We start from the raw sequence: 92,880 nt of genomic DNA on the forward strand, positions 1-92,880 counted from the left end.
CCACCTCTTCCCATCCCGAACAGAGAAGTTAAGCCCTGCAGCGCCGATGGTACTGGGGTTACACCCGGGAGAGTAGGTCGCCGCCTCATTTATTCTAAAGCCAGCTTTAAACAGCTGGCTTTTTTGCGTTTACAGGGTTTTGGATTTTTAGAATCTCTCTTTTATCATACTATTTTAAAATCCACTTTTCATTTTTAGAATATTGTTGCAGTTTTGCATCAAAGCCCAATTTGAATGTCTATTCTATTTAAAGGTCTCCGTCTTGTTAATTCTAATGGTTTAAATGAATCCAAGGATTATGTTTTTGATAATGGAGAATTAACTCTTGCTACTTCTAGCAATTCTTTCAAATTTGATCAAGAAATTGATTCCTCTAATTGGCTATTGTCAGAAGGATGGATAGATCTCCGATGTAGTATGGGAGAACCCGGTTATGAGTATAAGGAGTCTATTGAAAGTTTGGCTGAATCATTAGTATCTAGTGGTTTCTCAGCTGCTGTTATACTTCCTAATACCGATCCGGTAATTCAATCTAAGGGAGATGTAGATTTTGTACTTAACAGATCGAAAAAGTATACCCCCGAATTTCTAATACAAGGTGCAGTCACTAAGGATACGGATGGAGAGAATTTGACAGAAATACTCGATATGCATCACCAATCTGGAGTATCTATTTTTGGTGAAGGCAATAAGCCATTAGCAAATGGAGATCGCTATATGAAAATTCTCCAATATCTCCAAAAGTTCAATGGAGTCCTTTTTGATCATGCTTATGATCCTTTATTAGCAATCTTTGGCCATATGCATGAGGGGGAAAATTCTACCATGCTTGGTGTAAAAGGAATTCCAAATCTTGCTGAAGATGTAGCCATTCAGAGAAATCTTGAGATTATCCGCTATACTGGCGGTCGAGTTCATTTTCAAACTGTAAACACTGCAAAAGGGGTTAACCTTATAAGGGGAGCAAAAGCTGAAGGGCTGAATGTTACCGCTGACATATCTATATATCAATTATTGTTTTCGGATGGAGACTTGATGGATTTTGATCCCAATCTTAAAGTGTTGCCGCCTTTTAGAGGTATTTTGGATAGAGATGCTTTGATGGAAGGTCTGAAAGATGGAACTATAGATGCTCTTGTAAGTAACCATCAACCGGAAGACCGTGATTCTAAATTCATGGAATTTGATTTGGCTAATTTTGGTATGGCAGGGTTGCAGACTTTTCTTCCAGCCCTGGTGAAACTTGAAAATGAGCTTGGATGGCCACTGCTTATTGAGAAAATCACTTCCGGTCCAAAGGCTATATTGCCTCACAAACTTTGTAAATCATGGACCATATTTGATCCAGAAGCAAAATGGGATTTTGATGATAAGTCAAACAAATCTCTTTCATCTAATTCACCTTGGTATGGGAAAAAACTTAAAGGTCAGGTGAAATACGTGATTCAAAAAGGACAATTAGTACAATCTGATGTATAAGTACTTTAGCTCAGCTTACAAATTTGGTGGAATAGCAGGTGCTTTTAGTGTTCTAGCATTCATCTCCCTTTCATTTTTGTACCCAGATCCTACTAACTTAAATCTCGTGTTTGGTTATGTGATTACTCCTGTTGCTATCTTTTTAGCAATTAAGTTTTTTAAGGAATACAGTAATAATGGTTATTTATCCTTTGCCGAAGGAATGTCTGTGGGGTTCGTAGCTTATATGTTAGAAGCAATGGTGTCTCTTGTGGGAATTTGGTTGGTACTTTTGCTACATACTACATTGTTTGAGCAAATCAAAGAATCAAAACTTGAAGTATTGTCCGGTAGTAAAGAATCCATAGTAGCTCAGGTGGGAGAAAATTCGTTTAACTTAACCCTTGAAAGTATTCGAAATATGGTGCCTTGGGATATCGCACTGAATGATGCGCTATGGAAAATCATCCCAGGACTGTTTTTTACTATTATTATATCTATTATTTTAAGGAAAAATCCTAACTAACGAACTCATGGAAGAACAACAGTCTCCTTTTCAGGCAGCAATAAAACCAGGTCTAACAATTGGTTTAGTCAGCTTAGCGCTCACCTTCATTGCATATTTTATTGATTCAACCCTACTAGGATCTGCTTGGTTTGGTTTGGTAGCCATAGTATTATTCTTTGTGTTAATTATTTATTTTGGTAAGGAGTATAGAACTGAAATTGGCGGTTTTATGAGTTTTGGGACAGCCTTTAACTTTAGTTTTATTGCCATGGTGATATCAGGGTTGATTGGGTTGTTAGGTCAAATTCTCTTATTCCATGTAATTGATCCTTCTTTAGCAAGCGTATTAGCAGATCAGGCCTTTGAAACTCAAATGTCCATGATGGAAAAATTTGGCCAAAACCCTGATTCTATGGATCCTGCCATACTAGAACAAATGAGAGCTAGCACTTCTAAAGGATTTACCTTGTCTGGCCAGCTTATGAGTTTTGGCTTTGGACTGATTGTGTATGCGATTATTGCCTTAATTTTGGGAGCTATTCTTAAGAAAAAGGATAAGTCTCTCGATTATTAAATTATGACCCAAATTTCAGTTGTAGTTCCTGTATTTAACGAGGAGGAGTCACTGCCTGAATTAACTCAATGGATTAGCCGTGTCATGCATGATCACGGCTTTTCTTATGAGTTGATTTTCATCAATGATGGTAGTACTGATAATTCCTGGGGGATAATTAATTCGCTTTCCCAGCAATTCAATGAGGTGAGAGGGATTAATTTTACCAGAAATTACGGGAAATCCGCAGCATTGGATGCCGGGTTTAAGAAGGCCAGTGGTGATGTAGTGATCACTATGGATGCAGATCTTCAGGATAGCCCTGATGAAATTCCTGGCCTGTACGTAATGATTACTGAAGGGAAATTTGATGTAGTTTCTGGATGGAAAAAGGAACGTCATGATCCATTAGGTAAAACTATTCCATCAAGATTCTTCAATGGAGTGACCCGATGGATTTCAGGGATTAAATTGCATGACTTTAATTGTGGCCTGAAAGCCTACCGACGCAAAGTAGTTAAGAATATCCAGATCTACGGGGAGATGCATCGATACATTCCCTTGCTTGCCAAATGGAATGGCTTTGGGAAAATAGGGGAAAAAGTAGTCCAGCATCAAGCCAGAAAGTACGGCTACTCGAAGTTTGGTCTTGAGCGGTTCTTGAATGGATTCTTGGATTTGATCTCGGTTTCTTTTGTACATAGATACAAAAAGAAGCCTATGCATTTTTTTGGCTTATTGGGTAGTTTTTCATTTTTGACTGGTTTCTTAATCACTTGTTGGTTGATCTTCGAAAAGGTTTACGGATTGAGTAAAGGCCATAATGTGAGAGAAATTACCGAGCAGCCTTTATTCTTTTTGGCATTGGTTGCTTTGATTATTGGAGTGCAATTATTTGTGACAGGCTTTATTGCTGAGCTGATGACTTCAAATCAATCCAAAGAAGCTGAATACAAAATTGACGAAGAGATAAACTTCGACTTTTAATGAAGTTTTCGGTAATCATACCGGTTTATAATCGACCTGAGGAGTTAAAAGAACTACTATTAAGTCTTGCTAAGCAAAGTCTTACTGCTTTTGAAGTGGTCGTAATTGAGGATGGATCTTCTATTGACTCATCAGAAATTATAAATGAATTCAGTTCACAACTAGATATTCAATACCTACCACAAGCAAACACAGGTCAAGGGTTTGCACGTAACAACGGGATGAAAATTGCCAATGGGGATTATTTTGTCATTCTGGATTCTGATGTGCTATTACCCAGAGATTATTTGCACAACCTCTCCAAAGCGATTCAAGATAGAAAGCTTGATGCGTTTGGGGGACCGGATGCTGCTGCTGCTGATTTTTCTGATTTACAGAAAGCAATGGATTTCGCGATGACTTCGGTTTGGACTACTGGCGGCATTCGTGGAAAAATGAAGGACCCATCTAAATACCAAGCCCGTGGATTTAATATGGGTGTGTCAAAAACTGTATTTGAGGTTACAGGTGGTTTTGCAGATCCAAATCAGGGAGAGGATATTGAATGGAGTATCCGTATTAAAAATGCTGGATTCAAACTTGAATTGGTTCGAGAGGCTTACGTTTATCACAAGCGTAAAAACACGCTTTTTTCATTTGCAAAGCAGGCTTTCTCCTTCGGAAGAAATCGGGTAAACGTATCAAGATTTCATCCAGGTGCCATCAAGTTGGTTCATTGGCTACCCACAGCTTTTTTGCTTTTCAGCTTAAGTATTCCGGTTTTTTATTTTCTGAATAATACCCTGTTTCAGATTTCCATTGGTCTATTTCTGGTTTGGAGTATTGGAGTTCTAGTGTCTTCTTCTTCGCAATACAACTCTTTAAAAATTGGGCTACTAAGTTGGCTGACCTCTATGTCACAGCTGTGTTCGTATGGACTTGGCTTACCCTTAGAGGTTTTCAGGAAATTGGTTAAGGGTTAATCTCCTTTTCTACAAACAAAGATTACTTCATCCGGAGGTAATGCATTTTGTTTGATTACTTCTGAAGCCAGTTCCTTTACAAATAAGTTTTCCTCAATACGTATTCCAGACTTTCTCAAGCGCTTTGCATAATCTCTTCCGAACTTTCGAACGTGATCTCTCTGCCCAAAAATCCGTTCTCTCTCGGTCGGGTCTGTAATAGATTTGTCTTCTAAAGTCTTTTCGATAGGGTAGACGGGCGATTGTAAGATGCCCCACCCGCCAGGCTTCAATACTCGATTGAACTCAGCACAGGCCCTAAGGTCGTCATCTACATGTTCCAACACATGGTTGCAAAAGACTACATCAAAGCTGTTTTCGGGAAATGGAATGTCATGCACATCCATTTTGACTTTAGCCAAAGGCGATTCAATATCAGCAGTGATGTAATCCAAATTGTCTAACCCTTCAAACCTCTCTATAAAGCAATGCTCTGGCGCGACATGAAGTACTCGAAGCGGTGCCGTAAAGAAGTCTGTTTTTTCCTCGAGGAAAAGCCACATTAATCTATGTCTTTCCAAAGACAAGCAATTAGGACATAGCGCGTTTGCTCTTGCGATTCGGCCATAAGGCAAGAATTTTTTATAGCTGTGATCACATACCGGGCAAGTGACATCTTTGCCAGAATTCATCTGTGCAAAAACTTTCATGACTAAAGGACTTACCCGCTGTAATAGTGGTCTCGGGACGTATCGAATTACGAAACTAATAATGGATTTCATTTTTGGATCTAATCAAGCTGCAAGTTACGCAAAGGGCTAAAAGGAGGGTAATGAAATAGAATGTTTTGCTTTTTTAGATTTTTTAGGATTTGAGACACACTAAGGTTCTTGTTTGTGAGGAATCAATAACTATTTTAGTTGATCTGAATAGATTACCTTTTTCAATCAAATAATAAAGCCCTTATGAAGATTAGAATCTTACTATTTTTCAAACCCTTTTTACTGTTAACTATTTTGGGCTCAACTATCAATTTTGCAAGTGGTCAAGATGTAAAAACTTTTACGTTGCAAGAGTTAGTTCAGCAGGCAAAAGATAATTCTCCCCGGGCACTTCAGGCAAAAACCCAACGAGAGAATAGCTACTGGAGGTACAGACTATTTAAATCCAATTACAATCCTCAATTAAGGCTTTCGGGTACTATTCCTCAATATTATCAGGAATACAATAATATTACACAGCCAGATGGTTCTATTGAATTTATTGAGGTAAAGCAGAATTTGATGGACTTGGGATTGGGCTTGGAGCAGGTAATTGGGGCCACGGGTGGTACAGTTTCTGTAAATACCTCTACGAATAGGTTTGATAATTTCCTTTCCAACCCAGGAACTCCACAAACAAGATATTCTGGCGTACCCATCAGTGTGGCTTTACAGCAGCCCATTTTTGCTTACAACAGATTTAAATGGGATAAAAAAATTCAGCCATTACTGTTTGAAGAAAGTAAGCGTGAATATGTACAGGATATGGAACAGGTATCAGTATTCGTGACTCAATTGTATTTTGACTATTTAACTGCACAGGTTAACTATGATATCGCCACAACAAATCTTAAGAATACCGAGAACATTTATTCCATTGAACAGAAGAGAAATAAACTTGGCGTAACACCAGAAGATGAACTTCTGCAAGTAGAACTTCAGGTATTGAATGCGCGACAAGCTATGGCCGAGGCGCAATTGTCATTAGAGAGTGCCTCTTTTTCCATGAATGCATTTATAGGCTTAAATCAATCTTCTAAGCTGAACCTGATATCTCCGGTGGATATCCCGGAGTTTGACGTGGACGTTGAGCAAGCAATTTCCCTTGCTTTTCAAAACAGGTCAGAAGTAATTGGGTTTGACAGACAAAAGAATCAAGCTGAAGCGGAAGTGGCACAGGCTAAAGGTGATCGGTTTCAAGTTCAACTAAACGCTAGGTATGGGTACAATAATGCGGCCTTCAGTTTTCCGGATCTTTACCAAAATCCTAATACTCAGGCATTGGTCAGCCTAAATCTATCAGTTCCAATTTTGGATTGGGGTAGAAATAAGGCCAGAATGTCCGTAGCAATGGCAAATCAGGAATTAGTTAACTATACCGTTGAGCAGGAGCAAATTAATTTTCAGGAAAACATTTTCACAAAAGTGAAAAACTTTATCAACATTAAGGAGCGACTGAATGTGACCAAAGTTGCTTCAGATGTGGCTCAGAGAAGATATGATATTGCATTAAGTAGGTACCAAACTGGTAATGTAACTATCTCTAACCTCAATATAGCCCAGAGCGAAAAGGACACTAATAAAAGAGCATTTTATGAGTCCTTACGTGACTTTTGGGTTGCCTATTACGAGCTAAGATCACTTACTTTATATGATTTTGAAAAGGGGGAATTACTATATATACCAGAGGCTGAAAATTGAGAATGTTATTCCTGAATTGGGTTTTCGTCTGGCTTAGGGTTAGTTATGCTACCTTTAGGCAAGCGTCCAGCTTTTTTTAATGATTCCCTGATGATCCATTCCAGCTGACCATTGGTGCTGCGGAACTCATCTCCGGCCCATTTTTCGAGCGCTTTCATCATGTTCTCATCCAGCCGTAGAGCAAATGCTTTTTTCTTAGGCATAATTTATTCTTCCTTCCAATTTTCCATGAAAGCTGTCAGTTCTTTAGCCTTCATTGTCCCGATTAATATTTTTTTCTTTTCGCCTACATCTATTAAAAGTCCTTGATCTCCAAGAACAGAGTAAGCTTTGGTAGTTTTATTTCCTTTAAATCCCCATCCTCCATAGTCTGAGATGGGGCTATAGTTAATGACTTTGTATGACTTAATTGTTTCTTTTTGGAAACTTCGCCACTGACGAATAAATGGCGTGTATCTGAAAGAAATACTTTTATCATCAATCCTTGTTTCAAGTTTCAGATTGAAAATCAGGATGAAAACTAGAATCAATGAGCCAATAACTACTCCCAGGGCAATCGCCATTTCTTGTTTGTCATCGGTGGTAGCATATAATACAATCATTAAGATAATCACTGGTACCTCTGTCAAAATCATGACGTACATGATCCAAGTACCTAGATAAGATTGGCTCTCTTTGAAAATGCGATTAGCCATGGCTATTGATTAAGCGTGCCTACATTTAGTACAGGACTAGCACTTTTGTCGGAACAGAGAACTACCATCAAGTTCGATACCATTACGGCCTTTTTCTCGTCATCAAATTCAATGATGTCTTTTAATTTCAAATCTGCTAATGCCATTTCTACCATTCCAACAGCTCCTTCAACAATTTTTTGTCTTGCCGCTACGATAGCAGTTGCCTGTTGTCTTTGGAGCATGGCTGATGCAATCTCAGAGGCATAAGCCAAGTGAGAAATTCGAGCTTCAATTACTTTGATCCCCGCATGATGTAGACGTTCACTGATCTCTTGCTCTAAGGAATGGTTGACATCTTCAACGCCAGATCGGAGTGTGACCTCAGCTTCTTCAGCTTCAAAATTATCATATGGATATAATCCAGCCATTTTTCGTATTGCTGCGTCTGACTGTAAGTGAACAAAGTTTTCATAATCATCCACATCAAATGTTGCCTTGAAGGTATCTTCCACTTGCCAAACTACGATGGTTCCGATCATTACCGGATTGCCTATTTTGTCGTTCACTTTGACTGGCTTGTTTTCAAAATTTCTCACTCGAAGTGAGATTTTCTTTTTTGTCATAAAAGGATTAACCCAGTAAAAACCATTGTCTTTTACACTTCCTTTATAGTTTCCGAAAAGTAGAAGTACCATTGATTTATTTGGTTCTACGATGAAGAACCCACCTAGACTTATTAGTGCTACCACTACCGATAAGATGCCGACGACAATCATGATTTGCTGAATAAAAAGGGCAACTGCCAAAATAATAAGTGCAAGTACAAACAGGATCATAAAGTATCCTGACATAGGTTTAGTTATTTTTTCCATGTTAATATGATGTTATAATGATATCATATTGAATTACGCTAAAGTTTGATTAAGGTTCAAATTTTTGCAAAAAAAAATACCCCGATGTTAGTCGGGGTATTTGATTAAGTTCGGTTCCTTATTTTTTCTTCGTAAAAAGTGAATCGACAAATTCTTTCCGATTAAAGATTTGTAAATCAGTCATTTTCTCGCCTACTCCAATGTATTTGACTGGAATTTTAAATTGATCTGAGATGCCAATCACCACACCGCCTTTGGCAGTTCCATCAAGTTTGGTGATGGCTAATGAAGTGATTTCTGTGACTTTTGTAAATTCTTTTGCCTGAATAAATGCATTTTGGCCAGTAGATCCATCTAAAACGAGGAGGATCTCATGCGGTGCATCAGGGATGAATTTTTGCATTACGCGCTTGATTTTGCCAAGTTCATTCATCAGATTCACTTTGGTGTGGAGTCGCCCGGCAGTATCAATGATGACGACATCTGCATTAGAATCCACTCCTTGCTTTACCGCATCGAACGCTACCGACGCAGGATCTGTATTCATGCCATGAGACACAACAGGAACGCCGACTCTGTTTCCCCAGAGTATCAATTGATCTACCGCCGCAGCTCTAAATGTATCTGCAGCACCTAGGATTACTGATTTTCCTGCGGATTGGAAAAGATTTGCCAGTTTCCCTATTGTTGTCGTTTTGCCAACACCGTTCACTCCCACCACCATGATTACATAAGGTTTCTTTCCCTCCGGCAAATCAAAATCCATTAAATCTTGAGAATTGTTTTCCTTCAGAAGGTTTTCAATTTCTTCTTTGAGAATCACGTCGAGCTCCGCTGTGTTTACATATTTGTCACGCGCTACTCGTTCTTCAATTCGTTGAATTACTTTGATTGTAGTGTCCACCCCCACGTCAGAGGTGATTAGTATTTCTTCCAATTCATCCAAAATCTCATCGTCCACTTTGGACTTGCCGACTACGGCTTTACTGAGTTTTGAAAAAATGTTTTCGCTTGATTTCTGAAGGCCTTGATCGAGGCTTTCTTTCTTGTCTTTTGAAAAGAAACCAAAGATTCCCATGGGTATGCGTTTTAAAAGTGGAATATAACGAAAAAGTCCCTGCTGACCGATGGACAGAGGGACTAGAATGCCTTATGCTGCAATTTGCAACTTATTTTTTCAAGGTGTCCTGTACCAATGGGGAAGGAACCATTTCTTCTCTGAAGGTATAAGCGCCAGTCTTCTCAGATCTAACAGCCTTGATAACTTTGGCGTAAGTTACGCCGCCTTCTTTCTTAAGGGTTGCTACTACTTTCTTAGCCATAATTTTATCGTTTTAACGGAATTGCTTCCGAGCTAAATTATTTAATTTCTTTATGAACAGTTACCTTCTTCATAATTGGATTGAATTTTTTCAATTCCAATCTTTCAGTAGTATTTTTTCTATTCTTGGTAGTGATGTATCTTGAAGTACCTGGCAATCCAGAAGCTTTGTGCTCCGTGCATTCCATAATCACTTGTACTCTATTGCCTTTCTTAGCCATCTTTGTATTGATTTTAAGGTAGTGACCTTGATTATCTGATTACAATCATCCCGTTATCCTGAGCTTCTTTCAAAACCGCAGTGATACCTTTCTTATTGATAGTCTTCAATGCCTTAGTACAAACTTTCAAAGTGATCCATGCATCTTCTTCTGGAACGTAGAACGTCTTCTTGTGAAGATTTGGGTAGAATCTACGCTTAGTCTTGTTGTTTGCATGGGAGACGTTGTTACCTACTCGAGGTCTTTTTCCGGTTATGTCACAAACTTTTGCCATGGTAATGTATAGTAAATTGTATCCGTTTCTGTAATGAGTCTGCAAATATCGGAACTTTTTGGGGATATGCAACAATGCATTTCAAAAATATTCCCTTTTATATCAGACTTTTGGGTAGGGACAGTGTTTACAGCCGTTCCCGCAGCAATAGCCCCGTTTTAGATGATAACTTTTTGTGAAAACCATCAGTCCTTGCTCGTTGAAATAGAAGTCTTCCGAACTTAATGGGCTACTAGGTTGAGGGTTCTTCGGATCTTTCATGGTTCGGGCAAAGGCAATTACTATATTTGGACTTGACGAGTCCTTATTATATAGTATACAAAATTACGAAAAACATGCAGACTATCACTTCCAGTAAGCAAGCAATAGAGTTAGAAGATCAATACGGCGCGCATAATTATCATCCATTGCCTGTGGTTCTTGCAAGAGGCGAAGGGGTTTTTCTCTGGGATGTAGAGGGTAAGCGTTACTATGATTTCTTGTCAGCCTATTCTGCCGTGAATCAAGGTCACTGCCATCCTCGTATAAAGGATGCTTTAATAGAGCAGGCAAGTACCTTGACTTTGACATCCCGCGCATTTCATAATGACGTATTAGGACCTTTTGAAAAATACATTTCCGATTATTTCGGTTTTGATAAAGTGCTTCCAATGAACACTGGAGCCGAAGGTGTGGAGACTGCGATCAAAATCGCCAGGAAGTGGGGGTATGAGAAAAAGGGTGTGGATGAAAATCGAGCGAAGATCGTAGTAGCGGAGAATAACTTCCACGGCAGAACTACTACTATCATTTCTTTTTCTAATGATGAAAACGCTAGAAAGAACTTTGGTCCCTATACAGCTGGATTTGTGAAAATCCCTTACGATGATATACATGCATTAAACGCAGTCTTGGATGATCCTGATGTGGTGGCATTTTTAGTAGAGCCAATACAAGGTGAAGCTGGAGTGTATGTGCCTGGGCCAAACTATCTAAAAGAAGCTAAGGCTGCCTGCGAGGCAAAGAATGTTTTATTTATAGCAGATGAAATTCAGACAGGGATTGCACGAACAGGAAAGTTGCTGGCTGTGGATCATGAAAATGTACGTCCGGATATTCTGATTCTTGGAAAAGCCGTTTCAGGTGGATTCTATCCAGTATCTCTTGTTTTGGCAGATGATGCGGTGATGAATGTCATCAAGCCAGGTCAGCACGGTTCTACTTTCGGAGGTAATCCTCTAGGAGCCCGCGTAGCCATGACCGCTTTGGAAGTGGTAAAGGATGAAAAGCTTGCGGAGAATGCTGAGAGGTTAGGTGAATTATTTAGGTTTAGGATGCAGAAGCTTGTGGAGAAATCAGATCTAGTGACGCTTGTTAGAGGAAAGGGTTTGCTCAACGCGGTAGTGATTAATGATACTGAAGAAAGCAGTACAGCTTGGGATATTTGTGTTGCCTTGAAAGACAACGGTCTTTTGGCGAAGCCTACACACGGTAATATTATCCGTTTTGCTCCTCCGCTAGTAATGACCGAAGAACAGATTCATGAGTGCTGTGATATTATTGAGAAGACGATTACTTCTTTTGGAAAGTAGAGTAACCTATCTGTTTATTGAATTGACCCTCCCTTGTTTTTGGAACTTGGGAGGGTTTTTTAGTGTCTTATACTTAATTTTGAAAACTTAAAAAACTCGACCAACACATGTTAAAAGCTGTCATTTTTGATATGGATGGGGTGATTTGTCATACCAATCCATTTCATTCTATTGCTTTCCAGCAATTTTTTGCGAAGCGAAACCTCAATCCTACTGAAGCGGAATATGTAGAACATATGTATGGGAAAAACAACGGGTATATTCTGAGTCATTTCCTTGGTAGAAAAATAGAGGGTACAGAATTAGCATTGCTGGAGGATGAGAAAGAAGGGCTTTTCAGGGAAATCTATAAGGATGAAGTGAATCCTATTTCAGGTTTTATGGAGTTTTTTGAGAAGTTGAAATCCGAAGGCTTGCTCACTGCTGTGGCTACCTCGGCTCCTCGTGCAAATCTAGACCTAATTATAGGTGTGCTTGGTATAGGAGAGCAAATGCAATCGCAGCTTGCTTCTGAAGATGTGTCAAAGCATAAACCTGACCCGGAAGTCTACCTAAAAAGTGCGGCAAAGCTTGGTTTGAAGCCTGAGGAATGCTTGGTGTTTGAAGATTCTTTCTCAGGAGCAAGTGCCGGAATCAATGCGGGGATGAAAGTGGTGGGTGTACTTTCCAGTCATACTAAAGATGAGTTGCCGACTTGTGACCTATATATAGAAGATTACAAAAACTTAGATCTTGTCCATATTCAACAACTTTTCAAATAAATCATGCTAAGAAGACCTAGAAGAAATAGAAAATCCGAAGCTGTAAGGAATCTTGTCGAAGAAACCAGTCTTTCTGTCAAAGATCTGATCTTCCCTATGTTTCTGGTGGATGGTGTCAAGAAGAAGGTAGCGATTGATTCCATGCCTAATATATATAGGTACTCTATAGATACGATGCTTGGTGAAATTGAAAGCTGTTTGAAATTGGGGATTCAGTCTTTTGATGTGTTTCCTGCTTATTCGGATAGTTTGAAAGATGCTATTGCTTCAGAAAGTTATAATCCTGAGACTTTTTACCTGAAGGCACTTCGTGAAATCAAAAAGGAATTTCCAGAAGTATGTCTAATGTCTGATGTGGCAATGGATCCATATAGTAGTGACGGGCACGATGGATTAGTGAAAGACGGTAAAATTTTAAATGATGAGACGCTTGAAATTCTTGCAAGGATGTCCTTAGCTCAGGCAGATGCAGGTGTGGATATCATTGGTCCGTCTGATATGATGGATGGTCGAGTAGGTTATATACGGGAGTTATTGGACGAAAGTGGTTTTACAGAGACCTCTATCATGTCTTATACTGCTAAATATGCCAGTGCATTTTATGGTCCGTTTAGAGATGCCTTGGATTCTGCGCCGAAGTTCGGTGATAAAAAGACTTATCAGATGAATCCAGCAAATTCTCAGGAGGCATTGATAGAAGGTGATTTGGATACCGAAGAAGGTGCGGACTTCCTGATGGTGAAGCCAGCGCTTTCCTATTTGGACATTATTAAACTTCTAAACGATAATTTCCCATTGCCGATAGCTGCTTATAATGTGTCTGGTGAGTACAGTATGATTAAAGCTTCAGCAGACAAGGGTTGGATCGATAATGATCGAGCTATGCTCGAAGTGTTGTTGAGCATAAAACGAGCTGGAGCGAAGGTTATTCTTACATATTTTGCCAAAGAATATGCAAGCTTGATGAAATAGAGATCTTAGGTGTATTGTTACCTATAAAACCGGCATATGTCGGTTTTTTTTATGCCTATGGGGTAGATTTCTAGGTATGATTTCTAATAATTATGACATTTTTTTTAAAAATGGGTTAAAAAAATATCGTATTTCTAAAAATTTATATTTTTCGTAAAAACAAACTGATTGCTTAAAATCCTGTTTTTTTCATTTTTTTGAAATAAAATTTCAATTTGAGCCTATTTTTTTTATCAATATTTCGAATTGACAGTGATGCAATCGGTTTCGTAGAATATTATGCATCCAAACCAAATAATATTTTTTATAGTATGAGGTTTTTAAAATGACCATAAAACGTATATTTTTTGCAAAAAATGTAAAAATAGGGTAGAAAAATATATCAAAAATCAGTTTTTGGTGCATAAAACGTAAAAATAGATTTGTTTTATTATCAATAATATAATTACATTCGGTCCAAGTTAAATACATAAAACCTATCGTAAATTCTGAAATTTGTTCTAATAACTATATCTAACCTATGAAGTATTTCGCAACACTGTTGGCCCAAGATGCGGCCGCAACAATGGACTTGTCGGCAGAGATTTCTCAAAATCTCCTCACGACAAACAACGTTTGGATGATGCTTTCCACTGCCTTAGTGTTTATTATGCACTTGGGCTTTGCTGGAGTTGAAGCAGGATTTGGTCAAGCCAAAAACACTGTTAACATCTTATTCAAAAACACAATCACCCCAATACTTGGTATTCTATCATATGCCTTTGTTGGGTTCTACCTGATGTACCCGGGGTTTGAAACTCCAGGGTGGTTTTCATTTGATGCTGCAGGTTGGAGTATGTTTTGGTTTTCACCAGGAGATGCTGATGTGACCACGGGTTATGCTGATGGAGGCTATACTTACTGGACTGATTTCTTGTTCCAAGCTATGTTTGCCGCTACTGCTGCTACAATTGTATCTGGAGCTATAGCGGAGCGAGTGAAATTATGGGCGTATCTGGTTTTCACTCTATTATATGTTGGTATAGTGTATCCAATTATTGGAAGTTGGAAATGGGGTGGTGGAGCTCTAGACGCAATGGGCTTCTATGATTTCGCAGGTAGTACTTTGGTTCACTCTGTAGGTGGATGGGGAGCTTTGGCAGGTGTAATACTAGTTGGTCCTAGAATTGGAAAATATGTAAACGGAAAGACTGTAGATAAGCCGGGGTCAAGTGTTCCATTGGCGGTAATTGGTGTCTTTTTGCTTTGGCTAGGATGGTTTGGATTCAACGGGGGCTCTGTGCTTTCAGCTGATCCGGGACTAGTTTCCTTTGTATTAGTTACTACTTGTTTAGCAGCTTGTGCTGGCGGGCTTGGAGGTTTTCTTGCTGGAAATTTAGTTTTCAAACGCCTTGATCTTGGTATGGTGCTCAATGGAGTACTGGCAGGTTTGGTTGGTATCACAGCGGGAGCTGATGTGATCAACCCATTAGCTGCAGTATTTGTAGGCTTTGTGGCTGGAATTCTAGTAGTGTATTCTGCAGTATTACTTGATAGGTTGCATCTAGATGATGTGGTAGGTGCTATTTCTGTTCACCTAACCTGTGGAATATGGGGCACTCTTGCTGTAGGTCTTTTTTCCACTAATCCTGAGCATACATTTTTCACTCAGTTATTAGGAGTTGCTATATGCGGTGTCGCAGCCTTCTCCGCTGCCTTCATCATCTTTTTTGTACTTAAAAAGACTATTGGGATTCGAGTTTCTGAGGAGCATGAGCGTAACGGCTTAGATTCTCACGAACATGGAATCCGTGGTTACACTATTGTATACGACGAATAGTCAATCCTTTGACTGCCAAAGAGTAGACTTTGGCAGTATTCCTACGCTAATTATTATTTATAAACCTATACCTATTATCGACATGAAAAAAATTCAATTACTACTAGTAGCCTTAATATTGATTGGTACTACAAGCTCATTTGCTCAAGATGTAATTATTATCGAAGAAGAGGAGCCTTCAAAACTGACGTTTTCAGGTTCTGTTGATGCCTATTTCAGAACAAACTTTAACGGTCCAAATAAAGGCGATAATTTTCAAGCGCCTGCCACATCATTTGGTAATTTGCCAGGTTTCTCACTAGGTATGGCAAATATTATTGCTACTTACGAAGGTGAGAAAGTGGGAGCGGTAGCTGACTTAGTCTTTGGGCCTAGAGGAGAGGATGCTGTTTTTGGGTCTCCACTGTATGCAGGAGGAATGGCTGGTAGCTCACAAATTGTCAACCAGTTGTATGTTTACTGGAACGTAAGCGACGCGGTGACCTTAACTATGGGGAACTTCAATACCTTTTTGGGTTATGAAGTGATCTCTCCAACTGCTAACTTCAATTACTCCACTTCTTACATGTTCTCTTACGGTCCATTTTCTCACACTGGCTTAAAGGCAGATTTTGCACTATCTGATAAATGGTCATTGATGGCAGCAGTGATGAATCCAACGGATATGACAGAATTCAATCTAATGGGTACTTATACTTTAGGCGCACAGTTAGGATATTCTACAGATGCTGGAGGGGCTTATTTGAATTTTGTATATGGGGATCAGGATGGTAAGCTTGATATGGATGCACCTTTGGTATCTGGTCAATCTTCTATGGGCAGCCTTTTTCAAGTGGATTTGACAGCTGGATTCGATGTCTCTGAGTCTATTTATGTAGGAATAAATACTACCTACAACACTACTTCCGCAGGTGAACAATATACTGGTTCGAGTATATCTGATTTGGACGGGGACGGCGCAGGCTTCTTGGGCTTTGCTGGATATCTTCAGGCTACTACTTCGGACGTATTTTCTATTGGACTTCGTGGAGAATACTTTAGTGTCTTCAACGGTGGACTTGGTGGAGTGGTAGGGTTAGACGCTCAAGGTGATGGTAGTGTTTTTGCAGCTACTTTATCAGGTAACGTAAGAGTACACAAAAATCTTACGTTGATTCCTGAGTTGAGAATGGATTCTATGAGCGAAGATTTCTTCACCGACAACGATATGAATGCTAGCAAAAATCTTTCTTCCTTTATGTTGGCAGCAGTTTTCGCATTCTAAAAATTTAAACAGGGTCTATTGTTAATCATAAAGCCGGGATGGATTTCATCTCGGTTTTTTTCATTTTTAGGCACTTTGGTCTAAAAGTGGTTCACTTTGAAGTCGTGTTTGGCGAAAAAAGAGTTGAACACCTCAATTTCAGGTTTGTTTTTAAACCATAAAAAATAAGTTTTACAGCTATTTTAAAAATATAATTTTATCATTTCTAAAAAAACCTATAGTAAATACTGATTTTATGTAACCTTTTTATGTGTCTGTAGTATAGTACCCTAAGAGCAACTTAAACTATACTCGTAATGAAATTGAGCAGGGCTTAAATGTCACACATAGGGTGATAGCGTGTCCCGCGAGATTCCATTTGGCAATTAAAAATCAAATTAAAATCATATGAAAAGATCGGTATTATTACTTGCGGTTATGATGGTATCGGCAGTGGGATTTTCACAATCTACCTTGAAAGGTCCAAAAGCTAAGAATGCAAAAGCGACTGAACGCTACGCAAATGCAAAACCTATGAAATTCTACACGGTACCTGACGATACAAAAGGCCCGGTGGCAAAGAATCAAAAGGTATGGAACCAAGAAAATGGAACTACAAAGACTGTACTTATTAGAAGAAAAGAGTCTTTGAAAGGGCCGAAAGCAAAAAATAGAAAAGTTTGGGAAGATTAATTCTCTTTGACTTAATTAATATTCATTGAAATAGCCCGGATTTTTTTCCGGGCTATTGTTGTTTATAGCTCCTGCTCTCTCTCGAGCATTAATATAGCCGCTTGAGATACTATAAAGTACTTTTCACCTTCGTAGATAACCTCATGTGCTCCCGAAAGTAGGAAGATTGCCAAGTCACCTTCTTTGGCTTGAAGGGGAACGTATTTAACTTTTTCTTCACTGTCCATCCATGGTTCGTGGTCATCTGTAGCGACAGGAATTGGATATCCTGGGCCAGCCTTAATGATGTAACCTTGCTGAACTTTTTCTTTTTCCTGCACCCCAGGAGGCAAGTAGAGGCCTGAGCCAGTTTTTGCATTTGGCTTTTTCAAGCGAATCAAAACTCTGTCTCCAACTACAATCAGTTTCTTCAATTTATTGTCAGATGTCAATTGCATGATTGATCTATTCTAGAATTAGGTGGTGAATAACAAATCGATAATTTTGGCTGGTAACTAAAAAGGCACCTGCTTTAACACAGATGCCATTTTAAGTTGGTTTAGCTTTTGAAGCTATTATTTTTTCTCTTCTTCGCTTACTTCTTCGTAATCGACGTCAGATACTCCGTCACCAGCCTCAGCTCCGGCTGCTCCGGCATTTGGATCAGCTCCAGCTGGACCAGCGCCTTCAGCTCCGGCAGCATTGTACATTTCTGTAGAAGCTGCTTCCCATGCCTTATTCAATCCTTCCATCGCAGAATCAATTCCGTCTAGGTTTTGAGATTGATGTGCAGTTTTAAGGGTTTCAAGAGCTTGAGTAATTGCAGTTTTGTTTCCTTCGGAAAGTTTATCTCCGTATTCTTTCAACTGCTTTTCAGTTTGGAACACCAAGCTATCCGCCTGATTCAACTTGTCGATTTTCTCTTTTTCAGCCTTATCTGTAGCAGCATTAGCTTCAGCTTCAGACTTCATTCTGTCGATTTCTTCCTGAGAAAGTCCTGAAGAAGCTTCGATTTTGATCTTCTGCTCTTTGCCAGTTCCTTTATCTTTTGCAGATACATTCAGGATACCGTTCGCATCGATATCGAAAGTCACCTCGATTTGAGGTACACCTCTCTGTGCTGGTGGAATGTCAGAAAGCTGGAATCTACCGATACTTCTGTTGTCCTTAGCCATTGGTCTTTCTCCTTGAAGTACGTGAATGTCAACAGCTGGCTGGTTATCAGCAGCAGTAGAGAATGTCTCGGACTTCTTAGTAGGAATAGTAGTATTAGCTTCGATCAATTTGGTCAATACTCCACCCATTGTTTCAATACCTAGGGAAAGAGGAGTTACATCCAAAAGAAGAACGTCTTTCACTTCACCAGTCAATACTCCACCTTGAATCGCAGCGCCGATCGCTACTACCTCATCAGGGTTTACGCCTTTAGAAGGCTTCTTGCCGAAGAATTTCTCAACTTCTTCCTGGATTTTAGGGATTCTAGTAGAACCACCTACCAAGATTACTTCGTCAATATCTGATGGACTCATGCCAGCGTCAGCCAAAGCCTTCTTACATGGTTCCATTGACCTTTTTACAAGGTCTTCAGAAAGTTGCTCAAACTTAGATCTGCTCAAAGTTCTCACCAAGTGCTTAGGACCTGTTTGAGTTGCAGTGATATATGGCAAGTTGATTTCTGTAGAAGCAGAGCTTGAAAGCTCAATTTTAGCTTTCTCAGCAGCTTCTTTCAAACGCTGTAGCGCCATTGGATCCTGTCTAAGATCGATTTGCTCTTCTGATTTGAATTCTTCAGCTAGCCAGTTCATGATCACCTGATCAAAGTCATCACCACCCAAGTGAACATCACCGTTGGTAGATTTCACTTCGAATACACCGTCACCAAGTTCCAATACAGAGATATCAAATGTACCACCACCAAGGTCATACACAGCGATCTTCATGTCTTGGTGCTTCTTGTCCATCCCGTATGCCAATGCCGCAGCAGTAGGCTCGTTGATGATACGCTTCACTTCTAGGCCTGCGATCTGTCCAGCTTCTTTAGTAGCCTGACGCTCGGAATCATTGAAGTAGGCAGGTACGGTAATTACTGCTTCTGTTACTGTTTGTCCTAAGAAATCTTCAGCTGTAGTCTTCATTTTCTGAAGGATCATTGCAGAAAGCTCCTGAGGAGTATATGATCTGTCACCAATTTTCACTGCAATTGTGTCATTGGTTCCTTTTTCTACTTTATATGAAGCGTGCTTTTTCTCTTCAGAAACTTCAGAGAATTTCTTGCCCATAAATCTTTTGACAGAAGAAATTGTGTTGGCAGGGTTAGTGATTGCCTGACGCTTTGCCGGATCACCTACTTTACGCTCACCATTTCCGTTGTCAAGAAAAGCCACAATTGAAGGTGTGGTTCTTCTTCCCTCACTGTTTTGAATGACTACAGGTTCGTTACCTTCCATCACTGCTACGCAGGAGTTGGTTGTTCCTAAGTCAATGCCTATGATTTTTCCCATGATTATATGTTTTTAAGTTATTTTCGAATTGAATACTTCTCCCTTTCTTCAATGGATGTGCCATCTGAGTTTTCATTACATTTTGTGTCACATTGGCAGAAAAGTTGACACCGACTTTTTGAAATACACACAGAATTGTCATTTTCCCGCCTAAATGGAAACTCCATTCTGACAGTTTTTTAAACACAGAGTCCGTGGATGTTTTGCGGAGATCCACATAGATTGAAAGTTATTAGAGTAGATTTTGATGTTAACATATTTCTCCAGAAGCTGGATGTGGGTTATACTTCCCCAATTCACTTGTGAGCTCTCATGAATATGTTTTTTTGTGAAAATTAGCGTAGCCTTTGCAACCATTCGACTGGCTCTTGCATCTATTAAGTATTATGAAACCATTTTTTAGAGGTAACATGAACGAACGATGTCGATGGTGTCTAGTGATTTTGCTAGGGGTAGTGGTGCTTACGGCAAATAGAGAGCTGGAAATAGTACCAACTATATGGGATTATATGAAGGGTTTTATTCCTGCTGTCAGAAATTTTTTTGGTTGACCTGGTCATTTTCTGGTTCATAGACCTATTTTTAGGTCATGTCAGATTCTCTCATAATTCAAGACTTGTATGTGTATCCAATCAAATCCCTTGCTGGAATTCGTCATAAAGAAGCTACAGTTGAAGAAAGGGGATTTGAATTAGACCGTCGCTGGATGTTAATCAATGAAAATGGTCAGTTTTTATCACAGCGCACTTTTCCTCAAATGGCTTTAGTCAAAGTTGAAATTGAAGCCGAATCACTTAAGGTGTTTCACATTGCAAGCCCCACAGACTTTGTTCGAATTCCTATAGATGAAGAAGGGGAGAAGATTTCTTCTGTGACAGTTTGGGATGATGAGATGCCTGCCCGAATGGTAAGTTCAAACGCTGATGAGTGGTTTAGTAAAATGCTTGGCACAAATGTCCGAATAGTAAAAATGCCTTTGTCAACTGAGCGAAAAGTTGATCCCCGGTATGCAGTAAATAAAGAGTCAGTCAGTTTCGCAGATGGAATGCCGTACCTATTAATCGGGCAGAAATCACTTGATGAGCTCAATTCAAAATTAGATGATGCAGTTCCTATGAATCGTTTTCGCCCGAATATTGTCTTCTCAGGTGGAGATGCTTTTTCGGAAGATACTTGGGGGAAAATACAGATTGGCGAAGTGGATTTTCAGGTGGTAAAGCCTTGTGCCCGATGTGTGATGGTTACTGTGGATCAAACTACTGGCGATAAAGCTGCGGAACCACTGAAGACTTTGGCTGAATTTAGAAAGGAAGGCAACAAAATTCTTTTTGGTCAAAATATGGTTGCTCTATCCAATGGGATTATCAAAGTCGGGGACAAACTTAAGTTGAAGTAAGTCTTAGAATCCCATCCCTAATGCAGATGGAATAGATAGGGTAAGAAAAGAAAATCCTGCTTCTGGAGAAAGCAAGATTTTCTGTGCTCTCCGCGTAAAACTCTGTGATTTCTCTGCGGTAAAAAAATCAGTTACTTGAAGTCTTTAACAGTCTGAATAAATACTTTCACCATTTCTGGATTGATATCTGGATAGACTCCATGTCCTAGATTAGCAATATGTCTAGTCCCACGGAATTGCTCCATCATTTCAATTGTGGCTTCACGAACTTGTTCTCCAGTGCCATAAAGTGCAGCAGGGTCTAAATTTCCTTGCAAAGTTTTCTCAGATCCGATCAGCTTTCTTGATTCAGCTATACCCATATTCCAGTCCAAACCAATTGTTTCGCAGTTCAACCTGCCCATTTCTTCTCTGGCAAAGAAAGCGCCTTTGGCAAAAACTGTCTTGGGTACAGAAGTGATCGCGTCACAGATCTGAGCGATATATGGCAAAGAGAATTCAGCATACTGTTTTGGCCCCAAAATCCCTGCCCAGCTGTCGAATATTTGTATCAATTGAGCACCAGCTTCGATCTGAGCTTTTAGGTAATTGATCGTGCTGTCAGTGATCATCTGAAGCAATTGATGAGAAAAAGCCGGTTGGGTATAAAGCATTTCCCGTGCTGCGGAGAAAGTTTTGCTGCCATGACCTTCTACCATATAGGAGAAGATAGTCCAGGGTGCTCCTGCAAAACCGATCAAAGGAACTCGTCCGTTCAATTCATTTTTAGTGATCCGAATAGCGTCTGTCACATATTGAAGTTCTGAGCCATCTGATACGTGCAATTTTTTCAGATCAGCTTCTGAACGAACGGTGTTTGGAAATAGTGGCCCTCTTTTTTCAACCATTTCATAAGGCAGTCCCATTGCTTCAGGAATTACCAGAATGTCTGAAAATATAATAGCAGCATCTACCCCCAACAAATCTACAGGCTGAATAGTCACTTCTGCGGCAAGCTCTGGAGTCTGGGCAAGCTCAATAAATCCGCTTACACTTTCCCTTACTTTTCGATATTCTGGCAAAATTCTGCCTGCCTGACGCATCAGCCAAACTGGAGTTCTTTCAATAGATGCGCCTTTAGCGGCACGAAGTAGGAGGTCATTCTGTAAATGCATGGGGCAAAGATAAGCGCCAAATTATATATGGCTTTTAAAATTGACACATAAAAAAACTGGAACAATAAAAAATCATTGTTCCAGTTCGTGGTAATCCAGTTGGTTTAGGTGATGTGTTTGGTGGAATATTACTCGATGCGTTTGAAGTCTGAGTCACTTAAGCCCATTAGTTTTGTGACAGCGTTATAATCAGTTAGATCAATTCTAGCATTGGCAGAGAGAAGTTCTCCAGGCACTATTACAATTCTGAACAATTGATTGTCAGTCCACTCTGGTCCCAATAAACTGTAATCAAGCGGGCCATCTAGGAATAAACTGAAGTCATTATTTGAAAAGTCATAGTTGTACATCAGTACACCTTCTTCAAAGAATACGGTTTGTGGAAGCGCTCTCCAAATCGGATTAGAACCATCAGCATCCCATTGGATAAATGCCAAAACCATATCCCCATCAAAAATTGGCGGATCAAAATCTCTGATCACTTGGAAATTGTTTGCTTGGTTGAAATCAATTTCTAGCTCAAATACCTCTGATAAAATATTAATCCCAGGTTCTCCCTCAGGTCCTGGAATTCCCTGAGGCCCCTCAGGTCCTTCACATGATTGGAATACGAACATTCCAAAAAGTGCCAAAATTAGTAAGTTGATATTTTTCATAGTCGTAGTTTGTTAAGGTTAGTTAGATTCTTTCACGAATTGTGCCATTAAATGGTTGGTTAAAAACCTTAACAACTTTTTACTTAATAGGCGCGATCACTTGTACTTCTCCCTCAGAGATAATTTTGTCGATATAAATACCGCTAAGCTCCAGACTATTTTCTTCGGCAAATTCTGACAGCTTTTCTTTCACTGCATCAGGGTCAGGCATTACCCACTTATTACTTTTGATGGTGGCTAATAGATAGCTACTGTTTTCGAAAGCTCGATATTCCATGTCAGTGAGGGGCAGGATTTGATTGATACCTACAAAAACTACCATCGTATCTAATTTGCCTGCAGGTTCTACCTCATAGATTGTATGAAGGTGACTCCCAGGATGTAGCCCTTTTTGGGATTCCATATACTTGAAAATCTCTCCTAACTCCTCGTTACCAGGTACTCCACGATAAGTAATTCCAGCTAGGTTTTGTGGTTTTTCCTCAATAAAAGTTATTTCTATTGGGGTATTGCCACCCAATTTGCTAAAACCCCAAAACCCCAAAATAGTGAGGGTAGAAATCAGCGCTACACCTAGAACCAAGAACTTTTTCATGTTTAGAAAAGGTAACGAACACCAATTCCACCTTGGCCTTTGATATGTCCAATGCGGTCAATTAACTCTAGGAAAAATCCGGCTTCGCCAAAAACTGAGATGGGCACATCATCAAAGTAGTATTCTGCCCCAAGAAATGCTTCTGGGCCAAAATCGACATTGGTTCTGTTGTCATTTTTTATGAGTGATGAAGTTTGGCCATCAGCATAAGAGTAAGTCACTTTGGTGGTTCTTAATTGAATCCCAGCACCGCCATATGCCATCAAATATCCTTCAGTGATCCCAAAAACATCCGTAATATCCTCGTGATAAGCAGAGCGTACATTAAAAGAGATCCCTTTGTTGGCACTATGAGAGATGTAAAAGGCATTAGATTCCGGAAGATTAGTTTCAAAGTCCTTTTGATAATAGCTAGAGCCATTTATACCGGCACTACCAATCATCCCTTCGATAGAAATGTATTCTGTCAGAAAATCTTTATAGGTGATAGAAAGGGGCTCTCCAAGTCGAATGCCTACTCCTCTTTCCTGTGCAAAACTGATAAATGGCAGTAATACCAAAAGGGTAATTAATTTGAATTTCACTTTATATGTTGGTTTAGGATTAGAATTCAAAATCAGGCTAGATCGCCATTGTTTTGAGTTGCATTTGATGCAGTTGAGTGTAGTAACCACCCAATTCTAATAAAGCATCATGTGTGCCAGTCTCGACAATTTCGCCTTTGTGGAGAACAATAATTTTGTCCGCCTTTTGGATGGTAGAAAGTCTATGGGCAATAACGATTGAAGTCCTTCCCGTCATCATGGTTTCTATAGATTCCTGGATCAATTCCTCTGTTTCTGTATCTACAGATGAAGTTGCTTCATCCAGAATGATGATTTCAGGATTGTAGACCATAGCCCGAACGAAGGAAATGAGTTGTCGCTGACCCACAGAAAGGGTCGCTCCTCGTTCCATGACATTGTAATCCAATCCGCCTGGAAGTCTTTCTATAAACCTCTTTGCGCCAGCTAATTCCGCTGCATACATCACCTGCTCACGGGAAATGTCCGGATTGCCAAGCGTGATATTGTAGAATATAGTATTCGAAAAAAGGAAAACATCCTGAAGTACCACACCTATGTGCTTGCGTAAGGTGTCTAATTCAAATTCGCGGATATCATGTCCGTCAATGGTGATATCGCCTTTGTTAATCTCATAGAATCTAGAAATTAAATTGATTATAGAAGATTTACCAGCGCCAGTTGCGCCGACTAGGGCTACTGTCTGACCAGATTCTACTTCAAAACTGATGTCTTTCAGCACATAATCCTCATCTACGTAGGCAAACCAAACATTTTCTAATTTTATATTTCCTTTGACCTTGGCGGGGCTGAAATTTCCCTCATTTGCAATGTGCTCATCGCTCTCAAGTAATTTGAATATTCGGGAAGAGCTTACCACGCCCATTTGAAGCGTATTGAATCTATCCGCAATCATCCGAATAGGTCGGAAGAAAAGTTGCAAATACATGATAAAGGAAATCAGCACACCTATTTCAATCTCCATTCCCAAGACACCGACTGCACCGTACCAAACGACCAATCCGATTCCGATTGCTTGAATGATTTCTGCCACGGGAAAATATATAGAGTAATATAGCACTGAGCGAATGTGTGCTCTCCGATGCTCTTTATTTATTTCTTTGAATTTCTCAAATTCCCGCTCCTCTCGATTGAAGATTTGTACGATGTTCATTCCGGTGATGTGCTCCTGCAGAAATGAGTTCAAATTGGAAACGGCATTTCGTACGTCATTGAAAGTGACTTTGATTTTTTCCTTAAAAACATAAGTAGAAATAATCATCAGTGGCAAGGTAGATAAACTAACCAATGTCAATTTCCAGTCAATGTAAAACATGACTCCAAGAATAGTGACTAATTGAAGCAAGTCGCCGATTATTGCCGCCAATCCCTCAGAAAACACATCTGCGAGGGTCTCGATATCAGAAATATTACGGGTCACCAATCTACCGATTGGAGTATTGTCAAAGAATTTTAAACGGAGCTTGAGCAGGTGTTTGTATAGTTTTACCCTAATGTCCCGAATAATCACTTGGCCTATCCAGCCTGAATAATAGGTGTGTGCCCATTGGACAAATGCTTGCAAAATCATCAGTCCTACGAGCAGATAGATGATTTTTAGGAGCCCAGCAGCATCTCCTACCGCTACATAATCGTCAATTGCGACCTGAATGAAATATGGCCGAGTTGGTGCTAAAATAGCAAGGGCGATGGTAAGAAAGATTAGAAAATAGAACTGTGCCTTGTAAGGTTTTACAAAGCCATATAGCTGCTTGAGTACTTTCGAATCGACGATTTCGCCGGAGGATGATTTTTCTTGTTCTAAGCTCAAGGTAAACTAGTCTAAATATATATCTTCTGAATATTCAATTCGGCTAAAAAACAAGCCACATGCAGGTGCTGACTTTCCTGCCTTTTTTCGATTTTTGGATTCTATGATATGATGCATTTCATCAGGTTCCATTTTCCCGAGTCCAATATCAACAAGCGTTCCTACAATTGCTCTTACCATTCCACGCAAAAATCTGTTTGCAGTTATATGAAATTGCAATTCTCCGTCTTTTTGTTCCCAATTTGCCGATTTTATTTCACAGCGAAAATGTTTCACAGCTGTATGTACTTTACTAAAACACTCAAAATCATTGTGCTGTAAGAGAATTTTTGCTGCTTCATTCATTCGGGTTATATCTGGATTGAAATAATGCCTCCAGACGTAATCTTCTACAAACGGGCTTTTTTGTAAAATCATTCGATAAACATAAGATCTGCTTTTGGCACTGAAGCGCGCATGTGCATCAGCTTTGACTGCTCGGATCGAATTGACTGAAATGTCTTTCGGCAGAATACCATTAATCGCTCGAATGAATTTTTCTTTATTAATTTCCTGATCCGTGTCAAAGTGGCAAACCTGCATGCTAGCATGCACTCCGGTATCTGTGCGGCCTGAACCCATTACAGAAACTGTTTCTCTGAAATAAGTAGAAAGCCCTGTCTCCAATGCTTCTTGAACCGTAAATGCATTTTCTTGGATTTGCCAACCATGATAGCGCGTGCCTTTGTAGCTGATGTCCAGAAAATATCTTTTGCTCTCACTCATACGGCTGCAAAGATACTATTCCCAATCAAATCAGCGCGAGAAACCTGCTTTCCTTGTTAATGAAGTCATAAGGCCTTTTCTTTGCCAAAAAAATAGAAAAAATGATCCAGCGCGTACAATCAATATTCCTTTTCCTAGTGGCTGTGGCCATGGGATTGACTTTGGGCTTAGACCTTTGGGTACAGCAAGTAGCTGATTCAGGTGAAATATGGAAGCTCAACGCTTTGTTTATGATCCAAAATAGCTCTTCGGGAGAAATAGTCCAGTCCTCTTCCAATTGGTATATAGCAGCATTGGCTTCATTTGTTGGGCTTATGGCTATTATTTCGATCTTTCAATACAGAAATCACGGCAGGCAGATGATGATCAATATGGTTAATTCCCTGTTTATGGTTGGTTTGGTTGCGATTGTTTTCTTGACTACCAATGGTATAAATAAGGAAATCGGAGCAGAGGATAATGGTTCATATCAAATTGGTTTTTGGGCAATTCTAGCAGCGATGGTATGTAACATGCTTGCCAATCGCTTTATTCGAAAAGACGTTGCTTTGCTAAAATCTGTGGATAGAATCAGATAAAAGAGACGTTAGATTCATGAATCAAGACATAAGATTTTTGCGAGAAAAGGAATCTTATACCTATTTTAACCAAAAGAGCCAGCAAATCGCTGGCTCTTTTGGTTTGATGACCTGCTTCTCCATAAGCAGGTTGTAAGTTTTTTACCAGAATCTAATTCCCACAGTAGGATAGAAGGTTTTGAAATTCTCTGTGGCAATGACTCCGGCTTGGATGGAGATATATTTGCTTAATTTTCTGTTGTAGTAAGCCTGCATGGTAGTTCCAGTGAAAAGCTGGCTTTTGTTTTCATTGATCAAATAACCTACGCCGAATGTGTTTCTTCTTTGTTTTTCTGTGTTTCCAAATTCCCAAGCAAGTTCAGCATTTGCAAACCAATTGCTGTTGACTTTTACATTGTTTTCGATTCGTTCGGGAAAATAAATAGTGTTTGTAATGGAGCCACCGAGGGAGAAATTTCTCCAATTCAAATGAGCTCTGAACCCTACAACTGGAGTGAAGTCACCACCTGTGAAATCTAACCCTACAGGAAAAGTCATCTCCAGACTATCCACGTAAGGCACGTATTTTTTCTCAATTTGATATTTCACATTCTTCAAAGCAGTAGGCTGAAAGTTTTCTCCTATTCTGTAATAGAGCGTAGTAAATTCAGGATAGTCGGTCGCTTTGCGAAGCAAAGGTTCAAATTCTTCGGTTAGCTCTTCAGCAGTGTGTTCGGTTTTGTTGAAATATAGTACCAAGGCGCTTTCATTTGGAAAGTCAAAAACCAAGGTGTCTGTGATAGGCCAATCCCGATCTAGCCATTCCTGTAGATTCTTAGAGAGACCGTTTTCAACTTCCTGGCCATAAGTTTGAAAAGCACATAGCAACGCCAGGAAAGGAACTAGTAGTAGTCGTTTCATAATTTTAATTTTAGAAATTTTTAAATGATTACTGTTTGTGGAAATTAATCTTAATCGAGTTTTTAGGTTGATTCGCAAGTCCTAATTGCTGGTTGGAAATATCCTCAGGAGAACTGGATCCAAACTTTGTCTGGAGTTTGATTTTTTCTTGCATACCCCAAGAAATTCGAACTTTATGAAGTGTTTGTGGAGCTTCAACTTCAGCCATTGGAGGAATAATCAGCTCCGTTACAAATGTGTTTTCAATACTCAAGTCTGCTAAGTTTAGCTCTGGAGTCTCAATCGGAGTAATCGTTTCCCTTTGAGTTGAACTCTGTCTAGGTTTTGATAGTATTAGTCTTTCTGGTTTGCTCAACTCTGGTTTCAAGTTTTTAGATTCTGTTTCGGCTTCCGGGTTTGTATCAATAGTTTCGATTTCAGCAGAAGGCAAACTGACCTCGGTGATCAATGGAGTTTCCGCCTCTTTTTCTCCCAATTCAAAATAAGCTATTCCAGAAAGAGCAAAAATTAATGCAATCGCCGCAGCTGCCATTCCATATTTCCAAAGTGGAATTATTGGAGTTTTTTGATCAAGTTCTTTTTCAATTGCCTCCCAAAGATCCGGTTTAGGCATTTTCACAGGAAGGTTTGGAATGTGCTCCTTCACCTGCGAATCAAAGTCTTTCCGCTGTTGAATTTTACTCCACAAGTCAGGTTTTGGGCTATATTCTTTCATGCCTGTAGTAGTTTAGTGATGCGCCTTTTCAGAAGCGTTTTCGCGTAGTTCAACTGAGATTTTGAAGTGTTTTCTGATATTCCCAGCATTGAAGAAGCTTCTCTATGTGAATACCCTTCTACTGCCAAAAGAAGAAATACGGCTTTCGCACCAGTTGGTAAACTTTCTATAGCTTGGTCGAGCATCTCAGCATCAAACCAGGAATCGAAATCATCACTTGAATCCATTTCTAAATCTTCAATTGGTTCAAAATGAATTTTCTTTCTGCTCTGCAAAATCGCCTTGCGAATGGTGATCGTTTTCATCCAGGAAAGCAAAGCCTCTGGATGTTTCAAGGAATGGATTTTCTGGAAAATCTCTACATAGGAATCTTGTAAGACATCGTTAGCTTCATCTTCATCATTCACTATTCTATAGCAAGCTGAGTAAAGCATCCCTTTGGTCAATTCAAAGAGCTGAAACTGCGCAGACCTTTCGCCTTTGAGGACGTTTTTGATCAGGTTTGTGTCTAGCTTTTGAAGATTCATAGATTTGGCTTATACTTAAAAGAGTTACCTTAAAGGCAAAAGGTTGGAATGGAACTCAAAGTTTTTTTTCTGACTTATGGCATTTTACAAATTCTTTTCTCACTCAAGGAAATTATGGTAATTTCAAACTCTGCCTTTTGCAAGTATTAACAATCATTCTATGAAACTCGAAACACTCGCTATACACGGAGGAAATATTGTCACGGATTCTGAAAAACCGGTTATACAGCCTATTACGCTGAGCACTACATTCGTGCACCAACCTGATTCTATGATCTATGCAAGGGCAAATAATCCAAATCGCCATGCTTTAGAAAAGCTCTTGGCAGGTCTGGAAAAAGGTGCAGATGCTGCAGCTTTTTCTTCAGGCAATGCGGCAGGAGTTGCAGTGTTCCAAGCCTTAGAGCCAGGTTCGCATGTTATCGCCCCTGATGATATGTATCATGGCTTAAAAAATGCTTTACTCTCTATTTTCAAGGGAGTTTTAGAGGCCACTTTCGTGGATATGACGGATTTGGTGAAAGTTGAGCAAGCTTTCAAAGAAAACACAAAGTTGGTTTGGTTGGAAACGCCTTCCAATCCCTTGTTGAAGATTACAGATATAGCTGCAGTTGCAATTTTGGCTAAGGAAAAAGGAGCGATTTTGGCTTGCGATAACACCTTTGCTACCCCTGTTTTTCAAAACCCAATTGATTTTGGAGCAGATATCGTGATGCATTCCAGTACCAAATATTTTGGAGGGCATTCAGATATTCTAGGGGGTGCTTTGATCACCAAAGAAATGGATGAGTTTTGGGAGAAAGTAAAAAATGTGCAGATCGGGGGAGGAGCAGTGCCATCGCCAATGGATTGCTATTACTTATGCAGAAGCATTAAAACCTTGCCTTATCGGATGAAAGGACATGCTGAACACGCTATCGTGTTGGCGAATTTCCTATCCACACACGAGAAAGTTGAAAAGGTTTATTACCCAGGATTGAAAACGCATCCCGGACATTTAATAGCAGCCAACCAGATGACAGGTTTTGGTGGAATTCTGTCTTTCCAGGTAAAAGGCAATGCTGAAGATGCAGATCAGGTGATTTCCAAGCTTAAGTATTTCACAAACGCTACCAGTCTTGGAGGGGTTGAAAGTTTGATTGAGCGAAGAGCTGCTTCAGAAGGACCCGATACATTGACTCCTCAGAATTTAATCCGAGTGTCAGTAGGGTTAGAGCATTTATATGACTTGCTGGAAGATATGGAAGAAGCATTACACTAAAAAAAGGTCACTTCAAATATGGAAGTGACCTTTTTTTGTGCTGTGCTATTATCTTAATTGTACCAATTCCTCAATCGAACATCTACACTTGGAGCGGCATCGTTAACCATGCTTTTGAATTTTTCCACGTCGCTTAATCCATTTGTTCCTCTGTAGTGATATGGGTATACAATTGTAGGTTTGAATTCAGAAACTGCGCTTGCAGCCTGATCAACATCCATAGTATAAGGCAAATTCATGCACACAAAGGCTACATCAATATTTTTTAGCGCTCTCATTTCCGGAATGTCTTCTGTGTCTCCGGAAATGTAAAATTGTTTTCCCCCAAGATGAACAATGTATCCGTTTCCACGGCCTTTCGTATGTGGAGCTTCAGTGCTTTCCGGCAAATTATACATTGGTAATGCCTCGACCTTAATTCCATTGACAGCTTTGGATTGATTGTTCCCCAAAACGATCACTTCTTTTCCCGTGCCTGCAGTAAGCTTGTCTGCTACAGCTTGTGGTGCAATGATGGTCGCGCCAGAAAGGTCTAGTCCATCAAGTGTTTCCTGATTGAGATGATCCCCATGAATGTCCGTGATCAGCACCAAAGTTGGTTTCTTCTGCCCTTCGAAAGCAGCCGCACCACCATACGGATCTACATAAATTACTTGGTTATCATGCTCTAATACTAATGTGCCGTGTGTGATAGGATTGATCGTAACATCTCCTTTTTTGGCAGGAATCATGTCTTGCGAAAAAGCACCAAAGGAGATGAATAGAAGGAATATGGTTAGATATTTCATAGTAGTTTAAGATAGGCTTGTTGTCAAATAAAATAAAGAAAAGCTAGGGTAATAGTAGATTCAGGAACATTAGCCAAAGTATCCAACTCCTTTAGCCATTAAGCCAGCTAATAAAGGAATGATAAATAATAGCAGAAGTTCTAACCTGAGGAGCATAAAAATTGTTTTTGGGATTTGGACAAATTCATCTTGGTCACCTTTTCCATTTTTGATGAAAAACACCGTCGGATAAATCGACAAAATCCCAATAAAAGCGAACAGGGTTATTTTGATGTGGAAGATGAAATTGTAAGAATAAAACTCGGTAGGTTTTCCATAACCACCCAGCCAAAGCGTAAGTCCAACAGCCAAAAGGATCAATGCACCCATTCCATAAACTCCATCGATGGTAGCGATTCTTTTGATTTCCTTTCGTGTCAGTTCCTTCTTAAGTAAAAGATGCTCCGAAACCAATGAGCCGACAATTGCAAAAATGCTGATAAAATGAAGGTAGCGGAGGAGGATTTCTGGGGTCATGGATATTGGGTTGTTTAGAGCCGTACATTAAGGCACGGCAGGATTCACGGTTATTCATCATTTGACCCATAATATGTCCCTAAAGGGGCTATCGATATGGAAGAGATGAGGGAATTGCATTCAAAATAAATTCAGGTTCGAGTTGACTAGATTAAAGACTTATTTGTCAAGAATTAAAATTATTTCAATTTTCCATTTGCCCCATTAGGGGCAAGCTATGGGTAGAAAAAATAGCTGATGAGTTATTCTGCTGTGCCTTTAGGTACAGCGCTATTCTTCAATTGGTTTGAATATATATCTTTTGTCATAATCGATCTTATGGATTCTAAGAAGTTCCTCATATTCGTCTAAAAAGGACTGTTTTTTATGATGCATTTCTTGATTTTGTATATAACGGATAACCCTTGGAACTTGATCCCTACTGTATGAAAATGCTCCATAACCTGCCTGCCAATTAAATTTCCCATTTACAAATCCGCGAGTATTAATCCATTTTGAAGAATCTTCTTTAAGTTCTTTCATTAAATCTGAAAGAGCTTGGGTTGGCCGAAACCCCATCATTAAATGAATATGATCGGGCATCCCGTTTATTTGCAAAACCTTATGATCATATTTTGCGGCAATTGAAGATAGATATTTGTATAGTTCATCCTTCCAGGATGGATGAACCAAGGAAATCCTGTTTTGCACAGCAAATACTGCTTGAATGTGAATTTGTGTATAGGTGTTTGCCATGACGGAAAATATTAGCGCCGTACCTAAAGGCACGGCAGGATTCACGGTTATTAGTCATTTTACCCATAGTTTGTCCCTAACGGGACTGCCTAAATGGAATAAAGGCAACTACTATTAAAATGGATTTAGGTTCGCAATGATTTGATTAATAACCTTTTTTATCGCGTTATAAAGCTGTTTCAATTTCAGAATTGCCCATTAAGAGCTAACTAAGGCTAGAAAACATAGCTGATGAGTTATTCTGCTGTGCCTTTAGGTACAGCGCTATAAATTTAATTTGAGATTGCTTATTCCTTTTAGCTATTATCAAATTTCAAATTTCATCATTTTAAATTCTCACCCCGCCCAGCCTTCTCTATCCAGACTTCTATACTGTATCGCTTCGGCCAGATGCTCGACTTTGATTTCCTCAGATCCTGAGATATCAGCAATGGTTCTGGCTACTTTCAGAATTCGATCGTAAGCTCTGGCTGATAATCCCAGTCGCTCCATAGCGGTTTTCAAAAGCATCTTGCCAGCTTCATTGATCTGGCAGATTTGTTTTGTGAGATGCGAAGGCATCATGGCATTACAGAAAACCTCAGGATTTCCTTTAAATCGTTCCTTTTGCTTTTCTCGGCCCTTGATCACTCGCTCCCTTATTTCCTTGCTGGATTCTGTTTTCCTGGTGGAGGTCATCTCGTCAAATTTGACAGGAGTCACTTCTACATGGAGATCAATGCGATCTAACAGCGGGCCTGACACTTTATTCAAATAGCGTTGGACTATGCCTGGTCCGCAAACACATTCTTTTTCGGGATGATTGTAATATCCGCATGGGCATGGATTCATGCTGGCGATGAGCATAAAGTTGGCAGGAAAATCCACCGATACTTTTGCTCTGGAAATGGTAACTCGGCGTTCTTCCAGCGGTTGACGCATGACCTCCAGTACAGTACGCTTGAACTCTGGCAATTCATCCAAAAACAATACTCCATTATGCGCTAAGGATATTTCGCCTGGCTGGGGATTGCCTCCCCCGCCAACGAGCGCAACATCGCTGATGGTGTGGTGCGGAGATCGAAAAGGGCGATTGGCAAGCAGAGAACCATTTCTGCCCAGCTTTCCAGCTACGGAATGAATCTTGGTCGTTTCCAAAGCTTCTACCAAAGTCAGCGGTGGGAGAATCGAAGGAAGACGTTTGGCAAGCATGGTTTTACCTGCGCCAGGAGGGCCAATCATAATTACATTATGTCCGCCTGCAGCTGCGATTTCCATTGCCCGCTTGATATTTTCCTGACCTTGCACATCCGCAAAGTCAAACTCAATATCATCCAGTGAATGATAAAAAATCTCTCTGGTATCCGTCACCAAAGGTTCAATTTCCAGTTCCCCCATCAGAAAATCCGTGGCTTGCTGCATTGTTTCTACCCCTATAATATCCAAGCTATTGACTATCGATGCTTCTTTGGCATTTTCTACTGGGAGAATAAAACCCTTGAATCCCTTCTTTCTGGCTTCGATAGCAATGGGTAGTACTCCCTTGATCGGCCGGAGATTTCCGTCTAATGAAAGCTCACCCATAATCACATAATCTCCCAAAGTTGGAAATTCCACCTGCTCTGATGCTTGCAAAATTCCCATGGCAATCGGCAGATCATAAGCCGATCCTTCCTTCCTGACATCGGCGGGAGCGAGGTTGATTACCACTTTTTGCCTGGGCATTCTATACCCGAAATATTTTAAGGCACTTTCTACCCGCTGCTGGGATTCCTTCACAGCGGAGTCGGGAAGTCCGACCATAAAGAAACTGGTTCCTTGTCCCACATTCACCTCTATGGTGATGATGTTTGCATCTACGCCTGATACTGCGCTTCCAAAAGTTTTAGCTACCATAACATAAAAATATAAAAAGGAGACCTGTTGGTCTCCTCAATATACTAGTTTGATAAAATTAATATTTCACTTTTAGGTAATATTTTGTCTAGGTGGAATGTTACTTTGGTCAGTTTCCGGAGATGGAGTAGTTGGCCGAGGACTTGGTCTAGTCGGAGCAACGGGGTGTTCGAAGTCGTAAATTTTGGCTTTTAATGCGTGAGTCTCACTTTCCATTTTTTTGATTTGGGAAGAAAGACTGCTGTAGGCAGCATAGCTACTGCCCCAAGCGGCAAGAAAAATAATCAAGCCAATTAAAGTAATCGTCACCATGGAATCTGACGTGATTTCTTCCATCCCAAAGACTCCGCCAAGCGTGTCAAAGGCAATGAAGAAAATAAGAAAAGCACCAAAATAGACCAAAAGGGCTATTTGAAGGATTTGGTGAAGTTTTTTCATATGTAAATAATTTGATTTTTAGTGGCTATATGGAATCTCACACGATAGATAATTATCCAGTTTTTATGGTTTTATCGATGTGTTCGAATTCATAAGTATTAACATTAGTTTTAACGAATATACTAAACGGACTGAATACTAGAAAGCTTCTGGTATAAGCCTTCAGTTTGCATTAAGTCAATGTGCGTGCCACGCTGTACAATTTGACCATGCTCGATCACAAGTATCTCATCTGCATGCTGAATTGTGCTTAGTCTATGTGCGATCACCAATGTAGTTCTATTACTCATCAGTTTGGTCAGTGCTTCCTGTACCAAATGCTCGGATTCTGAATCTAAAGCTGAAGTAGCCTCATCAAGAATCAAAATTGGAGGGTTTTTCAATACTGCTCGTGCTATGCTTAGGCGCTGACGCTGTCCTCCGGAAAGCTTGGATCCACGCTCGCCGATACTAGTTTGATAGCCATCTTCCATTTTTTCGATAAATTCGTGGGCATTGGCAATTGTAGCAGCTTCCATGACCTGCTCTTTAGTTGCTCCTTCTACCCCAAAAGCAATATTATTGAAAACCGTGTCATTAAATAGAATGGATTCCTGCGTCACTATTCCCATTTGGCTGCGCAAAGCTTGTAAATCAAACTCCTTTAGATTTTTTCCATCCAGTAAAATTTGTCCTTCCGAAGGATCATAAAATCTTGGGATTAAATCCGCCAACGTGGATTTTCCTCCACCAGAAGGACCCACAAGTGCAATGGTTTTCCCTCTCGATAAAGTGAAATTGATGTTTTTCAACACGTTCACATCCTGGTAGGCAAAGCTTACATTTTTGACTTCAACTGAATTTTCAAAAGAATTCAATATGGCCGGACTTGCAGGGGAACTGATCTGAGTAGGCGTATCTACCACGGTGAAAATCCGCTCGGCTGAAGCGATACCCCGCTGAATACTGCTGACGGCACGGGAGATTTCCTTGGCTGGATTTAGAACTTGAGTGAAAATAATAATGTAGGTAATAAAGTCCGAGGCTCCCAAATCGGAATTTCCGCTGAGCACCAACCCACCTCCATACACCAAAATTCCGGCAACTACGAACACTCCGAGAAATTGGGATATCGGAGATGCTAATTCGTTTTTGCGAGCCATGTTCACGTTCACTCCTGCGTAATAATCGGTTTCTTTGTCGAATTTTCCCTTCATAAATCGCTCCGCATTGAAAGCTTTGATCACCCGCATTCCTCCAAGTGTCTCGTCTAGGATATTGACGATTCGACCAAGGGATTCCTGACTTTGCACCGCTTTTTTCTTCAGTCTTCTGGTAATCCCACCAATAATAGCTCCCGTGATGGGGATGATCAAAATGGTGAAAATTGTCAGTTTGGGAGACATAAAGAAAAGCACCGAGAAATAGAGAATAATGGTCACAGGCTCACGAAATACAACCCGAAGTGACTGCACAATCGTGTTTTCCACTTCTTGCACATCATTGGTCATTTTCGACATCAGATCGCCTTTGCGCTCATTGGAAAAATAGCCAATGTGAAGCTTACTGACTTGTCCGAAAATATCCATTCTCATGCGCTTGATGACAGTAGCGCGCACTTTTGCCAAAACTACCCCTGCCAAGTAGGTGAAGAGGTTGGAAAGGAAAACTGACGCCACGATGATCGCACACACATAATAAAGTGTTCCCATCTTGCCATATTCCTCAGCTATTTGCAGGAAGTTGTAATTGAAGAGGTGGGAAAAGTATTCGAGTGAGAAATTGAATTCAGGCTTCTCGGAATATTGTGTCAGTGTTGCCGGATCTACTTGTTCGAAAATCACATCGAAAAGCGGCTTCAGCAAGGTGAAATTCAGCAAGCCAAAAACGATGGAAAGAAACGCGTAGATAATATAGGTAGGCACGAATTTTCCGTATGGCTTGGCATAGGAGAGAATTCGTAGATAGGTCTTCATAAACTAATGTTCGTGGAATAATCTCGCAAGTTACGCAAAAATGGCGGTGCAGGTTATCAGTTAATAGTTGTAATCAGGTCGTATGAAGTTCCAGCGGAATGCCAATTGCAGGTATTGGGAGGTAGCTGGACTGTCGAGGTCTTGGGCAGTACGTCTTCTGAAAGTATGGGAAGCATCGATAAAGAAATTATGCCTTAACATATAAGAAGCATTCAGATTAGTTTGAACCACCTTGTTCTCGATACCCTGACCGATCACATTATCAAATAATCCTGTTGGACTTCCTTCCAATCTATTTTTCAAGACATCTCCACCCCAGTTGGTCTCTTCGTCTGGATCTGCTCCATAGAGTTGGTACATGGTAGTGAAAGTCAGGTTCAGTTTTGGGATAGGCTGGTAGCGGAGGATTCCTAGCATTTCCCTGAAATTAGCTCCTCTTGGATGGGTAAGTGGAGTTCTCCAATTGCTGTAGGATTGATAGTCGACTTTTTCCTGAAAAGTATAAGGTCGGGCAGAATTGTATTCCAGCTGAAGATCTAGATTCGAAACCTTGAATAGGTCGATGTATTTAAATCCAGCCTGAAGCCCGTATTTATTCCGCTTGGAGTTCTTGCCATCTTGTCCAAAGAATTCTGAAAAGACGAACTCATCCAGTGCAAACTGACCGTAAAGCTGCATGGTTGACAAGAAATTCCATTTGTAATCTATCCCGAGCATGACCTTGTCAGGCGTGCCGAGTGATTGCTCCACCCAGCGATAAAAGATAATTGGATTGTAATAGTTGAAGTCTGCTTTGTCAGTCATCACAGACTCAAAAAACCCAAGGTTTAGGTTTTTGCCTACGTTAAAACCAAGTCTGTGAAAGGAAAACCATTTTTGAGGATATCTACCATCCGTAGGTCGCCCTCTGTCGTAGTCCACATCTGCAGTCATTTGAGTCCAGATATTGGTCAATTGGAATTTCCACACCTGGGTATTAAGTTTCACAAACATGTAGGGATTGGAAAAGTCGGAAAGCAAAAAGGATCTATAACCTTCCCCGATGAAGTTACGGTCATGACCGACTTCTACCTGAATGTGTTTGGTGATGTTAAAACTCACATGGCCAAGTGCTGAGAAGTACGTGTAGCCATCTGCATTATATTCCTTCCAAAATCCCTCACCTGGCACAGCGCCATTGTGCTCGGCGTAGCCTTTCACCCAACTAGGGAAAAATGCCTCCGAAGAAGTGAAGTACGTGTAAAAACCAACTTTCTTATCTATTGATCCGCGAAGCACAACTCCACGCGAAAGGCGATTTGGGTTTCGGTCATTGTCGGGCTCGATCCCACCATTCAAGTACAAAACCGGACTTACGTGGATATCAAACTCATCACTATAATAGTATGCAAAGTCTCCAGGTCTTTTATAAATCGCGTTGAATAAAGGTTTTTCGGAAAGAGGGGTTTCCCTACTTACAAACTCCCAATTATCCTGACTCAGGTAAGCGAGATTGAACTGATCTACACTAGTTCTGATCACCGCGTCATTCGCAATGCTGTCGAGAAAAGCTGCCACATGATCTCTTCGGTAGGGCTTTGCACCAGTGTGGAACACCGGATTATTTTTTCCTTGAAGGATTTCGTACCGCTCGATTTTCTGGTAATAATCTCGATCGAAAGGAATGTAACTTCCCTGTGCAGTGACAAAAAGTGGAAGTAGAAATATGCCTAATAGAATAAGCAGTCGAGCGTGTAAAGGTTTTTGCATTGCCTAAATCTAAAAAACATTCCTGAAAATAGAATTCGAATACGGCTAAAGAGAGTTGAAATAGTAGAAATCAGCGTTTTCCAAATGATTGCATCCGTCTAATAGACATTTGGTTACTGCCAGAGGTAGGGGTTTGAATTTGCTTTGAAATTGGAGTTGAATTTTATTTTTGGGCTAAAACGCCTTGATTTGCATACTCAAATCAAGTTTTTAAATCCTTTTGACCAATTGACTTAGAAATACTTGGCAAAGATTTGGTGAGTTTTGTGAAAAAGCCTAGCTTTGTGCCTCATTTGAAAGAGGTACATAATAACTAGCAATAATATGAAAGCTGATATCCATCCAAACTACAGAGACGTCGTTTTCTACGACACTTCTAGCGAGTTTAAATTTCTTACTAAGTCAACTATCGAAACAAGCGAAACTATCACTTGGGAAGATGGCAACGAATATCCTTTGTTCAAGGTCGAAGTGAGCTCTCAGTCTCACCCGTTCTACACAGGTAAGAAAATGATGCTTGATACTGCGGGTCGTGTTGAGAAATTCAACAGAAGATACGCTAAGAAGTAATTCTTCTATATCTCAGGCTAAAAAGTCTCCCGGAGCATGGATTCCGGGAGACTTTTTTATTTTTGCCTCATGGACTCAATTTTATTGTTTGATGACCCTGCTATTCGCGGCTCGTTACTTCCTTTTACTTTTACCCGACCAGTAGCGGAAATCCGCGTAGGAATACTGAAGGTGTCGGAAAAATGGGAAAAGATCACCGGTGCTTCAGTTTCATTTCTGACCCAAGACTACCTTCAAAAGAAATACCCTCGAAAATCTGGAAAAGCGCTGGCTATAAATGGCGCTTGGCTGCCAGACATTAGAAGTCTAGCTGTATTGAAATCCATTACATCAACTCAGGCACTGTATTTCGGAAAGACCCTGATCGCAACCTATATCGGCGAAACGGAGAAAAATCTAGTGGCAGTGAAGGGTAAAGAAATTGTCCAGCTCGATTTTGAACCCACATTAGTATTGAAAACCTGGAATATTTTCCAGTTTAATGGAGCGGAGATAAAAAATGATTTTGAGATGCTGACTAAAGGCAGAAAATCTGCGCAGATCACAGATCCTCATACTAAAGTATATTCTCCCGAAAACATCTTCGTTGAAGAAGGGGCAGTCATTAGAGCGGCGATTTTGAATGCAGAAAACGGCCCAATTTACATTGGTAAAAACACCGAGATCCAAGAAGGAGCTTTGATTCGTGGGCCATTTGCGCTTTGCGAAAGCTCTACAGTAAATATGGGAGCCAAAATAAAAGGTGATACCACCGTGGGCCCACACTCCAAAGTGGGAGGGGAGTTATCCAACTCGGTGATCTTTGGCTATAGCAACAAAGGTCACGAAGGGTTTCTCGGCAATTCTGTAATCGGAGAATGGTGTAATATGGGAGCTGACACGAATACCAGCAACCTGAAAAACAATTATTCCCCAGTGAAGCTCTGGGATTATACCGTTGGGAATTACTCCAATACTGGTTTGCAATTCTGCGGACTCATGATGGGCGATCATTCCAAATGTGGTATTAATACCATGTTCAACACAGGGACAGTCGTCGGCATTGGATCCAATGTGTTTGGTCCAGGATTTCCGCGTAAATTTATCCCTTCATTTGCTTGGGGTGGAGAGGAAGGATTCTCTACCTTTTTGTTCCCGAAATTTCTAGAGACAGCAAAAGCCGTAGTGGCCAGAAGAGGACTTGAGTTGAATGCGGAAGAACAAGAAATCTTACGTATGATTTTCGAAATGTCCAAAAACTATAGAATTTGGGAAACCTCATCCTGATTAATTAATTCATGCAATTCGCAGCTATACCGGGTCTTCCCGAAACCAAATTAAACCTCATCAATGCTGTCAAAAACAATCATTTGGCGCATGCACTGCTATTCCATGGACCGGAAGGCTCCGCTAATCTTACTATGGCATTGGCGCTGTGCACTTATTTGTACTGTGAAAACCCAAGTGATTCAGATTCTTGTGGGACCTGCGCTTCCTGCCAGCGGATGAGTCGATTGGTAGTTCCTGATTTGAACTTCGCATTTCCTACAATTGCAAAGGGTAAAGAGGATGAAAAGGAAAAAGATGACGATGAAAAAACAGATCTATTGACCAATTGGCGAAAGTTTGCTACGGAGCAGCCCTATGGTAATGTCCATGATTTCATCTACTTTAATAATTTTGAAAAGAAGCAGTTAAATATCTCCAAAGGGGCAGCCCGTAAAATCATACAGGCACTTTCACTCATGTCTTTTGAAGGTGGCTATAAGATCATGATGATTTGGTCACCGGAATTTCTTCACCCTTCTGCCGCAAATGCCCTTCTGAAAATTCTAGAAGAACCGCAGCCTAAAACGCTTTTTATTTTGGTGACTGGAGCTGCCGATCAGTTGTTGACGACGATACTTTCCAGAACTCAAAAGGTTACGATTCGGGGGTTTTCTGATGAAGAAGTCAAAAGTCATTTGCTCGAGAAGGGACTTTGTGACGAAGCATCTGCAGATCAGATCGCAATGCTAGCAGATGGCAATATGCGTGAAGCTTACCGACTCGTAGATCAGGTAGAAGATCTCCAGGTCAAAAAAATCAGAGAATGGTTTTTGTCCTGCTACAAAGCTGATTTCAAAAGTATTTTTGGACTTGCGGATGACTTTCACAAGTCGGATAAAGAAGCCCAAAAATCACTTTTACTCACAGGATTAAACGTACTTCGTGAGATTTTGCTGAAAAATGTAGGGTTGGAGGAGTTGCTTCGTACGCATGACGAGGATCGTAAATTCGTCAATAATATTTCCGGTAAGATCCTCAAGGAGGAGCATGTAGGGAAATTATATGGTGATTTCAATACTGCTCATTATCATTTGGAACGAAACGGTAACGCCAAATTCATCTTCACAGATCTATCGATGAATGTGACCAGATTGATGGCGAAAATAAGCTGATATGGAGCAAAAAGTAATTGGTAGAAAAGAGAAAGTATCACTTCCTGATTTAGGACTGTCGCTGGTTTGGGCCAAAGTCGATACCGGAGCCTACACAAGCAGTATTCATGCGGAGAATTTGGAAGTATTAGAGGTAAATGGAAAGCGAGTGCTGCAGTTTCAGCCACTTCTTCCCGGACATAAATCTTATACCGGCGAGATAGTTACCTTTGAAGAGTTCAGAGAGAAAAAAGTAAAAAACTCCTTCGGTCATGCTGAGGTTCGTTATTTGATCGAGACTACCTTTGAACTGGCTGGAGAAAGTTACTCGGCGGAGTTCACACTATCCGATCGGTCGAGTATGAGAAATGCGATTCTTCTCGGTCGGAAAATACTCAAAAATCGCTTCCTTGTAGATGTATCCAAAATCAATTTGGCTAAACCTTATCGGAACAAATAATCAAAGTCAGATTTACCTAAAAATCCTTGCTGAAGGCTCCTATTACCTAAAAATTTTCTTATGAAATCGAGCATAATTCCAGCGATATCCAAAGAGATGCTTATCCATTGCGAGATACTCCCGAAAAAAAAATCGGGGCAGGCTATCTGATCATAAAAAATCAATTATTAACAGATGAAAATTGCAATCCTTTCCACAAACCCAAATTTATATTCCACCAAGCGCCTGCTGGAAGCGATTAAAGCAGCAGGCCACGAGGGAATAATCGTCAATCATAGCATCTGTGATTTGATTCTTGAGCAAGATGGTCCGTCCATTATTCATAAAGGAGAAAAAGTACTGGGAGTAGATGCCGTTATTCCTAGGATCGGTGCTTCAGTTACTTTTTACGGAACGGCAGTGGTTCGTCAATTTGAGTTGATGGGCACTTTTTCTGTGGTGAATTCTCAAGCCATCGTCCGTAGCAGAGATAAATTGCGTAGCCTTCAGATCATGTCCAGTGCAGGACTTGGTATGCCCAAAACAGCCTTTACTAATTTCTCCAAAGGAGGAGAAAAACAAATTATCGAGCATGTTGGTGGAGCGCCCTTGATCATCAAATTATTAGAAGGAACGCAAGGACTTGGGGTAGTTTTGGCAGAAACGCGAAAAGCGAGCCAGTCCGTTATTGAAGCATTTCATGGATTGAAGGCAAGAATTATCGTTCAGGAATTCATCAAGGAAGCCAAAGGAGCAGATATTCGAGCTTTTGTGGTGAATGGGAAAGTAGTCGGAGCGATGAAGCGCCAAGGAGCTGAAGGGGAGTTTCGTTCCAACCTTCACCGAGGTGGCAAGGCAACTGTCATCAAATTAAGCCGGGCTGAGAAAGCTGCTGCCTTAGCTGCTGCCAAATCACTTGGCTTGGATGTGGCAGGAGTTGATATGCTTCAATCTGCCCGGGGCCCGCTGATTTTGGAAGTGAATAGCTCTCCAGGACTAGAAGGAATAGAGAAAGCTACGGGCATCGATGTCGCTGGATCCATAATAAAATTCATAGAAGAAGGCGTAAATAAGCGTCCATTAAAGATTTCGAGTCAATGAGTCAAGTAGTAAAAATAGGCACCAGAGGAAGTAAGTTAGCACTTTGGCAGGCTTATCATGTGGAGGAGCTTTTGCAAAAAGCCGGGCTGGAATCAGAGATAGTGATCATTGATACGAAAGGTGATCAAATCCTTGACGTTTCCATTGCGAAAATTGGCAGTAAAGGTGTTTTTACGCAGGAATTGGAAGATCAATTGCTGGATGGCCGGATCGATATAGCCGTTCATAGTGCAAAGGACATGCAGTCTAATTTGCCAGAAGGCTTTGAAATCATTGCTTTCACCGAGCGGGAAAAGGAAAACGATGTGCTTGTCTCTCATGACAAATCCGTTTCTCTTAAGAAGGATGTTGTATTAGGAACTTCTTCCACTCGCCGCGTTTCTACGTTGAAGCATTTTTACCCACATGTGAAGACAGTGGAGGTTAGGGGGAATCTACAGACTCGAATCCGCAAAATGGAGGAGGGACTTTGTGATGCCTTGTTACTTGCTTATGCAGGTGCGCATCGCATGGAATATGACCATATGATCGTGGCGGAATTGGATTTGGATGAATTTACTCCGGCAGTCGGGCAAGGATCTGTTGCCATCGAAGTGGCAACCATACTTGATTCGGAATTGAAGTCAAAAATCGCTGCTGCTTGTAATCATCAAGAGACCTCCTTACGGCTTCGTGCTGAGCGAGCTTATCTGAGAATATTGGAAGGGGGTTGCAGCATACCGGTTTTTGCGCTAGCTAATCTTAAAGAAGACCAGCTTAGCCTAAAAGGCGGGATTGTGAGCTTAGACGGCAAAGAGCGGATTTCTCTTGTGGTAAATGGAGATGCCAGCCAGCCAGAAAAGTTAGGACAGGAACTTGCTGACCAAGTTTTTGCCGCAGGCGGAAAAGTCATATTAGATCAAATCAAATCAACCTTAAATAAATGAGAATTCTAAGAACCTTACTTTTTCTCTTTTTTTGTGCCTGCTTCTTTTCCTGTGCTGGAAGCAAAGATTACTTAGTCACCATCAAGACTAGCCACGGGGATATCGTGGCAGTACTCTTTGACGATACTCCTGAGCACAAATCCAATTTTATAGAATTGGCTGAAGCGGGAAGATTTGACTCCACAGAATTTCAGCGAGTGATGAAGAACTTCATGATTCAAGGTGGTGACGTTTTTACGAAGGAAAATCTTCCTCCCCAGGAGTGGCCGACTTTGCCAGCTGAGATCAGACCTAAGTATTATCATAGAAAGGGGATGATTGCTGCGGCAAGGCAGCCAGACTCTGTTAATCCTGAGCGACGCTCAAATGGTTCGCAATTTTATATCACTATAGGGAAGGTTTATGACGAACTGGAATTGACTACTGATATGAAGGAGCTTCAAAAGTCGCTGATGAAATACATGGAGCTGGGCAGTCAGGCAGAATTGAAGAATGAATACATCCGCCTTTACAATGAGCAGAAGTATGATAGTTTGACTACAATGATCCTTTCCATGAGAGATGAATTAGAGTCCTCTCTGAATGTGAATTTGACGAAGGAATTTACCAAAGAGCAAATTGAAGCATATACCACGGTAGGTGGAGTGCCTCATTTGGATAAGGAATACACCGTTTTCGGAGAAGTGATCCAGGGGCTGGAAGTGGCTGAAGAGATATCTAATGTGGCTACTAACACCAGAGATAAGCCAATTGAGACAGTTTATATGACAGTGAAAGTAGAGAAAATGTCCCGTAAGAAAATTGAAAAAGACTATGACTACAGCTTTCCAGATGACAAGTAAAAAGAAAGTATTTATCACTGGAGCGAATGGATTACTTGGACAGAAACTTGTCGCTCAATTGGTGGAAAAGGGAGCCTTTCAGGTGTTTGCTAGTGGCAAAGGAGCATGCAGGCTGCCAGGTGAAGGCTTCGAATACGTTTCAGTTGATATCACCGATGAGTCTAGCGTGGAAAAAGCGCTTGGTGAGATCAAGCCGGATGTAATTATTCATGGTGCTGCAATGACTCATGTGGATCAGTGCGAATTGAACCAAGAAGCTTGCTACGATGCTAATGTCAATGCGACTGCTTATTTGATTAAGGCTGCAGAAGCGGCAAAAGCTCATTTTATTTTTGTTTCCACGGATTTTATTTTCTCAGGAGAAGAAGGCCCATTGGATGAAAATGCTGAAGCTGCTCCAGTAAATTACTACGGAGAGACTAAGCTCCAAGGGGAACAGCTGGTGAAGGCTTGCCAAACCAAATGGTCGATTGCACGAACCGTTTTGGTTTTTGGAATAGCGCATGATATGAGCCGGACGAATATTATTCTTTGGGTGAAATCTTCTTTGGAAGCTGGAAAAGAGATTCAGGTAGTCGATGATCAATTCCGCACCCCAACCCTTGCTGAGGATTTGGCGACAGGATGTATTTTGATAGCTGAGCAAGAAGCGGAAGGCATATACAATATTTCTGGGCCCGACTTTTTGACACCTTATGAAATGGCAAATATCACCGCCGATTACTTTGGGCTGAACAAAGAGTTAATCAAACGAGCAGATTCAACCACCTTTACTCAGCCAGCAAAAAGACCTTTAAAAACGGGATTTATCATCACAAAAGCTCGGGAAGAGCTTGGTTTTGAACCGAAAAGTTTCCGAACGGCAATTGGTATTTTGGCAAAACAAATTATCTTAGCCCGCTCTTAAAATGCAGTTTATTTACCCTAATTTAACTTTAAAATAATTTATGGCAGCAATCAACGAAACCGAAGAAAGAGGCGAATTTGGTTCTAGTTTAGGATTCATAATGGCCGCAGCCGGTTCTGCCGTAGGTCTTGGGAACATTTGGAGATTCCCCTATTTAGTGGGTGAAAATGGAGGTGGCGCCTTTGTATTTGTTTACATTCTGTGTGTGCTTTTTATCGCGCTCCCGCTACTATTTAACGAAATAGCCCTAGGAAGAAAATCCGGTAAAAACCCAATCGGAGCTATACGAGATACTGGTGGAAATAAATTTTGGCAGCTTGCAGGCGTTCTCTGTGTGCTAGTATGTTTTTTCGTTTTTAGTTACTATTCAGTTATTGCTGGTTGGACTGTAGGCTATATTATCACAGAAATCATCAATGTTCCAGTTGACTTTGCGGAGTTTGTGGAGACACCGCTGTATGTGATTCCATTGACATTTTTGTTCATATTAATGACCATCCTTATTGTCTTGGGTGGAGTGTCTGGAGGTATTGAGAAAGCATCTAAATTCTTGATGCCAGTACTCTTTATTATCATCATTTTCATTGCTGGCAGAGCAGTTACCTTGGAAGGCGCAGGAGCTGGCATCGAGTACTATTTAAAGCCAGATTTCAGTAAAATTAATGCAGCTGTTATACTTCAGGCACTTGGTCAAGCTTTCTTTTCCATGTCGGTAGGTTGGGGTTTGATGATCACATTTGGTTCTTATTTACCTAAGAAGTCTAACATTATACAATCTGCAGGATGGATTGCAGGTATGGATACATCAGTTGCCTTATTGGGTGGTTTGATGGTGTTTCCAGCGCTATTTGCATTGCTTCCTGGAAAAGATCCAGCTGCAGGTCCAGCATTGGTTTTCGATGTGTTGCCAAAAGTATTTGCCGCAATGCCAGGCGGACACGTAGTAGGAGCCTTGTTCTTTATTCTTCTGATGGTAGCAGCATTGACCTCTACTATATCTATGCTTGAGGTGCCAGTAGCCTATATGATCGATGACAGAAAGTGGGGTAGAAAAAAAGCAACTTGGACTATAGGTTTGGCTGCCATGGCGCTTTCTGTTCCATCTGCGTTGTCTCAGATTCCAGGCACTTTCTTTAATTCACTTCATATTAATTTCTTTGGCAATAGGCTCGAAGGTTTCTTCGGAATCATGGATTTTGTGTTTGGTACGTTTGCGGTGATCGTGATTTGTTTGATGCTGGCGCTTTACACAGGCTGGGCTTCTAAAATCTCTGATTATGCGGATGAGTTGAGATTGGGAGCTCCTAGTTTCAAAGGTCCTTTCAGAGCAGGTTGGATGTTCTTCGTCAAGTGGATTTGTCCTATCGTAATTATTCTACTTATTCTGAATATGGTTGGCTTATTTGGTACTGCTCAGGCAGCCTAAGTGCAATACATTCATATAGAAATTGAAAAGGAAGTCTTCGGGCTTCCTTTTTTTATTTATGATACCATCTACATTTTTAGCTGCTAAGTTCACGAAGGTCGCACTTCTGACTTTTTCTAATTTAGCCGAATGTTCCTTTAGCATTGGAGTCTGTCGACTGATCACTGAGACTTATTGCTGATGACTTTTTACATCAAACCTTCCACTTAATTATCCTTGTTGGCAAGGGAATTGCTAATTTTTCTTAAAATCCTTCGTTACTAAGCTTACTAAACCAAAAAATACTACATCATGAAAAAACTTATTCTTTCTCTGGCTCTGTTGGCATTTGCGCTAACTGGCTATTCGCAGGGCTTTTCTCTAGGTCCCAAAGTTGGGCTGAGCCAAACAAACCTGGACTTTAAAAAGGATCAATTTAAGAACGGTGATTCCAAATTTGGTTACCATGTTGGTTTATTCGCTAGAATCGGCCTTGGTCCACTTTATTTGCAACCTGAGGTGCTGTATACGCAAACACAAGGGCAGTTTTCCTTTGATGAGGGGGTCGGGGCAATTGACCAATATGAAGCGGATTTTAATCGTGTGGATATTCCAGTGATGGTTGGCTTTAAGATGTTTAATCTTTTGAGGATTCAAGCTGGCCCAATAGCTAGCATAAATGTGAATTCTGAGCTGAAAGATGCAGGTAACACGATTCAGGATGTAGAATATGATGATGCTACTATTGGATATCAAGCTGGTCTAGGTTTGGATATTGGCAACCTGATTATTGATGCTAAGTACGAGAGTTCTCTCAATAGCTTCAGTAGCAATGTGGGGAATTTCAGTACTGATCAACGGACAAACCAATGGATCCTTTCGGTGGGTTTCAAATTATTTTAACCTCACTGGAATGGCCCTTAAAAATCCCGATTGATGAATTTCAATCGGGATTTTTTATGGGGTTATTTTTCAACTAATCTTGTTTTGTAAATCACCGAATAGTCATTTTCTGCGGCTGAGAAATTAAGTGAAAACCAGATTTCGTCTTTTGTGATGTATTTATTCAGATTGCCTAATATTTCTGGTTTGGAGATAAGTGGGCTGATGCTTGTCCCATCAAAAAGTACTTTCCCTTGTGTATTGAATTTACTGCCTTCGTCAAATATTTTATTGATGTCTCCTCCAGCATTTGAGTTGGCGTCCTTATAATCTTCATCGGACAAGCCGGCCAAGAAATCAACTAAAAAGAGATTGTCCTCTACTGCGATAATGCTATTGATCGTCCCAAGAAAGAAGTCTCGAATATCAAATGAATTTTCTTTACTGTTTTCTTTCGGCACCTTTTCTATAAATGAAGTAAAGGGGATTGATTTTACGGAGTTTGGAGCACTAGTCGAGTCGAGCTGATCAAAAGCGTATCCATAGATTTTTGGCTCATTTCTGAAATTTATAAAAAGTGAGTCTTCTGTAGCACTTAAGTTCAAGTGGAAGTTCAGCAAAGGATAGGACTTCTCAGTACTGCTGAATTTTGATGCTTTCGGGAAAGGGATAAGTGGAGAATATGAGCCTGTTTCTAAATCTAACACTTCAAGCTGCTTTGAGTTTTGTTGAAATTCTACACCTTGGTGTCCAAATTTTTCAGCATGACGTCCAGTGAGATTGGTGTAAAATTTATTGTCATGGATCACACTGTTATTGGCTCCACCTATGATCAAACTGACTGAAGAAGTAAAGTCTGGTTCGTAGTTTTTTAGTAATTCACCTTCCAGATTATAGGAATAAACCCCTCTCGAGGTCGGGATAAGGAATTCAGAATTGCTTGAAAATTTGGCGATTCCAGTTCGGTTTCCCGCATAGTTGTTTGGGCCTTCACCTTTAAGCATGTAATAGTGAAGAATTTCCCCATCTGAATTAGTCACGAAAAGCGTGTCAGTATTGGAGTCAGAGAGCAAAAATGTAGTTCTGTCCGGACTAATATCCATCAAGGTGAGATTCCCGAGATAGTCCACCACGAGCGAATCATAGATTTCAAACTCTAACGCTTGTTCTGAAAGCGGCGTGGAGGTTTGGGTTTTTTCTTCTTTACCTGAGCAGGCTAATGTGAGCGCAAAAAGGGCGAGGAGGCATAGGTGGCTTAGGTTTTTCATTTTTGTACCAATTGTAGTTTATAAAAAGTAAGATAATCCTGCTCTTCGCCTATATAATCGTCGTTTCGGAGGGCAAAAAACGGGTCGGTAGGATTCTCAATAGCAAAGATTTGCTTAACTTTTTTAGGGATTGGAACCTCATTTGACCATCCTTTTTCAGCGTCATACATTTTGAAATAGGATTGGTTTAATTCTACTAATCTAGGGAAATCCTTAGGGAACGTGAAGTTCTGTGAGCCGAAAACCTCCTCTGAAATCCCTTCTGAATAGTGGACTACAAGGTGTTTCTGATTTGCAAATACTCCAAAAATATTTCCTTCGACCAATTTTTCGTAGCCATAATTTTCGTATTTATCTTTCAACTCCGGGGCTTCAATAAATTTCGAAGGGTTAAGATCTAGGGTCTCTATGTGCTTCCCGGAGTCAAGCAAGTTAAATCTGTGGATCTTGGGTTCGTTGTTGAAGTAAAGCAATAGGTCATTTTCAACTGTCGTAAATGATATAGAAGGCCTTTCGTAGAGTAAGCCCGTACTGAATTTTGAGGTTTCAGGAGTTCGGATTAGGGGACTGCTTTCTCCAGTGGCAGGATTAAGCATTTCCAGCAAGAAATAGTCTCTTAAATAATTTTCTGTAAAAGGTCCCACTTCATCTCTTCCTGTATAGTAAAGAATTATTTTATCCTGCCAGAACTCGAATGATTTCGCATCCATCAGGCCACCAAAGGATTGGGATGCAAATGGCATTTCGATTTTTCTTTTCACAGATAGATCTTCGTTCAACTCGAAATAAGGGCCATCGTGGCCTCCTATATAAGGATTGCCATCTGGATCAAATTTGATAGTAGAAATAAAAGAAATTGAATTTGGGCCGTCTTTGGGAAATGCTTTGGTGGAGAGGACCTGTCCTCTATAATCGATTTTGATTAATGTATTCGCGGTATAATCATATAGCATACCCATTCCATCTCTAAAATCTCCAGTGGAAATATTTCCCATATAATCCACCTGGATAGAATCAAGAACTTGGAGTTCCCATTTAGTTGAAGTTTCAGATGTTACTTTTTCGGATTTTTCTGAGGAGGAACAGCTCAGAAAGCTGTAAGCTAAAAAGGCAATTAAAATGTGTCTGTAAATCATTTTTTAGTTAGTTTCATTTTATAAATTCTTAAAAAATCCTCTTCTATATCCGGATCTCCAAGTCGTTGGAACCATGCAAAACCTCCTCCGCTGGCATAAGTTTGGCCTACGGTGTTGGTAGGTAGCGGCAAAGTTCCTAGATAATTAAGATCAGCTAAATCATACACTAGTGTTCCTTTCGAAACTTCCTCTTCTATTTTTAAAGACATAGCTCTGGCTTCCTCTTCTTTTCCATCCATCCACAAAGCCTCAACCTCCTTAGACTTAACTGGATCCCTTCCAGAATAGAAATTCAGTAACAGCAAATCATCAAGAATATGAATATTTCTAATCGCTGCAGTGCCTCCCCGGTTTTCAATTTTCCCATCCTTGAATTTTTCCCGTTCCTTTCCTTCAGGTTTAAGAAATCCAGGAATATTTAGCTGAATAACAGTATCAAGCTTTGCGGCGGCGGTACTTAGCTGGTAAACATAAAGCTGGGGGTCTCCGCCGTGTACCACATATAATGTTTCTCCATTGGCTTCGTATGCAGGATTGTAGTCACTTGGGTTAAACCCTTTTCCATTCAAAAAATGACTTCCTTTCTCAAAAGGAATAATTTCAGTCATGGTTTCGTTCGCCACATCCACGAGCTCCAATGCCCGATATTCTTCGTAGAATTCCTGCTCGCCCGGAAAGGAATTGTCTGGACGCACTGATATTGGAAGGAGATAAGTTTTATCGCTAATAGTAGCTGATTCGAGTGATTTTCCTATAATAGTGCGGGACGATAACGTGCTCAATGATTCAGGATGAGATATTTTTTTTACCATAGTTCCGTCCAAATCATAAATGAATAAGCCATTTGCTCCAAAGACAGCTAACTGATCCTCCCCATAGAAGCCTGGGGATTCGAGTTTAAAGCCATAAACATCTGGAGTATCTCCTTCTTCTTTAGAAAAAGTGTGGATAATCTTTCCTTCAGCATCCGTAATAATTATTTCATTGCTTGGGAAATCGAAAAAAATCAATTTGGAGCCCTCTGAACTAACATCTGTAAGCATAGGAATTCCAAGGTATTCTAGATCCAAGGAGTCCGCCAGTTCCCAGGAAAGTTGAAATTGTTGGCCATATGACTCTTCAGTAGTATCTGAAGAAGAACAGGAGGAAAAGAGTAGAATAAGAACTGGTAGGACAAGTATTTTATATCTCATTTTTCAGTCAATTTCTTTTTATAAATTCTTAAAAAATCCTCTTCAACGTCTGGATCGGGTGTTCTTTGGAAATAGAGAAAGTTGTCATCTGCCATGAAGCCACTTGGATTAATGCCAGTAGGGAAACTCAGAGTTCCGAGGTAGTTTAAGCTCTTTTCATCAAAAACAAGTATGCCTGGTTTGGTTTCAGAAGCCGCTTTATTGTAAATCGCCTCGCCCTCCTCTTCCTTCCCTGTGCTCCATAGAGCCCTAGCTTCTTCCATGATTTTTGGATCTATGCCTGGGTAGTAGTGGACCAGTACTTTCCCGTCCTGAATCAAAATATTTCTGATAGCTGCTGTGCCTCCATTGATGGTGACATTGCCTGGAGAAAACTCGCTTCGAGGAAGCCCTTCCACCTCATAAAAATCTGGAATCGCCAAGTGAATGGCTGTGTCGAGTTTTGCTTCTTCTGCCGAAAAGTCATAAATATAGAGGATTGGGTCTGAGCCATGGGAGAGATATAATTTTCCGTTCCTTACATGGAACGCAGGAGCATAATCGCTTTGCACGTAGCCCATACCGTCTAGGAATTTGGTGTCTGCTTCAAAGGGCCCAAAGTCCTGCATTTCCCCAGTTTCTAAATCTACCAATTCGACGGCTTTGTAGGTGTCGTAAAATTTTTGCTCTCCTGGATAGGTGTCTCGACTTCTAAATGACTTGGTCATCAAGTATTCTTTCCCTTCAAGTCTGACTATTTTTGCCGTTAATCCTGGCATTGACATGGATCCTGCACTTCCCATAGCTTCAGCGTGATCGATTTTTTTGATCATGTTGCCATCCAAGTCATAGATGAAAATCCCTCTCATACCAATGAGGATCACCCGGTCTTCACCCCAAAGAACTGGCAATTCCAGTTTGAACCCATAGGCATCAGGCGTATCTTCTTTTTTGGAGAATTGACCAAGGATCTCTCCATTTGAATTTGTTATAATAGTCTCGCTAGAGGGAAAATCGAAAAAGGAAATAAGGCTGCCCTCCTTGTTTACAGAAGCCATCAAAGGATTGCCGAGGATTTCTAAATCTAAGGAGTCAACCATATCTATGGAAAGTTCAATTGGAGCTACTTCTGTAACAATTTCTTTTTCCTCACAGGAAAAAAGGCCAAATGAGCTAAATAGAAGTAAGATTAATAGGCTTTTACGCATTTGAATACGGTTTGTGGATTAAATGAATAAGATAGTAGTTAATCAGTTGACACCAAAAAAAAACTCAGCCTGATTGACTGAGTTTTGTAATATTTGTTACTAAAAGTAAAAGTTATTGGTCTCCTTTTAAGTGACTTACAGGCCAATGCTGTTGATGTCCAATAGGGATTATTCAATTTGGCTTTTTACATAAGGCCAAATCGTCTCAAACACAATCTTATGCCCTTCTTCCGTAGGGTGAATGCCATCAGGAAGATTTAGCTCGGGAATTCCACCCACATTTTCCAATAGAAAAGGAATGAGTGTGACATCCTTTTCTTCTGCTACCGCAGGGTACATTTCTGTGAATTCAGTCGCGTATTTCTGACCCATGTTTGGAGGGATTTGCATGCCTGCCAAAATGATCTTGGTATCAGGGAATTTTGATCTGACTTTATCTATAATTTTTAACAGGTTGCTTTTTGTCTCTGTAAGCTTGATTCCTCTCAAACCATCGTTTCCGCCAAGTTCAAGGATGAAAACATCTGGCTTGTCCTCTAGAAACCAGTCCAATCTGCTTAGTCCGCCAGCAGTAGTTTCACCGGAAAGTCCTCCGTTGATCACTCTATAGTTCAGTCCCAAGCTATCAATTCTTTGCTGGGTCAATCCTGCAAATCCGTCTTTAGGGTTAATTCCGTAAGCAGCTGTGAGATTATTGACAACTAGAGTCTTTAGAAGAAGAACTTACAGAGCGTGAAGTAATAGAACAAAGTACAAGTTCATTCCAGATCAAATCCGCTTCTAACTCAGATTTGCAGCGCCTCGGACTCCAGATGCCCAAGAGGCTGGGTGTAAATGTGATTAAATCCGCACAGCTCCGCGACGCTTCAGACTTTCTTTTTGATCTGGATGATACCTCCTTACCCAAGACACCATCCCAAGAAAAACCTACACTGTACCTTTTCTAGATAAGAAAGATAGGTATAGTATTTTTAACCTAGTAATGGCATCTCAGAACACTTTTCACCAAGTATTCAATGACTTCTTTAAAGTAAAACTTGATGATTTTCTAAGAAAAAATCGAAATGCTAGCCCTGATGCAGCAAATAATTTTATAATGGATGAGATTTCAAAGGCAAAAGCTGCAATTCAAAACTTGCCTACTGGTGGAAAAATAAACAATGCAACATGGGACTAAGGTATTTTCAGGTTAAAATATTTAATGAGACTAAAAGGGTATACATACCGGGGGAGCAAAATATTTTGGGTTATATGTACCTAGATGGAAAGCCAAGTAGTGGTAAAGCGCCAGTTCAAAAAGTTACAAGTAATTCTTCATTGAAGAATTTTTATTCTGCATCTCCGGATATGGGTAGTAGGAAAATAGTGTCAACAAGAGTAATGGAGCTACTTGAAAAATATAGAACTGGTAATTTTATTTATTTAAGTTGTGCTATAATGAAAGGCTCTGAAATCATTGATTCATTTTGGATAACAGATGTGATCCATTTTGATGATCAGCAAGTTGATTTCGAAAAATCCAAGTTCGAACTTTACGAAAGCTGGGTAGAAAAGCAAGTAGAGGGTAGGGCTTTAGAATTTGGGCGTAAGCTTAATACGATTACTTTTCAGAATCTTGAAGAATTGGAGAAATATGAAAAGAATCTTAGTCACTTGAGTTACATTATTACAAGAAACCTCGTTTTAAAAAGTACGTGCAAGTTTCATCTTTTATTTCTTAGGAGCTTCGGAATTTTTGATTTCATAGTCTCAGAAGAATTAAAGAATGAGCTACAAAAGCAAATACTAGATAAGGGTATTGAATTCAAGCCATTAGAACTGTCCGATAACGAGTGGTATGGCCCCAATGGCATTCGGAAACTATATTATAAATAGTAAACTGAATCCAGCCCAGAGCAATAATCCGACAGTTAAAATCAACAATCTGGATTTCTAATGAAATATTACGAAGTACATGTCATAGACAATGTCGCAAAAATCAAATATGATTCTGGTTTTGATGAACAAGACCTGATAATGGGGGCTCAAATACCGGAAGTGGAGGATTTGTCTAATCACAAGATCCATATCCAAGTAGTGTCTGCTAGAGGAAAACTACTGGATATTTATAAACCTTCTTCAAATCTATCGATGAGGGTTATATTGTCCGATCAGGCAAAATTGCTTTTAGAATCCTACAGAAAAGGAAATATCCGGTTTTATCCCTGTCCGGTATTGCGTGGAAAAGAGAAGGTGTTAGGCTACTGGATCACGGATGTAGTGATTTTTGATGATGAATGGGTGGACATTCCCAGATCTACTTTCTTATTTAAAAAGCGAAAATTAATCGGTTCAGAAGATGAAACACCAAGAAAATATGAGAAAACCGAGCAAATCATTCAATTCAATGATTTGTTTGAACTCAAAGAATTTAGGGAAAAGGAAATGTGGTATATGGATGAACTAAGGCATTATAGGATTTTAATTAAGGAGGGTTGCCCACACCATATTTTGGCCATCTATACCACTGGTCCCAAGTGTTTAATCGTTTCCGAAGAATTAAAAAATGAACTTCAAAAACAAAAAATGGATAAAGGATTAGAATTCAAGCCACTGGAAATCTCTGGCCCAGAGTGGTATGGCCCCAATGGCCTTCGAAATCAGTATTATAAATAAACAGAATCCAGCCCAGAGTTAATCTGAGCTGGCTATTCATTTGAAGTTAATTTTAATCCGATGAAACAAACTAACATGCCTAGTCTTGAAGAATGGGTAGATTCTGAGCCAGAACTGAATAAGAAAACAACTGAATTATTCGAATCTGACTTGCCCATCGAAGACCAAGCTCGGAAAGCTCTTGACTACCTCTGCGAGACTTACGATTTGCCGCAAACTCCGCTGGAAGTCCAGGGTAAGGAATCGGAAAATGATTTATATTATTATCCGATTTCGATGTTTGAGCAGATCGCCCAGCTTCTTTTTGTAGACCCCGAAAATAACGATCCTCGGTATCTGGTGATTAATTCAGCATATTTGATCAAGCACAAACTGGCTATCGATATGACCCAAGAACTGGAAGAATTTTTAGGAAAAAATGAACTCCAAGGTTTGGGCTATCGAGGGGAAGATATTCTGACAGCCGAATTGCTTCCAGTTCAAATGGGGGAAAGCTGGTCTGAATTGGGATGCAGATTCTTTATTAAAGGCGACATCAGCTAATGTATGATTGCATTCTTACTAAGTAACCCAATTTTGTAACCTCTTCAAGGTAGAGATCGCTGACGATGGAATTTTGTCTGTAGGCTTTTGAAGATTATTTCACCTTTTATAAACCCAAATTCCATTTACCGACTCAAATTTGCATTCTTTTCAAAAATGTTATACTCCTTAATAAGGTAAACCTTCACAAAAAGGGTCTTGGATTGAATATTACAAAGTTTGTTCTATATAAGGCCAGATGGTTTCAAATACAATCTTATGACCTTCCTCAGTTGGGTGAATGCCATCAGGCAGATTTAATTCCGGGATTCCTCCTACGTCTTCCAAGAGAAAAGGAATAAGGGTAACATCCTTCTCTTCTGCTACTGCAGGGTACATGTTGGTAAACTCAGTTGCATAATCCTGCCCCATATTTGGTGGAATCTGCATACCTGCCAAAATGATTTTAGTATCAGGGAATTTTGATCTGACTTTATCAATGATTTTAAGCAAGTTGCTTTTGGTTTCGGTGAGTTTTATTCCTCTCAAACCATCATTTCCGCCAAGTTCCAGAATAAAGATATCCGGTTTATCTTCCAGAAACCAATCCAATCTGCTCAATCCGCCAGCAGTAGTTTCACCGGAAAGTCCTCCGTTGATCACTCTATATTTCAGTCCCAAGCTATCAATTCTTTGCTGGGTCAATCCTGCAAAACCATCTTCAGGATCTATCCCGTAGGCGGCAGTCAGACTATTGCCAAAGAATAGGATGATTTTTTCATCTGATTTCGTCTCCGTAGCTGCTTCTGTAGTGACTTCCGTTTGGGTGGTTTCTACTTTTTTCTCAGAACAAGAGAAAACCGACAATCCAAGTAAAAGTATTGCGGTAAAATAGAAAGAGCGGTGTAAATTGAATCGCATAGAAATCTGAATTGTGAATGGTAAAACTATATACCCAAAAGGATTTTAAGGGTAAAAGGTTCGATAAAGATTATAAACAAGACTTAAAATACCATCATTGTAAAGTTATTTGTCGATTTGTGGTTGGATTGTTAACTTCCACAAACTATATAGAGCAATTGCCGTTAAGCTTTTACTCAACAGCTTTCCCACCCAAGTACAGCACATGAATATTTTATCAGTTTCAAACCTGAGTAAGGTTTATACAAGTGGCAGCAGAAAACTGACTGTCCTAGACGAGGTTACTTTTGACATTAAATCCGGTGAAATCATTTCCATTGTAGGTCCTTCAGGAAGTGGCAAAACCACTTTACTTGGACTTTGCGCCGGTTTGGACTCTGGATCCACGGGAAGTGTGGTACTTGATGGTAATTCTCTGGAGAAGCTTTCTGAGGATCAGCGCGCAGCAGTGAGAAACCAAAGTGTAGGTTTTATTTTTCAAAATTTCCAGCTTCTGCCAACCTTGACCGCACTGGAAAATGTGATGGTTCCGTTGGAATTGAAAAAGAGAAAAGACGCCAGAAAGAAAGCCCAAGAACTTCTTGATAAAGTAGGTTTGGGAGATCGAGCGACGCATTATCCTACGCAGCTTTCAGGCGGAGAGCAGCAGCGGGTTTCTATCGCCAGAGCTTTTGCCAATGAGCCAAAGATCCTTTTTGCCGATGAGCCGACAGGAAATTTGGATACAGAGACTGGAGAGATGATCGAGAAACTGATTTTCGACCTAAATAAGGAAGAGGGGACTACGCTTGTTTTGGTGACGCACGATTTGGAACTGGCGGCCAAAACGCAAAGAATCATTCATATTAAGGGCGGTAAAATACAGGAGGGTGCAGATGCCTGATTTCGGATGGATTATTAAGATGGCATTTCGGGATTTCCGGAAAAACATCTCTCGACTTTTACTATTTGTTTCCTCCATTGTCGTGGGTATTGCTGCTTTGGTAGCAATCAGTTCCTTTGGAGAAAATCTCACTGCAGATATTAATAATCAGGCCAAAGAGCTTCTGGGAGCTGATTTGGTGCTTGAAAACAACAAGCCAATTGGTGAGCAGGCGATTGACAGTGCTGCTATACAAATGGCTTCAGAGGTCAATTTTGCGAGTATGGTTGCCTTTCCTGAGACCGGCGCAAGCCGTTTGACTCAGGTTCGTGCACTGGAAGGTGCGTATCCGTTTTATGGATTTTTAGAAACCATTCCTGCTTCTGGAGATGCTGATTTCCGCTCAGGCGGGAAAAAAGCATTGGTAGAAAAGACGCTGATGGCTCAGTTCAACGCGGAAGTTGGAGATCAGATCAAAGTAGGAGAGGTTCTTTTCACAGTTGTTGGAGAGTTGCAAAGTGTTCCTGGGCAGACAGGAATTACCGCTTCTGTCGCACCAGCAGTTTATATTCCTAAAGCTTATTTGGAAGAAACTGGCTTGGTGCAATACGGAAGCCGAGTGAATTACAGTCGCTACTTTCAGTTTGAATTAGGCACGGATGTAGAAGCTTTGATCAAGCCTTATGAAGATGTATGGGAAGAAGATCGGGTAGATGCAGACACGGTGGAGGATAGAAAGAGATCTACTGGTCGTTCATTTGAAAACCTTTCTAACTTCCTAAGTTTGGTAGCCTTTATTGCACTTCTTCTTGGTTGTGTTGGTGTGGCAAGTGCTGTGAATGTATTTGTGAAGGAAAAGCTGAGTTCAGTGGCTGTTTTACGCTGTTTGGGTGTTTCATCTAGAGATGTCTTACTTATTTATTTGACTGAGATCATGATCATGGGATTGGTCGGAGCTATTCTTGGAGCTTTCTTTGGAACCTTACTTCAGTTTGTGCTTCCAGCTGTTTTTGCAGATTTCCTTCCTGTTGAAGTTTCCTTTGGCATCTCTTGGTTGTCAGTTGGCTTTGGAATAATCACAGGTTTATTTGTGTCCATATTATTTGCCTTATTGCCTTTGCTGAAAGTGAGAAATGTGTCTCCAATGGCCACGTTGCGTCCAGAAACTGGTGATTCTACTTTGCTGAAAGATCCACTTCGTTGGTTAGTAATCGTAGGAATTCTAGGGTTTATCTGGGGTTTTAGTTTCTATTTATTGGGTAGGGTGGACTTTGCTTTTGGATTTACCGCATTCGTGGTTTTTGCCTTTGGTATTTTGTGGGCTGTGGCTCAGTTCATCATTTGGGCTGTTAGAAAGTTTTTGCCGATCTCTTTTACCTACACCTTGCGTCAATCTTTGGCGAATTTGTACAGACCAAACAATCAAACAGTTTCCTTGATTGCTACTATTGGGCTAGGAACTGCGATGATTTCCACGCTCTTTTTTCTTCAAAATCAATTGCTGGAAGAGGCAAAATTTGCAGATAAGGAAGATCAGCCGAACATGCTGATGTTTGATATTCAAACGGCTCAGCTGCAGGATGTAAAAGACAAAATATTATCCCGTGATCTGCCAATTATGCAGGAAGTTCCTATCGTGACCATGAATCTGAATGAGATAAATGGCATTGACAAAAAGGATAACGAAGAGCTTCCTGATGAAGAGGACTATTCTAGATGGTTATATAATAGAGAGTTTCGTGTTACTTACCGAGATTCGCTTATTTCTTCGGAGACATTAACCGATGGAGAGTTAATCCCAATGGGTGCAAGGGGAGACAGTGTTTTCGTTTCTTTTGAAAAAGGTTTTGCCGAAGGCAATGGAATGAAAATAGGAGATGAAGTGGAGTTCAATGTGCAGGGGCGCCCTATCAAAACCTTTATAGGAAGTCTAAGAGATGTAAAATTCAATCAAGTCTCCACCAATTTCTTGGTGTTATTCCCTGAGGGAGTTTTGGATCAGGCGCCGAAATTCCATGTGTTGATCACCAAAACCAAGAATGACAGAGAAGCAGCAAATGTGCAGGCTGAGATCGTACGTGAATTTCCAAATATCTCTATTATCAATCTAGGGGCAATTGTAGCGACGCTGGAAGAAATTTTAGGAAAAATTAGCTTTGTGATTCAGTTTATGGCGTTTTTCAGTATTGCTACTGGAATATTGGTATTGATCAGCTCCCTGATAATCAGTAAATATCAGCGGATGCGGGAGAGTATTCTGCTTAGAACTTTGGGCGCCAGCTCGGCAATCGTAAGTAAGATCAATACATTAGAATACTTCTTTTTGGGGAGTTTAGCGTCGCTGTCAGGGATTATTTTGTCCTTCGGAGCCACTTGGCTATTGAGTGAGTTTGTATTCAACATCCCATTCCGAGGAGCTTGGTTAGAAGCTTTGGTGCTTTACTTATCCATTACTGGTTTGACGATAGTCCTAGGATGGCTCAATGGAAGGAAGATCATCAATCAGCCTCCTATGGAGATATTGAGGGGGAGTTGAAATTTGAAATTAGAAATCTGTATTAATAAAATATAGGGCTTATCAGAAATGGTGACAGAAAACTCGGCTATTCGCTTATTTTTTGGGGTTTTAATTCTGGCTTTGGGGATTTGGTTAGAAAAAAGAAGAGATAAAAAAACTAGAAAGTGGTACCATGGGGGGGATATAGACCTTCAGTACAAGTGGGGGATTTGGGCTATAATTGGTTGTGGGCAAATTTTAATGTGGCAAGGAATAATGATTCTTCTCAAGATTAATTGGGTTCCAATAATAGGAGTTTATGCCCTATTCACAGGATGCTATTATTTGTTTCATTCTTGGGGAGCTTATAATGAAGCCTCTTGGTATAATAGGGTTATAAGAAATAGAGGTTATTCAATAGGCCTGTTGCTGTTTGGGGTTCTTCTAATTTTTTTAGGATGGTAACTAACGAAAATTTGTAAGTTCTTTAATTAGAAATGTAAAGTTTGAAAGGCTCGCAGAAATGTGGGCCTTTTTCTATTAATAATGATGTCTGCACTGAGCGATTTCTAATGCCCTATTTTTGACTCGGTATACGAGTCGATGTTCTAGGTCAATTCTTCGTAACCAAGTTTCAGCTAAATCATGTTTGAGTGGCTCAGGTTTTCCGATTCCCTCAAAAGGAGTTCGCTGACATTCCTTTATCAGTTTATTGATTTTTCTTAAAAACTTTATGTCAGCCTCGGTCCAATATTGATAGTCTTCCAATCCTTTCTATAAAAAAAATGAATTTTTGATTTTGAATGATTATTTTCAAGTGTCAAATGATTTTTCAAACTCTTAAAATAAACTTGATATGCAGGCTTATATTAATTTTTTGGTTGAGGATATCGTGGCGGCACATCGCCCACAGGATTATTATTCAAAATCCAGTAAGAATTCAGAAGATGAGGATTTGGAGGAGTCTCTTCGAGATTCTGAAATGTTTGTAAGTCAGGAAAAAAGGACTGGCTTTGAAGGCTACTGTGGGCTAAAGCGGGAAAGCTTTCCTCCAAAAGAACAGCTTTCTGAAGATCAATTGATTCAGGTGACTACTGCTTTCGTTTCGATGATGAACTCCTGGAATTTGGAAGTAGCCTTTCCGGACGATCTACCGCAGCCACGACGATATGAGCTACTGATGGATATCTTAGTGGGGCCGGTGATGATTTTCAAGCATGGAATCTATTGCTTTGATTTTTGTACTGGCAACCCTGAAGGCTGTGAGTTAGGTGAATACTGCCCTTGTTTGAAGAGTGAATATTATACTCCTTGAATAGAAAAGCAATAGACTTCCTTTAAAGATATGGATATCCAGTAATTTCTATTTTTCTGCAGTGCTTATCATCCCCAGAAATTCGATCAGCCCTACAGCCTCAATATCTCCTCTCATCGGGAATCTGTCAGCACCAGAATAAACCACATATTTTTTGGTAAAACCTATGTCCTCACAGGCTCTATGAAAACCTGATCTGATGGTCGGCGCACTCGATTTTTTTATTTCTATTCCCCATACTTCATTTGTCCCAAACTCAAGAACTAGGTCAATTTCTGCCTGATTACTTGAGCGATAATAACTTGCTGACCAGTCAGTGGGTAATTGGTTCAGGATATTTTCCATCACAAACCCTTCCCAGCTTGCCCCGACGGCTGGATGTCCTAGCAGCTGATCGAAAGAAGAAACGTTCAGTAGACTATGTAATAATCCTGTGTCCCGAATATATACTTTTGGGGTTTTTACCAATCGCTTTTTTGTGTTGCCAGACCAAGGATGTAACTGCCTCACCATGAAGAAATCCTGAAGAATGTCCAGATAATTTCGGGCAGTGGTGTGACTTACCTCCAGACTTTTTGCAATCTCTGTCATTACCGCTTGCTGTCCGTGATAATGTGCAAGCATGGACCAAAAGCGTTTCATTCGAGTGGCTGGAACTTGTGGGCCAAAGAGCGGTATATCCTTTTCTACATAAGTGGAAATAAAGTCTCGTCGCCAGTTTTGACTTTGGATTTCTGAGTCAGCTAGATAGCTGTCAGGGAAACCACCTCGAAACCATAATTTCTCCAAGTTAAAACCCAGAGGATCGTTCAGGTTAAGTTCATTGGCAGAAAAGGGATTGAGCTCCAAGTACCGAATTCGTCCTGCAAGAGATTCAGAAGATTGTTGTAAAAGATCTCGTGAGGCAGAGCCTAGCAGAAGAAAATGACCCGCACGCTCTCCGTTCCGCTTGCGCAAATCCACCAAAGCCCTAATAACTGGGAAGAGTTCTGGTTTTCTTTGCACCTCGTCGATTACCAAAAGCTGACTTTCAAAGCGTCTTAAATAGCTTTCTGCATCATCGAGTTTCGCCAAATCAGAATTCAGCTCCAAATCCAAATAATGGATAGGTTTGTCCAAAGCAGTCTTTACCAAGTCTAAAGCTAGAGTAGTTTTTCCTACCTGCCTTGGGCCTAGAATAACCACTACAGGCATATTTTTCAGGCTGTCAATAAGCTTTTCTTCAAGTATTCTTTGGATCATCTCCTTTACAATTTGCTTTCAAATTGCATAAATATAATGTTAAAACCATGTAATTTGAAAATTAAACTTTCAAATTACATGGTTTTATGGATTTAACTTACTTAGACAAAATTGTGAATTAATGTAGGCGCGGGGAAAAAGCCATTAAATGTTTAGGGAGGTGTAAACGAAAAAAGCCCGCTTTTCAGCGAGCTTTTGTACCCAGAGCCGGAGTCGAACCGGCACGCCTTGCGGCATTGGTGTTTGAGACCAACGCGTCTACCGATTCCGCCATCTGGGCATTCGGTAAGTCTGGCCTTACACCTGACTTGGCTCCGTCACTTGCGTAACGGGATGCAAATATGAAGAAAGAATCTTTTTTCTACAAACTCATTTTTCTACTTCTTCCAACTTTCTTGAGCTAAAGGCAATAGGTTTATCAGAAAACAGCGCTTTGGTAAATGTCCAAACTGATTTAAAAAGCTCAGAATCACGGTATTGATTCAGGTGCTCTTCGCTTTCCCAATGACTGTGTGTCAGGAAAATATTTTTAACATTTTCATCTTGCCAAAGCTCCAAATGGTGGCAACCTGGAAAATTCCGAATGGATTTCTTGTTTGCATTGAAGTTTTCCAAGAAATCATCCACCGCTTCTGGCCTGAAAGTCATTCTTACGATCCGGATTAACATTAGGGATGGAAGGTTACATAAATGACGCTGTCATATTTCAAACCAAGTAAATCACCTCCGTGTCCGTGATTGATCCCAATTTCTAATAGGTTCAAGCTGTTGAAAAAAGCAAAACAATCGCCAGGCTCTACCTGGTCATATCCATTATTCAATCTGTTAACTGATTCCCTGCCAAATTCAATGGTGAATTTGCCTGGGTTTAACTTATCGAATACTTCCTTGTTAATATTCGTGATTAGATTTCCATATCGATCTACGCGTAGTACATGTCCAGTTATATGCTCGCGTGTAGCTTTTGGATGGCGGGACATTAGCTTTCGGAAGTTTTTCAAAGGTCCACCGAAATCATGAATGGCAGCTCCACTGGCAACTTTCGCAGCGATGGGTGCCAAAATATCTTTTGTAGGAAAGGTTGAATCTTTCAAGTGTATGTCCGCAAACTGCACCATAATGCCAGGCTCATGATCCGCCAGTAGACTTAAGATCCCATTATTTGGTCCTACAAAAATGTGCTCTTCGAGCTTTACACCAATGTATCCATGGGTGATGCTGCCGGTTGTATTTAAGGATATAAGATGGACAGTGCCTTTAGGGAAGTCTCGAAATGTAGAACGCAATACAAATGCTGCATGAGCAATATCAAATGCCTCGATATTGTGAGAAATGTCGATGATGTTTAACTGTGGATTTACGGCAAGCATTTTAGCTTTTACTGCCGGTACGTAGTAATCTTTGTCCCCAAAATCTGAGAGGAATGTCACCAATGCCATAGAAGCAAGTCAATTAAAATTTATGTACTTTTGTTTAGGAGGGGTTGGAACAAAAATAGAAATTTTATTCTTCTACCTTCAACGATAATCTAATCAATAATAACAGTTTGGTCGAAAAAGTAATCACGTTAGAAAATGTTCCCTTGGCAGAATTCCTAGGCGAAGCCAATGAGAATATCAGGCAAATTGCCGCTGCCTTTCCCCAAAGCAAAATTATTTCCCGAGGTAATGAGATACGAATCCAAGGTGGAGCTCCTGAAATCCTGAGAATTAACGATGTTCTCAATCTTTTATTGGAGCATGTAGATCGCTTTGGTCATATCACTCCTGAGAATGTCAAAGACTATTTGGACGTGGAAGGAATTCCATTTGAAGAAGCCAATCGGGATCAGGTAATTGTTTTTGGGAATAAAGGAATCGTAATCAAGCCAAAGTCAGCCAATCAGAGGAAATTGGTAGAATCTGCGATGCAAAACGACTTGGTTTTTGCCTTAGGGCCTGCCGGAACTGGTAAGACTTACATTGCAGTTGCATTAGCTGTTCGGGCTTTGAAGAATAGAGAAGTAAAGCGAATTATCATTACTAGACCTGCTGTGGAGGCAGGAGAGAATTTAGGCTTTTTACCTGGCGATCTTCAGGAAAAATTGGATCCGTACTTAAGGCCTATCTATGACGCACTTCAGGATATGGTGCCACCGGAGAAACTTAAATATTACCAGGAAACTCGAGTAATCGAAATTGCCCCTTTGGCTTACATGCGTGGAAGGACGCTTCATGATGCCTTTGTTTTGCTGGATGAAGCTCAGAATACAACAAATGAGCAGATTAAGATGTTCTTAACCCGAATGGGGCCAAATTCCAAAGTAATAATCACTGGAGATCAAACGCAGGTGGATTTGCCGGTAAGGCAGAAAAGTGGTTTGTCTGAAGCCCTAAAAATCCTCAAGGATGTGAAAGGGATTGGCATTGTAAATCTAAGTGGTAAAGATGTGATCAGGCATAGATTAGTGAAGTCTATCATCGAAGCATACGAGAAAGATCATTATTACAAAGAACAGCAAAGGAATGAGTCTGCAAGTAGTAAAAATAACCCGTGACGATCAGCTGAAGGCTGCATATAAGATCAGAGAGCAGGTTTTTGTGATAGAACAGGGCGTTAACCCACAGGCTGAATACGATGAGTATGAAAGTCAGTGTTCTCATTTCTTGGCATGTTTGGACGATAGGCCGGTTGGTGCTGCACGATGGAGGATGACGAGTAAGGGAGTGAAGTTGGAGCGCTTTGCCGTATTAAAAGAAGTGCGTGGACAAGGCGTAGGGCAGGCATTAGTCGTCGCTGTTCTCAAGGATATTGATACTAACCCTGAGGCTAAGGATCACATAAAGTATCTACACTCTCAAATTTCGGCCGTCCCACTTTATTTAAAGTTTGGATTTGAAAAAGCTGGAGATATATTTGAAGAGTGTGGAATTATGCACTATAAAATGCAATTGGCTTAAGTATTGTTGCAAATTTTACAACTCATAATGGAAATATGAAATCGAGCATGGCCAAAGCGTTAACCCCTCGGGGGTTTAGTAGTTAAGCACGGTTCCTTAAGATCATAGAAAAACAATTATAAACAGATGAAAAAAATAACTTTTACTCTCACTCTTATTCTGGCATTAGTGGTTTCAGGATATTCTCAGGATGTAATTTCTAGTAGCGGAAGTACCACTCCGGGAAATGGCGGTTTTTCAAATGAAATCCATGTTAATTTTCTTAATTTGATCTGGTTCGGATCACTGGAGGTAGGATTCGAGCGTTATTTGAGTGATGATCATTCCTTGGAATTCAAAGGATTTATTAATGATCGTTTTGGCATTAATAATGAGAAAAACGGGAAAAAGTACAAGACTAATTCTTTGCAGGCTTCAATGAATTTTTACTTTGGAGATGGTGATAATGGTAGATTCTTTCTATTTCCTTTAGCTAAACTTCGATTCGGTGATTTTGAAGAGCCTGCTGATGGTGGAGGGGTGCAGACCACGGATATGACGGCATTTATACTTGGGGCAGGAGCTGGATACAAATGGGAATTGTCAAAAAACTTCGCTTTTGGCCCTTTTGCTAGTGTAGGCAGGAACTTCAGCGATGATGTTACAGATCGCTTTAGCGGAATAGAATTTAATGCTGGTTTTAACTTGGGATATAGATTCTAAGATTTCCCATCCCATCGAATAACTATACAGAGCCCTTTTTGGGCTCTTTTTTTATGCTAAAAATTTTAACTAATACAGGTGTTTTCGGCAAAATACCCTGTGAAAAAAGTCCTTATTCTTTAATGGTTGAAACCTTGTGCCATTTGTTTCTTTGCGGTGAATAATGATTTTACCAACAGCAAAGTAATCAAAAAGAGAATGCGCCAATTAAAGGATTTATGCTGTTTGAAAACGAGTGATACATAAACGCTGGATTATTTTCCTTCTGTATTTTTCAAAAAAAATAAAGTAAATTAATTCTTTAATTTTTTGAAGATGAGATTTGCTGACTTTCCATTTTTACGGTACCTGCCATTCATTTTGATAGGGGTTTTTATTGGCCAATCAAATTGGTCACCCAGTTTAATGTCACTGGCTCTCGCTCTTAGCCTGCTATGGTTAGGATATTTGATTGTGATGGTAAAGCTAGAAAAGGGTAAGTCTAAGTTTCAGTCCAGTTATTTAGCTTATGTAGCCTTACTAGTATTTGGTGCTTTACTGGTTCAAAATAGGCTGGCTCAAACTGATTTCAATACAGAGATACTTCATTCAGACAGCTATCTCGCTGAGGTGACGTTATACGATCAGCAGAAACCCAATTCGTTTGAAAACCTGTTGGCGGTCAAATCGATTTTAGTCGACAGGGTATGGAAGGATGCTCAGGTTAAAGTCTTGATTTATCACCAAAATGAGCAAGGACTTGAGCCGGGGCAAGTTCTTCTGGTCAAGAAAAAACCGGAGCAAATTCCTTCTCCGCTCAACCCCTTAGAGTTTGATTATAGACAGTATTTGGAGAGGCAGGGGATTCACTTTCGCCAGTTTTTAGGCAAGAACTATCAGGTAGTTGATTCTGCGAGGACTAGCGTTTTTGACTACTTTTTGGTGCGTTTGAGACACGAAATCGGCGAGATGCTCAAATCTAAAATTCCCGATGAGAATTCTGCTCAAATTGCTTTAGCCTTGCTATTAGGTCAGAAAAAGGAGCTTGATCCGACAATCCGGGAAGCTTATACCCAAGCTGGCGTGATGCATATCTTGGCAGTTTCAGGGCTGCATGTGGGTATTATTTACGCACTGTTTATTTTGATTCTGAAGCCTCTTAAGATGAAAAAGGAGAAGGCTAGGGTCTATTTATTATTCGTGATTTTGATCATTTGGCTGTATGCTTTTTTGACGGGATTGTCGCCTTCGGTTGTTCGTGCAGCTACCATGTTTTCCTTATTGACTTTTGGGCAGATGCGGGAGCGGGAACCTTCTATTTATAATATTCTTGCTTTCTCGGCAATTTTGATGATTACGATCAATCCACATGTGATCTATGAAGTCGGCTTTCAGCTTTCGTATCTAGCAGTGCTAGGCATAGTGATGATTCAGCCTTTGATTTTGAATCTATGGTTGCCGAGGCATAAAGTTTTGGAATATATCTGGCAACTCACTTCTGTGAGTGTAGCTGCACAGTTGGTGACTTTTCCTCTTTCTATTTATTACTTTCATGTCTTCCCAACTTACTTTTTGCTAGGTAATCTCCTGATACTTCCGCTAGCTTTTGTGATCATGCAAGTCGGTGTTCCGTTGATGATGCTTGGATGGATTCCTTTATTAGGTGAAGTGTTAGGTTGGGTTTTAAGCTGGTTGATCTGGCTTCAAAATTGGATTGCTGAAGCTATACGAGTGATTCCCGGAGGGAAATTAGATAGGCTTACCATTGATTTTGCCGGAATGCTTGTGGTGTGGGGAATGCTTCTGATTATTGCGGCGTGGGAGTTTGGTTCGAAAAGAAAGTTGACTTGGATAGGTTTGAGCATTTTATTTTTGTGGGCTGGTTTTCGATTCTATTCCGAACTTCAAAAACCTTCCAGAGAACTGATTATTTATCAAGGCAAGAAATCTCAGTTGCTTGATTTTTCTGTTTCTGGAGAAACTTATTCCTGGAATCAAGGTTTGGATGGAGGAGAGATCAGCTATTCTGTGGAGCCCAATCGAATTCATAATCAATTAGCTCAATTTCCAACTTCATTAATCGCACAGGAGCTAGATTCTGGGAAACTAGAATTCATTAGCGCCGGTTTTACCTTTGATCCAACACATAAAAAGCTCTGGTTTCTAGCTCCTCCAAAATTAATTTATAGTTGGTCAGAAGGTCAATGGGTTGCGATGCAGACTAAAGATATGTTAGTGGTTGATTCCTTAGCGTACAGAATACTTTTCTGACTTTGATTTTGCAATGCATGCTATTGAAACTAACTTGATCCCAAACCCAAATTGAAATACAAATGAGCGCTGTACTTACAGAGATCACTGATAAAATAGGAATTATTACCCTGAATAGGCCAGAAAAGCGAAATGCCCTTAGTCCAGCGCTGATTGCGGGACTTCATCAAGCTTTCGAAGAAATGAATGCCAACGAGAAGGTGAAAATCATTGTGCTTCGATCTACTGGAAAAGCATTCTGTGCTGGTGCAGATTTGGCCTATTTGCAGCAGCTGCAAGATTTCTCCTATGAAGAAAATCTGGAAGATAGCCGTAGATTGATGGACTTGTTTAATTTGATTTACTGTCTTCCCAAAATCGTGATAGCAGAGGTACAAGGCCATGCCTTGGCTGGAGGTTGTGGTCTGGCGACTGTTTGTGATTTTGCTTTTGCTGTGCCGGATGCGCTTTTCGGATATACTGAAGTGCGCATTGGCTTTGTGCCAGCATTGGTTTCTGTCTTTTTGCAAGAGCAAATTGGTGCTGCCAAAACCCAGGAACTATTACTTTCCGGAGAGTTTATTACTGCCAGCAAAGCTGCAGAACTCGGTTTGATTACAGGAGTGGAGCCAGCAGAGTTTTTGGGGAAATATGTGATGGAATTCGCTACTAAGCTTATTTCTCAAAATTCCGCTTACGCAATGGGCAAAACCAAATCTCTTTTGCGGGAGCTAAACCAAGAAAGCAGAAATAAATCTCTAGAGCTAGCTGCTGAAACTAACGCCAAAGCTCGAGCTCATGAGGACTGCAAGAAAGGTATTGCTGCTTTCTTAACTAAAAATACGCCAGCTTGGTAAATGCTGAATCGGGCTACAGAAATCCTCCATCAAGTATTTGGACATGCTGATTTTCGGCCGGTTCAGAAAGAAATTATCGAGTCAGTTCTGACTGGAAAGGACACCCTTGCGCTTTTGCCAACAGGAGGAGGAAAGTCACTTTGCTATCAGATTCCAGCGCTGACGCAGGATGGAATTTGCCTTGTTGTGAGTCCGCTGATAGCCTTAATGAAAGATCAGGTGGATGGGTTAAAGGCGAAAGGGATTAAGGCAGCAGCGATTTATTCCGGGATGAGTTATCGGGAGATTGACCGTACACTGGACAACTGCATCTATGGAGACTACAAATTCCTATACGTATCTCCCGAACGATTGAAGGCGGAACTCTTTGTGGAGCGTTTTCGGCAAATGAAAATCAATCTGATCGCAGTGGATGAGGCGCATTGTATTTCCCAATGGGGCTATGATTTCCGCCCGCCATATTTGGAGATTGCTCTGATACGACCTTATCACCCGAAAGTCCCGGTTTTGGCACTGACAGCTTCGGCTACTCCGCAGGTTTGTGCGGATATCATAGAGAAGCTGGAGATGAAAAAGCCGGCAGAATTCCATCAAAGTTTTGCCAGGAAAAACCTTAGTTACTCGGTTCGCCTAGTAGAAAACAAACTAGAAAAAGGGCTGGAAATACTCAGCAGAATCGAAGGGACTGCGATCTGGTATGTGAGGAATAGACAAGGAACACATCAAATTGCGAAGGCATTGAGCCAATTAGGGATCTCTGCTTTAGCTTATCATGCTGGCTTGTCCATGCTGGATCGTGCGAAGCGTCAAGAAGCTTGGATGAATAATGAAGTGCGTGTGATGGTCAGTACCAATGCATTTGGGATGGGGATTGACAAGCCAGATGTCCGGGTGGTTATTCATAGCGATTTGCCGGAAAATGTAGAGAATTACTACCAGGAAGCTGGCAGGGCAGGTCGAGATGAAGCGAAAGCATATGGGGTTTTACTTGTCAATAATCAGGATTTCGAGACTATACTCAAACGTGCTGCCTTGGTTTATCCTCCACTGGATTTTGTAAAAAGGGTTTACCAGTGCCTTGCTAATTATTACCGAATTGCTGTTGGTAGCAATATGCTGAGCAGTTATGATTTTGAGTGGAGTGAGTTTGCGAATACCTATGAACTGGGGGTTTTGGAGACTTTTTATGCACTGAAATTATTGGAAGAGGAAGGTTTTATAGGTTTGAGTGAAAGCTATTATTCTCCCTCTAAAATTCATTTCACAGTGGATCCATCCCGCTTGTATGAGATTCAGATTGCTTACGCAAAGCTGGATCCTGTGGTAAAAATCATCATGCGGACCTACGGTGGGAATGTCTTTTCCGAATACATCAAAATTCAGGAAGCTAAACTTGCCAAGTCACTGAATCTTTATGAAAGTGAGGTGATCAAATCACTGAAGCAATTGGAGCAATTGGAGGTGATGGTGTATGATCAGCGCAAGGATAAGCCTCAGATTACCTTTTTGACGCCACGTTATGACGCTGGGAAATTGCCGCTAAATTTCAAACGAATAGAACTTCGAAGAGCATTGACTTTGGAAAAGGCTAAAAGCATGGTTGCGTATGGTCAGCAAAATGAACTTTGTCGGACACAATTCATTCAGGAATACTTTGGTGAAAGCACAGATCATGAATGCGGAGTGTGTGATGTTTGCATCGCAAACCGTAAGGCAAATGACCCGGAAAAGGCTGAGAATAAGCTTAAAAATAAAATTCTGGAAACTTTAAGCAGCACTGGCGAGTTGTCTGAGAAGGAGATCTTTGAACGTATTAGGCTTCCTGCCTCTCAAAAAAATCTTCGTGTATTGCGCATTTTGCAGGATCAGGGATATATTACACAAGCGAGGTCTGGCAACTATGTAATTTCAACTCATGAGTAATTTTCTTGACGATTTATTCAACAAAGTATTTAAGTCTTCGGAAAGGACTCCTATGACGCACAAGGAAAATATTGTGCACAAGGAGTTGGAGATCGAAGATGCGAGAAAATGGATGGACTCTAATGAAGGTAAAGAGTTGATAGCCAGGATTGCCAAGTCGTATCATTTCAAAACTATCCAGATTGAAGAGCGCCCGCAGATTCATATTTTGGATTCTAAGTACGCTAGAGGTTTTGCCATAACTTATGATGATCCATTAGATGAGCAAACATTTTCCTTGCTTTTCTTGGCTTTTGCGCAGCGTGTTCTAGCTTTGGGATATAGGCAAGTGAGTTTGGATAGGAAAATGGAAGAAATAAACGAGCAGGTGAAAATCACTGATAAGTATTATTTCAAACCTCCGCTCAAAGCACTTGGCAAGAATGAGTTGAGTTCTCAGTTATTTGGCAATATTGCTATAGAGAAAATCACCGTAAATAACCAGCCCAATTACCTCAAGGTGCTAGCGACGTTTTATTCGGATAGGCTATACCAGGATCCAGAACCTTTCGATCAATTTCTTGATCACATATTTGAAGCAACAAATGATGGATAGAATTACATTAAAAGAGCAACTAGGCAGATATCGGACACCATATGAGGAAGAGGCGAGTTTTATTCAATGTTTTTTGGATTTGACGGAAGATCCGCTTGCTTATGAAAGAGCCCGCTTGGAAGGCCATTTCACAGCTTCTGCTTGGATAGTGAACCGCAAGCGTACGCATACTTTGCTTACACTTCACCGCAAACTCGGCAGATGGCTTCAGCTAGGTGGGCATGCGGATGGAAATGAGGATTTATTGGAAGTAGCCATGAAGGAAGCTGAGGAGGAAAGTGGATTGAAGAGTCTGGAGTTTGTGGACAAAACGATTTTTGACTTGGACAAGCATATTATTCCAGAGCGTCCACATGTACCTGAGCATTTTCACTACGATGTGCGCTATATTTTGGAAGCGGACTTATATGAGCCATTGATTAAAAGCGATGAGAGTATTTCTTTGGCTTGGGTAGCATTTGACTCAGTTCAGGATGTGATCGGTTACAATCCTTCTATTCTACGAATGCTTGAGAAAACCAGTAAATCAGAAATTCTTCTTTGATGATTAAGTTTGACCCTGCGCAGTTAGAGCGCGAGATCACATTTTCCTTACCTATTCAGATTAGATTCTCAGACATTGACGGCTACATGCATGTCAATAATGGGGTGTATTTCAATTACTTCGAACATGCCAGAGCGGTTTTCTTGGAGCAGGTTTGTCAATGGGATATTATGAAAATAGGCTGTGTGGTCGGCCGAATTGAAATGGATTATTTCCGGCCAATTCATGTAGATGATACTCTCAAAGCCTTGGTGAAATGCAGTAGAATTGGAAATTCCTCCTTCGATTTAGAGCAATATTTGGTGGGAGAAACGAAGACTGGAGAGCATTATACATTTGCAAAAAGTAAATGCATACTGGTCTCTGTAGATATGAAATCGATGAAGCCCATGCCGCTTCCAGAAAACTATAGGGCAAAACTTCAGTCCAATTCCTGATTTCAAAGACGCAATCCTTATCTTTGCGCAAAATTTAAGCTGTGAAAAAACTTTGGATAATTACCTTGCTATTGGCAGGATTGATGGGCTGTAGCCCAAGTGAAGAGGAATTGGTACAAGAGGGAATCCTTCAAATGGATGCTCAAAATTGGAGTGGAGCAATTACGCTTTTTGACCGAGCGCTTGAGATCAATCCAGAAAATGCACTAGCTCTGAATGCAAAAGGAGCAGCACTTTTTCAGGAAGAAAAATTTGAAGAAGCAGTTCCTGTTTTTACAGCTTCAATTCAGGCGGATTCCGCTAACTATAAGGCATGGTTCAACCGTGGAAATGCCAATTTGAAACTGGAGAACTTTAAAAATGCAGTGTCTGATTACAACATGGCTACTTTGCTTGATCCATCTCAAACAGATATTTACTACAACCGTGGACTGGCTTTGTTAGGCTTGGAGGAATACGAAGATGCACTACTCGATTTTGACCAAGCACTTAAAGTAGAGCCAAACCAAGCGCTTGTTCACTTCAATCGTGGAAAAGCACTTTTAGGAAATAATGATCCCGCCAATGCAATGAAAGCCTTAACTGATGCCATCAATTTAGATGGTAAGAATGGCGCCGCTTATTATTTACTTGGCGTGACAAGAATGTCCGCTTTGGGAGAATCTGAAAAAGAAGAAGGTTGTGCAGATCTAAAGATGGCACTTCAACTTGGATACACTGAAGCTAAAACTTGGATAGACGATTTCTGCGAATAAGATGGCAGTGATTGGGCAGAACATATCGCAAGCAAAAAGAGTCCTTGATGCAGGTGAGTTGGTTGCTATTCCTACCGAGACCGTTTATGGTTTGGCAGGAAATGCGCTGAATCCTGTAGCGGTAGCATCGATTTTTGAGACGAAAAACCGCCCAAGTTTTGACCCCTTGATTGTTCATATTCCTTCTCTTGACGTAGCAGAGAACTATGTAATTGACATTCCTGATCCGCTCCGAAAACTTGCCGAGCAATTCTGGCCAGGTCCTTTGACTTTGCTTCTTTCCAGGAAAAACACTATTCCTGACATAGTTACTTCAGGTTTGGAACGAGTTGCAATTCGTGTTCCTGATCATTCCTTGACTTTAGAATTACTCTCTCAGTTAGATTTCCCTCTAGCAGCGCCGAGTGCAAACCCATTTGGATACATTAGTCCTACTTCCCCACAGCACGTGGATGCTCAGTTGGGAGAAAGGATTTCTTATATTTTGGATGGAGGAAAATGCAGGGTAGGCTTGGAGAGTACTATAGTAGGAATGGAAGAAAACGAAATTGTGGTTTATCGGCTTGGGGGGTTAGAAATTTCGGAAATTGAACGTATTGTGGGGGAAGTGACTGTGAAAAGTCATAGCTCCTCCAATCCTCAGTCTCCTGGTCTTTTAGAGAGCCACTACGCACCTACGAAGCCTTTTATATTAGGTAACCTGGAAGAATTGATTGCTGAGCGCAAAAGGCAGGGAATTGACTTTGCGGTACTTTCTCTAGCTCAATCCTTTCCTGCTATTCCAACTGGAAACCAAATTGCTCTAAGTACCAAAGGAGATTTGAAAGAGGCGGCTACGAATCTCTTTGCTGCGATGCGAACGTTGGACGCGTCTAATGCTTCCGTGATTTTGGCAGAATTGATGCCTGAGGAAGGTTTGGGAAAAGCCATAAATGACCGCCTGAAGCGGGCTGCAACGAAAGGATAAAATTTCTTTCCGATACTTCTTCGCAAATTGATCACAGGCGAAAGTCGATTTTTGCCGTAATCTTTGATAAATTCACACCTGATTTTTATTTATTTAATTAATCAAAAGCTATTAACCTTACTATGAACTCTAGAATCAAAAATGTAGATAATCTAAGTTTTGAAGGCAAGAAAGCACTCGTTAGAGTGGATTTCAACGTGCCTTTGGACGACATGTTGAGTGTAACTGACGACACTCGTATTCAGGCTGCACTACCTACGATCAATAAAATATTGAATGATGGCGGATCTGTGATATTGATGTCCCATCTAGGCAGACCTAAATCTGGTCCTGAAGATAAATTTTCTCTTAAGAACATTGTTTTAGCGCTAGAAAAAGCACTTGATAAACCCGTGAAATTTTCTCCTGACTGCATTGGAAGAGAAGCCGAAATGATTGCTGAAGGCCTAAAACCAGGCGAAGTTTTGCTTTTGGAAAACCTTAGATTTCACAAGGAAGAAGAAAAGGGCGATAAGGACTTTGCAGAAAAGCTTTCTAAACTTGGAGATGTATATGTGAATGATGCCTTTGGCACAGCACACAGAGCGCATGCTTCTACGGCTGTGATTGCACAGTTTTTCAACGATAAGGTTTGTGGATACCTGATGCTTTCCGAGTTGAAAAACGCTGATAAAGTTCTTGGTAATGCTGAGAGACCGTACACGGCAATTATGGGCGGTGCGAAAATCGCTGATAAGATTTTGATCATCGAGCAATTACTGAACAAAGTAGATACACTGATTATTGGTGGAGGAATGTCTTATACCTTTGCCAAAGCGCAAGGTGGGACTATCGGTGATTCACTTTTGGAAGCTGACAAACTTGATTTCGTATTGGAATTGATGGAGACAGCAAAAGCGAAAGGAGTGAATTTGATTCTTCCAGTTGATACGGTTATTTCCAAGGCTTTTGCAAACGATGCAGAACAAGGATTAGCGAATAAAGGCGAGATTCCTGACGGCTGGATGGGATTGGATATTGGTCCAAAAACGGCTGAGCTTTTTGCAGCAGAAATCATGAAATCCAAGACTGTACTTTGGAATGGCCCAATGGGGGTTTTCGAAATGTCTTCTTTTGATAAAGGGACAAAGGCCATCGCTGAAGCAGTTGTAGCTGCTACTAAAGCTGGTGCTTTCTCTCTTATCGGTGGCGGAGACTCCGCTGCTGCAGTCAATAAATTTGGCTATGCAGATGATGTTTCTTTCGTCTCTACAGGCGGAGGCGCATTGCTAGAGCACATGGAAGGCAAAGTGCTTCCAGGAGTTGCGGCTTTGGAGCCGTGATACTAAATAAGCCATAAAGCGAAAGGCCGTCAGAATCAAATTCTGACGGCCTTTTTTACTTTAAATCAATAAGTGAATTATTTCCAAACTACTTCAACCAACACAGGAAAGTGATCCGATGGATACTTTTTGCCATAGTTATCAGTCAGTATTCCATGTCTTATTACTTTGAGATCACCTTTCACAAAAACATGATCGATGATTCCATCAGGCATTTTCCCCCAGTCAAAACTGGTAAATGATCCAGCTGGGCCATAGCTAGGGATTTCGGAAATTAACCTGGCATCCTGCCAATCAGGGTTGGAAGTGATGGTAGAATAGGCCGCATTGTCAGGTCGGACGTTGAAATCACCCATCAAAATTGCGGGCGCATTTTCCTTGTTTATCAGAGATACCTGAGCCATTACCAGTTTGCTGCTTTCTTCACGTGCCTGCTGACCGATATGATCGTAATGAATATTAAAAACGTAGAAAATTTTTCCTCTCATATCCTTGAATTTGCCCCAAGTGCAGATTCTATTTAACGCTGCATCCCAACCTTTACTTGGCTTCTCAGGAGTTGGCGAAAGCCAAAAAGTGCCTTGATCCAAAATCTCAAACTTCTCAGGATTATAGAGAATAGCCGCATATTCACCTTTTTCTGTTCCGTCATCCCGGCCGACACCAATGTAGGAATAACCGAGTTCTCTGGTCAGATCCAAGAGTTGGGTATTTAATGCTTCTTGCACTCCAACCAATTCAATTTGATGAAATTGGATCAGGCTTGCTACATGTGGAAGGCGATCTGCCCAGAGATTTCCAACATCATTTGGGTTTGCATACCTTATATTGAACGTAGCAAAATTGTGGGTTTGGGCATCGGAAATCGAACTCATTCCCATTAGTGGTATCACCAGGAATAGGCTGGTTTTTAGTAAACTTTTCAGGGTTCTTGTCATGATTTTAGAACTTATTCGTTCGAAATGGTTTATGTATTTAAAATTGAATCATAATTTCATCAAATGAAACCTAGTCTGCCTGATAGAAAGGCAAGCTTTAAGCTACTGATAAGAAAATAAATTTCAATATCCGAAACTGCAAATCCGGCTACAGTTAAGCATATGACAAATAAGAAAATAATTGTAAACACATGAAAACCTTTTATCCCAAAGACCTAAGTACCCAAGAATTTTATGGCTTGATGCAAGGCGCTGTGGCGCCAAGACCAATTGCATTTGTCAGCACTATCGATAAGGCTGGAAATGTAAACCTAAGCCCCTTTAGTTTCTTTAATTTGGTAAGTTCTCAGCCACCAATTCTAATTTTTTCTCCCTTGAGGCGAATGAGGAATAACACTACTAAACATACGCTTGAAAATATTTTGGAAGTTCCTGAAGTAGTGATTCACATCGTACATTTTGGGATGGTGGAGCAAATGTCCTTGGCTAGTACTGAGTATGAAAAGGGAGTGAATGAATTTGAAAAAGCGGGGTTTACGCAAGTGGTATCAAATGAAGTGAAACCGCCTCGGATAAAAGAAGCCCATGTGTCCTTTGAGTGCAAGGTGAATGAAGTGAAGTCACTTGGAGAAAGTGGAGGTGCTGGAAGTATTGTGATCTGTGAGGTGCTGGCGGCTCATGTAAATGAAGCCATTTTTGATGAGGCAGGTGTGATAGATCCTAATAAACTAGATGCTGTAGCACGATTAGGTGGGAATTGGTATAGCCGTGCCAGTGGTGCTTCCCTCTTTCAGATCCCTAAGCCGCTAAGGAACCTAGGAATTGGAATTGACCAAATGCCAGCAGAGGTAAGAAATAGCGCAATCCTGAGTGGGAATAATTTGGGAAGATTAGGGAATGTAGAAGCATTACCTAGCGAAGTAGAGGTTGCGGAATTTGGGAAAAGTGCAGAGATTCAAGATATGCGAGTCCGCTTTAAAAATGATCCAGATTCTTTGATAGATCACTTACATCTTTTAGCGAAAGAAGCACTGGATGAAGATGAAGTAGATCGGGCCTGGTTGATTTTGTTGCAAAAGACATAAAAAAAGCGGCCTAGGCCGCTTTTTTTATTTTATAATGAATTCCTGTGGCATTCTTACTTGAATGCCTTCATAGGATTTTAGTTTTTCAACTTGCTTGTAAATAGCGTAGTTAGATCCCAACTTACTCTGAAGGATTTTGATTTGAACATTGTTCCCTAGGTCCTCCATGATAGTTTCAAACCATGGTTTTTTAGTAGGGTAATATACAACACGATAATCATCTCCTGCACCAATTCTCGCCGCTGCAAGTTCAATTGTAGTATTCAGTCCTCCTAGTACATCTACTAATCCACGTTCTTTAGCCTGATTTCCCGTCCAGACTCTTCCTGAAGCTACTTCTTTTACAGCTTCTGGGGACATCCCTCTACCTTCGGATACCCTTTTGACGAAAGTATCATACCCATCTTCTATAGTGTTTTGGATGATGTTTCTCTCCACTTCAGTCATTGGTCTGGTAGGATTCATGAAATCTGAAAGCTCACCTGTTTTTACAACATCTGTAGTAATTCCTAAATGCTCATTTAGCAGCTCTTGGGCATTGAACATCATGCCGAAAATGCCAATAGAACCTGTAATAGTATTTGGCTGTGCCACGATGGTATCAGCTGGTGCAGAGATATAATAACCGCCAGAAGCGGCTACTTCACCCATGGACACGTAAACAGGCTTGGCCTTTTTAGCCTCTGCCATCTCTCTCCAAATCACTTCTGAAGCAACGACCGATCCTCCAGGAGAATTCACCCGAAGTACGATTGCTTTGATATTATCATCTTTGCGTGCTTTTCTAATCTCTTTGGCGAACTTTTCTGAGCTGATGACACCATCGGCATTTCCTCCTACTATCTCGCCTTCGGCTATGATCACAGCGATTCTATTAGAAGATGTAAGGTTTTTAGACTTAGCTAATTTACTCAAGTCAGTAGCGTTGATCGTTTTGATGTCATCGTCTTCGTCGATACCAAGCTTTTCCTTCATTTTAGAAAGTACTTGGTCCATGTAAAGTAACTCTGTCACCAATCCATAAGAAACGGCGTCTTCAGGCTTGCGAACCAACATCATATTATTGATTTTTTTCAAGCTATCGAAGGGTATACCCCTAGACTCAGATACTCCTTGAAGTGCAAATTGATTCATATCATCAAGAAACGACTGAGTTTGAAGCCTGGATTCAGGACTGCTTTTCTCAAGGATAAAAGGTTCTACAGCTGATTTGAATTCGCCTACCCGGAATATTTCTGGTTGTACCCCTATTTTCTCAAAAAGTCCTTTAAAGAAGATTCCTTCAGAAGAAAAGCCATTAAAGTCCATTCCCCCTATAGGGTTCAAGTATGTCTCATCAGCTACAGAAGCAATGTAATACCCACCTTCTGAATAAGCTTCATCGTAGGCAACAATGAACTTGCCGGAAGTTTTAAAGTCTACTAAGGCTTCACGAAGCTCATGCAGATTTGCCTGTCCAGCTATTACTAGGCCAGTGTTAAGGTAGATCCCTTTTATGTTTTCATTGGTTTTGGCTTCACCAATGGCTTTTTTAAGGTTGATTAGTCCTGCGCTGAACTCCTGGCCAAATGGATTTCCTAACATGGAAAGGTCCAAGTCATCCTCTGACGTTCTCTCTACAATAGATCTACCATTAAGATCCAAGTGCAAAACTGTGTTTTCACTTACTGATACTTCTTTATCTGAACTTGAAGACACGGCAATGCCTATCAAGCCAAACATTAGAAGCACACCGAGTATACTGAAAACAAAAAGACCGACGATTACAGCCAGTACATTTCCTAAGAATTTCATAAGCTAAATTATTTGAAGGCCCAAAATAACCTAATTTGGGCCATGTTTACAAAAGCAATTACTGGAGAAGAATGTTCAAAAAAGCAGTTTTAATTTTAGGAGGAAATAAAGGAGATAGAAATGCACTTCTGACGTCGGCTGTAAAGGCTGTTTCGGAATTAGGTGAAGTGACAGCGAAGTCGAAAGTTTACGAAACAGAAGCTTGGGGGGGAGTGGCTAAAGGCCCTTTTTTGAATCAAATTGTTGAAATTGAAACGACATATTCACCTTTTGAAATCTTAAATTTTATTCAGAAAATCGAGATAGTTCTTGGAAGGAAAAGGGACGAACACTGGGGAGATCGGACGATGGATATTGATATTATTTATTTTGGCGGTCAAGTGATCGAAGCAGTGGAATTGGAAATTCCACATCCATATTTGTCCGAACGGAAGTTTGTACTCATCCCATTAGCTGAGATTTTACCTGATTTTATTCATCCTATTACGGGGAAAAGTAGTCTGCAGATGCTAAAGGAATGTAGAGATAAAAGTGAAGTGAAAGAGTTCTAAAGTTTAGAGTTCAAAGTAGCCGAGGCACTTTGCATGGGCAATAAATAATTGCTCATAAGCAGATAGTCTGGGGTATAATATTCAGAATCAATCTTCTAGGAATTCCAAAATATCTCCAGGCTGACAATCTAGAGCCTGGCAAATGGCTTCCAAGGTACTAAAGCGGATAGCCTTCGCCTTGCCTGTTTTTAGAATTGAGAGGTTGGATAAGGTTAATCCTACTTTATCCGAAAGTTCATTTAATGACATTTTCCGCTTTGCCATCATGACGTCGAGGTTTACAATAATCGGCATAGTCTAGACAGTGAGTTCGTTTTCGGATTGTATTTCAATCCCTTTTTTTACCACTTGGACGGCAATGAAAAATAGTACAGACATGAAAATCCACACATCTCCCCCCTCCAAATGAAGCTTTTTCATATCAATAGCTGGAATGCCCTGGGTAGTAAGCCAATGGTAGAAATTTGCTCCGCAATTTGAAAATAGGCCGATGGCAAATGCCAGATAGGTGAAATTCAACATGAATTTTTTCAGCTCAGAGGTGAAAGGCTGTGAAAATGAAAGGGTCTTATTGGAAAAAAGCTTAATAATTTGATGAAAAAGGAGAATTTTCAGTACTGCAACAATACTCATTACAAGCGTAAGAATTAGAAAATGTCCAGAGTCAAAATTATAAATAGCAGTGAAGTCCACTTTCTCCCAGAAATTTTTGGCTCCCTCAGGATTGATAAATAAGGTTATAAATGTGTTGACGATGATAGCGCCAGCTTCCACCATCAAAGCGATGTAAAAAATCCATGCCATGACGTGCAAGATTTTCAAAGTCTTATTCGCATTAAGTTTGGTTTCCATATTTATTTACGTTTGATTCGGTAAATAACAGTAAAAAATTATTGATAAACAATAAATAATTAGCGATCAAAGGAAATTTATTTTTCAATCCGTTGATAGTTTTACCGCCAAAGGCGATGTACACTAAAGTCATAAAAAAAGGTTCAAGCCTGTGAAAGCTTGAACCTTTGGTGTATATACTTTTAATCTACGACCACTTATCCTATGGAATCGATGTGTTTGCAGTTAAAGACCTGAAACTTCAGCTTCAGGATGGATCTTTTTTACAAGGCCTTGAAGTACTTTTCCCGGACCGCATTCCACAAACTCGGTAGCGCCATCTGCAACCATGTTTTGGACAGATTGTGTCCATTTTACAGGAGCAGTGAGTTGTGCTATTAGATTGGCTTTAATTTCTGATATTTCAGTAACTGCCGTGGTGCTCACATTTTGGTAAACAGGGCAGCTAGGCGTATGGAAAGTGGTTGCTTCTATAGCTGTCTGCAATTTTTCACGAGCTGGCTCCATCAAGGGAGAATGGAATGCTCCCCCTACAGGTAGTGGTAATGCACGCTTAGCTCCAGCTTCTTTCATCTTTTCGCATGCGATTTCGATGCCTTTATTCGAACCGGAAATCACTAATTGACCAGGACAGTTATAGTTTGCTGCTACGACTACTTCTTCGGAAATGCTCGCACAGATTTCTTCTACTTTTTCATCGGCTAGACCCAAAATAGCAGCCATGGTCGATGGGTTGATTTCACAAGCTTCCTGCATGGCAAGGGCTCTTTGGTAAACCAATTTCAGCCCGTCTTCAAAAGCAAGTGTGCCATTGGCTACTAATGCTGAAAGTTCGCCCAAAGAATGACCTGCTACCATGTCAGGTGCAAAATCAGGAGTTGTTTTGGCTAAAATTACAGAATGAAGAAATACAGCAGGTTGAGTTACGTTAGTTTGCTTGAGTTCCTCTGCAGTCCCGTCGAACATAATGTCTGTAATGCGGAAACCCAAGATCTCATTTGCTCTTTCAAATAATTCTTTTGCTTCGGTACTTTCTTCATAAAGTGCTTTTCCCATTCCTGGGAATTGGGCGCCTTGGCCCGGAAAAACAAATGCCTTCATTAATTGGTGTTTTTTGTTCGGGGCAAATATAAGTCTTTTCCCAAATGTCGGTTTGCTAGTAAAGCCCGATATTACAACCCAGCAAAACCGGTTTGCTCAAGATTTTCTTGGGACAGGAATTTAGCTTTTTCCTCAGGACTAGCCAGTCTACAGGTGTTTTTCTTGCCAAACCACCGATACCGGTTTGCTCCAATCCAATCGTAGATAGGGTCCCGAAGAAATTTGGGTATTAAAATAAGAGCATACAAAGCCGGCCAGAGTCCAGAGAGGTTTCTTGCGATTTTAAGCGCAGCAGTACTTTTGTAATAGATTTCCCCCTTTTCTAAAAGCACAATTGAGTCTAAATAATCTTCTCGAACCTCAAATTTGGAAAGTATTTGCCTACTCAAATCCTCCTGCAGTGCTCCTACCAAGAAGTGATCTTTATTATCGCGTTGGATTACAAAATCAATGGAAGTATTACATAAGTTGCATACTCCATCAAAGAAGATGATGGATTTGGCTGACATTATCGAAGAAGTTGAATCGTTCCTTTTAGAGTCTGCTCTTTTTTCGCAGGATCGAGAACGTCAAAAACTACATTGCCTGAATAATAATAGGTTCCAGCCGGCAACTCATTTCCATTTTTATCTGTGCCATCCCATCTGATATAAATATCATTTTCATTGCTTTCCAAGCTATTATAGGAGAAAACTTCTACGCCCCAGCGATTGACTATCAAAATATCAACTCCTAAAACAAACCGTGGGCATTGCGTAAATGGATTGTCAAAAGCCATGAATGTTTCATTAAATCCATCTCCATTTGGAGTAAAGGCATTTGGTAGATTATAGCTTGGGCAGTTGTCTACGCAGACTATATTGCTAGGCTCAGATTCATTTCCTGATCGATCTACAGCAGTGATGTAATAACATCCTCTATAGTTCGGTAGATTGGAAATAGTAGTTTCTAGGTCTAAAGAAGATAATTCCGCCACTAATTCAAATTGACCAGATTCTCCGTCAGGCGTAAAGTAAAGTTTATACCCGCTCAGCTCATCATCACAATCTCCTGTGAAATCAGGTGCCCAGCTTAAATCATGCTTATAGGTAGCATTATTGCAAGGGACTTCTGCGAGGTATTCAGTGCATTCAGGTCCTTCGAAAGTTAATACCGGTGGACATGGAAGGCGATTATCATCAGGCTTAGCACATGCTATTTGAGATTTGTTTTCAAGAGGATATACTAGTCCGGCTACATTATACGATCCTTTAGTAATAACGTAATAGCAGTATTCCAATTCTTTCTGAAGCGGAATTCCGTTGAAGCTACCATCATCTAAATAGCTGAAACCGTCAGATGTCACATCCACATCAGCTATTTTTACAAAAGTAGCATCATCCGCAGCCGCTGCATCTGTTCGATTTCTATATACCTCATGTCTGTACTCGCTTACAGCATTGTTCCAAGGGACAGTGAATTCCCAATTAACTTCAATTGCCTCATTGATTATGGTCAAATCCGTCCAAACGGATGAAGCTTTAGAAGAGGTGTCGATTTTTGTGTTTCTATCCAGAAGAACTACCTCGTAATTGTAAACCAGGTTTTGGGTATTTAATCCTGTATCGGTGAATAGCGTATCCGATGTAATTCCCAAAGAGACTTGTCCTGCATCTCCTGTGAATCCTGTGCTTCGCAAAAGCTCGTAACTATATGGCCCCGGGAATTGTACTTTGTCTATGTCATACGGAGGGGTCCATTTTACAAATATCTCGCCAGCAGTAGGGTCAGTTTCTTCTACACTGACATTTGTGATGATAGGTACATCCACATCGATTGTGACGCAAATCTCATCTGAGACTATGCTTTCGCCCAGCCTAGGTTCTGGGTAGGCTGCTACTAATCTATAGCAATAGGTGTTTCCAGGTGCCAAACCTTCTCCGCCGTTGGTATCAAGGAAGTCTAGCGTTTGCATCGTGGTAGTGCCTATTAGTTCATAACCCGCTCTTATTCCAGTTTCACAGCTATCTGGCAGATAAGGGTCAGAGTTTATCCTTCTCCAAATCTGCATCTCGTTGGATGAGTTGGCACAGGCGTAAGGGTCCCAGTTCAACTCTACTTCTCTACCAGGCATTTGTTCTATTTCATCAAAAACTGGAGGCGGACCGACCACTTTGATACGCCACGTTTTAATGTCTACTAAGGCTGGACCAGAACTTGGATCGTCCGTGATTCTTACACGGACTTCATATTCCCTTGCTCGCACATGATTACAGACAGTTTGCCAGTCGAAATTAACTACTCCGGGAGTAGGCTGGAATTCACTCTCTGGGGAGTAAATCGCTGGAGAGGTGGTTATTTCTATAGGCTCCCCAAAGACTTCAATTTTGATTGGATCTCCATCAGGATCTTGGCCTTGAATAATTTCTTCTATTTTCGTCCCGGCTACCACGCACAGGTCGGGAGGTAAAATCAACTCAGGTCTTCTATTATTTGAGTTTTCGATGATGATCTGCATATCCCGTACTACACTTCCGATAAGCTCAAATTTTCCGTTGAGCTTTCTATATTCGTTAATCCTAAATGCCACATTAAATTGTCCCGCGGTACCAGGAGCGTCCCAAATCAAATCTCCCGTTATTGGATCTAATCTTAAAAATGCTGGGGTAGTGCCATCTTCTTGATTGAAGCTGAACTCTGGAGAAGCTGGGCTTCTGTAGTTGTTAACTGGACGCTGAAATGCTTGCTTTGGAATATCCATTACATAAGCCAAACTATCTCCATCTGGATCGTAAGCACCTGGATTGTGGATGTATCTCACATTCACTGCTCCATTATCCACTGGAGGAATTGTCAAAACAGGAGAATTATTTACCCCAATAAAGGGATCAATGGTGATGGTAGTTTCCACATAAAAAGGCGTATCCACCGAGTTATCCATATTTAATGTTTTGTCATTTCGGTTGAATTCCTGAAATCGAATGGTATAAGTTCCGGGACCTTGGAAGGTATGTGTTATTATAAATTCATTTTTTTCAATTTGATTCCCTAATGGCGTTACAATAGATATATCACTTTCCGTGTTTAATTCAGTGACTCTCCCATCTCCAAAATCAATTTCTCCAGGCCCAAAGATCACATTAGATCGAGTATCGGTGTATCCAACTACTGTGATTTTATAAGTCAAATTTTGAACAGACACCCGCTCAGCAATGATTTCTCCAGCTCTAATGTGTGTTGCCCAAGCTTCAGAAATTCCCGCAATTAGGAAGAGTAAAAAAAGTCCAAGGGTGATTTTCAGCTTCATAATGGTCAAGTTCATTTTTAAGGAGAAATAGAATGTACGAATTTATCCTGTTCTAAGGTTTTAACTTACTTTCTGTTCCTATACGAATTAAATAGAAGTAAGTAGAAAATCCCCGCAAAATCAAACATTAAATCTCTACATATAGTTATACATCCAGCAAATTCTTCAAAGGTTGAAGTCTATTTAGAACTGATTAAAATAAGAGAAGTGTTTTTGAATAGATTGTTTGCTAGTTGTTCCAAATGTAAATTTGGCACAATTAATCAAAGATTTCGTTTTAATCTAATCGCAAAAATTGTATGAGCTGGGTTACAAAAACCTTGAGTAGCACAATAGGCAGGAAACTGATCATGGCGCTGACCGGACTTTTCCTGATCCTGTTTTTGACAGGTCACGTTTCGGGTAATTTACTGTTATTCAAGGGTGATGGGGGTGAGGCATTTAATATTTATGCCAAATTCATGACGACGAATCCCGCAGTAAAACTTCTTTCTTACTTGACCTATATTTCCATTATTGGTCATGTTATATTTTCTATATGGCTGTCCAAGAGAAATAAATCTGCACGTCCGATTGGCTATGGCGTATCCACTCCGCCATCTACTACAGTTTCTTCCCGCAACATGGGCATCTTGGGTACGATCATTCTGATCTTTATCGTGGTTCACATGCAAAGCTTTTGGGCTCAGATGCACTGGGGAGATCTTCCGGTGGTTACCTATGACGGAGAGCAATACAAAGATCTTTTCAGTATTGTGACCTTTGCATTTCAAAACGAGCTAATGGTAATCGGATACGTAGTAGCGATGGTTTTCTTGGCCTTCCACCTTTCTCATGGCTTTGCCAGTGCATTTCAGACCCTAGGTTTGAACCATGCGAAATATTCCCCAGCCATCTCGGTGATCGGAAAAATCTATTGCATCCTGGTGCCAATTCTTTTTGCCAGCATGCCAGTTTATATCTATTTCACACAGAGCTAATCTATAGTCCCCTATGATACTAGATTCAAAATCCCCAATCGGACCTTTAGCCGAAAAGTGGACTAAACATAAGTTTAACAGTAAGCTGGTAAACCCAGCAAACAAAAGAAAATACGAAGTAATCGTAGTAGGTACCGGTCTTGCTGGAGCCTCAGCGGCTGCTTCTCTGGCAGAACTTGGCTATAAAGTGAAAGCATTTTGCTTCCAGGATAGCCCGCGTCGTGCGCACTCTATCGCAGCACAAGGCGGGATCAATGCTGCCAAAAATTATCAAAATGACGGTGACTCGGTATTCAGACTATTTTACGATACCATCAAAGGTGGAGATTATCGTTCCCGTGAATCCAATGTGTACCGTCTTGCAGAAGTTTCTGTAAATATCATTGACCAGTGTGTGGCGCAGGGAGTTCCTTTCGCCAGAGAATATGGTGGATTGCTAGCCAACCGTTCATTTGGTGGAGCGCAGGTGTCCAGGACTTTCTATGCTAGGGGCCAAACGGGACAGCAGTTGCTTTTAGGCGCATATTCTGCATTGAGCCGTCAGGTAGCTAATGGTAAAGTGAAACTTTATCCTCGTACCGAAATGATGGACGTCGTGACTATCGATGGACATGCTAGAGGTATAGTGACCAGAAATCTGATTACTGGTAAAATCGAAACTCACGCAGCTCATGCGGTCTTGCTATGTACTGGTGGCTACGGAAACGTATTTTTCCTATCTACCAATGCGATGGGATCGAATGTAACGGCGGCTTGGAGAGCTCACAAAAAAGGAGCTTACTTCGCCAATCCTTGCTACACGCAGATTCACCCGACTTGTATCCCGGTATCAGGAGACCATCAGTCCAAGCTGACCTTGATGTCTGAATCACTGAGAAATGACGGTCGAGTGTGGGTACCAAAGACTGTAGAGCTGGCGCAAAAGCTTCGCAAAGGAGAAATCAAACCTAGAGATATCAAGGAGGAGGATAGGGATTACTACTTGGAGAGAAAGTATCCTTCATTTGGTAACTTGGTTCCTCGTGATGTAGCTTCCAGAAATGCGAAAGACGTCTGTGACGAAGGTCGCGGCGTAAATGAGACGGGTCAAGCAGTTTTCCTTGATTTCCGAGATGCTATCAATCGTGACAGCGAGGATGCGATCCGAGCGAGATACGGCAACTTGTTTGATATGTATCAGCAGATCACCGGTGAGAATCCTTACCAGACTCCAATGAAAATATATCCAGCGGTTCACTATACTATGGGTGGACTTTGGGTTGATTATAACCTATCTACTACCGTTCCTGGGCTTTACTCCCTAGGAGAGGCAAACTTCTCAGATCACGGAGCAAACAGACTGGGAGCTTCCGCTTTGATGCAAGGTCTGGCAGATGGATACTTTGTAGTGCCTTATACTATCGGAGATTATTTGGCTCAAATTGGACCAGCACCTGTGGATACCAATCATCCTGAATTTGCGAAAGCAGAAAAAGGCGTGAAAGATGCCATCCAAAAGCTATTGTCTATCAACGGTGCCAAAACTGTTGATCACTTCCATAAAGCTCTAGGACATATCATGTGGGAATACTGCGGTATGGCTAGAAATGCAGAAGGTTTGACTAAGGCTAAAGGGATGATTCAGGAGCTTAGAAAGGAATTCTGGAAAGATGTGAAAGTGTTAGGTGCAAATGAAGAATTGAACCAGACCTTGGAGAAAGCTAGCCGAGTTGCTGATTTCTTAGAGTTGGGAGAATTGATGATTGATGACGCGCTCAATAGAAATGAGTCTTGTGGCGGTCACTTCAGAACAGAATCTCAAACCCCGGAAGGAGAAGCTCTTAGAGATGATGAGAACTATGCTTACGTAGCAGCTTGGGCATTCAAAGGTGAAAATACGCCTGAAGAATTGAATAAAGAACCATTGGTGTTCGAAAACGTGAAGTTGACTCAGAGATCCTACAAATAAATTCAAGACTTTAATTCATAACTATATTAGTATGAAACTGACATTAAAAATATGGAGACAGAAAAACGCCAGCGATAAAGGCGCATTTGTCACCTATCCTATAGATGGAATTTCCACTGACATGTCATTCCTAGAGATGATGGATGTTTTGAATGAGGAACTTGCTGTCAAAGGAGAAGATCCAGTGCACTTTGATCACGATTGCCGTGAAGGTATCTGTGGAATGTGCTCTTTATATATCAATGGTCATCCGCATGGCCCTAAGCAGACGACTACCTGTCAGCTTCACATGCGTTCCTTCTCTGATGGAGATACCATCACAATCGAGCCTTGGAGAGCTGCGGCATTCCCGGTGGTGAAGGATTTGGTGGTCGACCGTGGTTCTTTCGATAGAATCATCCAGGCGGGAGGCTATGTGTCTGTGAACACCGGTGGTGTTCCTGATGCGAATGAGATACCTATTCCAAAGAGAATCGCGGATGAGGCTTTCGATTCTGCTACTTGTATTGGATGTGGAGCCTGCGTGGCAGCCTGTAAGAATGCTTCTGCGATGCTATTCACCTCTGCGAAAATCTCTCAGCTGGCAATGCTTCCTCAAGGTCAGGTGGAACGTATGTCCAGAGCAGAGAAGATGGTGGCTCAAATGGATGCCGAAGGTTTTGGAGCTTGTACCAACACAGGTGCTTGCGAAGCAGAATGTCCTAAAGGAATCAGCCTGACAAATATCGCTCGAATGAACAGAGAGTATTTCTCTGCTTCAGTGAAAAGCGAAAATGTCTAATTGAATTACGAATTCATAAAGAATAAAAAAGCCGGCGATAGTCGGCTTTTTTTGGTTTTGGGGACATTTGGTAATGTTTTCTATTTCGTATATCTGCTGTATAGAAATATATGCGCAACTGCTGCGTTTCTGAAGAAGCTGGTGTAGTTCTTTGGAATGGGAATAAATGAGAGGGTTGTCAGACAGGTTTTTATTTAAATTGAAGCAGAACTAGCTGAACGGACTTGACTTGAGTGCCAAAGAGTAATAATTAGCTTATTTTGGGATAGAAATGACAGGTTAAGCACGAAGGTTTGATTAATCGCGGTGTCATTAGGATATATGAAAAATAAACGAAACTAGTTTCGTATAGCGACTCGTTGTAGCCAATTTAACGAGACAGATAACCATACACGATTATGAGAAATATATTGACAATAGTATTCATTCTACTTTCTATTCATTTATTTGGACAGAAAGATAAAGCCGATAATGTAATTGAAATGAATACGAAGTTTACTTTAGAATTACAAACGGAGGATTCATTAACATATAAATTTAAGATAGTATCTAAAGAGCCATTTTCTACAGAAATTGAATGGTCTAATGCAAGAAATTATTTGGATAGTGTTTCTTTGAAGAACCAAATACAAGGAATATTGACAAGAGGAAAATTTGGTAGCAGGACTAATACCATTTTGTTGATTCAGAACGGACTTGATAAGTCGATTAGTTATAAACTCAAAATTAAAGTTCCTCAAAAAAGAAAACCGATTAAGACCTCTGTTGTTGATTTGCTTCCGAATGTACCTTCAACTGAACTGTGGCCTTATATGATTGAGTATGTCCAATTCTCTGATTTCACCGCAGCACCTGAACCTGAAGAGTTTGTTTTTGAACCTCAAATTGATTCTTCATGCATAAAAAATAAAGATTTCAATATTAAGTATGGTAATGAACTGTTCATTAAGCACTCTAACTTAACAATAAACGGATTAAAGAACGATAACCTATTTGAGTTAAATAAATTGATACAATTTGAAGATTCTTTAAAAACAGAGGATATCTCACTTGGAAATAATTGGGGTTTAGGTGAGAGTATTTATCCGAATAATAATAATTTCACCTTTGGCAATCCTATCAGCTATCGAAGATTGGAATGTCCATATTTTGATGGAACTGTTAATTATTTCTACACGAAAAAGGAAAAGTCGGTGAAGGTAGTTTCGTATGGTTGGAAAGAATTTAAGGAAAGCGACTTCCCAATTTCCACAAACTCAGATTCAGAAGATAAAAACAAAGCTTTTAAGGAGAAGTATGATTTCGTATTAACTGAAATCAGCAAGTTCTTGGGGGAACCGATATCCAATGAGACAGAAGATAGCGGTAGACGAAAAACAAAATGGAAAAGTGATGACAACATAAATGCCTACTTATTCAATTTTAGTAACATAAACGAAATACGATTGTACATTTTCAAGGAATAAAAACTGGCTACAACAGCCGGTAAAGTGCATAGGCTATGTCGTACCACGGGGATAGGAACGCAGGCCGCTTTTTTGTATCTTTCCAAACAAAACTTAATGCGACGCAACGCCTACGACACCTTACCGGCAGAACGTTATGGGGCATAATAAGAAATGACAGACCGAGACTTTAAAATAGAATTTGAAACTTTAGTAAAGGAAGTAGTTGCGCCTATTTTCCAAAGACTTGGCTTTAAAAAAAACGGAAATAATTTCTACAGAGAAATAAACGAAATCGGACAAGCCTTTAATGTTCAGCAAAGCCAATGGAACTCTAAAGACGACAAGACTTTTGTCTTTAATCTTGGACTAATTGACAAAGAAACCTATTCTGAAATTTACAATAAAGAACTTCCAAAGTTTCCAAAAGAATATGACTGCGAAATCAGGCTACGACTTGGACACTTAATGAACAAAGGCGACAAATGGTATGACTTGAATAAGCGTACTGACTTATTAAAACTCAAAGAACAAATTAATCATGACCTTGAAACTTTTGCAGTTCCTTTTTATGAAAAGTATTCGGACCCCAAGAAATGGCTAGAATTCTTTGAATGGAAGTATGAACCTCTTACAAGTCCCATAGGCAAGTTTTTGATTTTAGAACGATATGGACAACGTGACAAAGCGGAAATATTTTGGAATAAATTATATAATGAAGCATTGACACCAAAGCCAAGTGTAAGCGAGATTCACACAAAGAATGGAGAAATTATTAGAACCGAATCTGAGCCGACAGTAAATAAAGAATGGGTTGGTAGACTTGAGGACTTTGCAAAAAGAAAAAACGTAGAGCTGAAAATTACGCCCCATAACAGCACCTTGCCAAAAGCGGGGCGGACGTGGTTACAGAAACTTTTCGGCAATTAATAAACATTAGTGGTAGCTTGACAGATGGTGCTCCGAAAGCCCCGCCTTCGGCAAGCTGCAAAACGTTGTGCAACATTTAAAAGAACCGAAATTATCCTTGAAAACGACAGAGACGAAATATGAAAATAATTGGCGAGAGAAGTCTTTAGAAAATTTAGAAAAGGACTATTGGGGCAAACCAGATTATGAAAGCCATTTAGTCAAGACTTGTCACCAACTCAGGAAAAAGCCACTCAAGGATTTCGAAATAGAGGACCTTAGAATAATGATTGGTCAAAATATTGGACTTAAGTTTTTGATACCTCTTTCTCTCGAGAAATTGAGACAGGACATACTGGCTGAAGGTGATTATTATGAAGGAGACTTATTAAAAGCTGTGTTGACCAGCGAAATAGAGTTTTGGAATCTTGAACCTAAGCTAACTAAAGAACTTGAAGCTATAATCTCGGACAACGAAGAATTACTCAATGAACGAGAACCTGACTTACTAAAATCCTACAAACAATGGAAAAAGAACTAATTGGGAAATGGGTCTTTAAGGATGGTAAAGTTGTCGCTGATTCAAATTGTGAATTGATCGAATCAATGATTAACAAAGACTTGACAGAAATTGAAATTAGTGAAGATGGATGGACAAAACGCTATCAGCATTTAAATGGCAGTGTTTGGGAATTAACTTATCCTGAAAGTCATTTACATGGCGGTGGACCTCCAAAACTGACCAGAATAAAAAAATAAAAACGTGTGCCAACAACTAGGTTTTCGTTGCGTGCGTAGCACGAACAATGAAACCGCTGTTGCACGGAACCGGAGAAGTTCTTATGGGCATTGAGTCAGGAT

At 40.5% G+C, this 92,880-nt stretch carries 96 protein-coding genes, 1 tRNA gene, 1 rRNA gene and 1 pseudogene; 54 read left to right on the forward strand and 45 right to left on the reverse strand.

The genetic code is table 11. The features are described from left to right. From rrf to QOL76_RS20190, 6 genes are all read left to right on the forward strand, one after another. Positions 1-89: ribosomal RNA gene (gene rrf / locus QOL76_RS20165) — 5S ribosomal RNA — on the forward strand; the annotation flags it as partial. A 145-nt stretch (positions 90-234) separates the two neighbouring features. After that, a complete protein-coding gene (locus QOL76_RS20170) occupies positions 235-1,479 on the forward strand; it encodes a dihydroorotase (protein WP_283414772.1) in 1,245 nt (414 codons plus the stop codon). After that, positions 1,472-1,984: a DUF4199 domain-containing protein gene (locus tag QOL76_RS20175; protein ID WP_283414773.1), complete on the forward strand. Its 513-nt coding sequence runs from the start codon at positions 1,472-1,474 to the stop codon at positions 1,982-1,984. The genes QOL76_RS20170 and QOL76_RS20175 overlap by 8 nt, the downstream gene beginning before the upstream one ends. A 7-nt stretch (positions 1,985-1,991) precedes the next feature. Then, on the forward strand, positions 1,992-2,540 hold the full coding sequence (locus QOL76_RS20180) for a DUF4199 domain-containing protein (RefSeq protein ID WP_283414774.1): 549 nt from the start codon (positions 1,992-1,994) through the stop codon (positions 2,538-2,540). Positions 2,541-2,543: 3 nt separating this feature from the next. Then, positions 2,544-3,506 (forward strand): glycosyltransferase family 2 protein, encoded by a 963-nt coding sequence (locus QOL76_RS20185; RefSeq protein ID WP_283414775.1) that lies wholly within the window; start codon positions 2,544-2,546, stop codon positions 3,504-3,506. After that, on the forward strand, positions 3,506-4,468 hold the full coding sequence (locus tag QOL76_RS20190; RefSeq protein WP_283414776.1) for a glycosyltransferase family 2 protein: 963 nt from the start codon (positions 3,506-3,508) through the stop codon (positions 4,466-4,468). Before QOL76_RS20185 ends, QOL76_RS20190 begins: the two co-directional genes overlap by 1 nt. On the opposite strand, the gene QOL76_RS20195 is transcribed toward QOL76_RS20190, so the two are convergent. Continuing rightward, positions 4,465-5,229: a class I SAM-dependent methyltransferase gene (locus QOL76_RS20195; protein ID WP_283414777.1), complete on the reverse strand. Its 765-nt coding sequence runs from the start codon at positions 5,227-5,229 to the stop codon at positions 4,465-4,467. The two genes, QOL76_RS20190 and QOL76_RS20195, sit on opposite strands and share 4 nt — an antisense overlap. Positions 5,230-5,412: 183 nt before the next feature. Here QOL76_RS20195 and QOL76_RS20200 point away from each other — a divergent pair, with 183 nt between their 5' ends. Continuing rightward, a complete protein-coding gene (locus QOL76_RS20200; RefSeq protein ID WP_283414778.1) occupies positions 5,413-6,909 on the forward strand; it encodes a TolC family protein in 1,497 nt (498 codons plus the stop codon). 5 nt (positions 6,910-6,914) lie between these two features. Here QOL76_RS20200 and QOL76_RS20205 read toward each other — a convergent pair whose 3' ends face one another. The 8 genes from QOL76_RS20205 to QOL76_RS20240 form a co-directional block, all read right to left on the reverse strand. After that, on the reverse strand, positions 6,915-7,112 hold the full coding sequence (locus tag QOL76_RS20205; protein ID WP_283414779.1) for a type II toxin-antitoxin system antitoxin: 198 nt from the start codon (positions 7,110-7,112) through the stop codon (positions 6,915-6,917). A 3-nt stretch (positions 7,113-7,115) separates the two neighbouring features. Next, a complete protein-coding gene (locus QOL76_RS20210; RefSeq protein WP_283414780.1) occupies positions 7,116-7,604 on the reverse strand; it encodes a hypothetical protein in 489 nt (162 codons plus the stop codon). 2 nt (positions 7,605-7,606) lie between these two features. After that, complete coding sequence (locus QOL76_RS20215) at positions 7,607-8,458, reverse strand: SPFH domain-containing protein (RefSeq protein WP_283414781.1); 852 nt, start codon at positions 8,456-8,458, stop codon at positions 7,607-7,609. 118 nt (positions 8,459-8,576) lie between these two features. Beyond that, on the reverse strand, positions 8,577-9,536 hold the full coding sequence (ftsY, locus tag QOL76_RS20220; RefSeq protein ID WP_283414782.1) for a signal recognition particle-docking protein FtsY: 960 nt from the start codon (positions 9,534-9,536) through the stop codon (positions 8,577-8,579). Positions 9,537-9,627: 91 nt separating this feature from the next. Continuing rightward, a complete protein-coding gene (locus tag QOL76_RS20225; protein ID WP_111610562.1) occupies positions 9,628-9,780 on the reverse strand; it encodes a DUF4295 domain-containing protein in 153 nt (50 codons plus the stop codon). 37 nt (positions 9,781-9,817) lie between these two features. Beyond that, positions 9,818-10,000 (reverse strand): 50S ribosomal protein L33, encoded by a 183-nt coding sequence (gene rpmG / locus QOL76_RS20230; protein WP_057939355.1) that lies wholly within the window; start codon positions 9,998-10,000, stop codon positions 9,818-9,820. A gap of 31 nt (positions 10,001-10,031) precedes the next feature. After that, entirely contained in the window at positions 10,032-10,274 is a 243-nt protein-coding gene (gene rpmB / locus QOL76_RS20235; protein ID WP_057939354.1) for a 50S ribosomal protein L28, read from the reverse strand. Positions 10,275-10,376: 102 nt separating this feature from the next. Next, positions 10,377-10,535: a C1orf53 family protein gene (locus QOL76_RS20240; RefSeq protein ID WP_283414783.1), complete on the reverse strand. Its 159-nt coding sequence runs from the start codon at positions 10,533-10,535 to the stop codon at positions 10,377-10,379. Between the two features lie 74 nt (positions 10,536-10,609). On the opposite strand from QOL76_RS20240, the gene rocD reads away from it, so the two are divergent. The 6 genes from rocD (at position 10,610) to QOL76_RS20270 (ending at position 17,333) form a co-directional block, all read left to right on the forward strand. Then, positions 10,610-11,845 carry an ornithine--oxo-acid transaminase gene (rocD, locus tag QOL76_RS20245; RefSeq protein ID WP_283414784.1) on the forward strand — a complete coding sequence of 412 codons (1,236 nt, stop codon included), beginning with the start codon at positions 10,610-10,612 and terminating at the stop codon, positions 11,843-11,845. 107 nt (positions 11,846-11,952) lie between these two features. Then, positions 11,953-12,606, forward strand: coding sequence for an HAD family hydrolase (locus QOL76_RS20250; RefSeq protein WP_283414785.1), 654 nt, complete (start codon positions 11,953-11,955; stop codon positions 12,604-12,606). Positions 12,607-12,609: 3 nt separating this feature from the next. Beyond that, complete coding sequence (gene hemB / locus QOL76_RS20255; protein WP_283414786.1) at positions 12,610-13,578, forward strand: porphobilinogen synthase; 969 nt, start codon at positions 12,610-12,612, stop codon at positions 13,576-13,578. 520 nt (positions 13,579-14,098) lie between these two features. Further along, positions 14,099-15,397, forward strand: coding sequence for an ammonium transporter (locus tag QOL76_RS20260; RefSeq protein WP_283414787.1), 1,299 nt, complete (start codon positions 14,099-14,101; stop codon positions 15,395-15,397). An 82-nt stretch (positions 15,398-15,479) separates the two neighbouring features. Beyond that, positions 15,480-16,661 carry a porin gene (locus tag QOL76_RS20265; RefSeq protein ID WP_283414788.1) on the forward strand — a complete coding sequence of 394 codons (1,182 nt, stop codon included), beginning with the start codon at positions 15,480-15,482 and terminating at the stop codon, positions 16,659-16,661. Positions 16,662-17,048: 387 nt separating this feature from the next. Beyond that, entirely contained in the window at positions 17,049-17,333 is a 285-nt protein-coding gene (locus QOL76_RS20270) for a hypothetical protein (RefSeq protein ID WP_283414789.1), read from the forward strand. A 62-nt stretch (positions 17,334-17,395) separates the two neighbouring features. On the opposite strand, the gene QOL76_RS20275 is transcribed toward QOL76_RS20270, so the two are convergent. Further along, positions 17,396-17,770: a co-chaperone GroES gene (locus QOL76_RS20275; RefSeq protein ID WP_283414790.1), complete on the reverse strand. Its 375-nt coding sequence runs from the start codon at positions 17,768-17,770 to the stop codon at positions 17,396-17,398. 117 nt (positions 17,771-17,887) lie between these two features. Further along, a complete protein-coding gene (dnaK, locus tag QOL76_RS20280) occupies positions 17,888-19,813 on the reverse strand; it encodes a molecular chaperone DnaK (protein WP_283414791.1) in 1,926 nt (641 codons plus the stop codon). A gap of 589 nt (positions 19,814-20,402) precedes the next feature. Between dnaK and QOL76_RS20285 the strand changes: the two genes are divergently transcribed. Next, positions 20,403-21,209, forward strand: a complete 807-nt coding sequence (locus QOL76_RS20285) for an MOSC domain-containing protein (RefSeq protein WP_283414792.1) — start codon at positions 20,403-20,405, stop codon at positions 21,207-21,209. A 131-nt stretch (positions 21,210-21,340) separates the two neighbouring features. Here QOL76_RS20285 and hemE read toward each other — a convergent pair whose 3' ends face one another. The 6 genes from hemE to truA form a co-directional block, all read right to left on the reverse strand. Beyond that, positions 21,341-22,363 (reverse strand): uroporphyrinogen decarboxylase, encoded by a 1,023-nt coding sequence (gene hemE, locus QOL76_RS20290; protein WP_283414793.1) that lies wholly within the window; start codon positions 22,361-22,363, stop codon positions 21,341-21,343. A gap of 128 nt (positions 22,364-22,491) precedes the next feature. Continuing rightward, positions 22,492-23,019, reverse strand: coding sequence for a hypothetical protein (locus QOL76_RS20295; RefSeq protein ID WP_283414794.1), 528 nt, complete (start codon positions 23,017-23,019; stop codon positions 22,492-22,494). Between the two features lie 79 nt (positions 23,020-23,098). Then, positions 23,099-23,614 (reverse strand): hypothetical protein, encoded by a 516-nt coding sequence (locus QOL76_RS20300; RefSeq protein ID WP_283414795.1) that lies wholly within the window; start codon positions 23,612-23,614, stop codon positions 23,099-23,101. 2 nt (positions 23,615-23,616) lie between these two features. Next, positions 23,617-24,198 (reverse strand): hypothetical protein, encoded by a 582-nt coding sequence (locus tag QOL76_RS20305; protein WP_283414796.1) that lies wholly within the window; start codon positions 24,196-24,198, stop codon positions 23,617-23,619. 37 nt (positions 24,199-24,235) lie between these two features. Then, positions 24,236-26,008, reverse strand: coding sequence for an ABC transporter ATP-binding protein (locus QOL76_RS20310; RefSeq protein ID WP_283414797.1), 1,773 nt, complete (start codon positions 26,006-26,008; stop codon positions 24,236-24,238). Positions 26,009-26,014: 6 nt separating this feature from the next. After that, positions 26,015-26,773, reverse strand: coding sequence for a tRNA pseudouridine(38-40) synthase TruA (truA, locus tag QOL76_RS20315; RefSeq protein ID WP_283414798.1), 759 nt, complete (start codon positions 26,771-26,773; stop codon positions 26,015-26,017). 101 nt (positions 26,774-26,874) lie between these two features. Here truA and QOL76_RS20320 point away from each other — a divergent pair, with 101 nt between their 5' ends. Next, positions 26,875-27,351, forward strand: coding sequence for a DUF4293 domain-containing protein (locus tag QOL76_RS20320; RefSeq protein ID WP_283414799.1), 477 nt, complete (start codon positions 26,875-26,877; stop codon positions 27,349-27,351). A gap of 141 nt (positions 27,352-27,492) precedes the next feature. Here the strand turns inward: QOL76_RS20320 and QOL76_RS20325 are convergent, their stop codons facing one another. From QOL76_RS20325 to QOL76_RS20335, 3 genes are read right to left on the reverse strand one after another with little or no spacing between them, the layout of a single operon-like run. Further along, entirely contained in the window at positions 27,493-28,251 is a 759-nt protein-coding gene (locus tag QOL76_RS20325) for a hypothetical protein (protein ID WP_283414800.1), read from the reverse strand. Between the two features lie 28 nt (positions 28,252-28,279). Then, complete coding sequence (locus QOL76_RS20330; protein ID WP_283414801.1) at positions 28,280-28,966, reverse strand: hypothetical protein; 687 nt, start codon at positions 28,964-28,966, stop codon at positions 28,280-28,282. Next, a complete protein-coding gene (locus QOL76_RS20335) occupies positions 28,963-29,493 on the reverse strand; it encodes an RNA polymerase sigma factor (RefSeq protein ID WP_283414802.1) in 531 nt (176 codons plus the stop codon). The genes QOL76_RS20330 and QOL76_RS20335 overlap by 4 nt, the downstream gene beginning before the upstream one ends. A 160-nt stretch (positions 29,494-29,653) precedes the next feature. Between QOL76_RS20335 and QOL76_RS20340 the strand changes: the two genes are divergently transcribed. After that, positions 29,654-30,754, forward strand: coding sequence for a trans-sulfuration enzyme family protein (locus tag QOL76_RS20340; RefSeq protein WP_283414803.1), 1,101 nt, complete (start codon positions 29,654-29,656; stop codon positions 30,752-30,754). Positions 30,755-30,807: 53 nt separating this feature from the next. Here QOL76_RS20340 and QOL76_RS20345 read toward each other — a convergent pair whose 3' ends face one another. The 7 genes from QOL76_RS20345 to QOL76_RS20375 all read right to left on the reverse strand — a co-directional run bounded on the left by QOL76_RS20345 (position 30,808) and on the right by QOL76_RS20375 (position 38,810). Then, positions 30,808-31,542, reverse strand: coding sequence for an MBL fold metallo-hydrolase (locus QOL76_RS20345; RefSeq protein WP_283414804.1), 735 nt, complete (start codon positions 31,540-31,542; stop codon positions 30,808-30,810). A 69-nt stretch (positions 31,543-31,611) separates the two neighbouring features. Next, positions 31,612-32,058, reverse strand: a complete 447-nt coding sequence (locus QOL76_RS20350; RefSeq protein ID WP_283414805.1) for a DUF2214 family protein — start codon at positions 32,056-32,058, stop codon at positions 31,612-31,614. A gap of 270 nt (positions 32,059-32,328) precedes the next feature. Next, positions 32,329-32,793 carry an IS200/IS605 family transposase gene (gene tnpA / locus QOL76_RS20355; protein WP_283414860.1) on the reverse strand — a complete coding sequence of 155 codons (465 nt, stop codon included), beginning with the start codon at positions 32,791-32,793 and terminating at the stop codon, positions 32,329-32,331. Between the two features lie 336 nt (positions 32,794-33,129). Then, complete coding sequence (locus QOL76_RS20360; RefSeq protein WP_283414806.1) at positions 33,130-34,668, reverse strand: YifB family Mg chelatase-like AAA ATPase; 1,539 nt, start codon at positions 34,666-34,668, stop codon at positions 33,130-33,132. A 72-nt stretch (positions 34,669-34,740) separates the two neighbouring features. Then, the gene (locus tag QOL76_RS20365) at positions 34,741-35,106 is read right to left on the reverse strand and encodes a hypothetical protein (protein ID WP_283414807.1); all 366 of its coding nucleotides are present in this window, start codon (positions 35,104-35,106) and stop codon (positions 34,741-34,743) included. A 122-nt stretch (positions 35,107-35,228) separates the two neighbouring features. Beyond that, positions 35,229-37,061 (reverse strand): ABC transporter ATP-binding protein, encoded by a 1,833-nt coding sequence (locus QOL76_RS20370; protein WP_283414808.1) that lies wholly within the window; start codon positions 37,059-37,061, stop codon positions 35,229-35,231. Positions 37,062-37,121: 60 nt separating this feature from the next. Beyond that, positions 37,122-38,810: a hypothetical protein gene (locus QOL76_RS20375; RefSeq protein ID WP_283414809.1), complete on the reverse strand. Its 1,689-nt coding sequence runs from the start codon at positions 38,808-38,810 to the stop codon at positions 37,122-37,124. Between the two features lie 324 nt (positions 38,811-39,134). On the opposite strand from QOL76_RS20375, the gene QOL76_RS20380 reads away from it, so the two are divergent. The 10 genes from QOL76_RS20380 to QOL76_RS20425 all read left to right on the forward strand — a co-directional run bounded on the left by QOL76_RS20380 (position 39,135) and on the right by QOL76_RS20425 (position 48,302). Beyond that, the gene (locus QOL76_RS20380) at positions 39,135-39,380 is read left to right on the forward strand and encodes a type B 50S ribosomal protein L31 (protein ID WP_091695367.1); all 246 of its coding nucleotides are present in this window, start codon (positions 39,135-39,137) and stop codon (positions 39,378-39,380) included. Positions 39,381-39,449: 69 nt separating this feature from the next. Then, the gene (locus tag QOL76_RS20385; protein ID WP_283414810.1) at positions 39,450-40,646 is read left to right on the forward strand and encodes a GlmU family protein; all 1,197 of its coding nucleotides are present in this window, start codon (positions 39,450-39,452) and stop codon (positions 40,644-40,646) included. 11 nt (positions 40,647-40,657) lie between these two features. Next, positions 40,658-41,800, forward strand: a complete 1,143-nt coding sequence (locus QOL76_RS20390; RefSeq protein ID WP_283414811.1) for a DNA polymerase III subunit — start codon at positions 40,658-40,660, stop codon at positions 41,798-41,800. Between the two features lies 1 nt (position 41,801). Then, a complete protein-coding gene (locus QOL76_RS20395; RefSeq protein WP_283414812.1) occupies positions 41,802-42,239 on the forward strand; it encodes an ATP-dependent zinc protease family protein in 438 nt (145 codons plus the stop codon). 174 nt (positions 42,240-42,413) lie between these two features. Beyond that, the gene (gene rimK, locus QOL76_RS20400; protein ID WP_283414813.1) at positions 42,414-43,319 is read left to right on the forward strand and encodes a 30S ribosomal protein S6--L-glutamate ligase; all 906 of its coding nucleotides are present in this window, start codon (positions 42,414-42,416) and stop codon (positions 43,317-43,319) included. After that, entirely contained in the window at positions 43,316-44,245 is a 930-nt protein-coding gene (gene hemC, locus QOL76_RS20405) for a hydroxymethylbilane synthase (RefSeq protein WP_283414814.1), read from the forward strand. Before rimK ends, hemC begins: the two co-directional genes overlap by 4 nt. Then, a complete protein-coding gene (locus QOL76_RS20410; protein WP_283414815.1) occupies positions 44,242-45,087 on the forward strand; it encodes a peptidylprolyl isomerase in 846 nt (281 codons plus the stop codon). The genes hemC and QOL76_RS20410 overlap by 4 nt, the downstream gene beginning before the upstream one ends. Further along, positions 45,059-45,994 (forward strand): SDR family oxidoreductase, encoded by a 936-nt coding sequence (locus tag QOL76_RS20415; protein WP_283414816.1) that lies wholly within the window; start codon positions 45,059-45,061, stop codon positions 45,992-45,994. The genes QOL76_RS20410 and QOL76_RS20415 overlap by 29 nt, the downstream gene beginning before the upstream one ends. Positions 45,995-46,034: 40 nt before the next feature. Continuing rightward, positions 46,035-47,420, forward strand: a complete 1,386-nt coding sequence (locus QOL76_RS20420; protein ID WP_283414817.1) for a sodium-dependent transporter — start codon at positions 46,035-46,037, stop codon at positions 47,418-47,420. A 291-nt stretch (positions 47,421-47,711) separates the two neighbouring features. Further along, positions 47,712-48,302 (forward strand): porin family protein, encoded by a 591-nt coding sequence (locus tag QOL76_RS20425; RefSeq protein ID WP_283414818.1) that lies wholly within the window; start codon positions 47,712-47,714, stop codon positions 48,300-48,302. 62 nt (positions 48,303-48,364) lie between these two features. On the opposite strand, the gene QOL76_RS20430 is transcribed toward QOL76_RS20425, so the two are convergent. From QOL76_RS20430 to QOL76_RS20450, 5 genes and pseudogenes are all read right to left on the reverse strand, one after another. Continuing rightward, complete coding sequence (locus QOL76_RS20430; RefSeq protein WP_283414819.1) at positions 48,365-49,549, reverse strand: hypothetical protein; 1,185 nt, start codon at positions 49,547-49,549, stop codon at positions 48,365-48,367. Further along, on the reverse strand, positions 49,546-50,685 hold the full coding sequence (locus tag QOL76_RS20435) for a hypothetical protein (RefSeq protein ID WP_283414820.1): 1,140 nt from the start codon (positions 50,683-50,685) through the stop codon (positions 49,546-49,548). Before QOL76_RS20435 ends, QOL76_RS20430 begins: the two co-directional genes overlap by 4 nt. Next, positions 50,682-51,878, reverse strand: coding sequence for a hypothetical protein (locus QOL76_RS20440; protein WP_283414821.1), 1,197 nt, complete (start codon positions 51,876-51,878; stop codon positions 50,682-50,684). Before QOL76_RS20440 ends, QOL76_RS20435 begins: the two co-directional genes overlap by 4 nt. Continuing rightward, positions 51,875-53,065, reverse strand: a complete 1,191-nt coding sequence (locus QOL76_RS20445) for a hypothetical protein (RefSeq protein ID WP_283414822.1) — start codon at positions 53,063-53,065, stop codon at positions 51,875-51,877. Before QOL76_RS20445 ends, QOL76_RS20440 begins: the two co-directional genes overlap by 4 nt. 168 nt (positions 53,066-53,233) lie before the next feature. Next, a pseudogene (locus QOL76_RS20450) lies at positions 53,234-53,761 on the reverse strand (arylesterase); the annotation flags it as partial. A 286-nt stretch (positions 53,762-54,047) separates the two neighbouring features. On the opposite strand from QOL76_RS20450, the gene QOL76_RS20455 reads away from it, so the two are divergent. The 4 genes from QOL76_RS20455 (at position 54,048) to QOL76_RS20470 (ending at position 56,263) form a co-directional block, all read left to right on the forward strand. Further along, the gene (locus QOL76_RS20455) at positions 54,048-54,242 is read left to right on the forward strand and encodes a hypothetical protein (RefSeq protein WP_283414823.1); all 195 of its coding nucleotides are present in this window, start codon (positions 54,048-54,050) and stop codon (positions 54,240-54,242) included. A gap of 74 nt (positions 54,243-54,316) precedes the next feature. Further along, entirely contained in the window at positions 54,317-54,940 is a 624-nt protein-coding gene (locus QOL76_RS20460; RefSeq protein ID WP_283414824.1) for a hypothetical protein, read from the forward strand. 60 nt (positions 54,941-55,000) lie between these two features. Then, positions 55,001-55,720: a hypothetical protein gene (locus QOL76_RS20465; RefSeq protein ID WP_283414825.1), complete on the forward strand. Its 720-nt coding sequence runs from the start codon at positions 55,001-55,003 to the stop codon at positions 55,718-55,720. 60 nt (positions 55,721-55,780) lie between these two features. After that, positions 55,781-56,263, forward strand: a complete 483-nt coding sequence (locus QOL76_RS20470; protein ID WP_283414826.1) for a hypothetical protein — start codon at positions 55,781-55,783, stop codon at positions 56,261-56,263. Positions 56,264-56,473: 210 nt separating this feature from the next. Here the strand turns inward: QOL76_RS20470 and QOL76_RS20475 are convergent, their stop codons facing one another. Continuing rightward, the gene (locus tag QOL76_RS20475) at positions 56,474-57,163 is read right to left on the reverse strand and encodes an arylesterase (RefSeq protein WP_283414827.1); all 690 of its coding nucleotides are present in this window, start codon (positions 57,161-57,163) and stop codon (positions 56,474-56,476) included. Positions 57,164-57,368: 205 nt separating this feature from the next. Here QOL76_RS20475 and QOL76_RS20480 point away from each other — a divergent pair, with 205 nt between their 5' ends. Continuing rightward, positions 57,369-58,046 (forward strand): ABC transporter ATP-binding protein, encoded by a 678-nt coding sequence (locus QOL76_RS20480; protein ID WP_283414828.1) that lies wholly within the window; start codon positions 57,369-57,371, stop codon positions 58,044-58,046. Continuing rightward, on the forward strand, positions 58,039-60,561 hold the full coding sequence (locus QOL76_RS20485) for an ABC transporter permease (RefSeq protein WP_283414829.1): 2,523 nt from the start codon (positions 58,039-58,041) through the stop codon (positions 60,559-60,561). The genes QOL76_RS20480 and QOL76_RS20485 overlap by 8 nt, the downstream gene beginning before the upstream one ends. A gap of 501 nt (positions 60,562-61,062) precedes the next feature. Here QOL76_RS20485 and QOL76_RS20490 read toward each other — a convergent pair. Then, positions 61,063-61,290, reverse strand: coding sequence for a Txe/YoeB family addiction module toxin (locus tag QOL76_RS20490; protein ID WP_283414830.1), 228 nt, complete (start codon positions 61,288-61,290; stop codon positions 61,063-61,065). Between the two features lie 88 nt (positions 61,291-61,378). On the opposite strand from QOL76_RS20490, the gene QOL76_RS20495 reads away from it, so the two are divergent. Continuing rightward, positions 61,379-61,837, forward strand: a complete 459-nt coding sequence (locus QOL76_RS20495) for a hypothetical protein (RefSeq protein WP_283414831.1) — start codon at positions 61,379-61,381, stop codon at positions 61,835-61,837. A gap of 48 nt (positions 61,838-61,885) precedes the next feature. On the opposite strand, the gene QOL76_RS20500 is transcribed toward QOL76_RS20495, so the two are convergent. The 4 genes from QOL76_RS20500 to QOL76_RS20515 form a co-directional block, all read right to left on the reverse strand. Beyond that, positions 61,886-63,079 carry an ATP-binding protein gene (locus QOL76_RS20500; RefSeq protein ID WP_283414832.1) on the reverse strand — a complete coding sequence of 398 codons (1,194 nt, stop codon included), beginning with the start codon at positions 63,077-63,079 and terminating at the stop codon, positions 61,886-61,888. Between the two features lie 198 nt (positions 63,080-63,277). Then, positions 63,278-63,359 (reverse strand) — tRNA-Leu (locus tag QOL76_RS20505). A gap of 89 nt (positions 63,360-63,448) precedes the next feature. Further along, positions 63,449-63,748, reverse strand: coding sequence for a putative quinol monooxygenase (locus QOL76_RS20510; RefSeq protein ID WP_283414833.1), 300 nt, complete (start codon positions 63,746-63,748; stop codon positions 63,449-63,451). After that, positions 63,748-64,518, reverse strand: coding sequence for an SAM hydrolase/SAM-dependent halogenase family protein (locus tag QOL76_RS20515; RefSeq protein WP_283414834.1), 771 nt, complete (start codon positions 64,516-64,518; stop codon positions 63,748-63,750). The genes QOL76_RS20510 and QOL76_RS20515 overlap by 1 nt, the downstream gene beginning before the upstream one ends. A gap of 107 nt (positions 64,519-64,625) precedes the next feature. Between QOL76_RS20515 and QOL76_RS20520 the strand changes: the two genes are divergently transcribed. From QOL76_RS20520 to QOL76_RS20575, 12 genes are all read left to right on the forward strand, one after another. Then, positions 64,626-65,615, forward strand: a complete 990-nt coding sequence (locus QOL76_RS20520; protein ID WP_283414835.1) for a PhoH family protein — start codon at positions 64,626-64,628, stop codon at positions 65,613-65,615. Continuing rightward, complete coding sequence (locus QOL76_RS20525; RefSeq protein WP_283414836.1) at positions 65,584-66,018, forward strand: GNAT family N-acetyltransferase; 435 nt, start codon at positions 65,584-65,586, stop codon at positions 66,016-66,018. The genes QOL76_RS20520 and QOL76_RS20525 overlap by 32 nt, the downstream gene beginning before the upstream one ends. Before the next feature lie 126 nt (positions 66,019-66,144). Further along, positions 66,145-66,720 carry a DUF3575 domain-containing protein gene (locus QOL76_RS20530; protein WP_283414837.1) on the forward strand — a complete coding sequence of 192 codons (576 nt, stop codon included), beginning with the start codon at positions 66,145-66,147 and terminating at the stop codon, positions 66,718-66,720. Between the two features lie 405 nt (positions 66,721-67,125). Then, entirely contained in the window at positions 67,126-68,970 is a 1,845-nt protein-coding gene (locus tag QOL76_RS20535; RefSeq protein ID WP_283414838.1) for a ComEC/Rec2 family competence protein, read from the forward strand. A 62-nt stretch (positions 68,971-69,032) separates the two neighbouring features. Then, positions 69,033-69,806 carry an enoyl-CoA hydratase/isomerase family protein gene (locus tag QOL76_RS20540; protein WP_283414839.1) on the forward strand — a complete coding sequence of 258 codons (774 nt, stop codon included), beginning with the start codon at positions 69,033-69,035 and terminating at the stop codon, positions 69,804-69,806. Continuing rightward, positions 69,807-71,729 carry a RecQ family ATP-dependent DNA helicase gene (locus tag QOL76_RS20545; protein WP_283414840.1) on the forward strand — a complete coding sequence of 641 codons (1,923 nt, stop codon included), beginning with the start codon at positions 69,807-69,809 and terminating at the stop codon, positions 71,727-71,729. Next, complete coding sequence (locus QOL76_RS20550) at positions 71,722-72,324, forward strand: hypothetical protein (RefSeq protein ID WP_283414841.1); 603 nt, start codon at positions 71,722-71,724, stop codon at positions 72,322-72,324. Before QOL76_RS20545 ends, QOL76_RS20550 begins: the two co-directional genes overlap by 8 nt. After that, complete coding sequence (locus QOL76_RS20555; RefSeq protein WP_283414861.1) at positions 72,317-72,868, forward strand: NUDIX hydrolase; 552 nt, start codon at positions 72,317-72,319, stop codon at positions 72,866-72,868. Before QOL76_RS20550 ends, QOL76_RS20555 begins: the two co-directional genes overlap by 8 nt. Further along, entirely contained in the window at positions 72,868-73,305 is a 438-nt protein-coding gene (locus tag QOL76_RS20560; RefSeq protein WP_283414842.1) for an acyl-CoA thioesterase, read from the forward strand. Before QOL76_RS20555 ends, QOL76_RS20560 begins: the two co-directional genes overlap by 1 nt. Positions 73,306-73,346: 41 nt before the next feature. Next, entirely contained in the window at positions 73,347-74,060 is a 714-nt protein-coding gene (locus tag QOL76_RS20565) for a tetratricopeptide repeat protein (RefSeq protein WP_377919266.1), read from the forward strand. A 1-nt stretch (position 74,061) separates the two neighbouring features. Next, positions 74,062-75,027 carry an L-threonylcarbamoyladenylate synthase gene (locus tag QOL76_RS20570; protein WP_283414843.1) on the forward strand — a complete coding sequence of 322 codons (966 nt, stop codon included), beginning with the start codon at positions 74,062-74,064 and terminating at the stop codon, positions 75,025-75,027. Positions 75,028-75,149: 122 nt separating this feature from the next. Next, a complete protein-coding gene (locus tag QOL76_RS20575; protein ID WP_283414844.1) occupies positions 75,150-76,349 on the forward strand; it encodes a phosphoglycerate kinase in 1,200 nt (399 codons plus the stop codon). Positions 76,350-76,426: 77 nt separating this feature from the next. Here the strand turns inward: QOL76_RS20575 and QOL76_RS20580 are convergent, their stop codons facing one another. After that, positions 76,427-77,287, reverse strand: a complete 861-nt coding sequence (locus tag QOL76_RS20580; protein WP_283414845.1) for an endonuclease/exonuclease/phosphatase family protein — start codon at positions 77,285-77,287, stop codon at positions 76,427-76,429. 191 nt (positions 77,288-77,478) lie between these two features. On the opposite strand from QOL76_RS20580, the gene QOL76_RS20585 reads away from it, so the two are divergent. Beyond that, the gene (locus QOL76_RS20585; protein ID WP_283414846.1) at positions 77,479-78,372 is read left to right on the forward strand and encodes a flavin reductase family protein; all 894 of its coding nucleotides are present in this window, start codon (positions 77,479-77,481) and stop codon (positions 78,370-78,372) included. Positions 78,373-78,396: 24 nt separating this feature from the next. Here QOL76_RS20585 and sppA read toward each other — a convergent pair whose 3' ends face one another. After that, positions 78,397-80,166, reverse strand: coding sequence for a signal peptide peptidase SppA (gene sppA, locus QOL76_RS20590; RefSeq protein ID WP_283414847.1), 1,770 nt, complete (start codon positions 80,164-80,166; stop codon positions 78,397-78,399). 71 nt (positions 80,167-80,237) lie between these two features. Here sppA and folK point away from each other — a divergent pair, with 71 nt between their 5' ends. After that, complete coding sequence (folK, locus tag QOL76_RS20595) at positions 80,238-80,717, forward strand: 2-amino-4-hydroxy-6-hydroxymethyldihydropteridine diphosphokinase (protein ID WP_283414848.1); 480 nt, start codon at positions 80,238-80,240, stop codon at positions 80,715-80,717. An 87-nt stretch (positions 80,718-80,804) separates the two neighbouring features. On the opposite strand, the gene QOL76_RS20600 is transcribed toward folK, so the two are convergent. The 5 genes from QOL76_RS20600 to QOL76_RS20620 form a co-directional block, all read right to left on the reverse strand. After that, positions 80,805-81,011, reverse strand: coding sequence for a helix-turn-helix domain-containing protein (locus QOL76_RS20600; RefSeq protein ID WP_283414849.1), 207 nt, complete (start codon positions 81,009-81,011; stop codon positions 80,805-80,807). 3 nt (positions 81,012-81,014) lie between these two features. Further along, complete coding sequence (locus QOL76_RS20605) at positions 81,015-81,569, reverse strand: DUF2975 domain-containing protein (protein ID WP_283414850.1); 555 nt, start codon at positions 81,567-81,569, stop codon at positions 81,015-81,017. 225 nt (positions 81,570-81,794) lie between these two features. Then, positions 81,795-82,670 carry an ACP S-malonyltransferase gene (gene fabD / locus QOL76_RS20610; RefSeq protein WP_283414851.1) on the reverse strand — a complete coding sequence of 292 codons (876 nt, stop codon included), beginning with the start codon at positions 82,668-82,670 and terminating at the stop codon, positions 81,795-81,797. Between the two features lie 71 nt (positions 82,671-82,741). After that, on the reverse strand, positions 82,742-83,179 hold the full coding sequence (locus QOL76_RS20615; protein ID WP_283414852.1) for a thiol-disulfide oxidoreductase DCC family protein: 438 nt from the start codon (positions 83,177-83,179) through the stop codon (positions 82,742-82,744). Then, positions 83,179-85,956 (reverse strand): T9SS type B sorting domain-containing protein, encoded by a 2,778-nt coding sequence (locus QOL76_RS20620; protein WP_283414853.1) that lies wholly within the window; start codon positions 85,954-85,956, stop codon positions 83,179-83,181. The genes QOL76_RS20615 and QOL76_RS20620 overlap by 1 nt, the downstream gene beginning before the upstream one ends. A 299-nt stretch (positions 85,957-86,255) precedes the next feature. Between QOL76_RS20620 and QOL76_RS20625 the strand changes: the two genes are divergently transcribed. The 7 genes from QOL76_RS20625 to QOL76_RS20655 all read left to right on the forward strand — a co-directional run bounded on the left by QOL76_RS20625 (position 86,256) and on the right by QOL76_RS20655 (position 92,778). After that, entirely contained in the window at positions 86,256-86,936 is a 681-nt protein-coding gene (locus QOL76_RS20625) for a succinate dehydrogenase cytochrome b subunit (protein ID WP_283414854.1), read from the forward strand. A gap of 13 nt (positions 86,937-86,949) precedes the next feature. Then, positions 86,950-88,884 (forward strand): fumarate reductase/succinate dehydrogenase flavoprotein subunit, encoded by a 1,935-nt coding sequence (locus tag QOL76_RS20630; RefSeq protein WP_283414855.1) that lies wholly within the window; start codon positions 86,950-86,952, stop codon positions 88,882-88,884. Positions 88,885-88,915: 31 nt separating this feature from the next. Next, positions 88,916-89,665 (forward strand): succinate dehydrogenase/fumarate reductase iron-sulfur subunit, encoded by a 750-nt coding sequence (locus QOL76_RS20635; RefSeq protein ID WP_283414856.1) that lies wholly within the window; start codon positions 88,916-88,918, stop codon positions 89,663-89,665. A gap of 398 nt (positions 89,666-90,063) precedes the next feature. Next, positions 90,064-91,131: a hypothetical protein gene (locus tag QOL76_RS20640; protein WP_283414857.1), complete on the forward strand. Its 1,068-nt coding sequence runs from the start codon at positions 90,064-90,066 to the stop codon at positions 91,129-91,131. 153 nt (positions 91,132-91,284) lie between these two features. Next, complete coding sequence (locus QOL76_RS20645; RefSeq protein ID WP_283414858.1) at positions 91,285-92,040, forward strand: DUF4304 domain-containing protein; 756 nt, start codon at positions 91,285-91,287, stop codon at positions 92,038-92,040. A 97-nt stretch (positions 92,041-92,137) separates the two neighbouring features. Then, the gene (locus QOL76_RS20650) at positions 92,138-92,560 is read left to right on the forward strand and encodes a contact-dependent growth inhibition system immunity protein (RefSeq protein ID WP_283414859.1); all 423 of its coding nucleotides are present in this window, start codon (positions 92,138-92,140) and stop codon (positions 92,558-92,560) included. Then, positions 92,545-92,778 carry an Imm27 family immunity protein gene (locus QOL76_RS20655; protein WP_149395154.1) on the forward strand — a complete coding sequence of 78 codons (234 nt, stop codon included), beginning with the start codon at positions 92,545-92,547 and terminating at the stop codon, positions 92,776-92,778. The genes QOL76_RS20650 and QOL76_RS20655 overlap by 16 nt, the downstream gene beginning before the upstream one ends. Positions 92,779-92,880 lie beyond the last annotated feature (102 nt).

This window comes from Algoriphagus winogradskyi (genome assembly GCF_900182815.1).
GTDB lineage: Bacteria > Bacteroidota > Bacteroidia > Cytophagales > Cyclobacteriaceae > Algoriphagus > Algoriphagus winogradskyi.

Coding starts and splice junctions, on each gene's coding strand:
- ftsY (WP_283414782.1), bottom strand. CDS start 9,536: ATGGGAATCTTTGGTTTCTTTTCAAAAGACAAGAAAGAAAGCCTCGAT.
- QOL76_RS20560 (WP_283414842.1), top strand. CDS start 72,868: ATGATTAAGTTTGACCCTGCGCAGTTAGAGCGCGAGATCACATTTTCC.
- rpmB (WP_057939354.1), bottom strand. CDS start 10,274: ATGGCAAAAGTTTGTGACATAACCGGAAAAAGACCTCGAGTAGGTAAC.
- QOL76_RS20180 (WP_283414774.1), top strand. CDS start 1,992: ATGGAAGAACAACAGTCTCCTTTTCAGGCAGCAATAAAACCAGGTCTA.
- QOL76_RS20630 (WP_283414855.1), top strand. CDS start 86,950: ATGATACTAGATTCAAAATCCCCAATCGGACCTTTAGCCGAAAAGTGG.
- QOL76_RS20345 (WP_283414804.1), bottom strand. CDS start 31,542: ATGAAATATCTAACCATATTCCTTCTATTCATCTCCTTTGGTGCTTTT.
- QOL76_RS20320 (WP_283414799.1), top strand. CDS start 26,875: ATGATCCAGCGCGTACAATCAATATTCCTTTTCCTAGTGGCTGTGGCC.
- tnpA (WP_283414860.1), bottom strand. CDS start 32,793: ATGGCAAACACCTATACACAAATTCACATTCAAGCAGTATTTGCTGTG.
- QOL76_RS20545 (WP_283414840.1), top strand. CDS start 69,807: ATGCTGAATCGGGCTACAGAAATCCTCCATCAAGTATTTGGACATGCT.
- QOL76_RS20225 (WP_111610562.1), bottom strand. CDS start 9,780: ATGGCTAAGAAAGTAGTAGCAACCCTTAAGAAAGAAGGCGGCGTAACT.
- QOL76_RS20645 (WP_283414858.1), top strand. CDS start 91,285: ATGACAGACCGAGACTTTAAAATAGAATTTGAAACTTTAGTAAAGGAA.
- QOL76_RS20470 (WP_283414826.1), top strand. CDS start 55,781: ATGAAACAAACTAACATGCCTAGTCTTGAAGAATGGGTAGATTCTGAG.
- QOL76_RS20445 (WP_283414822.1), bottom strand. CDS start 53,065: ATGCGTAAAAGCCTATTAATCTTACTTCTATTTAGCTCATTTGGCCTT.
- QOL76_RS20350 (WP_283414805.1), bottom strand. CDS start 32,058: ATGACCCCAGAAATCCTCCTCCGCTACCTTCATTTTATCAGCATTTTT.
- QOL76_RS20170 (WP_283414772.1), top strand. CDS start 235: ATGTCTATTCTATTTAAAGGTCTCCGTCTTGTTAATTCTAATGGTTTA.
- QOL76_RS20295 (WP_283414794.1), bottom strand. CDS start 23,019: ATGAAAAATATCAACTTACTAATTTTGGCACTTTTTGGAATGTTCGTA.
- QOL76_RS20480 (WP_283414828.1), top strand. CDS start 57,369: ATGAATATTTTATCAGTTTCAAACCTGAGTAAGGTTTATACAAGTGGC.
- QOL76_RS20425 (WP_283414818.1), top strand. CDS start 47,712: ATGAAAAAACTTATTCTTTCTCTGGCTCTGTTGGCATTTGCGCTAACT.
- QOL76_RS20440 (WP_283414821.1), bottom strand. CDS start 51,878: ATGAGATATAAAATACTTGTCCTACCAGTTCTTATTCTACTCTTTTCC.
- QOL76_RS20640 (WP_283414857.1), top strand. CDS start 90,064: ATGAGAAATATATTGACAATAGTATTCATTCTACTTTCTATTCATTTA.
- QOL76_RS20300 (WP_283414795.1), bottom strand. CDS start 23,614: ATGAAAAAGTTCTTGGTTCTAGGTGTAGCGCTGATTTCTACCCTCACT.
- rimK (WP_283414813.1), top strand. CDS start 42,414: ATGAAAATTGCAATCCTTTCCACAAACCCAAATTTATATTCCACCAAG.
- QOL76_RS20420 (WP_283414817.1), top strand. CDS start 46,035: ATGGCAGCAATCAACGAAACCGAAGAAAGAGGCGAATTTGGTTCTAGT.
- QOL76_RS20535 (WP_283414838.1), top strand. CDS start 67,126: ATGTCACTGGCTCTCGCTCTTAGCCTGCTATGGTTAGGATATTTGATT.
- rpmG (WP_057939355.1), bottom strand. CDS start 10,000: ATGGCTAAGAAAGGCAATAGAGTACAAGTGATTATGGAATGCACGGAG.
- QOL76_RS20435 (WP_283414820.1), bottom strand. CDS start 50,685: ATGATTTACAGACACATTTTAATTGCCTTTTTAGCTTACAGCTTTCTG.
- QOL76_RS20530 (WP_283414837.1), top strand. CDS start 66,145: ATGAAAAAAATAACTTTTACTCTCACTCTTATTCTGGCATTAGTGGTT.
- dnaK (WP_283414791.1), bottom strand. CDS start 19,813: ATGGGAAAAATCATAGGCATTGACTTAGGAACAACCAACTCCTGCGTA.
- sppA (WP_283414847.1), bottom strand. CDS start 80,166: ATGAAATTCTTAGGAAATGTACTGGCTGTAATCGTCGGTCTTTTTGTT.
- QOL76_RS20210 (WP_283414780.1), bottom strand. CDS start 7,604: ATGGCTAATCGCATTTTCAAAGAGAGCCAATCTTATCTAGGTACTTGG.
- rocD (WP_283414784.1), top strand. CDS start 10,610: ATGCAGACTATCACTTCCAGTAAGCAAGCAATAGAGTTAGAAGATCAA.
- QOL76_RS20495 (WP_283414831.1), top strand. CDS start 61,379: ATGCAGGCTTATATTAATTTTTTGGTTGAGGATATCGTGGCGGCACAT.
- QOL76_RS20485 (WP_283414829.1), top strand. CDS start 58,039: ATGCCTGATTTCGGATGGATTATTAAGATGGCATTTCGGGATTTCCGG.
- QOL76_RS20390 (WP_283414811.1), top strand. CDS start 40,658: ATGCAATTCGCAGCTATACCGGGTCTTCCCGAAACCAAATTAAACCTC.
- QOL76_RS20175 (WP_283414773.1), top strand. CDS start 1,472: ATGTATAAGTACTTTAGCTCAGCTTACAAATTTGGTGGAATAGCAGGT.
- QOL76_RS20250 (WP_283414785.1), top strand. CDS start 11,953: ATGTTAAAAGCTGTCATTTTTGATATGGATGGGGTGATTTGTCATACC.
- QOL76_RS20200 (WP_283414778.1), top strand. CDS start 5,413: ATGAAGATTAGAATCTTACTATTTTTCAAACCCTTTTTACTGTTAACT.
- QOL76_RS20205 (WP_283414779.1), bottom strand. CDS start 7,112: ATGCCTAAGAAAAAAGCATTTGCTCTACGGCTGGATGAGAACATGATG.
- QOL76_RS20265 (WP_283414788.1), top strand. CDS start 15,480: ATGAAAAAAATTCAATTACTACTAGTAGCCTTAATATTGATTGGTACT.
- QOL76_RS20570 (WP_283414843.1), top strand. CDS start 74,062: ATGGCAGTGATTGGGCAGAACATATCGCAAGCAAAAAGAGTCCTTGAT.
- QOL76_RS20460 (WP_283414824.1), top strand. CDS start 54,317: ATGTACCTAGATGGAAAGCCAAGTAGTGGTAAAGCGCCAGTTCAAAAA.
- QOL76_RS20600 (WP_283414849.1), bottom strand. CDS start 81,011: ATGCCGATTATTGTAAACCTCGACGTCATGATGGCAAAGCGGAAAATG.
- QOL76_RS20190 (WP_283414776.1), top strand. CDS start 3,506: ATGAAGTTTTCGGTAATCATACCGGTTTATAATCGACCTGAGGAGTTA.
- QOL76_RS20360 (WP_283414806.1), bottom strand. CDS start 34,668: ATGGTAGCTAAAACTTTTGGAAGCGCAGTATCAGGCGTAGATGCAAAC.
- truA (WP_283414798.1), bottom strand. CDS start 26,773: ATGAGTGAGAGCAAAAGATATTTTCTGGACATCAGCTACAAAGGCACG.
- QOL76_RS20580 (WP_283414845.1), bottom strand. CDS start 77,287: ATGACAAGAACCCTGAAAAGTTTACTAAAAACCAGCCTATTCCTGGTG.
- QOL76_RS20240 (WP_283414783.1), bottom strand. CDS start 10,535: ATGAAAGATCCGAAGAACCCTCAACCTAGTAGCCCATTAAGTTCGGAA.
- QOL76_RS20620 (WP_283414853.1), bottom strand. CDS start 85,956: ATGAAGCTGAAAATCACCCTTGGACTTTTTTTACTCTTCCTAATTGCG.
- QOL76_RS20415 (WP_283414816.1), top strand. CDS start 45,059: ATGACTACAGCTTTCCAGATGACAAGTAAAAAGAAAGTATTTATCACT.
- QOL76_RS20410 (WP_283414815.1), top strand. CDS start 44,242: ATGAGAATTCTAAGAACCTTACTTTTTCTCTTTTTTTGTGCCTGCTTC.
- QOL76_RS20380 (WP_091695367.1), top strand. CDS start 39,135: ATGAAAGCTGATATCCATCCAAACTACAGAGACGTCGTTTTCTACGAC.
- QOL76_RS20615 (WP_283414852.1), bottom strand. CDS start 83,179: ATGTCAGCCAAATCCATCATCTTCTTTGATGGAGTATGCAACTTATGT.
- QOL76_RS20215 (WP_283414781.1), bottom strand. CDS start 8,458: ATGGAAAAAATAACTAAACCTATGTCAGGATACTTTATGATCCTGTTT.
- hemB (WP_283414786.1), top strand. CDS start 12,610: ATGCTAAGAAGACCTAGAAGAAATAGAAAATCCGAAGCTGTAAGGAAT.
- QOL76_RS20325 (WP_283414800.1), bottom strand. CDS start 28,251: ATGAAACGACTACTACTAGTTCCTTTCCTGGCGTTGCTATGTGCTTTT.
- QOL76_RS20195 (WP_283414777.1), bottom strand. CDS start 5,229: ATGAAATCCATTATTAGTTTCGTAATTCGATACGTCCCGAGACCACTA.
- QOL76_RS20185 (WP_283414775.1), top strand. CDS start 2,544: ATGACCCAAATTTCAGTTGTAGTTCCTGTATTTAACGAGGAGGAGTCA.
- QOL76_RS20260 (WP_283414787.1), top strand. CDS start 14,099: ATGAAGTATTTCGCAACACTGTTGGCCCAAGATGCGGCCGCAACAATG.
- QOL76_RS20340 (WP_283414803.1), top strand. CDS start 29,654: ATGAAACTCGAAACACTCGCTATACACGGAGGAAATATTGTCACGGAT.
- QOL76_RS20465 (WP_283414825.1), top strand. CDS start 55,001: ATGAAATATTACGAAGTACATGTCATAGACAATGTCGCAAAAATCAAA.
- QOL76_RS20605 (WP_283414850.1), bottom strand. CDS start 81,569: ATGGAAACCAAACTTAATGCGAATAAGACTTTGAAAATCTTGCACGTC.
- QOL76_RS20655 (WP_149395154.1), top strand. CDS start 92,545: ATGGAAAAAGAACTAATTGGGAAATGGGTCTTTAAGGATGGTAAAGTT.
- QOL76_RS20395 (WP_283414812.1), top strand. CDS start 41,802: ATGGAGCAAAAAGTAATTGGTAGAAAAGAGAAAGTATCACTTCCTGAT.
- QOL76_RS20330 (WP_283414801.1), bottom strand. CDS start 28,966: ATGAAAGAATATAGCCCAAAACCTGACTTGTGGAGTAAAATTCAACAG.
- hemE (WP_283414793.1), bottom strand. CDS start 22,363: ATGCATTTACAGAATGACCTCCTACTTCGTGCCGCTAAAGGCGCATCT.
- QOL76_RS20275 (WP_283414790.1), bottom strand. CDS start 17,770: ATGCAATTGACATCTGACAATAAATTGAAGAAACTGATTGTAGTTGGA.
- QOL76_RS20365 (WP_283414807.1), bottom strand. CDS start 35,106: ATGAAAAAACTTCACCAAATCCTTCAAATAGCCCTTTTGGTCTATTTT.
- folK (WP_283414848.1), top strand. CDS start 80,238: ATGTTCAAAAAAGCAGTTTTAATTTTAGGAGGAAATAAAGGAGATAGA.
- QOL76_RS20335 (WP_283414802.1), bottom strand. CDS start 29,493: ATGAATCTTCAAAAGCTAGACACAAACCTGATCAAAAACGTCCTCAAA.
- hemC (WP_283414814.1), top strand. CDS start 43,316: ATGAGTCAAGTAGTAAAAATAGGCACCAGAGGAAGTAAGTTAGCACTT.
- fabD (WP_283414851.1), bottom strand. CDS start 82,670: ATGAAGGCATTTGTTTTTCCGGGCCAAGGCGCCCAATTCCCAGGAATG.
- QOL76_RS20270 (WP_283414789.1), top strand. CDS start 17,049: ATGAAAAGATCGGTATTATTACTTGCGGTTATGATGGTATCGGCAGTG.
- QOL76_RS20475 (WP_283414827.1), bottom strand. CDS start 57,163: ATGCGATTCAATTTACACCGCTCTTTCTATTTTACCGCAATACTTTTA.
- QOL76_RS20635 (WP_283414856.1), top strand. CDS start 88,916: ATGAAACTGACATTAAAAATATGGAGACAGAAAAACGCCAGCGATAAA.
- QOL76_RS20375 (WP_283414809.1), bottom strand. CDS start 38,810: ATGCAAAAACCTTTACACGCTCGACTGCTTATTCTATTAGGCATATTT.
- QOL76_RS20500 (WP_283414832.1), bottom strand. CDS start 63,079: ATGATCCAAAGAATACTTGAAGAAAAGCTTATTGACAGCCTGAAAAAT.
- QOL76_RS20625 (WP_283414854.1), top strand. CDS start 86,256: ATGAGCTGGGTTACAAAAACCTTGAGTAGCACAATAGGCAGGAAACTG.
- QOL76_RS20455 (WP_283414823.1), top strand. CDS start 54,048: ATGGCATCTCAGAACACTTTTCACCAAGTATTCAATGACTTCTTTAAA.
- QOL76_RS20515 (WP_283414834.1), bottom strand. CDS start 64,518: ATGGCATTGGTGACATTCCTCTCAGATTTTGGGGACAAAGATTACTAC.
- QOL76_RS20370 (WP_283414808.1), bottom strand. CDS start 37,061: ATGAAGACCTATCTACGAATTCTCTCCTATGCCAAGCCATACGGAAAA.
- QOL76_RS20510 (WP_283414833.1), bottom strand. CDS start 63,748: ATGTTAATCCGGATCGTAAGAATGACTTTCAGGCCAGAAGCGGTGGAT.
- QOL76_RS20285 (WP_283414792.1), top strand. CDS start 20,403: ATGTCAGATTCTCTCATAATTCAAGACTTGTATGTGTATCCAATCAAA.
- QOL76_RS20555 (WP_283414861.1), top strand. CDS start 72,317: ATGGATAGAATTACATTAAAAGAGCAACTAGGCAGATATCGGACACCA.
- QOL76_RS20575 (WP_283414844.1), top strand. CDS start 75,150: ATGAACTCTAGAATCAAAAATGTAGATAATCTAAGTTTTGAAGGCAAG.
- QOL76_RS20430 (WP_283414819.1), bottom strand. CDS start 49,549: ATGAAAAACCTAAGCCACCTATGCCTCCTCGCCCTTTTTGCGCTCACA.
- QOL76_RS20525 (WP_283414836.1), top strand. CDS start 65,584: ATGAGTCTGCAAGTAGTAAAAATAACCCGTGACGATCAGCTGAAGGCT.
- QOL76_RS20540 (WP_283414839.1), top strand. CDS start 69,033: ATGAGCGCTGTACTTACAGAGATCACTGATAAAATAGGAATTATTACC.
- QOL76_RS20550 (WP_283414841.1), top strand. CDS start 71,722: ATGAGTAATTTTCTTGACGATTTATTCAACAAAGTATTTAAGTCTTCG.
- QOL76_RS20585 (WP_283414846.1), top strand. CDS start 77,479: ATGAAAACCTTTTATCCCAAAGACCTAAGTACCCAAGAATTTTATGGC.
- QOL76_RS20385 (WP_283414810.1), top strand. CDS start 39,450: ATGGACTCAATTTTATTGTTTGATGACCCTGCTATTCGCGGCTCGTTA.